This window comes from Mesorhizobium sp. B2-3-13, from assembly GCF_006442195.1.
Classification (GTDB): domain Bacteria; phylum Pseudomonadota; class Alphaproteobacteria; order Rhizobiales; family Rhizobiaceae; genus Mesorhizobium; species Mesorhizobium salmacidum.
On sequence record NZ_VFVQ01000022.1, the window covers coordinates 1 to 99,629 of the forward strand.

General features: G+C 61.3%; 92 protein-coding genes and 3 pseudogenes. 42 read left to right on the forward strand and 53 right to left on the reverse strand.

The annotated features are described in order from the left end of the window. Positions 1-82: 82 nt before the first annotated feature. The 8 genes and pseudogenes from FJ941_RS23255 to FJ941_RS23290 all read right to left on the reverse strand — a co-directional run bounded on the left by FJ941_RS23255 (position 83) and on the right by FJ941_RS23290 (position 8,374). Positions 83-1,069 carry a 5'-nucleotidase gene (locus FJ941_RS23255; protein WP_140509242.1) on the reverse strand — a complete coding sequence of 329 codons (987 nt, stop codon included), beginning with the start codon at positions 1,067-1,069 and terminating at the stop codon, positions 83-85. A gap of 92 nt (positions 1,070-1,161) precedes the next feature. Continuing rightward, positions 1,162-1,854, reverse strand: coding sequence for a hypothetical protein (locus FJ941_RS23260; protein ID WP_246673943.1), 693 nt, complete (start codon positions 1,852-1,854; stop codon positions 1,162-1,164). Positions 1,855-1,900: 46 nt separating this feature from the next. Continuing rightward, positions 1,901-3,535 (reverse strand): RNA-directed DNA polymerase, encoded by a 1,635-nt coding sequence (locus FJ941_RS23265; RefSeq protein ID WP_246673944.1) that lies wholly within the window; start codon positions 3,533-3,535, stop codon positions 1,901-1,903. A gap of 624 nt (positions 3,536-4,159) precedes the next feature. Continuing rightward, positions 4,160-4,379, reverse strand: a pseudogene (locus tag FJ941_RS29525) (glutathione S-transferase family protein); the annotation flags it as partial. Between the two features lie 129 nt (positions 4,380-4,508). Then, positions 4,509-4,754 (reverse strand): MoaD/ThiS family protein, encoded by a 246-nt coding sequence (locus FJ941_RS23275; RefSeq protein WP_140509248.1) that lies wholly within the window; start codon positions 4,752-4,754, stop codon positions 4,509-4,511. Positions 4,755-4,771: 17 nt separating this feature from the next. Beyond that, positions 4,772-7,036 (reverse strand): xanthine dehydrogenase family protein molybdopterin-binding subunit, encoded by a 2,265-nt coding sequence (locus FJ941_RS23280; protein WP_140509249.1) that lies wholly within the window; start codon positions 7,034-7,036, stop codon positions 4,772-4,774. Position 7,037: 1 nt separating this feature from the next. Then, the gene (locus tag FJ941_RS23285) at positions 7,038-7,514 is read right to left on the reverse strand and encodes a (2Fe-2S)-binding protein (protein ID WP_140509251.1); all 477 of its coding nucleotides are present in this window, start codon (positions 7,512-7,514) and stop codon (positions 7,038-7,040) included. Then, positions 7,514-8,374, reverse strand: coding sequence for a xanthine dehydrogenase family protein subunit M (locus tag FJ941_RS23290; RefSeq protein ID WP_140509253.1), 861 nt, complete (start codon positions 8,372-8,374; stop codon positions 7,514-7,516). The genes FJ941_RS23285 and FJ941_RS23290 overlap by 1 nt, the downstream gene beginning before the upstream one ends. Before the next feature lie 213 nt (positions 8,375-8,587). On the opposite strand from FJ941_RS23290, the gene FJ941_RS23295 reads away from it, so the two are divergent. From FJ941_RS23295 to FJ941_RS23305, 3 genes are all read left to right on the forward strand, one after another. Continuing rightward, positions 8,588-9,043 carry a hypothetical protein gene (locus FJ941_RS23295; protein ID WP_140509255.1) on the forward strand — a complete coding sequence of 152 codons (456 nt, stop codon included), beginning with the start codon at positions 8,588-8,590 and terminating at the stop codon, positions 9,041-9,043. A 108-nt stretch (positions 9,044-9,151) separates the two neighbouring features. After that, positions 9,152-10,300: an amidohydrolase gene (locus tag FJ941_RS23300; protein ID WP_140509257.1), complete on the forward strand. Its 1,149-nt coding sequence runs from the start codon at positions 9,152-9,154 to the stop codon at positions 10,298-10,300. A gap of 129 nt (positions 10,301-10,429) precedes the next feature. Then, positions 10,430-11,053: an FMN-binding negative transcriptional regulator gene (locus tag FJ941_RS23305; RefSeq protein ID WP_140509259.1), complete on the forward strand. Its 624-nt coding sequence runs from the start codon at positions 10,430-10,432 to the stop codon at positions 11,051-11,053. Positions 11,054-11,133: 80 nt separating this feature from the next. Here the strand turns inward: FJ941_RS23305 and FJ941_RS23310 are convergent, their stop codons facing one another. Together FJ941_RS23310 and FJ941_RS23315 are read right to left on the reverse strand one after the other, a co-directional pair. Beyond that, positions 11,134-12,060 (reverse strand): sigma-70 family RNA polymerase sigma factor, encoded by a 927-nt coding sequence (locus tag FJ941_RS23310; protein WP_140509260.1) that lies wholly within the window; start codon positions 12,058-12,060, stop codon positions 11,134-11,136. Further along, positions 12,057-12,809, reverse strand: a complete 753-nt coding sequence (locus FJ941_RS23315; protein WP_140509262.1) for an SDR family NAD(P)-dependent oxidoreductase — start codon at positions 12,807-12,809, stop codon at positions 12,057-12,059. The genes FJ941_RS23310 and FJ941_RS23315 overlap by 4 nt, the downstream gene beginning before the upstream one ends. A 305-nt stretch (positions 12,810-13,114) precedes the next feature. Here FJ941_RS23315 and FJ941_RS23320 point away from each other — a divergent pair, with 305 nt between their 5' ends. Then, positions 13,115-14,125, forward strand: a complete 1,011-nt coding sequence (locus FJ941_RS23320; RefSeq protein WP_181169930.1) for an aminopeptidase — start codon at positions 13,115-13,117, stop codon at positions 14,123-14,125. A 63-nt stretch (positions 14,126-14,188) separates the two neighbouring features. Here the strand turns inward: FJ941_RS23320 and FJ941_RS23325 are convergent, their stop codons facing one another. The 6 genes from FJ941_RS23325 to FJ941_RS23350 all read right to left on the reverse strand — a co-directional run bounded on the left by FJ941_RS23325 (position 14,189) and on the right by FJ941_RS23350 (position 21,914). Then, entirely contained in the window at positions 14,189-14,764 is a 576-nt protein-coding gene (locus FJ941_RS23325) for a GNAT family N-acetyltransferase (protein ID WP_246673946.1), read from the reverse strand. A 96-nt stretch (positions 14,765-14,860) separates the two neighbouring features. Next, positions 14,861-15,553 carry a hypothetical protein gene (locus FJ941_RS23330; RefSeq protein WP_140509266.1) on the reverse strand — a complete coding sequence of 231 codons (693 nt, stop codon included), beginning with the start codon at positions 15,551-15,553 and terminating at the stop codon, positions 14,861-14,863. Positions 15,554-15,585: 32 nt separating this feature from the next. Next, on the reverse strand, positions 15,586-16,767 hold the full coding sequence (locus tag FJ941_RS23335; protein ID WP_140509268.1) for a hypothetical protein: 1,182 nt from the start codon (positions 16,765-16,767) through the stop codon (positions 15,586-15,588). 79 nt (positions 16,768-16,846) lie between these two features. Beyond that, entirely contained in the window at positions 16,847-17,569 is a 723-nt protein-coding gene (locus FJ941_RS23340) for a TfuA-like protein (protein ID WP_140509269.1), read from the reverse strand. Between the two features lie 5 nt (positions 17,570-17,574). Then, positions 17,575-18,729 (reverse strand): YcaO-like family protein, encoded by a 1,155-nt coding sequence (locus tag FJ941_RS23345; RefSeq protein ID WP_140509271.1) that lies wholly within the window; start codon positions 18,727-18,729, stop codon positions 17,575-17,577. A 23-nt stretch (positions 18,730-18,752) separates the two neighbouring features. Then, the gene (locus FJ941_RS23350; RefSeq protein WP_140509273.1) at positions 18,753-21,914 is read right to left on the reverse strand and encodes an AAA family ATPase; all 3,162 of its coding nucleotides are present in this window, start codon (positions 21,912-21,914) and stop codon (positions 18,753-18,755) included. A gap of 380 nt (positions 21,915-22,294) precedes the next feature. On the opposite strand from FJ941_RS23350, the gene FJ941_RS23355 reads away from it, so the two are divergent. After that, a complete protein-coding gene (locus FJ941_RS23355) occupies positions 22,295-23,482 on the forward strand; it encodes an alpha-D-ribose 1-methylphosphonate 5-triphosphate diphosphatase (RefSeq protein ID WP_140509378.1) in 1,188 nt (395 codons plus the stop codon). A gap of 83 nt (positions 23,483-23,565) precedes the next feature. Here FJ941_RS23355 and FJ941_RS23360 read toward each other — a convergent pair whose 3' ends face one another. The 5 genes from FJ941_RS23360 to FJ941_RS23380 all read right to left on the reverse strand — a co-directional run bounded on the left by FJ941_RS23360 (position 23,566) and on the right by FJ941_RS23380 (position 27,766). Next, on the reverse strand, positions 23,566-25,269 hold the full coding sequence (locus FJ941_RS23360) for a phospholipase D-like domain-containing protein (RefSeq protein ID WP_140509275.1): 1,704 nt from the start codon (positions 25,267-25,269) through the stop codon (positions 23,566-23,568). A gap of 477 nt (positions 25,270-25,746) precedes the next feature. Then, on the reverse strand, positions 25,747-25,947 hold the full coding sequence (locus FJ941_RS23365; RefSeq protein ID WP_140509276.1) for a hypothetical protein: 201 nt from the start codon (positions 25,945-25,947) through the stop codon (positions 25,747-25,749). 79 nt (positions 25,948-26,026) lie between these two features. After that, on the reverse strand, positions 26,027-26,257 hold the full coding sequence (locus FJ941_RS29240) for a hypothetical protein (protein WP_140509380.1): 231 nt from the start codon (positions 26,255-26,257) through the stop codon (positions 26,027-26,029). Positions 26,258-26,414: 157 nt separating this feature from the next. After that, the gene (locus tag FJ941_RS23375; protein ID WP_140509278.1) at positions 26,415-26,924 is read right to left on the reverse strand and encodes a hypothetical protein; all 510 of its coding nucleotides are present in this window, start codon (positions 26,922-26,924) and stop codon (positions 26,415-26,417) included. A gap of 11 nt (positions 26,925-26,935) precedes the next feature. After that, on the reverse strand, positions 26,936-27,766 hold the full coding sequence (locus FJ941_RS23380) for a class I SAM-dependent methyltransferase (RefSeq protein WP_140509280.1): 831 nt from the start codon (positions 27,764-27,766) through the stop codon (positions 26,936-26,938). A gap of 84 nt (positions 27,767-27,850) precedes the next feature. On the opposite strand from FJ941_RS23380, the gene FJ941_RS23385 reads away from it, so the two are divergent. The 3 genes from FJ941_RS23385 to FJ941_RS23395 all read left to right on the forward strand — a co-directional run bounded on the left by FJ941_RS23385 (position 27,851) and on the right by FJ941_RS23395 (position 31,329). Beyond that, complete coding sequence (locus tag FJ941_RS23385; protein ID WP_140509282.1) at positions 27,851-28,777, forward strand: LysR substrate-binding domain-containing protein; 927 nt, start codon at positions 27,851-27,853, stop codon at positions 28,775-28,777. Between the two features lie 92 nt (positions 28,778-28,869). Next, positions 28,870-30,885 (forward strand): amidase, encoded by a 2,016-nt coding sequence (locus tag FJ941_RS23390; RefSeq protein WP_140509283.1) that lies wholly within the window; start codon positions 28,870-28,872, stop codon positions 30,883-30,885. A gap of 24 nt (positions 30,886-30,909) precedes the next feature. Next, complete coding sequence (locus tag FJ941_RS23395) at positions 30,910-31,329, forward strand: VOC family protein (protein WP_140509382.1); 420 nt, start codon at positions 30,910-30,912, stop codon at positions 31,327-31,329. A gap of 14 nt (positions 31,330-31,343) precedes the next feature. Here FJ941_RS23395 and FJ941_RS23400 read toward each other — a convergent pair whose 3' ends face one another. Genes FJ941_RS23400 through FJ941_RS23410 form a run of 3 tightly spaced genes read right to left on the reverse strand, consistent with a single transcriptional unit; the run spans position 31,344 to position 33,274 of the window. Then, positions 31,344-31,544 carry a hypothetical protein gene (locus FJ941_RS23400; protein WP_140509285.1) on the reverse strand — a complete coding sequence of 67 codons (201 nt, stop codon included), beginning with the start codon at positions 31,542-31,544 and terminating at the stop codon, positions 31,344-31,346. A 13-nt stretch (positions 31,545-31,557) separates the two neighbouring features. Next, positions 31,558-32,202 (reverse strand): ThuA domain-containing protein, encoded by a 645-nt coding sequence (locus tag FJ941_RS23405; protein WP_140509287.1) that lies wholly within the window; start codon positions 32,200-32,202, stop codon positions 31,558-31,560. Between the two features lie 49 nt (positions 32,203-32,251). Then, positions 32,252-33,274, reverse strand: a complete 1,023-nt coding sequence (locus tag FJ941_RS23410) for an LLM class flavin-dependent oxidoreductase (protein ID WP_140509289.1) — start codon at positions 33,272-33,274, stop codon at positions 32,252-32,254. 118 nt (positions 33,275-33,392) lie between these two features. Between FJ941_RS23410 and FJ941_RS23415 the strand changes: the two genes are divergently transcribed. After that, positions 33,393-34,478 (forward strand): CaiB/BaiF CoA-transferase family protein, encoded by a 1,086-nt coding sequence (locus FJ941_RS23415; RefSeq protein WP_140509290.1) that lies wholly within the window; start codon positions 33,393-33,395, stop codon positions 34,476-34,478. A gap of 121 nt (positions 34,479-34,599) precedes the next feature. Here the strand turns inward: FJ941_RS23415 and FJ941_RS23420 are convergent, their stop codons facing one another. Next, positions 34,600-36,096 (reverse strand): aldehyde dehydrogenase family protein, encoded by a 1,497-nt coding sequence (locus FJ941_RS23420; protein WP_140509292.1) that lies wholly within the window; start codon positions 36,094-36,096, stop codon positions 34,600-34,602. Positions 36,097-36,466: 370 nt separating this feature from the next. Between FJ941_RS23420 and FJ941_RS23425 the strand changes: the two genes are divergently transcribed. Both FJ941_RS23425 and galE read left to right on the forward strand, forming a co-directional pair. Next, entirely contained in the window at positions 36,467-37,441 is a 975-nt protein-coding gene (locus tag FJ941_RS23425; RefSeq protein ID WP_140509293.1) for a UDP-glucuronic acid decarboxylase family protein, read from the forward strand. After that, positions 37,438-38,409: a UDP-glucose 4-epimerase GalE gene (gene galE / locus FJ941_RS23430; protein ID WP_140509295.1), complete on the forward strand. Its 972-nt coding sequence runs from the start codon at positions 37,438-37,440 to the stop codon at positions 38,407-38,409. Before FJ941_RS23425 ends, galE begins: the two co-directional genes overlap by 4 nt. A 63-nt stretch (positions 38,410-38,472) precedes the next feature. On the opposite strand, the gene FJ941_RS23435 is transcribed toward galE, so the two are convergent. From FJ941_RS23435 to FJ941_RS23515, 17 genes are all read right to left on the reverse strand, one after another. Beyond that, positions 38,473-40,287: an ABC transporter ATP-binding protein gene (locus FJ941_RS23435; protein WP_140509297.1), complete on the reverse strand. Its 1,815-nt coding sequence runs from the start codon at positions 40,285-40,287 to the stop codon at positions 38,473-38,475. After that, the gene (locus FJ941_RS23440; protein ID WP_140509298.1) at positions 40,284-41,273 is read right to left on the reverse strand and encodes a glycosyltransferase family A protein; all 990 of its coding nucleotides are present in this window, start codon (positions 41,271-41,273) and stop codon (positions 40,284-40,286) included. Before FJ941_RS23440 ends, FJ941_RS23435 begins: the two co-directional genes overlap by 4 nt. After that, a complete protein-coding gene (locus FJ941_RS23445; RefSeq protein WP_246673950.1) occupies positions 41,270-44,272 on the reverse strand; it encodes a trifunctional glycosyltransferase/class I SAM-dependent methyltransferase/polysaccharide deacetylase in 3,003 nt (1,000 codons plus the stop codon). Before FJ941_RS23445 ends, FJ941_RS23440 begins: the two co-directional genes overlap by 4 nt. A gap of 21 nt (positions 44,273-44,293) precedes the next feature. Beyond that, the gene (locus FJ941_RS23450; RefSeq protein WP_246673952.1) at positions 44,294-45,229 is read right to left on the reverse strand and encodes a glycosyltransferase; all 936 of its coding nucleotides are present in this window, start codon (positions 45,227-45,229) and stop codon (positions 44,294-44,296) included. Positions 45,230-45,468: 239 nt separating this feature from the next. Further along, complete coding sequence (locus FJ941_RS23455) at positions 45,469-46,677, reverse strand: glycosyltransferase family A protein (protein ID WP_246673953.1); 1,209 nt, start codon at positions 46,675-46,677, stop codon at positions 45,469-45,471. A 17-nt stretch (positions 46,678-46,694) separates the two neighbouring features. Beyond that, on the reverse strand, positions 46,695-46,949 hold the full coding sequence (locus FJ941_RS23460) for a cytochrome C oxidase subunit IV family protein (protein ID WP_051442783.1): 255 nt from the start codon (positions 46,947-46,949) through the stop codon (positions 46,695-46,697). Further along, positions 46,946-47,584 carry a cytochrome c oxidase subunit 3 gene (locus tag FJ941_RS23465; protein ID WP_140509302.1) on the reverse strand — a complete coding sequence of 213 codons (639 nt, stop codon included), beginning with the start codon at positions 47,582-47,584 and terminating at the stop codon, positions 46,946-46,948. Before FJ941_RS23465 ends, FJ941_RS23460 begins: the two co-directional genes overlap by 4 nt. Continuing rightward, the gene (gene ctaD, locus FJ941_RS23470; RefSeq protein ID WP_140509303.1) at positions 47,584-49,224 is read right to left on the reverse strand and encodes a cytochrome c oxidase subunit I; all 1,641 of its coding nucleotides are present in this window, start codon (positions 49,222-49,224) and stop codon (positions 47,584-47,586) included. Before ctaD ends, FJ941_RS23465 begins: the two co-directional genes overlap by 1 nt. After that, positions 49,221-50,180, reverse strand: a complete 960-nt coding sequence (gene coxB, locus FJ941_RS23475; protein WP_140509305.1) for a cytochrome c oxidase subunit II — start codon at positions 50,178-50,180, stop codon at positions 49,221-49,223. Before coxB ends, ctaD begins: the two co-directional genes overlap by 4 nt. Then, complete coding sequence (locus tag FJ941_RS23480; protein ID WP_140509307.1) at positions 50,177-51,016, reverse strand: SCO family protein; 840 nt, start codon at positions 51,014-51,016, stop codon at positions 50,177-50,179. Before FJ941_RS23480 ends, coxB begins: the two co-directional genes overlap by 4 nt. Continuing rightward, on the reverse strand, positions 50,929-51,426 hold the full coding sequence (locus FJ941_RS23485; protein WP_140509308.1) for a hypothetical protein: 498 nt from the start codon (positions 51,424-51,426) through the stop codon (positions 50,929-50,931). Before FJ941_RS23485 ends, FJ941_RS23480 begins: the two co-directional genes overlap by 88 nt. Then, on the reverse strand, positions 51,419-52,558 hold the full coding sequence (locus tag FJ941_RS23490) for a hypothetical protein (protein WP_140509310.1): 1,140 nt from the start codon (positions 52,556-52,558) through the stop codon (positions 51,419-51,421). The genes FJ941_RS23485 and FJ941_RS23490 overlap by 8 nt, the downstream gene beginning before the upstream one ends. Beyond that, on the reverse strand, positions 52,555-53,094 hold the full coding sequence (locus FJ941_RS23495) for a cytochrome c (protein ID WP_140509312.1): 540 nt from the start codon (positions 53,092-53,094) through the stop codon (positions 52,555-52,557). Before FJ941_RS23495 ends, FJ941_RS23490 begins: the two co-directional genes overlap by 4 nt. Beyond that, positions 53,091-53,618 carry a DUF3341 domain-containing protein gene (locus FJ941_RS23500; protein WP_140509314.1) on the reverse strand — a complete coding sequence of 176 codons (528 nt, stop codon included), beginning with the start codon at positions 53,616-53,618 and terminating at the stop codon, positions 53,091-53,093. Before FJ941_RS23500 ends, FJ941_RS23495 begins: the two co-directional genes overlap by 4 nt. After that, a complete protein-coding gene (nrfD, locus tag FJ941_RS23505) occupies positions 53,615-54,994 on the reverse strand; it encodes an NrfD/PsrC family molybdoenzyme membrane anchor subunit (RefSeq protein WP_140509316.1) in 1,380 nt (459 codons plus the stop codon). The genes FJ941_RS23500 and nrfD overlap by 4 nt, the downstream gene beginning before the upstream one ends. Then, positions 54,987-57,965, reverse strand: coding sequence for a TAT-variant-translocated molybdopterin oxidoreductase (locus FJ941_RS23510; RefSeq protein WP_140509317.1), 2,979 nt, complete (start codon positions 57,963-57,965; stop codon positions 54,987-54,989). Before FJ941_RS23510 ends, nrfD begins: the two co-directional genes overlap by 8 nt. Continuing rightward, the gene (locus FJ941_RS23515) at positions 57,949-58,623 is read right to left on the reverse strand and encodes a cytochrome c3 family protein (RefSeq protein WP_246673955.1); all 675 of its coding nucleotides are present in this window, start codon (positions 58,621-58,623) and stop codon (positions 57,949-57,951) included. Before FJ941_RS23515 ends, FJ941_RS23510 begins: the two co-directional genes overlap by 17 nt. 370 nt (positions 58,624-58,993) lie before the next feature. On the opposite strand from FJ941_RS23515, the gene FJ941_RS23520 reads away from it, so the two are divergent. Continuing rightward, on the forward strand, positions 58,994-60,103 hold the full coding sequence (locus FJ941_RS23520; RefSeq protein WP_140509321.1) for a branched-chain amino acid ABC transporter substrate-binding protein: 1,110 nt from the start codon (positions 58,994-58,996) through the stop codon (positions 60,101-60,103). 42 nt (positions 60,104-60,145) lie between these two features. Here the strand turns inward: FJ941_RS23520 and FJ941_RS23525 are convergent, their stop codons facing one another. Then, positions 60,146-61,075 carry an NADP-dependent oxidoreductase gene (locus FJ941_RS23525; RefSeq protein ID WP_246673956.1) on the reverse strand — a complete coding sequence of 310 codons (930 nt, stop codon included), beginning with the start codon at positions 61,073-61,075 and terminating at the stop codon, positions 60,146-60,148. A gap of 490 nt (positions 61,076-61,565) precedes the next feature. Here FJ941_RS23525 and FJ941_RS23530 point away from each other — a divergent pair, with 490 nt between their 5' ends. After that, complete coding sequence (locus FJ941_RS23530; protein WP_246672940.1) at positions 61,566-62,219, forward strand: hypothetical protein; 654 nt, start codon at positions 61,566-61,568, stop codon at positions 62,217-62,219. 97 nt (positions 62,220-62,316) lie between these two features. Here FJ941_RS23530 and FJ941_RS23535 read toward each other — a convergent pair whose 3' ends face one another. Continuing rightward, on the reverse strand, positions 62,317-63,492 hold the full coding sequence (locus FJ941_RS23535) for an acetate/propionate family kinase (RefSeq protein ID WP_140509323.1): 1,176 nt from the start codon (positions 63,490-63,492) through the stop codon (positions 62,317-62,319). Continuing rightward, the gene (locus FJ941_RS23540) at positions 63,489-65,900 is read right to left on the reverse strand and encodes a phosphoketolase family protein (protein WP_140509324.1); all 2,412 of its coding nucleotides are present in this window, start codon (positions 65,898-65,900) and stop codon (positions 63,489-63,491) included. Before FJ941_RS23540 ends, FJ941_RS23535 begins: the two co-directional genes overlap by 4 nt. A gap of 199 nt (positions 65,901-66,099) precedes the next feature. Between FJ941_RS23540 and FJ941_RS23545 the strand changes: the two genes are divergently transcribed. Both FJ941_RS23545 and FJ941_RS23550 read left to right on the forward strand, forming a co-directional pair. Next, positions 66,100-66,504 carry a hypothetical protein gene (locus tag FJ941_RS23545; protein ID WP_246673957.1) on the forward strand — a complete coding sequence of 135 codons (405 nt, stop codon included), beginning with the start codon at positions 66,100-66,102 and terminating at the stop codon, positions 66,502-66,504. A gap of 65 nt (positions 66,505-66,569) precedes the next feature. Next, positions 66,570-67,760, forward strand: coding sequence for an NADH-quinone oxidoreductase subunit D (locus FJ941_RS23550; RefSeq protein ID WP_140509328.1), 1,191 nt, complete (start codon positions 66,570-66,572; stop codon positions 67,758-67,760). A 160-nt stretch (positions 67,761-67,920) separates the two neighbouring features. Here the strand turns inward: FJ941_RS23550 and FJ941_RS23555 are convergent, their stop codons facing one another. Continuing rightward, entirely contained in the window at positions 67,921-68,142 is a 222-nt protein-coding gene (locus FJ941_RS23555; RefSeq protein WP_027145652.1) for a hypothetical protein, read from the reverse strand. Between the two features lie 200 nt (positions 68,143-68,342). On the opposite strand from FJ941_RS23555, the gene FJ941_RS23560 reads away from it, so the two are divergent. Then, positions 68,343-68,831: an Hsp20 family protein gene (locus tag FJ941_RS23560; RefSeq protein WP_140509329.1), complete on the forward strand. Its 489-nt coding sequence runs from the start codon at positions 68,343-68,345 to the stop codon at positions 68,829-68,831. A 76-nt stretch (positions 68,832-68,907) separates the two neighbouring features. Continuing rightward, positions 68,908-69,414 carry an Hsp20/alpha crystallin family protein gene (locus FJ941_RS23565; RefSeq protein WP_140509331.1) on the forward strand — a complete coding sequence of 169 codons (507 nt, stop codon included), beginning with the start codon at positions 68,908-68,910 and terminating at the stop codon, positions 69,412-69,414. Positions 69,415-69,716: 302 nt separating this feature from the next. On the opposite strand, the gene FJ941_RS23570 is transcribed toward FJ941_RS23565, so the two are convergent. Further along, positions 69,717-71,927, reverse strand: coding sequence for an amylo-alpha-1,6-glucosidase (locus FJ941_RS23570; RefSeq protein ID WP_140509333.1), 2,211 nt, complete (start codon positions 71,925-71,927; stop codon positions 69,717-69,719). Then, positions 71,908-73,023, reverse strand: a complete 1,116-nt coding sequence (locus FJ941_RS23575; protein WP_140509335.1) for a glycosyltransferase family 4 protein — start codon at positions 73,021-73,023, stop codon at positions 71,908-71,910. The genes FJ941_RS23570 and FJ941_RS23575 overlap by 20 nt, the downstream gene beginning before the upstream one ends. Positions 73,024-73,334: 311 nt before the next feature. Here FJ941_RS23575 and FJ941_RS23580 point away from each other — a divergent pair, with 311 nt between their 5' ends. The 4 genes and pseudogenes from FJ941_RS23580 (at position 73,335) to FJ941_RS23595 (ending at position 75,784) form a co-directional block, all read left to right on the forward strand. Beyond that, positions 73,335-74,012: a YbhB/YbcL family Raf kinase inhibitor-like protein gene (locus tag FJ941_RS23580; RefSeq protein WP_348640756.1), complete on the forward strand. Its 678-nt coding sequence runs from the start codon at positions 73,335-73,337 to the stop codon at positions 74,010-74,012. Positions 74,013-74,022: 10 nt separating this feature from the next. Beyond that, a pseudogene (adh, locus tag FJ941_RS23585) lies at positions 74,023-74,976 on the forward strand (aldehyde dehydrogenase); the annotation flags it as partial. Positions 74,977-75,056: 80 nt separating this feature from the next. Continuing rightward, a pseudogene (locus FJ941_RS23590) lies at positions 75,057-75,413 on the forward strand (DUF779 domain-containing protein). 161 nt (positions 75,414-75,574) lie between these two features. Continuing rightward, a complete protein-coding gene (locus tag FJ941_RS23595; RefSeq protein WP_140509336.1) occupies positions 75,575-75,784 on the forward strand; it encodes a DUF1858 domain-containing protein in 210 nt (69 codons plus the stop codon). Positions 75,785-75,786: 2 nt separating this feature from the next. On the opposite strand, the gene FJ941_RS23600 is transcribed toward FJ941_RS23595, so the two are convergent. After that, complete coding sequence (locus tag FJ941_RS23600) at positions 75,787-76,491, reverse strand: Crp/Fnr family transcriptional regulator (RefSeq protein WP_140509338.1); 705 nt, start codon at positions 76,489-76,491, stop codon at positions 75,787-75,789. A gap of 339 nt (positions 76,492-76,830) precedes the next feature. On the opposite strand from FJ941_RS23600, the gene FJ941_RS23605 reads away from it, so the two are divergent. The 4 genes from FJ941_RS23605 (at position 76,831) to FJ941_RS23620 (ending at position 80,043) form a co-directional block, all read left to right on the forward strand. After that, on the forward strand, positions 76,831-77,277 hold the full coding sequence (locus tag FJ941_RS23605; RefSeq protein ID WP_140509394.1) for a pseudoazurin: 447 nt from the start codon (positions 76,831-76,833) through the stop codon (positions 77,275-77,277). 243 nt (positions 77,278-77,520) lie between these two features. Then, positions 77,521-78,624, forward strand: coding sequence for a copper-containing nitrite reductase (gene nirK / locus FJ941_RS23610; RefSeq protein WP_140509340.1), 1,104 nt, complete (start codon positions 77,521-77,523; stop codon positions 78,622-78,624). Positions 78,625-78,822: 198 nt separating this feature from the next. Beyond that, positions 78,823-79,569: an SUMF1/EgtB/PvdO family nonheme iron enzyme gene (locus tag FJ941_RS23615; protein ID WP_246673959.1), complete on the forward strand. Its 747-nt coding sequence runs from the start codon at positions 78,823-78,825 to the stop codon at positions 79,567-79,569. A 30-nt stretch (positions 79,570-79,599) separates the two neighbouring features. Further along, positions 79,600-80,043, forward strand: coding sequence for a group III truncated hemoglobin (locus FJ941_RS23620; RefSeq protein WP_140509344.1), 444 nt, complete (start codon positions 79,600-79,602; stop codon positions 80,041-80,043). A gap of 164 nt (positions 80,044-80,207) precedes the next feature. On the opposite strand, the gene FJ941_RS23625 is transcribed toward FJ941_RS23620, so the two are convergent. Both FJ941_RS23625 and FJ941_RS23630 read right to left on the reverse strand, forming a co-directional pair. Beyond that, the gene (locus FJ941_RS23625; protein WP_140509346.1) at positions 80,208-81,551 is read right to left on the reverse strand and encodes an ATP-binding protein; all 1,344 of its coding nucleotides are present in this window, start codon (positions 81,549-81,551) and stop codon (positions 80,208-80,210) included. After that, entirely contained in the window at positions 81,548-82,207 is a 660-nt protein-coding gene (locus FJ941_RS23630; protein ID WP_140509347.1) for a response regulator transcription factor, read from the reverse strand. Before FJ941_RS23630 ends, FJ941_RS23625 begins: the two co-directional genes overlap by 4 nt. 174 nt (positions 82,208-82,381) lie before the next feature. Here FJ941_RS23630 and FJ941_RS23635 point away from each other — a divergent pair, with 174 nt between their 5' ends. Next, positions 82,382-82,660, forward strand: a complete 279-nt coding sequence (locus tag FJ941_RS23635; RefSeq protein WP_140509349.1) for a PepSY domain-containing protein — start codon at positions 82,382-82,384, stop codon at positions 82,658-82,660. Between the two features lie 5 nt (positions 82,661-82,665). Continuing rightward, positions 82,666-83,226: a cytochrome b/b6 domain-containing protein gene (locus FJ941_RS23640; protein WP_140509350.1), complete on the forward strand. Its 561-nt coding sequence runs from the start codon at positions 82,666-82,668 to the stop codon at positions 83,224-83,226. Between the two features lie 162 nt (positions 83,227-83,388). Here FJ941_RS23640 and hemN read toward each other — a convergent pair whose 3' ends face one another. Beyond that, positions 83,389-84,735 carry an oxygen-independent coproporphyrinogen III oxidase gene (gene hemN / locus FJ941_RS23645; RefSeq protein WP_140509396.1) on the reverse strand — a complete coding sequence of 449 codons (1,347 nt, stop codon included), beginning with the start codon at positions 84,733-84,735 and terminating at the stop codon, positions 83,389-83,391. A 149-nt stretch (positions 84,736-84,884) separates the two neighbouring features. Between hemN and FJ941_RS23650 the strand changes: the two genes are divergently transcribed. Further along, complete coding sequence (locus tag FJ941_RS23650; protein WP_140509398.1) at positions 84,885-85,613, forward strand: Crp/Fnr family transcriptional regulator; 729 nt, start codon at positions 84,885-84,887, stop codon at positions 85,611-85,613. A 96-nt stretch (positions 85,614-85,709) separates the two neighbouring features. Here FJ941_RS23650 and FJ941_RS23655 read toward each other — a convergent pair whose 3' ends face one another. Further along, complete coding sequence (locus tag FJ941_RS23655) at positions 85,710-86,231, reverse strand: hemerythrin domain-containing protein (RefSeq protein WP_140509352.1); 522 nt, start codon at positions 86,229-86,231, stop codon at positions 85,710-85,712. 151 nt (positions 86,232-86,382) lie between these two features. Between FJ941_RS23655 and ccoN the strand changes: the two genes are divergently transcribed. The 14 genes from ccoN to FJ941_RS23730 all read left to right on the forward strand — a co-directional run. Continuing rightward, positions 86,383-87,993: a cytochrome-c oxidase, cbb3-type subunit I gene (gene ccoN / locus FJ941_RS23660; RefSeq protein ID WP_140509354.1), complete on the forward strand. Its 1,611-nt coding sequence runs from the start codon at positions 86,383-86,385 to the stop codon at positions 87,991-87,993. A gap of 12 nt (positions 87,994-88,005) precedes the next feature. Then, on the forward strand, positions 88,006-88,737 hold the full coding sequence (gene ccoO / locus FJ941_RS23665; protein WP_140509356.1) for a cytochrome-c oxidase, cbb3-type subunit II: 732 nt from the start codon (positions 88,006-88,008) through the stop codon (positions 88,735-88,737). 9 nt (positions 88,738-88,746) lie between these two features. Continuing rightward, positions 88,747-88,896 (forward strand): cbb3-type cytochrome c oxidase subunit 3, encoded by a 150-nt coding sequence (locus FJ941_RS23670; protein WP_015316364.1) that lies wholly within the window; start codon positions 88,747-88,749, stop codon positions 88,894-88,896. A gap of 2 nt (positions 88,897-88,898) precedes the next feature. Next, positions 88,899-89,762 (forward strand): cytochrome-c oxidase, cbb3-type subunit III, encoded by an 864-nt coding sequence (gene ccoP / locus FJ941_RS23675; protein ID WP_140509358.1) that lies wholly within the window; start codon positions 88,899-88,901, stop codon positions 89,760-89,762. Between the two features lie 167 nt (positions 89,763-89,929). Next, positions 89,930-91,489: a cytochrome c oxidase accessory protein CcoG gene (ccoG, locus tag FJ941_RS23680; RefSeq protein WP_181169928.1), complete on the forward strand. Its 1,560-nt coding sequence runs from the start codon at positions 89,930-89,932 to the stop codon at positions 91,487-91,489. Next, positions 91,486-91,983 (forward strand): FixH family protein, encoded by a 498-nt coding sequence (locus tag FJ941_RS23685; RefSeq protein ID WP_140509362.1) that lies wholly within the window; start codon positions 91,486-91,488, stop codon positions 91,981-91,983. Before ccoG ends, FJ941_RS23685 begins: the two co-directional genes overlap by 4 nt. Continuing rightward, a complete protein-coding gene (locus FJ941_RS23690) occupies positions 91,980-94,250 on the forward strand; it encodes a cation-translocating P-type ATPase (RefSeq protein WP_140509364.1) in 2,271 nt (756 codons plus the stop codon). Before FJ941_RS23685 ends, FJ941_RS23690 begins: the two co-directional genes overlap by 4 nt. Next, the gene (ccoS, locus tag FJ941_RS23695) at positions 94,247-94,402 is read left to right on the forward strand and encodes a cbb3-type cytochrome oxidase assembly protein CcoS (protein WP_140509366.1); all 156 of its coding nucleotides are present in this window, start codon (positions 94,247-94,249) and stop codon (positions 94,400-94,402) included. The genes FJ941_RS23690 and ccoS overlap by 4 nt, the downstream gene beginning before the upstream one ends. Before the next feature lie 299 nt (positions 94,403-94,701). After that, on the forward strand, positions 94,702-96,216 hold the full coding sequence (locus FJ941_RS23700; RefSeq protein ID WP_246673962.1) for a PAS domain S-box protein: 1,515 nt from the start codon (positions 94,702-94,704) through the stop codon (positions 96,214-96,216). Further along, a complete protein-coding gene (fixJ, locus tag FJ941_RS23705) occupies positions 96,203-96,817 on the forward strand; it encodes a response regulator FixJ (protein WP_140509367.1) in 615 nt (204 codons plus the stop codon). Before FJ941_RS23700 ends, fixJ begins: the two co-directional genes overlap by 14 nt. Before the next feature lie 431 nt (positions 96,818-97,248). Beyond that, on the forward strand, positions 97,249-97,686 hold the full coding sequence (locus tag FJ941_RS23715) for a DUF2267 domain-containing protein (RefSeq protein ID WP_140509369.1): 438 nt from the start codon (positions 97,249-97,251) through the stop codon (positions 97,684-97,686). Positions 97,687-97,895: 209 nt separating this feature from the next. Further along, positions 97,896-98,342 carry a pyridoxamine 5'-phosphate oxidase family protein gene (locus FJ941_RS23720; RefSeq protein WP_140509371.1) on the forward strand — a complete coding sequence of 149 codons (447 nt, stop codon included), beginning with the start codon at positions 97,896-97,898 and terminating at the stop codon, positions 98,340-98,342. A gap of 167 nt (positions 98,343-98,509) precedes the next feature. After that, positions 98,510-99,154: a helix-turn-helix domain-containing protein gene (locus FJ941_RS23725; RefSeq protein WP_140509373.1), complete on the forward strand. Its 645-nt coding sequence runs from the start codon at positions 98,510-98,512 to the stop codon at positions 99,152-99,154. A gap of 143 nt (positions 99,155-99,297) precedes the next feature. Further along, positions 99,298-99,629, forward strand: a 332-nt coding sequence (locus FJ941_RS23730; protein ID WP_140509375.1) for an aminotransferase class I/II-fold pyridoxal phosphate-dependent enzyme, incomplete at its 3' end; no start/stop codon positions are given.

Here is a 99,629-nt window from a genome sequence, read left to right on the forward strand (position 1 = left end):
GTTGGTGTATGGACGGGCAAAGGTGGTGGGGGTGGGGCGTAGGGCAGTCGAGGCAGGGAATTGACTGCCTTACCACGCAAATTTAGCCCGCCGGGATTACCGGGGCCGCTGGGTCGTGCGGGCCTGGAACGTGGCCAGCAGGAACTACAGTAGCTGCTCCGAGGACATGCTTTTCTTGGTCGTCGAAGAAAATGTGAGCGCCTATTGCCTTCAGGATAGGCGCCTTTGCTCGGTTGCCGACAAAGTGTGCCTCATCAGCAGGTGTTCCCCAAGCTCTGAGGGTCCGAATCACCCGCTCGTGCGCAGGCACATTCCTAGCAGTGACAAGGGCAATACGCACTTTGCTGACATTCCCTTCATTGAGAAATATTCTCCGCAGCGCCGAGAGCTTATGAAGAAATTTGCCGAACGGGCCTTGAGTCATCGGATTACTGGCATTCGCGGTTTCATGAGCTAGGAATGCATCCAGTCCCTTTTCCTTGTAGATTTTATCGGACTCAGGGCCAAATACGACCGCATCACCGTCGAAAGCGATCCTGACCTCGTCAGCAGGTGTTTCGTCGCGGTCCTTCGGTGCCACGCCAAGCCTAGCGGCTGCGGCACCACCGATTACAGCTCCTTTGACGTCGGCGTCTGCGTTTGAGAGAAAGAGGTCGATATCCCAGGCTGGCACGAAAGGGGCCAGCAGCCTTCCGCTAGTGAAACTCCCGGTTTTTATAACGAGACCGTGATGGTCGATCGACCTGAATGCACGAAGGGAAAGGTCCGGCGAATTCTGAGATAAAAGGACCACCTCGACGTAGGGAGGCGCATCGAGTTCGTTCAACGCGAGCAGCCGCTCAACAACCTCGAAGCCCGTGCCTTTGCCCAGGATCACATCCTCTCTTTCAAGCTGCAAGGCTGCATATGCTTTGACGCCGCGTTCCTCGAACACGCGATGTTCTTCTTCCAAATCAAAGAGTGCTCGAGTGGAAATTCCTATGCGCAGTGGGCCGGCGCGTAAAGCATCAACAGCACCGCTATTTGCATCGCCTCCTTGGGAGGTGGATAGCGAGTTCTGAAATACCATGCGTTTGCCTTCTCGCCAGGAGAGAATAACATTCGTGACTAGTCACCCGAGCCACCGTCAAGACATCGGGTGCTAAATCGGCAGCCACATCGCTATCGTCCGTCAAATTCCCGTCCTGCAACGGAACGCAGCAACTCATATAGCTCTACACGACTCGCGTTTGCGGACGCCGATTCAGCCAAGTAGTCGAAATTAACAAGCAAAGCACTATTTCGTCTAGGATTCAGCAAAAGACAATCGGACCAAGCATCCCTCTTGTTTTCGATGGATGAAGCATATTTCAGGAGCCAATACATTAGAACTTGCCGAAAATCTCCGGCGACAAAATTTCTGTCAGTATGCTTTACCTCTATAAGAATGCGTCCCAACGAGAAGTCGCCATTTCCCGAAGCAATCCATCCGAATCCCGGTATAAAGGGAGCCTTCTCCAAGCGAGCGTTCGGGTGCTGCGCCTTTACGCTTCTCAGCATCCACGTGAGGTTATGAGCAGCTAGTGAAGCAACATTGATATCACATTGTTCGAGTTTCTCTGGTATCCTCACACCATAGTGCTGGCTTTGGCGTATGGCGGCAACTTTTAGGCAGTCATCCCAACTCGCATCACTTAAACCATCCAAAAAAAACTCGAAACGAACCATCGCCAGTTCAAACAGCATAGCCCTCTGCAAGCGGCTTTGCTCAATTAACTCAATTGGGATAGCGTCCAACTCGGCAAACGAGAACATCGTCCGGTTCAGCGATGTTACTAGCCCTCCGGACAGCCGGGGAAAAAGGACATCCAGCACCCCCGGAATGTCCCGAGCAACAGTCCGTGGATCTCTAAGGGGAAGCCTACTGTGGGCCATTCGCCACCCAGTCTTCATAGCATGAAGCAAAAGTAGGGCCGGTCGTCGGTTCAAAACCAAGGCGCCACTCTTGCGTCAATGTTCTGCGCAATTGACTTCTTGCATGGGCGCCATCATCCCCAAAATTGCCAGCTGAAAGCCAAACCATCCTTTGTTCGTCCGGGCCGAGATTCTGCCATTGGTTTCTGAGGCGCATGAAGCTCGCACGATCGCCCCAATGTCGCCAGCAGTCGACACAAGCGCGCCTGACCGCCTGCGAAGAAGACCCGTCATAGATACGTCGCACAAAGCGACCGCGAACATCCGTTCTCCGAAATCGTATAACTCTCAGGAAGTGGAGAGGATTGGCTTCGGGCATAAGTAAATGTGACGCAAACGTCGGCAATTTGTCCAATAATCCGTCTATCTGATCAAAGACTTGGTCAAACTCTTCGTTCGCTCTGACAGAATAAACACCGCGCATAATTCTTGCCCACGAGGCTCTAAATGAATCTAAATTTCTAACATCGAGTAAAGTCGCGCAAAGTTGAGCAGCCACCGTTGGCTCTTGAAATTTCAAAGCTCTTCCTATTTGAGCCAGAACAAAATTGTCTGGCTGAGATTTTTGCTTCTCGAGATCAAGAAGAAATTGGATGTCAATGTCCTCAAATGATTTTTTTAAATCTTCGTACTCGATCCTTGAGGCATCCGAGTAGGGATCGAAATGGAGGTCCAACTCCCTTAGCGCGGTGGAGGCATCTTCACCGTGTCCGAGTTGTGCAGCTATATAATCCTTATAATGTTTGGCGCTTAGGATTGTTGTCTTCGTCCTATTAAGAGAAAGTCCGTAATCCGCGAGAGAATGAGACAATATAGAAAGTGCGCGATAGCCATCTTGTTGAGAGTCGCAGATCAATGTGAAGTCATCCACATAGCGGTGCCAGGCAATCCCGGCATCAGAGAGTGAGATATCTATCGGGGACATCATGACCTCTGCGAGAACGCGGGCGCATTGTCCTCCCACTGGCAGGCCGAAAGATCGGCCTGACGATAGCTTGCTAAGGATTCGATCGATTTGTACTGCAACCGTCGATCCGGCCGGGCTTAGGTCGTTGAGAAGATTTTCCAGCCTATGATGATAGATGTGTTCATAATAACTCGACACGTCAGTTTGAATAACAACACTATCTTCGTTATCCAATATCTCTTCTTCCAGAGTTAATTCTTTGTAGCTTCTCCATGAGCGGGACCTATCGAAGAATGATGGGAAATCACTGCCAAGTCGATAGGAGTGAACCTGAGCAGCCCGATTTCCTTCGTTCGCCTCGGCGACAGCTAGGCCAAGGCCGTTGAAGTACAGGTTCCAAAACGGATGTATCTTTGTCGTAATACGAAAACCATGAGACCCGGAAGGAGCCAAAAGGCGTTCAGCGCCTACTGTAATTTCGTTCATAAACGCAGCCGCTTGCTTTACAGATTTGGCGTTAATTGTTCGAAATAGTTCGAAACAAATTTGTGAAAGCACTTGTGCCTTGTCGCGAATAAAGCTGGCATCGATGTCATATGGGAGGGTATCGTTTTCGCCGCTCTCCCCGATCTCCAACGCCGCTCTAAGAAAATGGCTCTCTTTAACTTCCAACATTATTTCTTCCATAGCAGTACGAGACCGGAGTCCACGAGATATCCCACAGCCATTGACATGCACGTTTGCAATCTTCGTTGATGAAAGTCTAGCCACCGAAAGCGAGCCGATGTTGTAGTTATGGAACCATCCGAATTCGTTTTCGCCATTCTGAGGATGGCGACGCGAAACCGCTCTCTTTTACCTCGCAACTTGGCGAGCCCCAGCCGTGCGAACATTATTCGCCCGTGCCTTGAGAGGAGGCGGTCAAGCATTGAGGAAAGCCGCTCAACAGTGGGAAGACGACGGTGGGTTGATCTCCTTACGTCGCCGACAAAGAACTGGCGCCAGCTAGGGCTGGCTATGCCGACGAAACACTCCTCGACCGAAACTAGCTGGCACCCGCAATAGAGTGGCCGCGCCTTATGGAGGGCGCAATACGGTTTGCATTGTTGAAAATGAGCGCAGGAGGCGGTGCCTGGATTGGCAGTCGACTGCCCGCGCTGTTCGCAGCGGATCGCCGCAAAAATGTGGAACACGGCGAGTTTGGCATTGGGCGCTCGCGGCAATAGGAACTGCAATCTTTGGTGGAAGCCGGAAACTCTCTGGCACCGCAGATGCAAAGATCAGCCAACTGGCAGCCAAGGCGCGCTTGAAGCTGCGCTTCGCCGCGGGCGACATAGGCGGAGATGGTCGGATATCCGTCCAGAGTGCCCGATCGCCGCAACCGGCGCAGCACCGACATCATCAGGTCGCCGGCGCTGAACACAGCGTCGAGCCAGTCGGCATCGCCAAGGCGGCTGCAAAGGTCGCCCAATCGGTTACGGATGCTTTCTTCGACGAGGGGGCGGCGCTGCTCGTACCAGGCTCGTCGATGCCCCGCTCGGCCGCGCGGCACGGACCCTGTGCTCGGAGGCCCTCGCCATGATCGTCAATTTGATCTCGCGCCACTCAGACGTTCGAGACCATGGCCAAGAAATGGGGGCTTTCCCCCTCACCCCCCAGCCAGCCGCGGCAGCAGAAAAATCTCCGCCCCCGGCGGCAGCTCCTTGCTCCACGTATCCCGATAAATCGTCCCGTCGATCGCCACGGCTATCCCGCGGTCGATCCATGGCTCCAGGCCGGGATACTGTTCAGCCAGTTTCCTGAACAGTTCCCTTATGTCCTTGGCCTCGACCTCGACCTTGCTCTTGCCTCCGGCGGTCGTGGCCAGCGCGCCCCAGAGCGTGACTTCGACCATCAGAACCTCATCTGGCCCTAGCCTTCCCGTTCCGCCTCGATCGCCGCCAGGATGCGGGGCGGCGACATCGGGATGTGGGTCATGCGCACGCCGGCCGCGTTCGACACCGCGTTGGCGATCGCGGCCAGCGGCGGCACGATCGAGGTTTCGCCGACGCCGCGCACGCCATAGGGGTGGTTGGGGTTGGGGATTTCCAGGATCTGCGTGTCGATCATCGGCAGGTCGGAGCACACCGGGATGCGGTAGTCGAGGAAGCCGGCGTTCTGCAGCCGGCCGTCCTTGCCGTAAATATACTCCTCGTTGAGCGCCCAGCCGATGCCTTGCGCCGCGCCGCCCTGGTACTGGCCCTCGACATAGGTCGGGTGCACCGCCTTGCCGGCATCCTGCACCACCGTGTAGCGGATCACCCTGGTCGAACCTGTCTCGGGATCGACCTCGACGTCGCATATATGGGTGGCGAAGGAGACGCCGGCGCCGTCGGCGACGAGCTCGCTGTGGCCGGCGATCGGCCCGCCGGTCTTGCCGGACTGCGCCGCGATCTCCTTCAGCGACAGCTTGCCGAGATTGCCGTGCTTCTCGCCCCTGGCGACCGCGTGGCCCTGTTCCCAGATCACGTCGTCGACCGAGATGTCCCACATCTGCGCGGCGCGCTCGCGCAGGATTTTTATCGCGTTGCGGGCGGCCGAGATGGTCGCCATCGAGGACGAGAAGGTGCCCCGGCTGCCGTCGGTCATGTCGTTGTAGCCGAGGCTCGACGTGTCGGCGACGATGGCCTTGACCTGCTCATAGGCGATGCCGAGCTCCTCCGCCGCCACCAGCGACAGCGAGGCGCGGGACCCACCGACGTCGACCGTGCCGACGGCGAGCGAGACCGAGCCGTCCATGCCGATGTTCAAATCGGTGCAGGTCTGGCCGCCGAAATTGAACCAGAAGCCGCAGGCCATGCCGCGCCCCTGATTTGCTTTAAGCGGCGCCTTCATGTGCGCATGGTTCTTCACCGCTTCCAGCGTCGGGCCGATGCCGATCGGGCCGTAGACCGGGCCGTAGGACGACCGCGTGCCTTCCTGGGCGGCGTTCCTGATGCGGAACTCGACCGGATCCATGCCGAGCTCCTTGGCGAGCTCGTCGACGGTGCTCTCCACCGCGAAGGCCGCCATCGGGGCCGACGGCGCGCGATAGGCGGCGGTCTTCGGCCTGTTGACCAGCACTTCGAGGCCCACGGTCTTGACGTTGTCTAGACGATAGCAGGCGAACGCCGTCATGGCGCCGATCTCGGCCCAAGTGCCGGCATAGGGGCCGCTGGTGTAGCGCAGCGTCGCTTCGGCCGCCGTGATGGTGCCGTCCTTGCGGGCGCCGATCTTGACGTCGATCGAGGTGGCGCTGGTTGGCCCCGAGGCGCGGAACACCTCGTCGCGGGTCATCACCAGCTTCACCGGGCGTCCGGCCTTGCGCGACAGAGCGAGCGCCACCGGCTCGGCCCAGACATGGGTCTTGCCGCCGAAACCGCCGCCGATCTCCGACGAGGTGACGCGCAGCTTCGAGGCTTCCATGCCGAGCAGCTGCGCGCAGTGCTGGCGATAGACGAAATGACCCTGCGTGCAGACCCACAGGTCGGCGGTGCCGTCGGAGCTGACATTGGCCACGCAGGCATGCGGCTCGATATAGCCCTGGTGCGTCTGCTCGGTCTTGAACGAGCGCTCGACGATGAAATCGGCGTGGCCGAAACCCTGATGCACATCGCCATGGCCGAACTGCGAGCGCTTGGTGACGTTGGAGGGCTTGACCGGCTTTTCCTCCAGCCCCTCGGTGAAGACCGTGTCGTTGATCAAAGGCGCGTGGTGCTGCATCGCCTCGTCGACGTCGGTGACGTGCGGCAGCACCTCGTAGTCGACCTCGATCAGCTTCAGCGCTTTCTTCGCCGTATGGGCATCGATCGCGGCGACCGCGGCCACCGCATGGCCGTCATAGAGCGCCTTGGTGCGCGCCATGCAATTGTCGAGGATGTCGTACATGGCGGCATCGCCGTCGGTGAGATCGGGCAGGTCGGCGGCGGTGATCACCGCCTTGACGCCGGCAAGCGCTTCCGCCTTCGAGGTGTCGATCTTCCTGATCTTGGCATGCGCGTGCGGGCTGCGCAGCACGCGGCCGACCAGCTGGCCGGCCATGTTGAAGTCGGCGCCGTAGCGGGCGCGGCCGGTCACCTTGTCGACACCGTCGGGACGGATCGGGCGCGTGCCGACGGACGCGAATTTACGCCCCGAAAAACGCGGATCGAAATTCATCTCAGGCTCCCTTCATAACGATTGCCGCGTCCTGGACGGCGCGCACGATCTTGTCATAGCCGGTGCAGCGGCAGAGATTGCCGGCCAGCCCGAAGCGGATTTCCTCCTCGGTCGGGTCGGGGTTTTTGGCGAGCAGGTCCTTGGCCGCGATCAGGAAACCTGGCGTGCAGATGCCGCATTGCAGGGCGGCGTGCTCCAAAAACTTCTGCTGCAGCGGGTGCAGCGTATCGCCATGCGCCATGCCCTCGACGGTCTCGATGCGGCGGCCTTCCGCTTCCGCGCCGAGCACCAGGCAGGAACACACCAGCCGGTCGTCGACGATGACGCTGCAGGCGCCGCAATCGCCGGTGCCGCAGCCTTCCTTGGCGCCGGTCAACCCGAGCCGGTCGCGCAGCACGTCGAGCAGCGTCTCGTCGGGCTGGCAGAGATATTCGACGCTGTCGCCGTTGATTGTGGTTGAAACAGCTACACCAGCCATCATTTGCCTCCTGCGCGTGCATAGGCGGTCTGTGCGGCTCTCCTCGCCAGCACGCCCGCAACCTTGCGTCTGAATTCGATTGTGCCTCGCTTGTCGTCGATGGGTCGGCAGGCCCCGGCGCAGACCTTGGCCAGCCGCTCCAGCGCTGCCTCGTCGAGCTTGCGGCCGATCAGGGCCTGCGCCCCTTCTTCCACCAAAAGCACGGTCGGCGCGGCGGCGCCGATCGCCACGCGGGCCGCCGTCACGACGCCGGCTGCGTCCACCGTCAGGTTCACGCCGGCGCTGACCACGGCGATGTCCATCTCGGTGCGCGGAATGAACCTGAGATACGCATCGGCCGAGCGCGGCGCGCGCTTGTCGAGCAGGATCGCCTCGATGATCTCACCCTTGGCGAGCGATGTCCGGCCCGGCGCGGTCGGCACGGTCTCCACGGCAATGGTGCGCTTGCCCGACGGGCCGACGACCACGGCCTTGGCGCCAGCCGCCACCAGCGCCGGCACGCTGTCGGCCGCCGGCGAGGCATTGCACAGATTGCCAACAATGGTGCAGCGTCCCTGCACCTGCTTCGAGCCGATCAGCTTGGCCGCCTCGACCACGCCAGGCCAAGCCTTCTTCAGCGCGGCGTTCTCGCCGAGCACGGCGCAGGGCACGGCGGCCCCGATGCTGAAGCCATCGGCGGTTTCTCTGATGTCGCGCAAGCCGGCGATCGACTTGATGTCGATGATCAGTTCGGGTTCGACAAAGCCGCCCTTCATCCTCACCAGCAGGTCACTGCCTCCGGCAAGAATGGCGGCCGGACCGGCCGACCCGGCCAGTTGGCCGACGGCATCTTCGATTGAAAGCGGACGTATGTAGCGCATCGTCTCCCCTTGGTATCGCGATTTCAGCGACCGTTATAAACAATCGTCTCATAATGACCATCCGTTTCCCGGGCCGAGGCGATTGGGCCAGGTGCGGCAAAATGCGGTCCACCTCACCTGAAGCCCGCCCAGGGAAGCGCAGGTGCAGGGCCGCATTAAGGCTTGACCGGATGATGCCGCGCGTCAATCCTCTGTCCCAGGGGAGGAGTTTCCATGCCACGTCTCTTGGCTGCGCTTTGCGCCGTGATTCTGGCCTCGCCGGCGGGCGCCGCGACGCTCTACTACGGCTCACGGGTCGGGATGGAGCTCACCATCGTCAAAAAGTCAGGGATCGGCTCCACGCACGCCGGCATCCTGGCCAGACACGACAGGCGGAAGGCGCGCGTCTACTGCCGTGAATATGGCCACGATTTCACCGAGGAGTGCATCGACGCGGAAATGAAGGCGCCGCTGCACTTCGAAATCACCGCCAACTGCAAGACCGGCGAGTTCACCACCTTCTATGGCGCCAAGATGCTGTTCCAGGGCCGCAACAAGGGCACCGATGTTACGACCGATTACCGGATCACCGCCGTAGACGAGAACGTGGTGCTGGATGGCTCCGGCGCCTCGGGCTACGACTACACACTCGACCAGTTCAAGGCGCTCTGCCCCAACCGCGTGCGGTAGCCGATCCACAAGGGAGTGCCGTGTCTGGCCCGCCGAAGCCTGGGAGTTGGACCGTGGCAGGCACGGCCGTTTATCGCTAGCACAGGACTGCAGTGGAGGCGAAAACCCATGACCCTGACCAATCGCGACATTGTCGAACTGACCGAGTGGCGGCGCAAGCTGCACCGCCAGCCGGAAATCTCGAACGAGGAGGAGAAGACGGCGGACGAGGTCGTCGCCTTTCTCGCCGACACCGGGCCGGACAAGGTGCTGACCGGCCTCGGCGGTCACGGCGTCGCCGCCATCTACGACAGCGGCAAAAACGGACCGACCGTCCTGTTTCGGTCCGAACTCGATGCGCTGCCGATCGAGGAACTGTCCGGCGTGCCGCATTCATCGCAAGTGCCGGGCAAGTCGCATATGTGCGGCCATGACGGACACACCGCGATCCTGGCCTCGCTTGGCCGCCAGTTCGGCCGCGAGCGGCCGGCCAGCGGCCGCGTCGTGCTGATGTTCCAGCCGGCGGAGGAAACCGGCAATGGCGCGGCCGGCGTCGTCGCCGATCCGCGCTTCGGCGAGATCGCGCCCGATTTCGCCTTCTCGCTGCACAATCTGCCCGGCGTGCCGTTCGGCGAGGTCAGGCTCAAGCCCGGCGTGGTCAACTGCGCCTCGCGCGGCATGCGCATCGTGCTGGAGGGCAAGACCGCGCATTCCTCCATGCCCGAGACCGGAACCTCGCCCATGCCGGCGATCTCAGAGCTGATGCCGGCCTTGCCCGCGCTCGGCCGCGCGACCTTCGCCGATGATGATTTCTCCATGATCACCGTCACGCATGCGCGAATGGGCGAGGCGGTGTTCGGCATCGCGCCTGCTTACGCCGAGGTCTGGGCGACGCTGCGCACCCGCCGCGACGAGCGCATGGCGGACCTCTGTGCGGCCACTGAGGCGCTGGTCAAGGAGATCGCCGGCCGGCACGGCCTCTCCGCCAGCTGGGACTATCACGAGATCTTCGTCGCCAGCGTCAACGCACCCGATGCGGTCGAGCATCTGCGGCGCGCCCTCGACGAAGAGAGCGTCGCGCATGGCGAGGAAGCCCTGCCGATGCGCGCCTCGGAGGATTTCGGCCTGTTCGGCCACAGCGCCTCGTCGGCGATGTTCTTCCTCGGTGCCGGCGAACGCCACCCGGCGCTGCACAATCCCGATTACGACTTTCCCGACGACCTGATCCCGATCGGCTCGAGGATCTTCATGCGCACGGCGCGCAACCTGCTCGGCTGATTTCAGCGCAACCCGGCCAGCACCGCGGCTCCGTCCCGGATCAACTGGACATCTGGACTCTTCGAAACTGGGACATTTCCAACGGGCCGAATTGTGTGGCATCTGTCAGGCCAACGCAAGGAGTTCAAAATGTACACGCCGCCCGCCTTCCGCGACGACGACAAGGACAGCCTCATGGCGACGATCCGCGCCGCGCGGCTGGCCAACCTCGTCACCGCCACGGCGGACGGGCCGCTCGCCACTCCCCTGCCCCTCTTTCTCGACGAAACCGAGGGCGAGCATGGCGTCATCCATGGCCATCTGGCCAGGGCCAACCCGCAGTGGCGTATTCCTTCGATCGGCGACGGGCTCGCCATCTTCATGGGGCCGGACGCCTATGTGACGCCGGCCTGGTACGCGACCAAGCAGGAAACCGGCAAGGTCGTGCCGACCTGGAACTACGCCGCCGTCCACGCCTATGGGCCGGTCGAGTTCTTCGACGATGCGGACAGGCTGCTGGAGGTCGTCACCCGGCTGACGAACCTGCATGAAGGGGCGCGCGCCGCGCCCTGGGCGGTGTCGGACGCGCCGCCCGACTTCATCCAGTCGCAGCTTCGCGGCATTGTCGGCCTGCGCATGCCGGTCGTGAGGCTCGAAGGCAAGCGCAAGATGAGCCAGAACCGCAACGCCGCCGACCGCGCCGGCGTGGCCACTGGGCTTGCCGCGAGCGAGCGGCCGTCCGACCGCGAAGTCTCGTCCTTGATCCCGTCGTAAAGCACACGACGCCTCGCCTTTGATTCGGCGGCCCGCGCCCGCCGCCGTCAGGCGTCGATCCGGCCCGCGACCTGCTTCGCCTATCGGCGTCCATTGCCACCAGAGCCGGCTTCCCTCGCCAGCACCAGGTCCGCGTCGTCGAGAATGTAGCGGACATAGCGGTAGTCGCGAATGAAGCTGATCCGGCCTTCGCGCCATTCCAGCCACATGAAATGACTTGGCTTCGGGGCGGCCCGGTCTTCGAACACCGCGATCACTTCGCGGCCCTCGACCCATGCCGGCCTGAGCCACAAGCCGTCGCTCTTGGCGTAGATCGTGAAAAACATGCCGACGTCGGCGGCCCCCGCGCGCGGCTTGTGCATGGATTGATGGAGCCGCACATCATCGGCGAGCAGCGCGCGCAAGCCGTCCCAGTCGCGTTGGTTGAACAGAGTGACGTAGCGCACGGTCGCCGCGGACGCGATGCGCGCATCGGGGAGCGGATTGGCCTCGGCGTTGATCCGCCGAAGCCGGGCGCGTCCGCGCGCCAGATGCGCCTTCACCGCATCGACCGTGATGCCAAGCAAAGCGGAGATGTCGGCCAGCGGCTCGTCGAGCACATCCCTCAGGATAATCACGCTGCGTTGCGGCACCGGAAGCTCCGCGAAGCGCGACACGGCGGTTTGCACGGCTTGCCTGCGCATCAGCATCTCCACCGGGTCGGCCTCGTCGGCAATCTCAAGCGCCGCCTCGATGGGCTCGGCGGCCCGGATCGCGCGGCTGCGCAAAAGGTCCAGCGCGCGGTTGTGGGCGATCCGGAACAGCCAGGGCCTGAGTTGCGGCACCTCGCGCAACTCGTCCAGGGCAATGAAGGCGCGCGCGAACGTATCCTGCACCACATCCTCGCCGTCGATGACCGAGCCCATCAGGCGCGAACAATAGCGGTGCAGCTCCGGCCGCAAGGCGGCGGCAAGGGCAAGCAGCCCCTCCTGCCGGTCGCGCTCCACGGCTGACTTTCCCTCGCTCAAGCGCCCTCCATGATCGTCACGCCCGCGTCGCCGCTGAGGCCGAAGACGACGCCCTCGGCATATTGCGGGTCTTCCAGCACGGAAACCACCCTGTCGCCGAAAGCCCGGGGCGGCATCGGCGCGCCGAAGCGGGTGACGAATTGTTCCGGCGTGATGCCCATCGAGCCGGCATAGGCGCCGGCCGCCGCATCGCCGATCCCGGTGCCGAGGATCATCTGCCGCGGCACGATCGCCTGGAAGCGTATGCCGAGCCCCTTCTCCCGCGCCACGCCATTGGCGTATTTGGCCATGAACCACAGCATCCGTTTGGAGCCGCCATAGCCGCCCGACATCTGCGACCCGGTGACGGCGGCTCCGCTCGACCCGACCAGCACCCGGCTGCCCGGCTTGAGCGGCAGGTTCAGCGCCGCCTGCAGCCAGTAGAGCCCGGCCTTGACGTCGGTTTCCCAGGCGATGGAGAAATCCTCCCACTTCAACTCGTCCAGCCGCCCCATCCGGGGCGTGGCACCGGCGTTCAGCACCACTATGTCTGGGCGGACCTCGCCAAGAATGCGATAGGCCGCGTCCTCGTTCGTGACATCGGCCGCAATGGTGGCGACCCCAAGCCGCGCACCGACCGCTTCCAGCGCCTCGGCGCCACGCGCGACCACGGTCACGCTTGCACCCTGCTCGACCAGCGCTTCGACCAAGCCGAGTCCAAGCCCACGGCTGCCGCCGGTGACCACGATATTCCTGTCCCTGAGGCTCATTGACCCTGCTCCAGTGTTTCACTGTAGCTAAGACGTTTGAGGATCGGGAAAAGAGTCAGCGGTGGGCGAGATTTGGCATCTGCCCCGGCCTGCCGGGATCGTGGTGTGTTGGAGAGGTTCGTGGTGGAGAGGTTCGCGATAGACATGCGCTCGGCCGATATGGAGCCGGCGGCAGGCCGGCAGCTTCGAGGTCATGCCCAGTGGACGGTCCGCCGGACATGTGCTCCATGGGCAGGTGACGAAGCGGTGGGGAAGAAGTGAAGCGCGTTTTTCGATTGTTTGCCGCGGCGATCGTGGCGTCCGCCATGAGCGGTTGCACCAGCATTTCCTACTACGCGCAATCGCTGGAGGGTCATGTCCGGATCATGGCCGCGCGCGAAGACGTCGGAAAACTGATCAAGGCCCCTTCGACGCCTGCGGCATTGCGCACCAAATTGACGTCGGCGAGCGCCATAAGGCGTTTCGCGACAGACGAGCTGGCACTGCCCGAAAACAGCAGCTACCGCAGCTATGTCGACATCCACCGGGATGCAGTGACCTGGGCCGTTTTTGCCGCGCCGCAATTCTCGCTCACGCCAAAAACATGGTGCTTTCCGGTTTTCGGCTGCGTTCCGTACCGGGGTTACTTCGATCGCAAATCCGCAACCGAAAGCGCCATCGCACTTCATGGACAGGGGCTGGACGTCTATGTCACCGCCATCACCGCGTATTCCACGCTGGGCTGGTCCAGTGACCCGCTGCTCAGCACCATGCTGCGTCAGGACGACACCTATCTCGCGAGCCTCATCTTTCATGAACTGGCGCATCAGCGCCTCTATGTGAACGGCGATTCCGCATTCAATGAGGCTTTCGCGGTTTCCGTCGAAACCACCGGCACAAGAAAATGGCTCCGCGCCGCCGGCGATCGCGCCGGATTGCGCCGCTACGAAGCCGACCGCAAACGCAGCGCCGATTTTCTCGGACTGGTGTCGAAAACGCGCGACGAGTTGAGGCAGGTCTATGAAAGCTCCCGCACGCCGGATGAGATGGCGGTGGCCAAGGCAGCCACGCTCGACAGCCTGCGGACACGCTACCGGCAAATGCGCGACAGACGCTGGGCCGGATACCGGGGATACGACGCCTGGTTCAACGCCCCGATCAACAATGCAAAGCTCGCCGCGACTTCTGTCTACGGCGAACAGGTTCCGGCGTTTCTTCGCCTGTTCGACCTGTGCTCCGGCGATTATCCGAGGTTCTACGCTTCCGTTCGAAGGATCGCGAATTTGCCCGAACCTGCCCGTGCCGAAGCGCTTAAGGCTGCGACTTCGTGTGATTGACTTGAACAAGCACGGGGGCTTTTGGCGTGCTCAGATGTCGGCTGGGGCCGCAAGCGGATGGCCCTAAGCCTGGCTCGCCAAGAGTGACGTTCCGTCGTCTGCGTCGAGCGCAAAACGCTCGCAGTGCTCGCCGTCGGACTCATCGACGAAGCTTTCGATATGTTTGAAGCCGAGCTTCGCCAAGATCCGCAGCGACGCGACATTGCGCGCCGCCGCCTCGGCCGTCAGCTGGTCAAGCGCCAGGGTCTCAAAAGCATAGCGAATGACTTCGCGCGCGGCCTCGCTGCCGAGCCCCTGTCCCCAATGGGCGCGCGCCAGCACAAATCCCAATGTGGCTGCCTTGGCGTCGATTGCGAAGGACAGGGTTATCGTCCCGATCGCCTCCGATGCCCGGTCTATGGACCACTGGATCGCCTTGCCATCGGCGAAGCGCTGACGCGAGCGGGCTAACCATCGCTCGCCCGCGCTTACGTCCTCGGGAACGGGATCGCCGGCAAGGGAGGCGGATTCGACATCGGTGGCGCGCGCAAACCATGCCGGGATATCCCGCTCGCCCGGCGCCCGAAGCACGAGCCTTGCCGTGGTGAGCCTGGGAACTGCTTCCATGGAGGGCAATGGACCGCCGTCTCTGAGTTCCATCCCCAGCCCCGTGCAGCTTCAGCCGACCCGACTCATGGCAAACCCGCTAGGCAGGCGAGCCATCTTGCCTTCAACCTTGACGGGGACCATGAGAGACTAGTCGTTCAGCCTTCCGCTGCGGTGGCCCATCGTCATCTTGGAAGCGTACATTGTTGGTGAGCGCTTCCCCGGCATGTTGGCGTCAAGAACGAGCTGTTCGATGAAGCCTTGATTCATCTCCAACTCCACGCATTCGTCGAGCTTATCGACGAGCCAAACCGCGTAGCCTTCAGGTTCCTTGGCGTCAAATTCCGAATCGTCCGCCGGAATCTTGGGCTCCGGAAACGCCGGGATGATCATTATCTTGGGCTTTGGCAAATCGTAAGTATGTCCCTCATAGGCATAACCGACAATTATCCCGCACGATGTTTTCTGCTCTGGAGATGATCCGAACAGGAAGGTACTTCCTGCCGTTGAAATGACTGCAGTGCCAAAATTCTTCAGGTCGATCTTGAAATGATAGGAGACTCTGATTGGTATTGGTGGAAATGGAATATTTCCATTCATTATATCGTGGCGGCCTTTGTTGCTGTTGTATTTTTCCAACACTTCAAGTGCTTTGACATGTTGCTCGTCGGTGATGGGTTCCCCAGGCGCGGTTTCGACATACATGCCGGTGTCCCCAAAGGGTGCTGGCGCACCGGGCATGCTGAGTCCAATTTCCGCCCCCAAGCCATAGAGCCTGACCTGTGTTGCGTTGTAAGCGCCTGAGGGAAACGTCAATGTCGGTCGGTGATAGTCGTCGCTCATTTTCCTCGCTCCTTTTGTTGCAATCGATCAGTTCATAGAATCTCTCGCCATCTGAAGTTTTCTTCAAACTTTTCCGCAAGCGCGGGCGCCAGCCGGTCGCTGACATCGACCAGCGTGGCAGCGGCATTCTCGAAGGTCAGGTCATCCGCATCGAGGCGCGGCCATGCCTGAGCAAGTGTGAGGGCCACTTCGTCCCTAGCTCTGATCAGCATGCTCTTGAACATGAAGGGCCGAGCGCGAAAGGCGCGGGACGTGAAATCCGAGATGCGCTGCATGTCGGACTGGTCGACATCCCTGATATCGATCCCCAGCAGCCGCTCGTCGGCCAACCCCTCGTGCACCAATGCCGCGTGGTAGACGTCGACGATCGTGTCGAACACAGCTCCCGTGAACGGCCGTGACCTGTCATGGATTTCCGCCGTCACCTCCGACATGCGGCGTGCGTTGCTGGCGAGGCGGATCTGCCGATCGCCAGTCAGTTCGGCAATCCGGTTCAATTCATTGAGAACAAGCAGGTTGCCATCGCAGTGCCGCAGCAGCCGGTCCATGCCGCTGTCGAAATTCAGGAAGGACAAGAGCGAGACCAGATCCGAGCTGGCTTCGTGGAACGGCCCGAAATCGCCTTGAGTCAGGCCGCCGGCTGGTGTCCCAAACAGCGAAAACAAGATTGCGTGGCCGACCTCATGTGCGATCACGTCAAAGTTGAGCGCGTAGGGATAGTTGCCTCCGTCGATGCCGCGCTCTCGGCCGAGTTCCAGATAGCCATAACCCGATTGCGCATTCTCCCAGTCAACGAACGGAATGATTTCGAGCCGCTCGTACGTCTCGGCAAAATACCAGACAATCGGTTTGCCGAGGTAGCTTTCCCAGATGTCCAGCACGCGGCTGACCGAGGCGAAAGCGTGCGCGGAAAGGAACTGCCTCGATGTCAGGGAAAGCTGATCGAAATGGCCGTCAAAGCCAGCCTCCGCGGGCGGAAAGATTTCGCCGGCAAAGGGTGGCAGATAAGGGTAGTCGTAAGGCTCCTTGTCAAGGAGCGGATCGCGAACGTAGATGCGGTGATCTTCCGGACCGGGGCGGATCAGATCCGGTGGAGTAGAAATCCATACTGTCTCAGGTGTTCCGTAACCCGAAAGGTGAGGGACCTGCGCGTAGACCAGGAACCGCGTTCCCAACGCGGGATCTTGCGCAACGACACGATCGACCGCGTCCAATTGCTTGGCCCCCTCTGAGCCTATGACCGTATCACGGCGCTTACGTTGCGTAAATCATCGACCGCCAAGAGGCCAGGGCCTATAGCGCCAGCCCCGCATCATCCATATCCTTGGAGAAGGCCGAGGTTAGCTGCAATTCCGGCATGGGGTGTGCTTTTTCAAATGCTTGCTCCCGCAAACGTTCGAGTGCCCGCAGGGCATCTTGCTTTTTTTGCTGGACGAAAGCCGCGCCGAGTTCCCTGCACAAATTCTCGACGCCGTCCTTGCCGTCGTGCGCATCCCGGACCATTCGTGCCAGGGTGCGCTCGCGAAAGTTGACGGCCTGCGCCGCCCCCTCGAGCCTCGCCTGCTGTTCGGGTGAAATCACGCCGCGCCGGCAAGCGGCGCGAACGGTCCGGCGTAGGTCAATCAGCGCATGCGTCAATTGAGCGAAATTCACCTCGGCTGGTCCGTGCAATACCGCTACCGCGTCGTCGGGTGCAAAGGCGAAGCGGCGATACCATCGGTAGATAAGCCCGACGCCTTGCATATGAGGGAACAGCTCGGCTGCTCGAAGGGCACCCATGCTGGCCGCGCCGACGACATGAATGCCGCGGCTGAGGGCCCACAGGATTTCCTTGTGCCGAACCGCCGGCTCGGCCTGAAAACCGCCGTCTATTACAAGGATCGCACTCGGGTCGAAATGCTGCACGGCCGAAACGATCGAGCCTTGCACGGCCGGGGGAAGGCATACCGCATCGACGACCTTCAATGCGTCGGCATGGGACACGGTAGGGCCGGTGAAGACGAGCTTCGGGCGCATGGTCCCTACCCCTGCAAGAGCGGCTGCAAGGCAGGGATGACGATCCTGACAACCGACAGGGTGTCGAGCGGTTTCGTTGGCACCCGGATTAGGTGAACCGCATCGAACCCCCTCTCTTCGAGAATTGCCAAGAGGACCGACAGCCCGTCCGACGCCGTGTTGAATTTGTGCTCGGCGAGCGCGCGGAAGTCCACGCTGCGCGGGCCATCGCGGAGGAGCCGGCGATGCGCCGCGATCATCAGCCGATCGGGGTATTTCGGATAGAACGCGCGCGTCAGGTCATCGCGCGCGCCCGAGATCGCCGCCAGACGGGCCTGGGCCGCTTCGTGGATGGCGTGCGCCGCCGCGCCGGCGGGACTGAAACCGGCGGCCGAACCATCAGCCGGATGATCCAAAAGGACCATTTCCGTCGGTTCGTCTTCCAGCAGATGGCACCACACCACCGATATGCCCAACGGCGACAAAGCTTGCCAAAGGCCGACCAGCACGTTCTTGGCCGCCAAGGTTTCCAGAAGATCGCGGAGCGACGGATCATCGATCGTCTCGGGATCGATGCGGTGACGGTGGAAAAACCCGTGGGTCCGATATGCCCTGGCGATCGCGTCGCGTTCGATGCATTCAAGCATGCCGTGAACGATGGCATCCGGCTCCTCGAAGCCCGCGGCCAAACCGCTCGTCGATGCCGCGAAAATGCCGTCATGGGGCAGTGACGGCAACACATAGGCGGTGTGCACGAGCTCGAAAGGGACTAGGTCGCGGCTGCCGGTAAGAAGATTGTCCGCGGCTACCCACGCCGTCTCCCTGCCGCGCCATCCGGGCGCGGTGCCACCCTGGAGATGCCTTTCGAAACGATCGGGCGGGATGCCCAACAGATCGGCGCGGCCGACGACTGTGTCGAAATTCGCCACCTGCTCCGCAAAGAAGCTCTCGGCCGATTCCAGCATGGCCGATATCGCGGCTTGCGCCAGGGTGGCGCCCTTCCCTTGCGCGACCGCGTTGGAGAGCGAGAAAGGTCTTGTCACTTGCACGACCGGGATGCCGAGTTGGTCGAGCCCGGTAATGTCGGCGATCCGCGTGATGCCCAAGCCTTCGCGCATCTTCATCAGTCTCGCCAGCGCCTCATCGGGCGGCGGACCCAGACGTTCATATCGCTCCAGCATCGCGGATACTCTTGCAGGGCCGGCTAGTGCCGAACGGCCGATTCGGGATTGACGATCAGCGCGGCGTCCGGCTCGAGAGCGGATTTCGCACGTTCGACCCGATCGCGATAGCGCGACGACAGTTCAGGTGACAGGCCTGATGATTGAAGGGTCTCGTATGTACCGACGAGGAAAGGCACAGCGCTTTGCTCCGCGGCTATGGCGATGCTCTTTTCGAGGGCAGCGATTATGTCCGCCTCCGCATCGCCCTGGAGAAGAAGTAGCTCCGCCCTTCGCCGGTAGAGCTCCGCCAGCCAGAAGCGGCTGCCTCCGGCCTCGGCCTGCGCCACGGCCGAGCCCAGCAGCGCGAGCGCCTCATCGACCTCGGCGGTTCGTGTCAAAAGCTCTGCCAGCATGCTGCAATAGACCGGTTCGTCCTCAGGCGTCTGGAACGCGCCATGGAGGCCAAGGCCTTGCCGCATTTTTTCCCTGCCGCTCTCGACCTGGCCGGCGTTGCCGTCGCACCAGCCTTCGAAGATTTGCGCCGCGGCGGCCAGGGCGGGCATATAATGGCGCTCCGTCAAGTGGCGCAAATCCGCTATCACGCTTCGCAGCATCGAAAAATCGCGGCGATAGCAATGCAGCATCGCCTCGTTGAGGTAGGCATGCGCGATGCTGCCGGCATGTCCGGTTAGCTGCGCCCAGTTCCTAGCTTCCGACATCGAATGGATCGCGCTTGCCGGCTTTCCGACGAACCACAGCGACAAGGCGCGGTGGGCGAGCCCGCAGACCCTCGCATCATGCCCGCCGAACAACGCGGCATTGGCTTTGCCCTGGCCGTGCTCATAGAGCGACAGTCCGGCGTCGACGGCCGCGATACAGCGGTCGTGGCGGCCAAGATTGAAGTCGATTGCCCACACGCAATGCCTGGCCTGGAGTTGCACTTCGGCATCCTCGACATCCCTGAGATCCCTGAGCACGACTTCCGCGCGCTCGCCGTCCATGACGGTATCCGTGAACCACCAGCCCCAGTAGATCGGGAACCACTTGGCCCGCTCCGCCACCGGCCGCCGCCGGGCGATCACCACGCCGTTCTCGTACAATTCGCGGGCGGGCGCCGAGTTCGGACCTTCGACAGCGGTCAGGATGGGACCGAGCACGATCATTGCCGATAGCCGCAGCGCGTCTCGCGTGTCGGCTGCCGCAACGCGCTCGCAGAGCGCCAATGCATGCTCGAGTAGCTGCCTCGCTTCCGCCATTGCTGAGCGGGACGAGCTTTCCGTGCCTGCAATCACGAACTGAGCGATCGCGTCCTCCAGAAGGCCTGCGCGCTCGGCGTGCTCGGCGATCTCGGCGGTGCCCAGCCACCCGGCCAGGTTTCGGTTGCGGCTGACCGCGGCAAACAGGCGGCGATGCAAGGCCTGCCGTCTCTTGCGCAGCGTTGCGTTGTAGATCGTCTCCTGAATAAGCGCATGGCGCACGCCATGGACCGGAACGCCGGAAGACCGCACGCGGATCAGGAACCCGGCCTCCATCAGCGAATCCAGCGCGTTTGCGATGATTTCGTCGTCGAGCTCCGGCAACAGCGCGCGCAGCAATTCCTGATTGAAACGATTGCCCACGACGGCGGCGGCGCGCGCGACTTCGCGTGCCGGCCCCAGCGTTTCGAGCCTGGCCTCGATCACGCTTTCGAACACCGAGGCATGACTGCGCGTCGCGGTCCGCGCCAGCCGATCCGTTGCCGAGGCCGCGTTCTCGGTCATCCACTGGCAGATTTCCTCGATGAACAGCGGGATGCCTCCGGTCACGCGTTCCACCACGTCGAGCAATTCCGGGGAAGTTGACGGCTTGCCTTGCGGCCACATGGCCGCGATCGCCAGCCGCGTTTGCTCGCGGTTGAGCGGCTCTAGTGAGATATGCCTTGGATTCGATGCTGCCAGCCAGCTTTCGGATTCAGGGCGCGTCGTCGCGATGACAAGCGCCCGGAAGTGACGGGCCGACCGTGCAAGCTCAGCCAATAATTGTCTCGACGTCAGGTCGATCCAATGTATGTCCTCGACCACCAGGACGATCGGTCCGCTGGCGCACAGGGCTTCGAGCGAGTGGCGAACCGCCCAATTGGCTTTCGCGCGCATCGCCTCGGCGTCGATTTCCTTGAGCATCGGATCGGCTCCCGCGGCGCCGAGCAGGAACGAGAAGATGTCGATGATTTCGGGATCGCGGACGTCATGATCGCGGAATACTTCCGCCACGGCGGCAGCGCTCAGCTGTCCTTCGTTGCCGGCGAGATCGCCGCGTACGTTCTGTAGCAGCGGATGCAGCGCCGAGCGCAAGCCGCCGGGCGTGCACTGGAAGAGCAGCAGTTTCGCGCGCTGGTGACGCGTGCGCCGGCGCACTTCGTGAAGAATGCGCGACTTGCCGATGCCGGCCTCGCCCTCGATCACCACCACGCCGCCGTTTCCCGCGACGGCGCTGTCCCATGCTTCGGCGATCGTGGCGAGCTCGGCCTCGCGATTGACGAGCGGACTGCTCAGCCGCCCGAAGGCGAAGAAGCGGTCGACCTCGCGCTTGTGACTCAGCGCGCGCCAGACCAGCTCCGGCTCGGCAAACCCCTTGATCGCATGGGGGCCCCTGAAGCTGAACACATGCGACCGTCGCGCCAGGTTGCGCGTCGCGTCCGAGACCACCACCGTATCCGGCTGCGCGATGGCCTGGAGCCGCGTGGCCATCGCGAAGGCAGGGCCGGTGACATTGTCACGACCGGTGTCGGCGTCACCCTTGTGGATCAAGGTCATCGATGTCGCGATTCCGACCCGGACATGCAGATCGGCGCGGCCTTGGTCCGAACCGACCCGCCTGCAGGCGTCGATGATTTCGAGCCCGGCCCGGATCGCCAGCGATGCCGCGTCCTTGGCGTCTATTTCGGCGGGAAACAAAGCAACGCCGCCATCGCCGACCTCGACCTGGACGGCACCCGAGCACGACGCGACCGCCTGTCTCGCCGCCCGCTGGAAGGCTGATATCAGTTCCTCGAACTCTTCGATGTCCAGGATGGCAAGAAGGTCGGTCGATCCGACCAGGTCGTAGCAGAGCGCGGTCAGGATCCGGCGCTCATGCCGGGCTTCGGACGCATTTTTGCCGTTGCCGCCCAGAAAACCTGTTGCTACCGACGCCGCCGGCAACGCGACCGGGCTCTTCTCCGACATGCTGCGATTTCCTCGCCGAGCACAGTGACGGCAATATTAGCAAAGTGCGATGCTGTTCACAAAACACTTAATCGGTGGGCGGGGCGGGAAAGCCGATGCCGGGATCATATGGAGAGATATGCTCACGGCGTAAACTCCCCGTGGCGTTGACATTTGCCGCGACCGCTTTTGGTGGGCGGCAGGGATGACTTCGATGACCGAAATAAAGCTGTCACCAACCGAGCTTATCCGATCCTCGGGAATGAACCATCCACGTGACACGCCTTGAGGCAGCCCGGCCGGAGGGCGATCGGAAATGTGGAATGCTGTTTTCGGAGACGACCATGCTTGAACGGACAGACAGGGCCGCGCCCCACCGGGATCACACGAAGAAACAGGACATGTGGCTGAGTGAATTCGAGATTGTCCTGCGCGACCGCGTCATTGCCAATGGCGCTGTCAGGATCGAAGACGGCCGGATCGCCGAGATCCGCGACCAGCCTGTCGAGAACGCCGACCTCATCGGCGGCGGCCGCCTGCTGCTGCCCGGTTTCATCGATATGCATGGCGACATGGTGGAGCGGGAAGTGGAGCCGCGCAGCGGGGTCCACGTGCCGATGGCAATCGGCATCGCCGAACTCGACAAGCGGCTGGCCTCCTGCGGCGTGACCACCGCCTATGCCGCGCTCTCCTTCATCGGCAACAGCGCCACCGCAGCCTTGCTGCGCTCGGAAGAACATACATCTTCGATCATCGAGACCATCACCGGGCTGAAAGACGACCTTCTGGTCGATCACCGCATCCATGCCCGTTTCGAGGTGACGTTCACCGCAGCTGTCGGCGTGCTGGAAAGATTGATGGATGCCGGCAAGCTGCATCTGGTTTCGCTGATGGATCATACGCCCGGACAGGGACAGTACCGCGATGTCGAATTGTATATCGCCCGCATGGCCAAGGAGCGCGGCATGTCGATAGCCGATGTATCCGAGGTCGTCGGCAAGCGCATGGCCGATCGAAACGGGCATGGCGGTGTGCTCGGCACGTTGCAGAGCCTGTCGGCGTTTGCCCGCGCCCGCGGCATCGTGCTCGCCTCGCACGATGACGACACTCTGGAAAAGGTGGAATTTGTCCGCGGCCTGGGAACCGTGCTCAGCGAATTCCCGGTGACCCTGGAGGCTGCGCGGGAAGCCCGCCGGCTGGGCATGTATACGGCCATGGGCGCGCCCAACGCGCTGCGTGGAGAATCCTATTCGGGCAATCTTTCCGCCCGCCAGGCCTATGAGGCCGGGCTGCTCGACATGCTGGCCAGCGACTATCACCCGGCCTCGATCCTGCCGGCCGTGCTCGGCCTGGCGGAGCTGCGCGACGGTGGCCTGGCGAAGGCTGCGGCGCTGACAAGCGCCAATCCGGCCGAGGCACTCGGGCTCACCGATCGCGGCGCCATCGAAGCCGGGCTTCTGGCCGATCTCGTCGTCGCCGACCGCCAGCCGGTGCCACGTGTGCGAGCAACCTTCCGCGCCGGCCGCATGATCTACGGCGACGGCACGCTGAGCCGTTCGCAGCCTCCCGGGAACGGCAAACGGCTCTAACGCTTTGTCCTGACGCAATTCCCGCCGGGAAAGCGCCGCGCGCTTTTCCCGCGAAACCACTTCACGGTTTTCCCGGAATTGCTCTAGGTGCCTGCCATCCAGAACGCCAGCATGCGCTTGGTCTCGCCGGAGGTCCGGCGCTTTTGCCAGTCCGGGTCACGCGACAGATATTGGAAGGGATCCTTCCTCTCCTTGGCCGCCTCCGCGAGATAGGCACGCCAGCGATAGTGGCTGTAGGTCTGCATGGCGTTGATGGCGTAGTGCATGGCGATCTTCTTGTGGCCCCGAATGACGATGAAGTTCTCGTCGTTTACGGCACTCGCCGAGTGCGAAAAATTATGTGAGCCCGTGACGACGATGGGATCGTCGCTGAATGGATCGATCACCAGCACTTTTGAATGCGTGATGGCGTGACCTATGGCCGATTGGAAGTCGGCAGCCGTACCTTCCACGGCCCATTGCCCAACCGGTTTCTCAACCCCGGTGTCCTGCGCCGCATCGAGGAAAAAATCCTCGGGCTTCGCCTTCAGCAGCTTGAACTCCTCGAGACCCTTGCCGGTGAATCGGGTCGCGACGCCGCGCACATAGAGCTTCTTCTCCTTTTGAAGCCTGAGCAATGTTCGCACCGGCTCGTTGCCCGGCTGAAACATCACGAAAAAGACCCCATGCTGCGCACCTTCCACCAGTTTGACGAGTTCCTTGATGTCGATTTCATCGCTCAAGCTCGAGAACCAGCTGTCGATGGCGCCGGCACCGAAAGCGATGCCTTGCTCGGGCGAATTGTTGGATCGCAGCAGGTCGTCGGAAATCGCGCTCTTTGCGTCGACCAACAGGTTGAACTGCGCTTCGTACCGCTCTGCCAGCACCGGATGCTCGAGCATGATGCCATTGTTGAGCTGCGTGCAGAGACCGGTCGGTGTCCAGTTCGTGCTCCCGGTCCACACCTTGGCCGGCTCGAACTTGTCGTTCGCAGGGCGCCCGATGACCAGGAACTTGTTGTGGGCCAGTGCTTTCGGCGCGAGGAAGCGGTCGTGCACGACAACATCCGCGCCGCGCAGACGCGCCCGCGCATCCGCGTTTTCGTCCTCGCCCTCGGCATCGACGCTTCCATTCGCCAGGACGATCTTCGCCCGTTTGCCGATGGCGCTCAGCCCGTCGATGAGTTCCTCGTCGCTGAGCTCATAAAGCGCGGCATGCAGCTCCAGCTCCTCATCGGCCGCGACCTCGGCCATCATCTTCAGCATCGTTTCGCGCAAAGTGCCGCCCAGAAAGGCCCTCGCCTCACGGTCGACATTCTTGCTGACGATGACGGCGGTTTCCTTCAACTCCTTGAGCGTGATCCCCTTGCGCTTCATGTAACGCGCCATGAACTGCGACAGCACGTAACCCCGGTTGAAGTGGACACTCGCACCGTCGCCGCAATCGGCGGAAAGTGTCAGCATTTCGGACCATTCGCTCGCCGGCCCGTCTTCCAGCGCGCCAGAGGCACCCTTGACCCTCGCGACGATACGATAGGCAATGACGTCGCCAAGATCGGCGGCGTGGTCTGTCCAGTCATAGCGTTGGAATGGCCAGATCCGCGAGGAACGCGAGGTGATCCGGTTGCCGTCCTTGTCGACCTCCGTATCGTCTTCGAACCCGACGCGGTTCGACAGATAGTTGGGGGCGGAGGCGCCGCGGCGGCACTGGATGGCAAATCCCAGACATCCCTCAATGTCCTCCTGATGCGACCAGACGAGATGCACATCGTCGGCATTTGCAAACACTTTCAAGATGATATCGGCCACATGAGCCTCCCTCGCCGCTGTCAGGGCTTCTTATCGTCCCTACAACAGTACCAGCACTGGATAAGTCAGTATAGAAAAGCTTTCATCTGAGAGTCCAGCAAACGAAAGAAGGGCGAAAAATGCATCTAAATTGCCGTCTTTTGATAAAATTGGCAACATTCCTCGCCACATAATTCGCCGGCTTATTAAAGCTCAAAACTCAACCTTTGCCTCATCCGAACTCGAAGCTTGTGCCAAGCGTATTGCAGAGGTAAGTTATTGCCTGGACCGCTCGCGCCGGCGTTCCGGGCAAGAAGAGTCCAAATATTGAGCGGATTTATTTCCTATGGCAACATGGACGCGCCGGTCGTTTCCTGCCGCGCCCTCCCGCCCGATCCGAAGCGCGGACGACATTGCGTTTTGAAGGAATCCCTTCGGCCACACGAAACGGCACGCATGCCGGGTCCGAACCGATCAGAATGTCGATTGGGTTCGGAGCTAAAGATCGAGCTCCACCATCATTCCACGCTCCTCTGCCATTTCCAGCAGCAGATCCTGCAGGGTCTCAATGGTCTGGGCCTTGCGGGCTGTCGCCGGCAGTTCCTCGATACTCTCCTTCATCGAAATCACGGCAGACCCGGTTTTCTCCGAGAGCAGCCGTGCGATAGCTGCGCGGATAAGCGCATTCTGATCGGGCATGATCCCCCTTTCATGCTATGACAACGGCGCCATTTTCTTTCATGCTGCATGCCTTGTCGCAACTTATGCGAGCATTCATTCACGCTTGCAAGTTGTCTCGTTGATATTCGTATGATCGACAGCCGCTCAACAGCGAGAGCGACGGCACCCCGCTGTCGTCGGGTTCCATGGCGGCTAGCAGGGCCAGCGGCACTTCGTGCCGACAGAGCCCGATCAAAGCCCTGCCTTCTACCGCAACCGGTAATTCGGTGTATCTGTCGAAAATGGAAAACGTGCCTGTCGGCTCGTACAGGATCTCGAAGCGCTCCAAATCGCAAACCTTACTTCCCCCGGAAGCCATGTAACGCACGCGCCCATCAGAGGTTGCATAAAGAATCGATTTTTCCCGAGGGCCGCCGCTGAGGGCCGAAATTATCGAGAAGATGAAGGAGGCAGGCGGCAACTGAGGCCGATGCCGTCCCTCCTCATCAGGGGTGGGAGCCCTGAACCGCCTCGGGCCGGCGACGCATCAGCAGATAGAACGCGGCGATGTGCGTGATCATCAGAAGCGGCACATAGAGGATCGGGATCGCGTAGGCCGCCCCCAGTTCCCCTGCCAGATCGGGAAGGGCGAGTTGGACCCCTTGATAATAGTCGACGACGATGTCGACGGCCCCCACGAGATTGAAGGCGATGACAAGCGGCCAGAATAGCTGATGTCTGCGTGCCGTGAGAAGCGCCAGCATGGCCAGCAGGCCGGTGGCGAAGTCACCATAGGCCGCGAGGACGGCGAAACCAGCCGGCAGATTGGGCCCGACGACACCTGGAAGCATGAAGACAAGCCCGAAGAAGCGGAAGCTGTGCAGCGTGGCGATGGCGCGTTGCGCCTCGAGGCGGTCCATCGCTTTGAGCCTGGGCCAGGCATAGGCGCCGAAGCACAGCAACCATGGCACGTAGCCCAGAGCGAGATGGATGTCGAAGATCATGGCCGGCGACATTCCTGCCTCCTTCAAGCCTTGCCCGGAATGGCTTCGAAGACGGCGGTCAGAATGCCCAGCCGGTCTTCCCCGAGATTGCGTCCAAGGTTGGCGGCAACTCCCGCGAAGTCCGACCCCATGACGAGGCCGAGATTGAGCAAAGGGGGCGGTCCGGACGCCCGCAATTGCGAAAACCACGCCTTGGCTGCCTCGGTCTCGTCTTGCCATACCAGCGTTTCAAAGCCTGCCTGCTCGATCCGCGCTAGCGTTTCAGCCGCGGTGAGCAAGAAACTCTCCGCCGGGCTTCGTGCCCAGGGAACGGGATAATGCGGATCGCCGCCGTTCAACACGACGTCATAGGTGGCAAACCTGCCGCCCGGCTTAAGCACCCGCCTGATCTCGTCATAGAGCCGTCCGCGCTCGGTGATGTTCATCGCCACGTGTTGCAGCAACACGACATCGAAATGGCTGTCGTCGAAGGGAAGCGCCAGCGCGCTGGCGCCCTCGAACGTTACCTGTTCGCTCAGCCCCATTCGTTCGGTCAGATAGTGCGCTGCCTCGACGAACGGCTCGCTGAGGTCTACGCCCGTCACCCGGCAGCCGCGGGTCGCCGCCAGGAAACGGGCCGGCCCACCGAGCCCCGATCCGACATCGAGGACGATCGTTTCCGGGCCAATTCCGGCCAACCCGGCAAGCTCGGCGGTCGCCGCCAGCCCGCGGGTGTGGAATTGGTCGAGCCCCGCCAACTGCTCCGGCATGAGCCGTTGGCCCTCTGGTCCCAAAGCGGCCAGCGCCGTCTTGAGACGATCGGTCAGGCCGCTCGCGCGGTAGTGAGCGCGCACTGCGTCGAGATTATCCGTCATTGCGGTTTCCTCTGGATTTCCGTCGTTGCCGCAGAGATAGAGGCGCTTTCTAACCGCGACTATCCGCGATAATGTCGATGCGCCATGAAGCAGAACTTCACAGTCAGGCAGGGAGCGCTCGACGGCGTCGAGGCCTTCCTGAGCGTCGCCCGGCATCGTAATTTCCGCAAGGCGGCGACCGAGCTCAAGGTAACGCCGTCGGCGATGAGCCAGGCGATCCGCACGCTCGAGGCGCGCATCGGCGCCGCGCTCTTCACCCGCACGACGCGCAGCGTCGGCCTGACCGAAGCCGGGGAGCGCTTTCTGTCACGTGCCGGACCTGCATTCGAGGAACTGGTTGCCGCGAGCGAGGTGGCGCGCGACCTCGGCCAGCGGCCGACCGGACTGCTGCGCCTCTCGGTACCGCCGTCGGTGGTGCCGATCCTGCTGGAGCCGCTCATCGCATCCTTCTGCCAGGCCTATCCGGAAATCGAGCTGGAGATCGTCGCCAGTGGAGAACTCGTCGATCTTGCCGCCGAGGGCTTCGACGCCGGCATCCGGCCCGGCGAATTTGTCGCCGCCGACATGATCGCGGTGCGCTTGACGCCGCCGCTGCCATTCGTGGTCGTCGGTAGCCCTGATTATCTGCGCCAGCGGAACGTGCCGCAACGCATCGAGGATCTGCGCAGCCATGCCTGCCTGCGCATGCGCCGGTCAAACGGATCGATCGCGCCCTGGCCCTTTGTCGACGGCAACAAGTCGGTCGAGGCCATCGTCTCCGGGCCGCTGATCGCGCATGATTATCCGACGCTTCTGGGCGCGGCGATGCAAGGGGCCGGCCTTGCCCAGGTGCCCCAGCCGCTCGCCAGCGTGCCGGTCGCTGACGGCCGGTTGCAGGAGGCGCTGAGGTCCTTTGCCGTGACCTTGCCTGGGCTTTTCCTGTACTACCCGGGGAAGCGCCAGGTCTTGCCCAAGCTGCGCGCGTTCATCGACCATGTCAGGCACCGAGGCGACGCCGAGGCACGCGCCTGAGCTACCTGGCCCGCAACGAATTGCGATTGGCGCTTGCCGAAGCCGGCGGCCTTGCTCATCCATGGCGAACAAACAACAGCCTGGGAACAATGATGACCGACGCCAGCTTTCACCTCGTCGAAGCGACCATCGACCAACTGCGCCGCGCGCTGGATGACGGCCTCGTCACCAGCATCGAGCTGGTCGCGGCCTATCTCAGGCGCATCGCGCATTTCGACCGGCACGGCATCGCGCTGAACGCCGTGCCCGTGCTCAACCCTGATATGTTCGAGGATGCCGCCGCTTCCGACGAGCGGCGCCGGCAAGGAAAGACACTCGGGCCGCTCGACGGCATCCCCTACACCGCCAAGGACAGCTACAAGGTCAAGGGCCTGACGGTGGCGGCCGGCTCGCCGGCCTTCGAGCATCTCGTCGCCAACGAGGATGCCTTCACCATCGCCAGGCTGCGTGCCGGCGGTGCGGTGCTGATCGGCCTCACCAACATGCCGCCGATGGCCAATGGCGGCATGCAGCGCGGCGTCTATGGCCGCGCCGAAAGCCCCTACAATGCCGATTACCTAACCGCCGCCTTCGCGTCGGGTTCGTCCAACGGGTCCGGCACGGCAACGGCGGCCAGCTTCTGCGCCTTCGGGCTCGGCGAGGAAACCTGGTCGTCCGGCCGCGCTCCCGCCACCAACAATGCGCTCGTCGCCTACACGCCCTCGCGTGGCGTGATCTCGGTGCGCGGCAACTGGCCCTTGGTGCCGACCATGGACGTGGTGGTGCCGCACACGCGCAGCGTCCCCGACATGCTGGAACTGCTCGATGTCATCGTCGCCGACGATCCGGAAACGCGAGGCGATTTCTGGCGCGCGCAGCCTTGGGTCGCTTTGCCTGGAAGTTCCGAGCTACGCCCGCCGCGCTACACGGACATGACGTTGGAAGGGTCGCTCCGGGGCAAGCGGCTCGGCGTACCCAGAATGTATATCGGCCGCGACAGCGAGGCCGACCGGCCGATCGCAACCCGCGCCTCGGTGCTGGCGCTGTGGGAACAGGCGGGTGCGGATTTGCAACGGCTGGGCGCCGAGGTGGTCGAGGTCGATTTTCCCGTCGTCTCCAACTACGAGCGTGACCGTCCCGGCGCGCGAACCATGGTCGAGCGCGGACTGGTGCCGCGGGATTTCGCCGAGCGCGAACTCTGGGACCTCAGCATCTGGGGCTGGGACGATTTCCTGCGCGCCAATGCCGACCCCGCTTTACCCGATCTCGCCGCGGTCGACGGCCCCAGGATTTTCCCGCAGCCGCCCGGCACGCTGCCAGACCGTTATGAGGGCGGCTTCGACTTGGCGCAGTATGTCGAGCGCGCGAAATCGGGCGTCACGCCGTTGGCCGACATTCCCGCGCTGGAGGACGGCATCAAGGGACTGGAGACGACAAGGCGCATCGATTTCGAGGACTGGCTACACGACAACCGCCTCGACGCCGTGATCCTGCCGGCCGCCGCCGATGTCGGACCGGCGGACGCCGACGTCAACGAGGCGTCCGCCGATCTTGCCTGGCGCAACGGCACCTGGGTCGCCAATGGCAATCTGGTCTGGCGCCATTTCGGCATCCCGACCGTCACCGTGCCGATGGGCACCATGGCCGACATCGGCATGCCGGTCGGCCTGACCTTCGCCGGCAAGGCCTATGACGACGAAAAGTTGCTGCGCATGGCCGGCGATTTCGAGCGCGCCACGCAGCGCCGCACCCGCCCGCCGCGCACGCCCGAGCTGGCCGGCGATGTGTTTTCAGGCCAACCCAGCCGAGCCGGCAATGGCAAGGCGCCCGCGCTCAAGCTTATGGCCGTGACACGGGCTTCGGGTGATCTGGACGAGATCGCCATCACACTCGAAATGGTTGGCGAGGTTGCCGAAACGGCCAGCGTCAAGGTACATCTCAACGGAGAAGCCGTGGAGATGCAGCGAAGCGGTGCGTGTTTCACCGGGCGGGCGCTTGTCCCTGCCGCCGAGCATCGTCGGTCCCACAGTGTCTGGCGCGGCTCGTACGGCTCCATTGTCACGGCGGAGCTGCGACTGCATGATGGGCGCACCGCCGGCGCCTATGCGGTTACCGGCGGGATTGGGTGAGGAGCAGCCAGGATGGGCTCAGCCATGATCAAGGTCAAGCAACTCGCCCATGTCTGCATCTTCGCCGATGACCTCGAAGAGACGCGGCGCTTCTACAGTGATGTCCTTGGCATGGACGTCCAGTTCAACTTCCTGCGCGACGGCGCGGTTTTCGGCTTCTACCTCAATTGCGGCGGCCGCAGCCATGTCGAGGTTTTCCAGAAGGACGGAGCACGGTTCAGCGAGACGGACCAGATCAACCATTTCTGCCTGGAGGTCGAGAACATCGACGCCGCGATCGCCCACATCACGTCCATGGACGTCGACGTCACCGCCAAGAAACTCGCCTGCGACGACACCTACCAGGCCTGGCTGCGCGACCCTAACGGCGTGAAGATCGAACTGTTCGAATACACCGGCAAAAGCGCGCAATTTACCGGCGGCGATCGGGTCGCCGACTGGTAGAGCCTGATCAAGATTTAACGCTTTGCGGCATGGGCAAGGTATGAGCGGATCGTTTCCAGCTTGTCTCGCGACAAGCCGTAGATGAGAGCTTCGCCCATATGCCCTGCGAGAATGAGACGGGTAAACACGTCCAGAAGCTGGGAGTAACGGTAGTCGAACATCCCGTCGATCTCCCGTCGCTGTTCCCGCAAAGACCAGCTATCCCGGGTGTCCATCACCGTCTCCGCGCTAGCGCGCGGCCCACAGCAAACCGCGCTCGGCAATCAGCGCCATTTCCGGCACCGCGAACTCGTCCGCCGTGTGGCCAAGCGAACTGTAAAAGACCTTGCCGGCGCCATAACGCCGCTTCCAGACGACCGGCATGACGACGCCGCCAATCCCGGGGAAATGCGCGTCGGTGAAGGTGGTTGTCGCCAGCACCTCGTTGCCCGGGTCGACATGCATGTAATATTGCTCCGACCGGTAGGCGAACCCACTGACGCCGCTGGTGATCGGGTCGTCCGGCCGGGCGATGACGACACGATAGTCGATGATGTCGCCGGGATGCGCGACCCATTGGCCGCCAGTCATGAACTGGTAGTCCGGCTCATTGCGAAAACTGTCGCCCATCGTGCCGTGAAAACCGCCGAGCCCGCTCCCTTGGCGAACCGCCTGCGTCAGGTTCTTCAGTTCCGCTTTTTCGATCGTCGACATGGTGATGACAGGCACGATGAGATCGAATGAAGCGAGGTCCGGATCGGCGAACATCGCCGTGCCGTGGCCGAGCGTGACCGCGAACCCGTTACGCTCGAGCATATCGCGCACGACGTTGGCGCTGCGCTCCGGTGTGTGGCCTTCCCAGCCGCCCCAGGCAATCAGGGCTTTCTTCGACATGCGGCAACCTCCCTCGATCTATTAGACCGACGATCGCTCGCCGCATGGGTCAGCGCCAGCCGAGCGCCGGCGCGACATGGGTGAGGATCGCCTCGATGACATGGGCGTTGTAGTCGACGCCGAGCTGGTTGGGAACCGTGAGCAGAAGAGTGTCGGCCTCGGCAATCGCCTCGTCCTGCGCAAGCTCCTTGATCAGCACGTCCGGCTCGGCGGCGTAGCTGCGGCCGAAGATTGCCCGCGTATTCTCCTCGATGAAGCCGATCTGGTCGCGGCTCTCATTGCCGCGGCCGAAATAGGCGCGGTCGCGATCGTCGACCAGCGCGAAGATGCTGCGGCTGACCGAAACGCGCGGTTCGCGTTCATGTCCGGCTGCCTCCCACGCCTCGCGATAGATGCGGATCTGCTCGGCCTGCTGGACATGGAACGGCTTGCCGCTCTCGTCGAATTTCAGCGTCGAGCTCTGCAAATTCATGCCGAGCTTCGCCGCCCATTGCGAGGTGGCGTTGGTGGCCGCGCCCCACCAGATGCGCTCGCGCAAGCCCTCCGAATGCGGCTCGAGCCTGAGCAGGCCGGGCGGATTGGGAAACATCGGCCTTGGGTTAGGCTGGGCGAAGCCTTCGCCGCGCAGCGTGTCGAGGAAGACCTCGGCGTGATGGCGGGCCATGTCGGCGTCGCTTTTGCCTTCCTGCGGCACGTAGCCGAAGTAACGCCAGCCATCGATCACCTGCTCCGGCGAGCCGCGGCTGATGCCGAGCTGCAGGCGTCCGCCGGCGATGATGTCGGCGGCACCCGCATCCTCGGCCATGTAGAGCGGATTTTCGTAGCGCATATCGATGACCGCCGTACCGATCTCGATGCGGCTGGTCTTGGCGCCGACGGCCGCCAGCAGCGGGAATGGCGATGCGAGCTGGCGGGCGAAGTGATGCACGCGGAAATAGGCGCCGTCCGCGCCGAGCTGCTCGGCCGCGACCGCGAGATCGATGGATTGCAGCAGCGCGTCCGAAGCTGAACGCACCTGCGATTGCGACGAGGGCGTCCAGTGCCCGAATGACAGGAAACCGATTTTCTTCATCGCCGTGAAGTATATGCGAGCGGCACGTGCTTCAATGGCAAAAGAGCGGGGTTACACACCGTCGCCCTCTCGGTGCCAAAAGTTCGCAATACAAAGCACCAACGCTGTGGAGGATGGGATGCTCAGGGGAATCCGCATCGTCGAGATCGAGGCGCTGGGGCCGGCGCCCTTCGCCGGCATGTTGCTCGCCGATCACGGCGCCGATGTCATTGTCGTTCATCGCAAGCTAGCGTCCATGCAGGGCGCGCCTGAGCGCTCGCTGCTCGATCGCGGCAAGCGCTCCATCGCGCTCGACCTGAAGAATGACGACGACGTGACCGTGCTGATGCGCCTCATCGCCACCGCCGACGGGCTGATCGAGGGATTCCGGCCCGGCGTGCTGGAACGTCTCGGGCTCGGCCCGGAGGCCTGCTTCGCCGTCAACCCGCGCCTAGTCTACGGCCGCATGACCGGCTGGGGCCAGGACGGACCGCTGGCTTCCACCGCAGGACATGACATGAACTATATCGGCCTGTCGGGAGCGCTCTGGTACGCCTCCTTGCCGGGAGAACCGCCCATGGCGCCGCCGACGCTGGTCGGCGACATAGGTGGCGGCGCGCTCTATCTGGTGATCGGCATGCTGGCCGGCATCATGAACGTCCGCGCCGGCGGCAAAGGCACCATCGTCGATGCCGCGATCGTCGACGGCTCGGCCCACATGATGAACCTGCTGATGTCGCTCGGCCAGTCTGGCGCGCTCGCAGCCGAGCGCGGTCAAAGCCTGCTCGACGGACCGCATTGGTGCCGCGTCTACCGGACATCGGATGGCGGCTTCATCAGCGTCCAGTGCATCGAGCCGAAATTCTACGCGCTTTTCCTCGACAGGCTTGGCCTCGCCGCCGATCCGCAATTCGCCAACCAGTTCGATCGCGATCTCTGGCCGGCGCTCGGCCACCGGCTTGCAGCGATCTTTGCCACGAGACCTCGCGACGAATGGGTCAAACTGTTCGAAGGGTCCGATGCCTGCGTCGGACCTGTGCTTGGCCCCCATGAAGCCGCCCGGCATCCGCACATGACCGCGCGTGGCACATGGCAGACGGTGGACGGCGCGCTTCAGGCGGCTGCTGCGCCGCGCTTTTCCGGAGGGGAACAAAAGACATCGGCCAAGAGCCCGGCGCGCGGCGAGCACGATGCCGAAATCCGTGCGGGCCTGGCGGAACCGTGATGGCGCCGTGTTAGGCTATACCAGCTTGGCCGGTAGTCTACGGCCTCACCCGGCGAAGTGACTGGCAGATAGGACGAGGTCAGTGGCGGTTCGACCGATCATAAAGTTCCCCAATCCCCACCTAGTCGGTCTGGATCCAGACCGACTTCGTCTCCAGATACTCGTGCAGGTGCTCGATGCCGCCTTCGCGACCATGGCCGGACATCTTCATGCCACCGAACGGCACCGCCGGGTCGATGGCATGGTACATGTTGACCCAGACCGAGCCGGCCTTGATGCGGCGCGCCAGCTTGTGCGCGGTGCCGAGATGGCTGGTGAAGATGCCGGCGGCCAGACCGTAGGGCGTTGCGTTGGCGCGGGTGACGGCCTCGTCGAGCGTATCGAACGGCATCGCCGAAATGACCGGCCCAAAAATCTCTTCGCGCGCGATGGTCATGGTGTCCGACACCGCGCCGAACACGGTCGGCGCGATGAAGTTGCCGCCATCATAGAGTTCGCCTGTCAGCCGCGCGCCGCCGGCGACCAGTTCGGCGCCTTCGTCGCTGCCGGCCTTGATGTAGCCTTCCACCTTGCCGGCTTGCCTGGCATTGATGAGCGGCCCGATTTCGGTTTCCGCCTGGATGCCGTGGCCGACGCGCAGCCTGCCGGCGAACTCGGCCAGCCGGCGCACGAATTCGTCATGGATTTCGCGCGCCACGAACAGGCGCGAGCCGGCAATGCAGATCTGGCCCGAATGCACGAACACCGCCATCGCCGCGATCGGAACCGCCTTGTCGATATCGGCGTCGCGGCAGACGATGATCGGTGACTTGCCGCCCAGCTCCAGCGAAACGCGCTTGAGATTGGTCACCCCAGCCCGCGCGATCGCTTGGCCTGTCAGCGTCGAGCCGGTGAAGACGATCTTGTTGACGTCGGGGTGTTCGGCGAGCCGCGCACCCGCTTCGGCGCCGGTTCCGGTGACGATGTTGACGACGCCGTCGGGTACGCCCGCTTCCTGAATCAGCCGGGCGATCAGCAGCGGCGTCAGCGATGCATCCTCCGAAGGTTTCAGCACGACAGTGCAGCCCGTGGCGAGCGCCGGCGCGATCTTCCAGATCGAGGCGGCGGTCGGCGCATTCCAAGGAATGATCGCGCCGACGACGCCGACCGGCTCGCGCCTTGTGAAGGTGACGATCTCGCCGGGAATGGAATTGTCGATCGCCTCGCCATGCAGCGCGGTCGCCATGCCGCCATAGAAGCGCAGCATGCCGATGACGCGGCGCCGGTTGGCAAGCGTGCGCGTGATCGGCAGCCCCATGTCGAGCGTGTCGGAGACGCTGAGTTCTTCCCAATGTGTCTCGAACAGGTCGGCGATCCTGAGCAGCACGCATTGCCGCTCGTAGGGCGAGAACTTGGACCAGGGACCTTCGAACGCCGCGCGCGCCACCGCCACCGCCGCGTCGACATCGGCAGCTCCGCCACGCGGCACCGTCGCCAGCACTTCGCCGGTCGCCGGGTTCAGCGCCTGCATCTCCTCGCCGGACTGCGCCGCGACCCACATGCCGCCGATGAACATCGGCCTGAATTCGCCATGATAGAGCGCCGTGGCCTTCGTCCTCGGGTCGAAATTCAGCGTCATCTCTTCCTCCTCCCGAATTCCGTGGCGACTAATACTCCCGGCGCGGGCGACCTCAAACAGGAAAGCTGAAAAGGCGTTTTGGCGGCCACGACCGGGGGCACGCAGCGCATACGCATCGGCCCGCGCGGGCGTCTTAAGTCAAGGCTGATAGTGGACCCGCAGGGCGAGAAGCCGTCGGAAAATCAACTGATTAGCAGGCGTCTGGCCAACCCATACCCTTCATGTGATCCAAACAATGCCGAGACACCGCTGGGCGCGCACTTAGGCATCATGTCTTGTCGGTAATGTAAATTGAAAGCGGTAGGCTGGAAAGTCGCCCAACTGTCAGGCTAGTTCCTGAATTATCCTAAATCGGCCTGGAGATCCCAAAATGCAGGTGGCAAAACGAATCCTGGTAACCGGAGGCGCGGGTTTCCTGGGATCGTTCTTGTGCGAGCGACTGCTTGGCGAAGGTCACGAGGTTATATGTGTCGACAATTTCTTCACCGGAAGCCGAAGAAACGTCTCGCATTTGCTCGACAACAGGTCCTTCGAGATCATCCGCCACGATGTCACCTTTCCACTCTACGTAGAAGTTGACGAGATATACAACCTCGCCTGCCCTGCGAGCCCGGTTCACTACCAGTTCGATCCGGTCCAGACGACCAAGACCAGCGTCCACGGGGCGATCAACATGCTGGGCCTGGCCAAGCGCGTTCGCGCAAAAATTCTTCAGGCGTCCACGTCCGAAGTTTACGGCGACCCCGAAATTCATCCGCAGACCGAGGACTATTGGGGCCGGGTAAACCCGATAGGACCTCGTTCCTGTTACGACGAAGGCAAAAGATGTGCCGAAACTCTGTTTTTCGACTATTGGCGACAGCATAGGCTGCGGATCAAAGTCGCGCGCATCTTCAACACGTACGGCCCGAGGATGCGTCCGGACGACGGCCGCGTCATTTCCAACTTCATCGTGCAAGCACTGCAGAACGAGCCGATAACAGTGTACGGCACGGGCCAGCAGACACGTTCATTTTGTTATGTCGACGATCTCATCGCAGGTCTGGTTCGCATGATGCAGACAGCTGACGATGTTACCGGTCCGATCAACCTTGGCAATCCGGTCGAATTTACGATGCTCGAACTCGCCAATCTTGTGATCGAGCTCACTGGAAGCCGGTCGACTGTCGAATTTATGCCGCTGCCGATCGACGATCCAAAACAGCGACAACCCGATATCGGGACAGCCTTGCACGAGTTGAATTGGAGGCCGGAAACCGCATTGCGAGATGGTCTTGCCAAGACCATCGCCTATTTCGAAGGCTTGGCTTCGTCTGGGCATTTGCGGCCCGCGGCCGCCGAATGAAGACAGTCCTGGTCACCGGCGGGGCCGGCTATATCGGATCACATTGTTGCAAGGCTTTCGCCGAAGCCGGTTGGTCCGTCATTGCATATGACAATCTCTCGCGCGGTTGGCGCGACGCGGTCAAATGGGGGCCGCTCGTCGAGGGCGATATTTGCGACGCCGCGGCCGTGTCGGCGGCGCTGCGACAATACAAGCCTGATGTGGTGGCGCATTTCGCCGCCTACGCCTATGTGGGCGAGTCCGTCGAGCGCCCGGAACTCTATTATCGAAACAACAGTTTCGGCTCGCTGGTTTTATTCGAGGAAATGCTGAAGGCCGGCGCCGACAAGCTGATCTTTTCCAGCACCTGCGCGTCCTATGGCGTACCGGTTCGCTCGCCGATTGACGAAATGCATCCGCAGTCGCCCATCAATCCCTATGGATGGTCGAAATTCATCATAGAACGGATGGTGGACAGCCTGTCGTTCGCTCATGGTCTGAACGCGGTCATGCTCCGGTATTTCAACGCGGCCGGATGCGATCCCGACGGCGAGATCGGTGAACGGCATGAACCGGAAACTCACGTCATACCGCTCGCTATCGAGGCGGCGGTCAGGCCGGGCCGGATCTTTACCGTCAACGGCACCGACTTCGATACCCGCGATGGAACCGCGGTGCGGGACTATGTCCATGTCACCGATCTCGCGCGTGCCCACGTCCTGGCAGGGGAGAAGCTTCTCCGCGACAAAGGTGTCGACGTCTACAATCTCGGAACCGGAACCGGAACGACGGTGAAGGAATTGGTCGATGCGGTGAACCGGGCTTCGCGATCGCGCGTTCCGGTGATCTACGGTCCGCGCAGGGCTGGTGACCCGCCAGCGCTCGTGGCCGCGGCCGGCAAGGCGCACCGGGAACTCGGCTGGGTGCCCGAGCAATCTGGAATCGACAGGATCGTCGAGACGGCATTGGCTTGGTATCGCAGCCGATAGCTACGCCAGACGGCCGGGTGGCCCTACGCCACCATCCAGAAAAGCGGCGTCCTCAAGTAGGGATCACTTACCCTCGGCCTCGGAGGCACATACGATTTCGTGCTGGCGACGTTGATATTGAGGAACGACGAGAGAAGCGGGCCCTTGGCTGTTCACTCTGCCGTCCTCTATCCAAATGACGTTTGCGGCGTCACGCGCCGTTTCGATGCGGTGCGTGATCAGCAAAATGGTCCTGTTGCCAAGCTTTCTATCAATCGCACGCCGAACCTGGTCCTCGAGCGCGGTATCGAGTGCGTTCATAGCCTCGTCCAGGATCAGGAAGTCCGGATCGCGCAATACGGCTCGCGCGAGGCCGATGCGCTGTCGCTGGCCACCGGAAAATCGCAGTCCTTCCTGTCCGATCCAGGTGTCGTAACCGTCGGGAAGGTCCTCGACGAATGCCGCGACCCCCGCACTGCGGGCGGCGGCAAGGATCTCTTCTTCGGTCGCATCGGCTTTGGCCATTCGGATGTTCTCCGTCACCGTGCCCTCGACCAGGTCGACGTCCTGCCCGGTCACCGCGATCTTGGAAAGCCAATCGTCCCGCCTGATATCCTGGAGCCGGGTACCGTCGATCTTGATCTCTCCGGAGGTCGGTTCGTATAGCCGCAGGAGGAGATTGACGATCGTGGTCTTGCCGGCGCCACTTGCGCCGATCAGGGCCGTGGTTACTCCGGCTGGAATCTCGAGCGACAGGTCCGTGAGCACCGGCGCGTTTGGATCATATCCGAAGGTGACGCGCTCGAAGACGATACTCGCGTCCAAATTCCTGATCGCGATTGTTCCCTGCGATGGATATTCCTTGTCTTCGGACTGGATCATCTCCAGGACCGAGCGCAGTTGCGGCTGTATCTGCGCCAGAAACAGCAGGTTGCTTTCGAACTCCTGGGTATGCGGTTGCAATCGATACAGCAGCGCGACCGCGGCCAGCGTCACCTCGAAGCTGATGTGCCACCACCCCGAGACCAGAACGATGGAGCCCAACATTCCGAGGTAGCCGATCTCGGTGGTTGGCCCGATCCATGACGACAGGCGGATCATGGACAACGAAGCGTTGCGCGCGGCCGCCGATGATTGCACGAAGCGGCGCTGATGAAGCGCCTCCTGTCCGTAGGCGCGGATGGTGCGCAACGCCTGGAGCGTCATGAGCATGTGCTCGCCGAGCAATTGGTGGATCTTCTTCACCTGATGGCCCAGGTCACGCGCGGGCCGCGAAAAGATGCGCAAGATTGCGGAGATCGCGATTGAGCCGAGGGCTGCGATCAGCAGGATCTTCCAGGAGATAGTGAGCAGGAAGACGGCGAACACGACGATCGAGCAGCTATTTATGATGAGCCGGGTGACCGCGCCATAAGCCTGCGCGACCAACCACGATTCCGTCCCGAGCACCTCCATGAGTTGCGATTGCTCGTGCTGCTGGATGGTTCCGAAAGCGACACTGAGATATTGTTGGTGGACGAGGTTTCGCGACCGTTCGCTGATCCGTTCGCCAATGCTGGAGCTGATCAACGAATATACCAGCGCCAGCGCACCACGCGCGAGGATGAGCAGCAGGATCGCCAAGGCGAGCCGGGTAGGACTACCGAACCAGGCGACTGCCAGGCCCAGCGCTCGACCTTGAAGGCCACCTCCTGCCTCCGTGATCCGGTTGGACACCAGATAGAGGAACAGCAGGATCAGGGTGATGCCGAGCGTCTCGGCCAAGGACGACAGAAAACCAAGCGCGAGCAGCACGGGGGTCGCCCAGCGCGGCTTTCCAACGATGCGAAGCAGGTGTGAAAGATCGCGCAACGAAGCACGGACCGCACCGCGGCGTATGGCATCCTTGGCGTCGCTCATTTCAGGTCCCCGATCGGGAAGCGCGTGGTCACCCGCGGGCGGATCGGCCCCCGACCGCGCGCCAGCCTCGTCGCGACACGCTTGGCCAGATGCGTACCGATCCACGGCAAATCGAAGGCGATTATCCGCATGGCGATCACCGGATGGTGGCGCAGCAACAGTGACAGGATCGGGAGCACATAGCGCGGTTGCCTCTGGCGCAACGTTCGCTCCAGGAGCCAGGCCGAATAGAAATGCAGGCCCTCACGCAGCGTCGGTGCCGCATCCGGGTGGCGGCCGAGCATCTCGTCCACCACGAGCATCCAGGATCGCAGCATGCGGGTCATGTCGCTCGACATATTTCCCGGCAAATAGCGATACCCGACCAGCGGCTCTTCGACGACTTCGAAGTGGTACCCTTCGGCGACGCGACAATAGAAGAGGATATCTTCACAACCCTGCGCACCGGCCTCTCGCAGTCCGCTCTCGAAACCGCCGGCGTCTATCAGTGCCTGTCGGCGTACCAGGGCGGCGCTGCCGTTACCAACGAAATTGCCGTGGAAGAGGCGTTCAAGCACATCGCCCCGCCAGTTTGGCCGATGCCGGTCATCGGTTACCGCACCCTGGGCATCGACCACCAAATACCAGCAGTAGACGAGCCCTACTTTCTCGTCTGTCCGATCGAGCACAGCCATCTGCCGCTCGATCTTAGTCGGCGCCCAGAGATCGTCGGCATCGACAAATGCGATCATATCAGATCGCGCCGCTTGCCATCCCCTGTTGCGGGCAGCGGCTACCCCGGCGTTTGCCTGCTCGATCAGCCGCACGCGCGGGTCGAGCTCCATGTGACGCCGAGCGATGGCGACAGTCTGGTCGCGCGACCCATCGTCGACGACAATAATCTCAAGCGCCTTGTAGGACTGCGAGCGAACGCTGCGGAGCGTCTCGTCGATCGTATCTTGCGCGTTATACGCGGGGATGATGACGCTGACCGGTTCGCCGTTCATTCAAGGACGGCCTCTAAAATGGCAACAAAGTCATCGAGCGAACGATCGCCGCGAATCTCGATGCGGGGAAGGTCGATGGGATCGCTATTAAGGTCCGCCGGCCCATGTCCGCCGCCAAAGCCGATCCGATAGCCGCACTCCTTGGCCAGGCGGCCAAGCCGTCGGTCGGTGACCGAGAAAGGTGCCGCGAACGCCATCGTGGGCCGGCCGGTCCACCGTTCGATGAACATCCGTGAGCGTAACAGCTCACCGGCCAGGTCGGAGCTCGAAAGACCATCGATCGCGCGGTGCGTCGCCAGATGGCTTCCGAAGAATACACCTTCGGTGGCGAGGCGACGCACCGTCCCGGCGTCCATGAGCGGCGCCGGTGGACCAAAGTCGGCATCCCACCGCGCGCTTTCCCCCACAAGGTCCGTCACCAGGAAGACCTCCGCGGTCAAGTCGTTCGCTCGCAAGATCGGCCAGGTTTGGTCGGCAAAGTTCTGGAAACCATCATCGAAGGTGATGAGCACCGGGCGGCCAACGAACGGATGGCGGTTGGCGACGAACCATTCCAGCTGATCGGAAATGATCGTGTGAAAGCCATTGGCGCGCAGCCATGCCATCTGGTCGGCGAACGCGGCGGGGGTCAACCGATAACGGGCGAGCGCGGCCGGACCTTCATCGCAGATGCTGTGATACATGAGAACAGGGACGCGTTGCCGCCGCTCGCTGCGCGCGACCTCGCGGCGCAGCGCCCGCGCCCCGCCCCAGACGATATTTCGCGCGACCTCTATTTCGATCGGCGCGCGGATTGGGACATGGTCGATCGTCGGTTCCGTTGCCACATCCTCAGGTAACACGCGGCGGAAGCGGTCGATGCGGTAGAGATCGGTCTGGATCGATCGCTCGAGGACGAGGCCTTCCGTCGCTGCCAACGTCTGCGAGATCACCTGAGCGCCGAATTTGTTATCCCAATCGAAGCCCGTCCGTTCCAAATTGTCCCGAAGCACGAATGCGTTTGCGCTGACAAGACTGCCGCCAGGCGCCAACGCCGCGACGAGTTTTGAGGCGAGTTGCCGCAATTCGGCGGGATCGTCCAGGAAATAAAGCACCTCCGAGCAAATGATCAGGTCCATCCCACCCGGCAGGACAGCCGCGGCGAAATCCAGCACGGCGAACTCGACATTCAGTTGATCCGAGCAGCGCGCGCGCGCGCGTTCGACGGCTACGGCGGAAATATCGGTTGCGGTCAAATGGCCCACCAGCGGCGCCAGTTGCCGCGTGAAGTGGCCCTCCGCGCAGGCCAGTTCAAGCGCCCGCTCTATGGGACCGGCCGGCAGAATTTCGAGTTGCCGCTCGTATTTTTCCTGCTCATAGGCCGAACCGTAGTTCCAGGGATCCTCAGTCGCGAAATGGCGATCCCAGAACGACGCGCGATCATTGTCGCGCCCACCCTCGGCCCGGACACGGCGCGGCGGCGCAAGAGGTTCTACCGCCTCGGCACTCGAACGCACCAGCCCTTCGGCTTCCGCTGCCAACCGCGCCAGTCTGTCGTAGTGGCTGCCCGGATCAGACCGGCGTCCCGCCGCCGACAGCAATGCGTCTGCTGCAAACTTATCCTGCTTGTCGGCTCCGGCGTTCTGTCGCGGATCTGGAAGGGGCGATCGGCCCGTCAGCCGCGCGGCTCCCTTCCGGAAGCGAAACGCCATGCGCTGGTAGCCGGACAGGCCGCGTATGACCTCCTGAGGAGTCACGAAATCGAGAATCAGTTCAATCCAATGACGCCTTGTCACTCTGCCGAGCGCACCGAACTGCACCAGAGCCTCGATCTTGCCGTCGATCATCAGGTAGGCGTAGATTTGATCGATCCCTTCCGGCAATTCGGTCGAGGTCGGATTTCGAGCATCGACGCGAATGCCGAGCGTTAGCGCCAGCGGGCGCGGCGCGGCAAGATCGTCGAAGTCGAGAAGCATTTGCTCAAGATGATATTGTACGCGGCGACCCGCCACGGGATCGCCCCAGACTTGGCCGAGGTCGATGATCAGACCGCTCAAGGGGCCGCCGAACCTGTCCCACCTGGAAGCCAATTGCTCCGGCACCGACAGGCTTCCCACCATCAGGCCGTCGAAAACGACCTTGGCGATCTCACGCACCCATTCATATCTGGCCGGGAGCGCACGCAGGATCTGCCGGTCGATCGAGCCGCCGCCGCCGCCGCAATCAGCTGCCGCGATCCACAGCGCGAACCACGCCAGTGCTTGGGAAGCGGTGCGGCCGTCCGCCGAGATCGCCCCATTGGCATGCGCCGACGCTGGATGCTTGACCCTGGAGTCGGCGGAAAAGCCGCGGGCGATAACGATTTCCGCGTCTGCCAGCATCTGCCTCGAATTGCGGGTGAGCGAGTTGGGGCTTGCCCGATAAAAAGCGAGCGGCTCGTCGACCATCACCCAAGGTTTGCCTTGACGTGCGACGCGCTGCCACAAATCCCAGTCCTCGCAGGTGTGCAGCGACACATCGAAGCCGCCCAACTCGACGATTGTTTCCCGGTCGATCAGCAGCGCGTGCGTGCGGATGGCACATCGGCGCGCGAAGGCCTCGAAGGGTTCAATCGCAACCTCGGTCGCGATGCTCGACGGGGTCAGTGCGCCATCGGGCATCACGCGCCGGGAACCGCAATAGCAAGCCACGGCATCCGGCGCGGCCTCCAGTGCGGCGAGCATCTTTGCGAGGAAGCCGGCATCCACCCAATCGTCCGCATCCAGGAACATCAGCCAGCGGCCACGCGCCATCGAAATCCCTTCATTGCGCGCCCCCGCGGCGCTATGGGCGCAAGAGTTCGCTGTCCGAAACCGGGCATCACGCTCAACATAACCGGCGATGATTTGTGCGGTATTATCCGTCGAGCCATCATCGACGATGATCGCCTCCCAATCAGCGATGCCCTGAGCGAGGAGGCAATCGAGCGCCTGTGTCAGCGTGACCTCGGCGTTCCGGGCAGGCACCACGACTGAAACCAAGGGATTATGCGCCACGCCGTCTTACCCGCGCCTGGTTCGGAGGTAGAACAGGATTCCCGAAGCATAGCCGGCGATTTCCTGCCAAAGGAAATGGTCCTCAGGGACACTGCGTCCAAGCAGCCTCCTGCGAACCCTGCCAAGGTACCAAAGTGGCTTCCATTTGAGAACCTGCGTCAAATTCGCCTTGACGCCGGTCCGTTCGTGCTGGACGAGCAACGCCGCTGAGTGACCGCGCATGTAGGAGTAGATTTGCTTGGCCAAGCCTTCCATGGTCCGCCTGTGGAAATGGAACGCGACGGAGGTGGGCTGGTAACGGCAGTCATATCCATTGGCGAGCAGCCGGTACCAATATTCGGAATCGCCCGAACATCCGGCCTGACCGACGTCGAGGCGCTCGTCGAACAACCCGGCATGGTCGAACACGTCGCGCCGGAACGCCATGCTGGCGCCGGCCCCGATTTTCCAGGCTGGGAACACCTCGTGCCTGCTGGCGGCAAAATCGGCCGCGCGGAAAATTCGGGGTGTATAGCCCTGCCCGAAACTCCAGAATGTCTCGAAATAGCACTGCGCTTCGGTGGCAAGCTCGGCGGGCAATACGAGACCCGTCACCGCGCCGATCGAGGGACCATCGAATGCCGTGACCAGCCGCTCAAGCCATTGCGGATGAAGCAGAACGTCATCATCGGTGTATGCAACGATCTCCGAGGATGCACGCAAGGCTCCCCGATTGCGGGCTATATCCAGGCCAGGTCGATCCTCGCGCACATAGATCGCGCCGGCAGCGAGCGCTACCTCGCGCGTTTCGCTGCCTCTCGATGCGTTGTCGACCACAATGATCTCTTCAGGCGGGAAGGTTTGCCGAGGAAGCGAGGCGAGGCAGCGCCGCAATTCGTTCGGCCTGTCGCGCGTGCAGATGACCACGCTGGCGCTCGGCAGGTCCAGAACCGGTGCAATCATGCTTGAGTCTCGAGCGGTCGCTATCGGGGCAATGCGGCACTCTCCGTCGCTCGCCCTGAGCAAATGCCCGACCGGCAGTCCGCCGCGCCACAAGACGATCATGCCGGCATCGCAGCCTTCGGGAGCATCTTGGATGTCCAAATCCACATGGCGGACACCCGCGCAGCCTTCCACGCCAAACATCTCGCGCAGTTCCGCTTTCAGTATATTCGCGTGCCCGTCTGGGGTGGATGACATCTTCACCAGCTAATTTCGCCGTAAACAGGCCGAAACTCGGCGTCTGTGCGTAACATCCGTTTCATGCCAACCTTGATCCAGCGAGGAACCAGCCTGGCCCGGCAATATGAGTTTACCATGTCGGGCAAACGCGAAATCGTCGTGCGCGGGTCCAGGGTGACTGACGTCTTCAACAGGCTGCCGGCCGCGCGAAACCGCCCCTCAATCAAAGCTCTTGTGGCAAGCCACTGGATCATGTCGACCAGATGGGCATCGAGATCGCTTTCGAATTGCGGATATTTTCGACGAAACTCGGCAAGGACAATTTCACAGGAACGAAGCATCTGCATGACATCGCTCGACATGTTGAAATTCGTCATCCGGTAACCCACGAGGTACTGGGGCACGACGCGGAACTCGTAACTTTCCGCTATTCTCAGACACATCAGAAGGTCCTCGCAGCCTTGTGCGCTCCTGGCTCGCAGCGACGGATCGAATTGTCCGGCTCGCTCGAATGCGGAGCGGCGGACAAGCATCGAACTTCCGTTACCGACAAAATTTTGTCTGCACATGCGCTGGAGAACGTGACCTTGGGCATCGGGCTGATTGTGCAGCGAGAAGACCCGATCGTCCTCGTCGATATGCGCAAACCAACAATAGGCCAGGCCTGCTGACGAGCCCCCGTCCCTCAGGGCGCCCAACTGAAGTGCGATTTTGGATGGAGCCCAAAGATCATCCGCGTCGACAAACGCCAGAAACTCTGCGTCAGTAGAAGCGGCACCGCTGTTGCGAGCGTGCGCGACACCGCCATTTGACTGCCCTATGAGGCGTATGCGCCGATCCTTCTCGGCGCAGGAGGCCACGATCGATGCGGACCCGTCAGTCGATCCATCGTCGACCACGACGATGTCCAATGTCCGGTAGCTCTGCCGGCAGATGCTGGTCAGGGTAGAGCGAATGGTTCGCTCGGCATTGAACATCGGCACCACGACACCAACTGTGGCTTTGTCCGAGATCATCGGGACTTCGTTTTCTCCGCAAGGGTTGATAAAAATTATGCGGGCATGGTCGTCGGTACCGCTCTCGTCAAAGATCGGGGCGAATTCGCGGCAAAACCGCCGATCCATTAGCTTTTCCTTAATAAACCAGTCAACCAGCAGTCTCCGGTCGCCGAATCCTGACCGGTAGCGAATATCCTGGTCGCGCTGTGATTGCGGCGTCGCTGAATCCAAATTTAGTAGGCTCGGCCCTACTGTCCGATCAACGTCAAGCCAAACAGAACGGCTAGCCACAGGCCTGTCGCCGCCACCGCCAGCCGGGGCAAGATGCCCTCGCTGGTCAGGTGCATGAACAGAGTGGCGATGATCGCGGCCTTGGCCGCGGCGATCGCCAGGTTGAGCGCGGAGTTCAATCCGCCGAGGTCGAGGAACGACGAGCCCACCGTCAAAGCCAGCAAGGCCAGCAGCCCGAGGTAAGCGACTATAAGTTTGCGGATGTGGCTCATCGGTTGATCAGATAGAGAACGGGAAACAGGAAGACCCAGACGATATCGACGAAATGCCAGTAAAGCCCGATTGCCTGGACACGATGGATGCGGCTGGCCTCCGTGGTTCCTGGCCAAAGCAGCAGCATACCGGCGATCACGGCGATGCCACATATCAGGTGCAGCGCATGCAGCGATGTCATGGCGAAATAAAGCGCGAAGAAGAACTCGGCGTGGGTCGGATCGGGGCCTGTGAAACTGAACGGCGCGCCAAGAACCGGCGCCAGGCCCTCGTTGAATTCCCTGCCGTACTCGACGGCCTTGACGAGTAGAAAAACAACTCCAAGCAGGCTCGTGCAGATCAAAGCCCAGACAGCCGGGCGCCAACGCCGGCTGGCCGCGAACATGTGAGCAAGCACCATTGCAAAGCTGCTGGTCAAAAGAACGGCCGTGTTCAGCGTGCCGAGCGGCAGCGACAGGCGTTGTGAAGCAGCGGCAAAAGCCGTGCCGTAGCTGATCCTTGCGATCAGGAACACCAGCAGGATCGCGCCGAACAGCATCGCCTCGGACCCGATGAACACCCACATGCCGAACGTGTCGGCGGCCTTCTCGCGGGCCTTTGTATCGAAGGCGACACTTTCGGTGGATGAACGCATCAGGCTTCGTCCTTGTGCGGACTGAACGTCTCGTGCTGCAACCCCTTCATCGCATAGTCATAAGCGGGCCGGCTGACGCTCGGCATGGTGTCGAAATTATGCGGTGGCGGTGGTGAAGCCGTCTGCCATTCGAGCCCGGTCGCGCGCCACGGATTGGCGGGCGCTCGCGCACCTCGAAACATCGACCAGCCGAGATAGAACAACGGCATCAGGTAGCCAAATGCCAGCACCACCGCGCCGGCCGACGACAGGACATGCCAGAATTGAAATTCGGGCGGATAGGTATGATACCGCCGCGGCATGCCGATAAAACCGAGCACGAATTGCGGGAAGAAGGTCAGGTTGAAGCCGAGGAAGGTGACGGTCGCCGCGATCCGCCCCCACGTCTCGGAATACATGCGGCCGGTCAGTTTCGGCCACCAGAAATGCAGCCCCGCCATGTAGGCCGTCACCATGCCGCCAACCATGATGTAGTGGAAATGCGCCACGACGAAGTAGGTGTCGTGGACGTGGACATCGATGGCGAGCGCGGCGAGAAACAAACCCGCCAGCCCGCCGAAGGTGAACAGCGCCAGGAAGAACAGCGCGTAAAGCATCGGCGTCTCGAAGGTGATCTCGCCCTTGCGCAGCGTTAGGCTCCAGTTGAACACTTTTATAGCTGAGGGGATGGCGACGCAGAACGACAGGAAAGAGAACAGCACCCCGGCATAGGCCGATTGGCCGGAGACGAACATGTGGTGGCCCCAGACGAGGAAGCCGAACACCGCGATTGCCATTGAGGACAGGGCAACGGCCTTGTAGCCGAACAGCGGCCGGCGGCTGAAGCAGGGCAGCACCTCCGAGACCACGCCCATGCCTGGCAAAATCATGATGTAGACGGCCGGGTGCGAATAGAACCAGAACAGATGCTGGAACAGCAGCGGGTCGCCGCCGAGCGCCGGGTTGAAGATGCCGATGCCGAACACCCGTTCAAGCACGATCAGGATCAGCGAGGCGGCCAGCACGGGCGTTGCCAGCACCATCACCAGCGCGGTGGCGTACATCGTCCAGACGAAGATCGGCAGCCGGAACCAGGTCAGTCCCGGCGCGCGCAACGTGTGGATGGTGACGATGAAATTGATGCCGGTCATGATCGTCGAGAAACCGACGATAAAGACGCCAAGGGCCGCCATGGAGACGAAGCCGTTGGCGTAGAGTGTCGAGAGCGGCGTGTAGAACGTCCAGCCCGTGTCGACGCCGCCGGCGAGCACCGAGGCCAGGGCAAAGGCACTGCCGAGGATGAACACATACCAGCTGGCGAGGTTGAGGCGCGGGAAGGCGAGATCGCGCGCGCCGATCATCAGTGGCAAAAGGAAATTGCCTAATGTCGCCGGAATCGACGGCACCAGGAAAAACCACACCATGATGATGCCGTGCAGGGAGAACAATCGGTTGTAGGTATCGTCGGAAACGAGGTCGCCGGCAGGCGTGGCAAGTTCCACGCGCATCAGCACGGCAAAGGCGCCGCCGAGGAAGAAGAAAGCCGTAAGCGACATCAAATAGAGCCAGGCGACGCGCTTGTGGTCGGTGGTGAACAGCCATGCGGCGGGACCGGCGCCCTCGCCAAGATAGCTCGAAGGCCTCAGCGCTTCGGTGCTCATTGGGTCGCCTCGTTCCTGGTTGCCGCCCGCGGTGAAAGCGATTTGAGATAGGCGAGCAGCATCTGCATCTCGCCCTCGTCGACAATTCCATCGAAGCTCGGCATCACCGGATCGTAACCGGCGGCGATTTCCTTCTTCGGCTCTATGATGGAATCGCGCAGATAGCGTTCGTCGGCGACGACTGTCTGCTGGTTGTCCAACGCCACCGGCCGTCCGAAGATGCCGGCAAGATCCGGAGCCCTCACCTTGCTGGACTTTTCATGGCAGCCGGAACAGCCGAGCGCCCGAAACAGTTTTTCACCATCGGCCGCGAGCGTGTCGCCCTTGCCCTGGTTTCCCAGCCACGCCGCATAATCTTCCGGCGGCATCGCCGTTACCCAGCCACCCATTTCCGAATGCTGCGTGCCGCAATATTGCGCGCAGAACAGATGATAGCGCCCCGGCTCGTCAGCTATGAACCAGACATGGGTGGTGCGCCCCGGCACGGCGTCCTGCTTGACCCGGAAGGCCGGCACGAAGAACGAGTGGATGACATCCTGCGATGCCAGCGAGACGATCACCGTCTTTCCGACCGGCACATGCAGTTCGTTGATCTCGCGCTGGCCGCCGGGATGGCGGAACTCCCACATCCATTGCTTGCCGAGGCCGGCGATTTCGAGCGCGTCGAGCGGCGGATGTTCGCGGCGCAGGAACAGCACGGCGCCCCACCCGAAGATGGCGAAAGCGATCAGCAGGCTCGCTACTGTCCAGGCCACTTCCAGGGGCAGGCTGCGCGCGCGCTCGCCGGTTCGTTCCGCCTTGGAGCCGGCGCGATATTTGATGGCATAGAAGACGACGAGGCTCGCCAGGAAGATCCCCAAGGCCGCGGTGAATGCCAGCAAGGTGTAAAACAACATGTCGATGCTGCCGGCGATCGACGAGGCCTCGGGTGGCGTGAAGGGGATGCCGAAGCTCAAACCCGCCTCCCCCGCGTCAGCATGAAAAGGCTCGCACAGAGCCCCAGCAGCGTTGCCAGTCCCGCTATCTTTAGAGCCGCCTGTATCGTCGAGGTGTACTGCCCTTTGGAGCTATCGAAGCCGGCGCAGAGCAGGAAGACATGGTCGGCGATCGATCCCAGCCGCCCCGCCGACGCCTCGACCAGAGCAAGCCTCAAATCGCGCGGCTCGAAAGTCAGCGCCGGCAGCACCTGTGCGATCCGCCCTTGCGGCGTCAGCGCGATGACGGCGATCGGATGGACGTATTGGGCGATGCGGTCACGTCGGTCGAAGGTGATGCCGGCCTCCGATGCAAGGTCGGCACCCGCGCCATCGGCGCTGGTCAGAAAACGCCAGGCCGACAGGCCGGCCTCACCGGCGGACCGCGCGACCTCGCTCCGGACGGAGGCCGCGTCTGCAACCGCCTCGGAAGGATCTATCGAGACGAAAAGCGCGTGATAGGTGGAAGGATCCAGGCCGGTCTTGTTCAGATCCGAGGCCACCGCCTGCTGGGTGACACCGCACAGGTTGGGACACTTGTCATAGCCGAAGATGACGAGCGCCGGCCGACCGTCGAGGATGGCAGACAACGGCGCCTGCTTGCCGGAGCTGTCTTGAAAAACCCGATCGAGATCGAGCTGGGCGCCGATTTTCGGTTCGAAAGACGGCCGCGCCGAAGCGCTGGCGGCAGCTGAAAGAAGCAACAAAAATACCAGCAGCCCCAAACGCGTCATGGGCTCGCCCCCGGGGCCGGTGCGGCTTGGCTCGGCTGGGGCGCCTTGTCGTTTGGCTGCGCGGTGAATGATCCGGCGTGGCAATCGCTGGCCTGTGGCGCGCGTGGGACCTGGCCTTCGAGCAAGCCGCAATCCTGACCTGGCGAAGCGGCCGCGCCTGCCCAGTCCGGCAGACCTTGCGCAGCAACCAGCTTCATTGCGTCTTCGATTGGAATGCGCGCTATGCCGGCACCGCGATCAACCCAGGCAAGCCTGCCGAGTTCCTCATCTTCCCGCTTGCGGAACGCCGCGAGATCGGCTCCCGGCAAGCGCTGTAATGCGGGACCTGCTTGGCTGGTCTTCTCGGCATTCACCAAGGGCCAGTATGGAGCCGTGTCGAAAATCAGCTTCAGCGCCAGCGCCGCAAGCGCCAGGAAGACCACCAGCGCGACCCCGAAGAGCAGCAGGGCGCGTGGCCAGACATCACGCGTTTCAGGATGCGAGGCCTTAGCCACGGACCAGCCTCCTGCGCCACACAGCAATGCGGTCTGGCCTCTCCCCGAGGTAGAGGAAACACGCGCACCACGCGCCACCCGCCCCTGCAAACGCCGCCAGGTCCGGCCAGGACACCTGCGCGCCGGCTGCCGACAGCGACGGGCGAACGCGCCAGACGACGTCAAGAAAATGTCCGGCAAGAACGACCGCGCCAAGCCCCAGCAGGCCGCGATGGCTGCGTTTGACCGAGCGTATGAGGAAGGCGAAGAAGGGCACCACGAACTGCAGCGCGATCAGCAGCCAGAGCAGATATTGCCAGCCGTTCCGGCCACGAAGGACGTACCAATGGATTTCTTCCGGCAGGTCGCCGGCCCAGACGATCAGCCACTGCATGAAGGACAGGTACGTCCACATCAGCATGAAGCCGAACAGCATGTTGGCGACGTCTTCGCCAAGCGCCACGTCCTCCTCGCCACCGGGCATCGTCTCGATCGCGCGGCTGGCTGCCAACACCACCAGAGCTAATGCACACGCGCCGACGACTTCGGCAGCGGCTTCGAGCAGCGCGTAGATGGTCGACGTGAACTCCGGCTCGATTGACAGCATCCAGTCGATGGCAAGCACCGTTGCTGCCAGGCCGTGGACAATGAGCCCGATCGCATAGCCGGTGGTGTTCCCCTGTCTCGATCTGTCGCCATCAGGCGCTGTCCAGCCGATGACGAGCCAAGCGAGCACCAGCCACGCCAGTGCACACGCCAGGAAACGACCGATGAAGAATGGCACGTTGAGATAGGCAAGCTTTTGTCGCACCGCTTCCGGCAGCATCGCAGGGTCCGCTCCCACCCAGGGAAAGACCAGATCGAGCCGGGTGAGGACAGGTAGAAACAACAACAGCGCCAGCGGCAGCGTCGCGACAATGGCGCGCAGGGGCGGACGCAGCGCGTCGCCCCAACGGCCGCCGGTCAGGCCATGAACCATCAGGACAGTCATCGCGCCAAGCGGCAGTCCGAGCAGGAACAGCGCTGCAGTCAGCCAGCCGGCAAGCGCTGTCTGCGGATTGAGAAAAAGCCCGATGCCGCAAAGCAGAAGTCCCGCGGCGGCCGCAACAACCATCGGAGCAAAAACACCATCGGGCCATGCGAAATGCCTCATCGTGCGGCCTCCGCATCGAGTTTCGCGCGAAGCGTATCCGGCAGCGCCTTGCCAGGTGCGTAGCGTGAATATTGCAAGGCCCTGATATAGGCGACGATCGCCCATCGATCCGTCGATGGCACCCGCGCGGCATAGGAATACATCGCGCCATAGCCGTTGGTGATCACGTCGTAGAAATGGCGGTCGGATGCCTTGCGCAGCGCGTCCTGATGATAGCTCGGCGGCGCCGGGAAACCGCGTTGGACCACCATCCCATGGCCGTCGCCGGTGCGGCCATGGCAGGGCGAGCAGAAGATGTCGAAGCGTTGCTGCCCGCGCTGGAGAAGCGCTGTGGTGACCGGGTACGGAAATCTGTCCGGCGTTGCCGCGAGGTCGGTGTCGCGCGCCACGCTGCCATCGACCGGCGTCCGGGCCGACATGCCGTCGGCGAATTGCTTGCTGGCCTCAAGCGGGTTGTAACGCGGCTGGTCGGCCATGTCCTGTTTGCAGCCGGCGAGCAGCAGGATGAATAGCAAGAGCGGCGTCCGCCACCTCATGCCTCCACATCCTCGACTGTCTCCGCGCCAAGCCGGGTCAGCTGCCGCCTGGTGATGCCCTTGCGGTATTTCGGATCGGCGGCTTCGACGAGAAGGTAGAACTTGCCGCCCTGCGCGTAGGTGAAAGTTTTGGCGTTGAACACCGGATGGTAATATTGCGGCAAACTGTTCGCGCGGAGCATGCCGACGAAGCCGGCCAGAGCCGCGCCCAGTATGGCTGCCTCGAAGGCGATCACCATGAAAGGCGGCCAGGAATGCAGCGGCCGGCCGCCGACATTGACGGGATAGTCGATCTCGACCGAATAGAGGATCAGTGCATAAACCAGCAGCCCGCCGGCAATGCCGCCCGCCAGCACCGCCCATGGCAGCCGCGTCCTTGGCATGCCCAAAATTTCGGCAAGGCCGCGCACCTCGAAGGGCGAGAACGCATCCATGCGCCGGTAACCCTTCTCGCGCATCGTGCGCGCCGCCTGCGTCAGCGCATCGGGATCGGCGAAAGCCGCGATGACCCCATGGAGGCTCATGCGGCCCCGCTTTTCTCTTCGACCAATTCCTCGACCTCGAAGATGGTGATCGCCGGCAGGATGCGGATGAACAGGAAGACCAGCGCGAAAAAGGTACCGACCGAACCGAACAGGATGCCGAAATCGAGCCAGGTCAGAGACTGCTCGCCCCAGGACGACGGCAGGTAGTCACGGCTCGGACCTGTTACCACGATGACATAGCGCTCCAGCCACATGCCGATGTTGATGACCAGCGCGATCGAAAACAAAACCGGCATGTTGAGCCGCACGCGGCGCAGCCAGAGCAGCTGCAGCACGATGCAATTGCAAAACAGCATGATCCAGAACAATGGCGCGTAAGGACCGACTGCGCGCTGGGCCATCATCGCGCGCTCATAGGGCTGCCCGGAATACCAGGCGAAGAATGCTTCCGACGCATAGCCGTAGATGACGATCATGCCGGCCGCGATCATCAGCTTGGCGGCGTTCTCCATGTGGCGCAACGTGATCAGGTCTTCGACCGCGAAGGCCCAGCGCAAGGGAATGGCGATGGTCAGCACCATGGCAAAGCCGGAGAGCAGCGCGCCGGCGACGAAGTAAGGCGGGAAGATCGTCGAGTGATAGCCCGGCGTGATGGCATAGGTGAAATCGAGCGCGACGATCGAATGCACCGACACGACGAGCGGTGTGGCAAGGGCCGCCATCAGGAAATAGACGGTCCGATAGCGCGCCCAATGGTAGGCCGAGCCGCGCCAGCCAAGCGCCAGGATGCCGTAGAAGAGTTGGCCGGCGCGCGATCTGGCGCAGTCGCGCAGCACGCCGAGATCCGGCAGCAGTCCCATGTACCAGAACAGCAGCGACACGCTGGCGTAGGTGGAAATCGCGGCAAAATCCCAGACCAGCGGGCTGCGCCATTGTGGCCAATGCATATGGGTGTTGGGCAGGGGCAGCAGCCAGTAGAAGAACCATGGCCGGCCGAGATGCAGGATCGGGTAGAGCCCGGCCATCGCCACGGCAAACAGCGTCATCGCTTCGGCGAAGCGGTTGATCGAGGCACGCCAGGGCTGGCGCAGCAAAAGCAGCACCGCCGAGATCAGCGTGCCGGCATGGCCGATGCCGATCCACCAGACGAAGCTGGAAATCATCGTGCCCCAGACGACAGGAATGTTGACGCCGTAAGCGCCCACGCCGACCGAGATCAGGTAGGTGATGGAATAGAGGAACAGCAGCACGAAGGCGAAGCAGACGAAGAACGCCGCCCAGAAGAAGCGCGGCAGCTTGCCTTGCAGGACGATCGCGCTGATACGGCCGCTGATCTCGGGAAAATCATGGCGCCCCCGCAGCACCGGCGCTTGCGGCTGGGCTTTTCCGGCTCTGAGGGCGACCGCTTCAGCCATCGCCGGTCTCTGTGCCTGGCTTGCCGCCGATCCCGGCGTTTGGATTGGTGATCTTGCCGAGATAGGTGGTGCGCGGCCTCGTGTTCAGCTCTTCGAGCAGGGCATAGTTATGCGGCGCGGCTTTCTCGCGCGATACCTGAGAACCCTTCCTGTTGAGGTCCCCAAAGATGATGGTCTGTGTCGGGCATGCCTGCTGGCAAGCGGTGACGACTTCGCCATCGGCGATTTCGCGGTTCTCGATCTGCGCGCGGATGCGCTTTTCGGCGACGCGCTGGACGCAATAAGTGCATTTTTCCATGACGCCGCGCGAGCGCACGGTGACGTCAGGATTATGCACGGCCTGCCGTGGCCCGGCGCTGTCCTTGTCGAACTCCTGGTACTCGAGGAAATTGAAGCGGCGCACCTTGTAGGGGCAGTTCTGCGAACAGTAACGCGTGCCGATGCAGCGGTTGTAGACCTGCGCGTTCAGGCCGTCATGGGTGTGGATCGTCGCGTTGACCGGACAGACCGCCTCGCAGGGCGCCTTCTCGCAATGCATGCAAGGCACGGGTTGGAAGAAGGTGTCGGGGTCGTCGACCGCGCCGGCGTAGTAACGGTCGATGCGCAGCCAATGCATTTCGTGACCGCGGGCGGCTTCATCCGGTCCGACGGTCGCGATGTTGTTCTCGGCCTGGCAGGCCGATACGCAAGCCATGCAGCCGATGCAGGCCGAGAGGTCGATCGACATGCCCCAGGCTTCCTGGTCGTAGGTCCAGTCGCGGTACAGCGATTCCGTCGGCGCCGGCGGCACGCCGTCACGAACGAAATGCGGATCTTGCCTGAAGGCGTCGAGCGTCGCGTGCCGCACGATCGCCCTGCCCTCCATCGCCTGATGGTGCTGGGTCGTCACCACCCGCGCCGACCCGTCGCGCGCGGTCAACACGAGGCCATCGGCAAACCACGGAGCCTCTGTGGTACGCAGAATGAAGGCATCGTAGCCACCGGACAACGCGGCGACCGAACCGATCTTGCGCCTGAACCCGAGCGACAGCGTCACCGTGTCGTCAGGCTGTCCGGGCATGATCCAGGCCGGCGCGTCGAGATCCTTGCCGCCTCGTGCCAGATTGATCACCTGCCCATTTTCGAGCCCCAGGCGCTGTGCGGTCGCCGGCGAGATCAGCGCCGCATTGCCCCAGACGAGCTTGCTCAGCGGGCGGGGCAACTCTTGCAGCCACGGCGAATTGGCGTTGCGGCCGTCGCGAAGCCAGGGATCGGCCTCGAAGCGGACCTCCAGCCGATTGGCAACAGGAGCATGCGGCGCGGGATCGCCGATATCCGCCGGCATCGAGACGACGACAGGAGCAATGACGCTGTTCGGTATGACGCCATCGCGCAATGCCTTTCGCCAGCCTGCCTCGTCCATGTCAGCCCATGTCTGGCGCACCAGGGCTTGCATATCGGCATCGAACTCACCGCCGAGCGCCGCCAGCAGTTGATGCAGGCTCTTGCCTCCGAACAGAGGCTGGATCAGCGGCTGCACGATCGAGGCCGTGCCGTCATAGGCACGGATGTCGCTCCAGCTCTCCAACTCGTGCGCGGCGGGAATGTGCCACTGCGCCAGAAATGCGGTCTCGTCGCGATAGAGTCCCCAGTGGACGAGAAGCTTCAGCTTCAAAAAGGCCTTGCGCACATCGACGTCCGACGGCGCCGTGTGCAAGGGATTGGAGCCGAGCACGATGGCGGTGTCGACCGATCCGCTCGTGACGGCCTGGCAAAGCGCGGCAAGATCGCCGTCGATCGGCATGGCGTGCGGCGGCTCGATGAAATCCAGCGTGTTGCCGACGGCTCCGAGCCTGACATTTGTGGCAAAGGCCACCGCATGCACGAACGGCGTCTGGTGCGCGCCAGGCACCACCAGGGCGTTGCGGCCGGCCTCGCGGAGATCGTCGACAAGCGCGTATTCCATGCCGAGCGACGGCAAACTCGCCGCATCGTGCCCGCTTTCGAGAGCTGCCTTGATCGACGCCGCAATGCCTTCCACCAGACTCGGTCTGACGGCACGGCGATGATCCGCCGCCGCACCCGTGATTGTGGGCGTCGACTCGACGACGTAGAGACGGTTCATCATGTCCGTCGGCTTGCGCACGCGCCGCCGCTGCGCGAAATCGCGGGCATAGGCCAGACGTCCCGGCCCTTCGCCGAGGAAATCGGCATCAAGGCTGACGATCACATCGGCGCGGTCGACATGGTAGATCGGTGTCAGCGGCCTGCCGAACAGTTTGGCCGTTGCCTGCTCGTTCGCGCTGGCCGCAAGCGGATCGTGCCTGAAGACGCGAAGTTTGGGGTAGCGCTGCTTGAGCGATCCGATCTGCGCCTTGGTCGTCGGCGATGTTGTCGCCTCGATCAGCAGTGCCAAACCTTGCCCGCCCGAAGCGGCCAATCCGCCGGCAAGCTTCGCCATGTCTTTGAGAAAGTCGCCGTAACTCGCAGGCTCGCCTTGCCTGAGCGGGGTGCGAGACCGTTCGGGATCGAACAGCGACAGCACCGCCGCCTGCATGATGGCGTCGGTAGCGCCGCGCGAGGCCGGATGATCCGGATTGCCCTCGACCTTGGTCGGCCGCCCTTCATGGCTCTCGACAAGCGCGCCGATGCCGTGGCCATCGTTGGAAAGGGCCGTCGCATAATAGAGCGGCTTTCCGGGAATAATGTCTTCCGGCTGGCGCACGTAAGGCACGATGCGTTCGGCCTCGCTGCAGGCGGTCAGACCGGCCAGCGAGAGTGACGCGCCCATCAGCTTCAATAAGGTGCGTCGGTCGAGGCCGAACGGCAGGCGTTCGGCGATGGCCGGAAATTCCGCCTCGACGAAGCGCCGGAACTCGGCCGTATCGGCCAGTTCATCCAGGCTCCGCCACGGCTCGCGTCCCGTCGCAGCTCGCCGCAATGCCGCTAGATCGGAGACCGAGACTGGCTTGATGTCAGCGATGGCAGACATAGCAATCCGTCATCGTCTCGGGGTGGATATCAAGGATGCTGATCAGGGAACGCCTGACCTGTTCGATGTCCTGCGGCGGATTCCAGTGCAGCAGGAAAACGTCCTGCGGCGGACGGAGATTGGGACCGGGATCGCGATGACAGCCCAGGCACCATTCCATCGACAAAGAATGCGCGCGCTGCATCAGCGGCATGTCGTCGACATCGCCGTGGCAGGTCTCGCAGGCGACGCCCTTGGCGACGTGGATGGAGTGGTTGAAGTAGACGAAGTCCGGCACCGAATTGACGCGCTGCCATTGCAGCGGCTGTCCTGAGGCAAGGCTTGCGCGCACCGGCGCCAGCATGTCGGCATTGGTGAATATCTGCGAGTGGCAGGTCATGCACACCTCGGTCGCGGGCAATCCCGCGGACGCCGATGTCTCGACGCCATTGTGGCAATAGCGGCAGTCCAGCCCGATATCGCCGACGTGGTGCTTGTGACTGAACGGGACTGCCTGTGCCACGGGACGGCCAACACCGGTGATGAACCCCGAACGCAAAAGTGCCGTGCCGCCGATGGCCGCGAAAATCGCGAAGAAACAAAGTCCCCACAGTATGAAGCGGGCAATCCCGTTGGCATTGCTGGAAAAGACCTGCGGCATCCCCTCGCCGGTTTTCATTCATTTTTGGATCGAGCGCCTAACGGCTGCGACGTGACAAAGGTTCCGCAGGCGCGGACTGCTCACAAAATGGTGACCCTCGAGCACGCAGCCGAAAACCGCCGGGAATCGCAACCCTGCGCAATCCCCGGCGTTCGAAATCATCACGATCGATGCGGCAATGTTGCCATGAAGTCGGATGGGAACATAAACGCCGTACTTCGGTTAGACCGACAAACGCGCCACCACAGAGGCGACAGCCCATGAGACAGGACATAGTGCCAGGAGAGGCATTGCCTGACCATATTCTTGCCGACCATACAAAGGCGCCTCGTCGCCTGGCCGGGGCGGTCGCTCGGCACGCAGGCCGGGCCGACGAGAGTTGACCGCTTTGACCGACACACCACTGAAGATTGGCGTCGGCGTGCCGCTCGGCGGGATGGGCGAGACGCTCGGTCGCGAAATGGCCAACGCCATCCAGCTCGCTGTCGATGGCGCGAACGAGGCCGGTGGCATCAACGGCCACCGGATCGAAGCGGTCGTCCTCGACGACAAAGGTCGCGAGGAAGACGGCGAGCGGGTCGTGAAGGAATTCGTTCGCAATGCCGCTGCCGTCGCGGCGATCGGCCATTACAACAGCAATGTTACCTTGCACGTCGCGCCTCTCTATGCCGCGGCCGGTCTGCCGTTGATCGGTCCGATCGTCTCCAACCCGGCACTAACGCACTCCGGATGGAGCAACGTTTACCGTTTCACCAACAGTGACGATGCGACAGGGCTCGCCATCGCCCAATACATGGTCCGCCAGTTGGGCAAGAAAACTGTTGTCGTCATCCAGACCGACACCGTCTATGGAAGGAGCATGAGCAAGGAGTTTGCCGCCGCATTTGAAGCTGCCGGCGGCTCTGTTCTGCGGCGGCACACAGTTCAGGAAGGCGAAAGAAATTTCGCGGACCTCGTGGCCTCCTTGCCTCGGGAAGCGAGCGCCATCTTCTATGGCGGGACCTTCGAGGGTGCCCCTCTGGTGAAGGAAATGCGGACCCGGCAGGATGATCGCCTGTTCGCCACCGGCGATGGTTGCTGGGACGTCGGAAATTTTCTTGAGCCAACCGGAGCCGCCGCCGAGCAGGGTGAAGGCGTCCTCGTTCTTTCAGCATGTCCGCAACTGGGTGAAATTGCCGGATCGCTGGAAATGGCCGATCGATACGAGCGGCGTTTCGGACGGATCAGGAATTATGCCGTTAATGCCTTTGACGCCGCGGCGACGTTGATCGATGCCATCCGGGTCGCCTCCAACAACGGCGACCCGACCCGGGATCGCGTCGCGGACGCGCTGCGTGGGATACATCGCCAGGGGATTGCGTACGAACAAAAGATTTCCTGGGATGCCAACGGCGATAATCGCGCCGCGGTTACGGCCTTGCACAGGATCGAGAGCGGTCGATTCCGGCAGGTAGCCGTTGTGAAAAAGGAGGGCAGCCAGGACAGCCCAGTAGGCTGAGGCGCTTGTGAAGGACAGCCCAGGCTACATCTGGCCTCGAAATCAAGGCGCAACTTCGAGCACGATCTTTCCGCGCACATGCTTGTTTTCCAGCCAGGCTTCGGCGGCAGCGGCGTCCTGCAGCGGAAAGGTCGCGTCGACGTGCGGCCGCACTTTGCCTTCGTCAATCAGGCGACCGATTTCGCCAAGCTGGGCTGCATTCGGCTTCGCCATGTAATGAATGCCGCGGGCGCCGGCTTTGCGTGCGCTCTCAATAGAAGGTTCCGCCAGCGTCGACACGATTATCCCGCCAGGTTTGACGACGGCCCAGGAGCGATCCTGCGTCTCGCCAGCGACCAGATCGAAGACGAGATCAACCTTGCCGACAATATCCTCGAACCGCTCGTTTTTGTAATCGATGGCCTGATCGGCGCCCAGCGAGCGCGCGAATTCGAGATCCTCGCCGGAAACGGTGGTCGCAACGAACGCGCCCTTTGCCTTTGCCAGCTGGACAGCAAAATGGCCGACCCCGCCAGCCCCGCCATGGATCAGGACGCGCTGCCCGGCCGTCAGTGCACCATGGTCGAAAAGCCCCTGCCAGGCGGTGAGCGCTGCAAGCGGCACCGCCGCCGCATGCAGGTGGTCCACGGACTGTGGCTTGGCGGCCATTTCGATTGCCTTCACCACAACATATTCAGCTTGGCCACCGCGATCCGGTCCCAGCATCGCATAGAACGGATCGCCTTTTTTGAGCGTGTGCGCCCTCGTGCCGCAGAGTTCGACGGTGCCGGAAACGTCACGGCCAAGCGTCATCGGCAGTTGGTCCTTCTTTCCGCCTCCGGATCTGATTTTGTAATCAACCGGATTGACGCTGCTGGCATGGACCTTCAGCAAGACCTCATCATCGTGCGGCTGCGGAAACGGAGCGTCCTCGAGTGAGAGAACGTCCGGTCCGCCAAATTCGTGGATGCGAACGGCTTTCATGGTCGCCATCATCGTACTCCCGTGTCAGCTTTTTCTCCCCCTCACCGCGAGCTATGGGCATGCGGAGAGCCGGGGCATGTGACCAAACAGCTGAGATGGCGGAAGGTTCAACTCGATCGCTGTTTTTGGAAGCCAGGCAAGGTCCTCGAAGCCGCCTGGAGGAGCGACCACCCGTCATTGCCAAGGGCTCCGCTTCCAGGCCGAACTCCTGACAGCAAGCCGGAGTCCCCTCTCCGCCTGCCATATGCGCGGCAGGTCAATCTTGGATTTGGAACCGATCCAAACGGCGCGACGTTGGGTCAAATCATGATTGGCAAGATCGGAACCCGAGATCTCCACGTCACCCATGAAGAGATCGGCCCCGCGGCTGGGCGGCCGATCGTCTTGGTGCATGGCCGGCCGACAACATGCGCTGCTGGGTCGGCGTCACTTCTTCTGATCGGAGCGATAGGGACCTCCTTCTGAAGGGACGTCGCCGCGCGGCATCCAGGAGGCTACGGTGGCGAAGGTGGATGAAAGCGATCCCCAAATCCTGCAGATCATGACCACAGAGCATTTTGTTCTGCAGACCGCACGGGCGGCCACGATCCAGGAAGCGAGCCAGCGTGCGAACCTGTTCCTGACCACCGTTTCGAGCGCCGCGATCGCCCTCGGCTTCGTCGCCCAGGTCACCCGCATGGGAGGGCCGTTCGTGCTGTTCAGCCTGATTTTGCTCCCTTGCCTTTATTTCCTGGGTTTGGTCACTTTCGTGCGTGCGGTGCAAGTCGCCATCGAGGATATGGTGCATGCGCGCGGGATGGCCCGGATAAGGCATTATTACGTCGAGCATGCGCCCGTCATGGAGTACTATCTGATCCATTCCACCCATGACGATCAGTCGGCCGTGCGCGTCGACAAGGGTCTTAGATCTTCGCCATGGCAGTTCTTCGTGACTGCCGCAGGAATGGTGAGCGTGATCAGCAGTGCCATCGCCGGGGTTTTTTCCAGCGTGGTCGTGACATCGGTGATCGGCCCGGCGATCCCGCTCAGCGTGATCGTGGGTCTGTTGATATTCGGCGCGAGCATCCTCTTGCTGCGGCGATACCATCTACATTCCTGGGCGGCGGCGGAGCAAAAATTGGTGGTGCGCTTTCCCGACGCTTCAAAAGAATGACTTCTTGCCTGACCTTTCGGGTGGATCGGCCGGACGTTCGCTCGAGCGCAACCAAGGTTGAACAGGACTCCAGCTCGCGCAACTGACTCGCGGGTCCTTAGACCTGCATCACCGCGCGGCTGTGGCGCGCGATGACGTTCTCCTCGTCGGTTGCAACCACGCGCACTTCCACCTTGCTGTCGGGACGGCTTATGATCTCTGCATGGATGTCATTGGCCGCCTCGTCGAGCGCCATGCCGAGCCAAGTCAATTTATCGCAGATCGTCTTGCGGATGGACGATGAGCGTTCGCCGATGCCGGCGGTGAATACGAGACATTCGAGACCACCCATGGTGTTTGCGAGCGCGGCTGCTTCCCTCGCGGCACGGAAGGCGAAAAGCTCAATCGCCTCGTGGGCGCGAGGATAACTGCTTGCCTCCAGCGTGCGCATGTCGCCCGAAATGCCGGATACACCGAGCAGTCCGGATTTCTCATAGAGCATTGTCTGCAACTCGTCCGCTGCCATGCCTCTCTCCAGCAGGAGGTACAACAGCACGCCGGGGTCGATGGCGCCGCACCGAGTGCCCATGACAAGACCGTCCAGTGCCGAAAAGCCCATGGTGGTATCGACGCTTTTGCCCTCGCGCAGAGCGCAGAGGCTTGCCCCGTTTCCGAGATGAGCGACGATTGTCCGCTTCGCCGCGAGCGCGGGCGATATCTCGCTCAGCCGCCTGGCGATATATTCGTAGGAGAGGCCATGAAATCCGTAGCGCCGCAGTCCCTCCCGTTCATATTCTTGCGGAATGGCAAAGCGCCGCACCAGCGGATCGATCGTCTGGTGAAACGCGGTGTCGAAACATCCGACCTGTGGCAGATCCGGCTGCAATGCAGCTATCGCGCGAACCGGCGCGATACTGCGAGGCTGGTGCAAAGGCGCGAGTGCGGTCAGCCTGTCCAATGCCTCGATGGTGGCGGGCGTCAGACGGACAGGTTTGCTGAACTCCTTTCCGCCATGCACGATACGGTGGCCGGCGCAGATCAGCTTTCTTCCACCAAGTTCCCCCTGCACCAAACTCAGTATTTCGCCTATGCCCGCCTCGTGCGGATCGTCCGCGGTGAACTGCCTGTCGCACTGCACTGTTCCATCGGCCGCCTTTGCGGTGAGTCTGGGCGCGTCGCCCAAATCCAGAGTGCCGCGCGAAACGAGCTGCTGGCCGTCTGGCGAGGCAAGATCGTATAAGGCGAACTTGACACTGGACGAGCCGGCATTCAGTGCCAGGATCGATTGGCTCATCGACCAGCCTTTCCCCCGCTTGCAGCCGGCCAACTCCATTTCTGGATCTCGGGCATGTCTTCGCCGTACTCGCGGACATAGGCCTTGTGCCTTGCCAGCCTGCCGTCAAGGTCCGCGGCGAGGCTTTCCGCCCGTTCGGCCAAGCCCGGCACGCGTGCGATCGCGGCAAGTGCGAGGTGGTAGCGATCGAGTTCGTTGAGCACCACCATGTCGAACGGCGTCGTCGTGGTGCCCTCCTCGCGAAAGCCGTGCACATGCATGTTGTCATGGTTGGCACGACGGTAGGTCAGGCGATGGATGAGATAGGGATAGCCATGATAGGCGAAGATGACCGGCCTTGTCTTCGTGAACAGCGCATCGAAAGCCTGGTCGGTGAGGCCGTGAGGATGTTCGGTGTTCGACTGCAACGTCATCAGGTCGACGACATTGACGACGCGGATTTTCAGATCGGGAATTGCGGAGCGAAGAAGGTCCGTCGCAGCCAGCGTTTCCAGCGTCGGAACATCGCCGGCACAGGCCAGCACCACATCCGGCTCCTCGCCTTTCGAAACAGTGCCGGCCCATTCCCAGATGCCTGCGCCGGCCTTGCAGTGCGCTTCAGCGTCTTCGATGGACAGCCATTGCGGCGCCCGCTGCTTGCCGGCGGTGATGACATTGATGCGGTTGTAGGTTCTCAGGCAATGGTCGGTAATCCACAGCAGCGTGTTGGCATCCGGCGGGAAATAGAGCCTGACCGTGTCAGCCTTCTTGTTGGCGACAAAGTCGGCAAAGCCCGGGTCCTGATGGCTGAAGCCATTGTGATCCTGCCGCCATACATGAGAGGTAAGCAGGTAATTGAGCGAGGCGATCGGCTTGCGCCAGGCAAGCTCGCCAGAAGTTTTCAACCATTTGGCATGCTGGTTGACCATGGAATCGACGATGTGAATGAACGCCTCATAGCATGAGAACAGACCGTGTCGGCCGGTGAGCAGATAACCTTCCAGCCATCCCTGGCAGAGATGCTCGCTCAGCACTTCCATGACGCGGCCGTCGCGGGAAAGATGGACGTCGTAAGGTTCGATGCGCTCCATCCATATCCGATCCGTGGCCTCGAACACTGCGTCAAGGCGATTGGAAGACGTCTCGTCCGGTCCTACCAGCCGGAAATTCCGTGCTTTGGCGTTAAGTCGAAAGACCTCGCGAAGATAGCCACCGCAAGTCCGTGTCGCTTCGGCAACGACGCCGCCGGGCCGAGGCACTTCGAGTCCCAGGCTTTTCCAGTCCGGTAGCACAAGGTCGCGCTTCAACAGCCCGCCATTGGCATGTGGAGTTGCGCCCATGCGCCTTGTTCCAGCTGGGGCAAGGGCCGCGAGTTCCGGCAGCAGATGTCCATCCTTATCGAACAGTTGTTCCGGTTCGTAGCTTCGCATCCAGGTTTCGAGGATCTTGCGGTGCTCGTCATTGCCGCGGGCGTTCGATACCGGCACTTGGTGCGAGCGCCAGAAACCCTCGACTTTTTCGCCATCGACCTCTTTCGGCCCAGTCCAGCCCTTGGGGCTGCGCAGGACGATCATCGGCCATCGTGGGCGTTCACCATGCCATCCTGAACGTCGGGCTTGCCCTTGAATGGAATGGATCCGATCGAGCACCGTGTCGAGCGTCCCGGCCATCGCCTGATGCATGGCAACCGGCTCATGGCCTCCGACAAAGAACGGTTCGTAGCCGTAGCCGGTGAAGAGGTCGCGCAGCTCCTCGTCGTCCATGCGGCCGAGGATCGTCGGGTTGGCGATCTTGTAGCCGTTGAGGTGCAGGATCGGCAGGACGGCGCCGTCCGACGCCGGGTTCAGGAACTTGTTTGAATGCCACGCCGCGGCGAGTGGACCGGTCTCGGCTTCGCCATCGCCGACGATGCAGGCGACTGTCAGATCCGGATTGTCGAATGCGGCGCCGAAAGCATGGACCAGCGCATATCCGAGCTCTCCACCCTCATGAATGGAGCCGGGTGTTTCTGGCGCCACGTGACTTGGCACTCCACCTGGAAAGGAAAACTGCCGGAACAGTTTTCTCAGGCCGTCTTCGCCTTGACCAATATCGGGGTAGATCTCGCTATAGGTGCCCTCGAGCCAGGTGTTGGCGACCATTGCCGGACCGCCATGTCCTGGGCCGCAGATAAACAGCACATCGAGATCACGCTCGCGGATAATCCGGTTGAGATGCAGATAGACGAAATTGAGCCCCGGCGTCGTGCCCCAATGGCCAAGCAGCCGCGGCTTCACATGCTCGGCCTTCAAGGGTTGGCGCAGCAGCGGATTGTCGAGCAGATAGATCTGGCCAACCGAGATGTAATTCGCGGCGCGCCAGTAGCGGTTCATGAGGTCGATCCGTTCGAGGCTGATCACCTGCGTCGTCGCGGCGGTCTTGTTGTCCATCACCCAGTCTCCAGCTCGGTTCGCTGGATTTAACTGGAGCGGCTTGGCGCCCGAGCAAGGCCAAATTGGCAGCAAGCAGAAACGATTGAACAATTGGAAACGACTGAAATTGCCCAGCGGCCGTCGTGCGTACGGAACCATCGCCCGGCACACGGGTTGTCTTTGACGTTTCGAACTAATCCAGGGAACGACTATGCGAATGTTGATGATAGTTGCCGCGCTTTCCGGAGCGGCCGTCACGCAGTCCCTCTACGGGCAAGCCATCAACCCGCAGGTTCCCCGGATAACGCCTGTTCCTCAGATGACACCCTTGGAGCCCCAGCCGGACCAGATACCGCAGCCCGGGCAAGGGGCTGCTGACCAGAATTTCACTAATATTGCCGTTGTCGCCGTCGAGGATCTGCCTGCGGAAATCAAAGCGCAGGCGGAAGCAGTGATCACACAGACCAGTGCGGGAGATCTGCTGCGGCTGCAGAACTCCATCGATGCATCGCCCCAGGCAACAACGGCGCTGAGGGCGAACGGGCTCAACTCTTCACAGGTCGTGGCCGCCAACATCGATGGCGATGGCACGCTGACCCTGATCATCCAGACCACAACTTGATCGGCACCCGGAACGATGCGGTCGCGCCGTGAAGCAATGAAACGCAGATATCGCCGAGAGCCGCCATGGCCGAAGCCGCTGTTCGCAACTTCACCATCAATTTCGGACCGCAGCATCCGTCGGCCCACGGGGTTCTGCGGTTGGTGCTGGAACTGGATGGCGAGATCGTCGACCGTGCCGATCCACATATCGGCCTGCTCCATCGCGGCACTGAAAAGCTCATAGAGTACAAGAACTATCTGCAGGCCCTGCCTTATTTCGACCGGTTGGATTACGTCGCGCCGATGAATCAGGAGCATGCCTTCTGCCTCGCCGCCGAGAAATTGCTCCAAATATCGGTGCCAAGGCGTGGCCAACTTATCCGCGTTCTGTTTTGCGAAATCGGCCGGCTTCTGTCGCATCTCCTCAACGTCACGACCCAGGCCATGGACATAGGCGCCCTGACGCCGCCGCTCTGGGGTTTCGCGGAGCGTGAGAAGTTGATGGTCTTCTACGAGCGCGCCTCCGGCGCTCGTATGCATGCGAATTATTTCAGGATTGGAGGCGTGCACCAGGACCTGCCTGCCGCGCTTCTTGACGACATCCGGGATTTTTGCGACCCGTTCCTCAAGGTCTGCGACAATCTTGACGGCCTGCTCACCAACAGTCGTATTTTCAAGCAACGCAATGTCGATGTTGGCGCGATTGGCCTCGATGACGCCTGGGCCTGGGGCTTCTCCGGCGTAATGGTACGCGGATCCGGGGCGCCATGGGACCTGCGCAAGGCACAGCCATACGAATGCTATCCCGAGATGGATTTCGATATTCCCGTCGGCAAGAACGGAGACTGTTACGATCGTTACCTGGTTCGCATGGAGGAAATGCGCCAGTCTGTCCGGATCATGAAGCAATGCCTGGAAAAGCTGCGCGCACCTGAAGGCCAAGGGCCTGTGGCGATTCCGAACCAGAAGATCACACCGCCACCGCGCGCCAAGATGAAACGATCGATGGAAGCGACCATCCACCATTTCAAACTTTATACCGAAGGCCATCGCGTGCCGGCCGGAGAAGTCTACGCCGCCGTCGAAGCGCCGAAAGGGGAATTTGGCGTCTATCTGGTTTCGAACGGAAGCAATGTTCCCTACCGATGCAAGATACGTGCGCCGTCCTTTGCCCACCTGCAGGCGATGGATTTCCTATCCAGGGGTCACATGATCGCCGATGTCGCCGCAATCATCGGATCCCTTGACATCGTCTTCGGCGAAATTGATCGCTGACCAATGCGCGGATCCGATCGATTGCCAATCTCCGATTTCGGCCGGCGGAATTTTTTCGTAGGCCGAAAACGTGAATGCTCCCGCATTTCCTCCCGCTACAACTTTGTACCGGGCGCTCCCGACCCTACCATCGATGGCTTCATCGCACGCTTCGGATCCCTTATTCCTCGTCATCCGGCTCCAGCAGGCCGATCAAGGCGGCCACGCGGGTCCCGGGCAGCGGCCGTCCTTCGCTCATCAACGCCTCGTCTTCATTGAGCCACGCCCAGGCTTCGCGAAGCTCCTCGGCGGAGGCGCCGGTTGCAATGATTTCCGCGACGGTAGCCTCCTCGATTGGTCCGAGCACTGAAGTCACGTCGTCCTTTGTCAAAGCCGTGCGCATGTATGATTCCCTCCGGGGTGATCCAGGGATCAACGCCCGCGAACCATCTGCCGTTCCGAGGGAACAAATTTTAACGAACAGCTCTTGACGGAAAAAAGGCGAATTACCAAATCGATTTCGCCGACGCCCAACGGGTCGGCAAGTCAAGGGGCGCCGCTTCCTTGGCGCTCCTCCTATGTTGCTCAATGGAGGATATAGCTATGAGAACCGCTTTCGACTTTTCTCCCCTGTTCCGATCGAGCATCGGCTTCGACCGGATGTTGAACGCTCTGGATGCCGCCAGCCGCATCGAAACGATCGACAACTGGCCTCCCTATGACATCGCCAAGAACGGCGAGGACGACTACCGCATTACGATGGCGGTGGCTGGCTTCTCGCAGGAAGAACTGACCCTCACCCAGGAGCAGAACATGCTCGTGGTGTCTGGTCAGAAGACTGGCGACGATAAAGGCGACGACAACAGCCAGTACCTGCATCGCGGCATCGCCGGGCGTGCGTTCCAGCGTCGCTTCGAACTGGCCGACCACGTCAAGGTCGTCGGCGCTGCCCTGGTCAATGGTCTGCTGACGATCGATCTCAAGCGCGAGATTCCTGAAGAGATGAAGCCGCGCAGAATCGAGATCGCAGCCGACACGACGCTGCCCAAGGGCGCGACGAAGCAGATCGAGGCCGAGAAGAAGGCCGCCTGAGATCTCCGCACGGTGCCGGGCATCGCCCGGCACCGCCGAGATGATTTTGTCACCGAACGACCGAAAGGAGAAAATCATGAGTGTCCGTGATCTGATTCCTTGGGGCCGCGGCAATGGCGACCAGGCCCCCAGCCTTTTGCGCGACGGTGAGCGCGATCCGTTCCTGTCGCTGCATCGGGAAGTGAACAGGCTGTTCGACGATGTTTTCCGCGGCTTCGGCACAGGCCTGCCGTCTGTTGGCAGGACCGTGTTTGGCCGAAATTGGCCGAGCGTCGAGATCTCCGACAGTGAGAAACAGATAAAGGTCACCGCCGAGGTGCCCGGGCTGGAGGAGAAGGATATCGAGGTACTGCTCGAAGATGGTGTGCTGACGCTCAAGGGCGAGAAGCAATCCGAAACCGAGGACAAGGACAGGCAGTTCTCGGAACGCTACTACGGCCGCTTCGAGCGCCGCATCCCGCTCGGCTATGAAATCCGCGGAGACCAGGTCGAAGCCCGTTTCAAGAACGGCGTGCTGACCGTGGCCTTGCCCAAGACGGAGAAGGCGCAATCGCAGGTCAAGCGCATCGAAATCAAGAGCTGATTGGACAAAGGAGCTGACAAGCTGGTTCAGGTCGAACTCGAATGGCGCGCTGGTTGAACTCGCCGGGCCGGACCGCCGGCCATCCTTACGATCGCCGGCAGCATCTTTTGCGGCGAGGAGCTTCAGCGGCGCGCCGCCTCCCCCGTAGTAGCGCTTCTGGCCGCTGCAAGTCTCTGGTTCGCCAGTAATCATCCACTGTCGACCGCCTGAGGTGGCGAGGGTCCGGGATTCTTGCCGGGCCCGCCGCTTGTGAAGTGAACAAGACCGCTGAGGGGGTTAGGGGCCTGATGAGACGCCGTTGATCAGCTCTTCGCCACCACCCTGATTGATCCAGTGCGGCCAAGAACGTCAACGACCACCTGAGAGCCGGTACGACGGAGCGCCACGTCCACCGATCCGGCACCCAGCGAAAGCCGCCTCAGGACGATTTGATCCAGGAATCTCGGCAAGACAGGAGCGTCAAAAACGACAAACTGCGATTTCGGATCGAATTCGAGGCCGAGGCAAGCTTGCACGAAAAGCAAGGGCGCAGCGGCCGCCCATGCCTGGGGATTGCAAGCGACCGGATAGAAGGTCGGTGCTTGGGCACTTTGGCGAGGGAAGCCGCAGAATAGTTCTGGCAAGCGGCGCAGATCGAGATATGTCGAGGCGGCGAACAGACCTTCGAATATCTTTGCAGCTTCATGTCGGAAGCCATAGCGAGCGAAGCCGGCGGCGATCAGCGCGTTGTCATGCGGCCAGACAGAGCCATTATGATAGCTCATTGGATTGTAGCGGGCCTCTGTCGCAGCGATGGTTCTGATACCCCAGCCTGTAAAAAAGGCGCGCTCCGTGAGACTCTGCACCACAGACTTTGCTCGCTCGGCACGTGCGAGACCGGTGAAAAGTGTATGGCCGGCATTTGACGAACGCACCCTGCAGGGGCGCTTGTCCCCGTCGAGCGCAAGCACATATGTGCCGAGTTGCTCGTCGAAAAAGCAGACGTCGAAGCGATCGCGCAGGTCCGATGCCTTGGCTTCGAGCTTGTTGGCTCGCGCCGAATTGCCGAGCCGACGAGAGATCGCGGCCGCCGCGCACCATGCTCCGTAGACGTATGCCTGCACCTCGGCGAGTGCGATCGATCCCTTCGCAAGTGTTCCGTCCGCGTGAAAAACAGAATCGCTGCTGTCCTTCCAACCCTGGTTTGCCAAACCATCAGGCGTCAACCGCTGGTACTCAACGAAGCCGTCTTTGTCGCGGTCACCGTAATCGTCGATCCAAGCGAGAGCAGCTTCGATATTGGGCATCAGACGCTGCAATGTGTCGAGATCGCTTGTCCTCTCCAAATAGGCACCTGCCAACATGATGAAGAGGGGCGTCGAGTCGACGCTGCCATAGTATCGACGGAACGGCACCTCCCGAAGCACCGCCATTTCGCCATGCCGCAACTCGTGAAGGATTTTGCCAGGTTCCGCATCCGACACATGATCTAGCTCGGTTGCCTGATTGGCTGCGAGATAGAGGAGCACGCCGCGTGCTATCGAGGGGTCCAGCCAAAGCATCTCCATGGCAGTGATGAGAGCGTCACGCCCGAACACGGTGCTGAACCATGGAATGCCAGCATAGGGATAGGGTCCCTCAGGTGTTTGTGTGATCAGCATGTAGAGGTCCGACACACTTCGGTGCACCGCCTCATCAAAGATTTCGTTGGAGGTCGTTATGACGGCGGCCTTCGATGTGGAATGACGCAGTGCCCGCCGCGCATCGCGAAGCGCAATAAAAAAGGTGCGGCGAGGCGACTCGTCGCCAATTTCCTTCTTGTCACAGCCGACATCCAGGAAAAGCGAATGTGTCTCGTGAGGTGCGAGTTCTATCACAAACGTGGCCTGTTCACCGGTGAGCGTCGCCGGCACGGGATCGAAGGACAAAATGGTAGCGCGCCGCACGCCATCCAAGCCCACGTAAGCAAGCGCGACCCGGTTACCGGCCACGTCCGGTTGACAATCCTCTCCGCGCTGGGGCCGCGGCGTGCCCCGGACTTCGAACAGGTCCGCGAAATCGGATGCGAAAACCAGCTCAAGCTGGAGACGATGCCGAACTTCATCGAAATTGCGCACAGCCAGCCGCTCGAAGCATCGGGCGCCCCACAATAATCGTGACCGGCGGAGATGAATTAAGTCGTGCTTCAGCACGCGAACGCCTTCAGCATCGAAAATGTCTGGATTGGTTAGATCGCAAGTCAAGGTCGCATTGTCGTCGCGCAATGTCGAACTGAGCAGCATAGGCCTGGCGCCATTGATTGTCAGACCAAGATGCGAGAGATAGCGTGTGTCGCGATAATAAATCCCATCCGGGCTACCAGGTCCCGAGAGGACGTCGCCGTTACGGTCGAAGACGCCGAAAATGTCGTCATGCTTGAGTGTTCGGGGCCGGCGCTCCTGCAGTGAGGGGACGAAAAGCTGGGCAAGATGCGTAACGCCAGATCCCCCGGGAAAAGGTGCATGGGAGATCGCTTCAGCACTCACGGATTGCATCGCTGAGACCTCTAACTTCAGCTGACACTTGAGCGCCCCTGGCGCGAGCCATCGCAGCGCCTGATGATAGCGCGACAAGGCGATCATAAATCGACACGTAGTCGAATGCCATACGCTCGGCCGAGAACCGTTCTTCGAAAACAGCCCGGATCCGTCGCCGATCCAAATTGCCGGCCGATCTTATCGCCTCAATTCCCTCGTCGACAGTTCTTACGACAAACCCCGACACCCCATGGTCAATCACCTCGGATACCGCGCCTCGATCGAACGCGATTACGGGGGTTCCGCACGCCATGGCTTCGATCATCACCAACCCAAAGGGCTCGGGCCAGTTTATAGGAAAAAGCAGTGCCCGGGCGTTGCCAAGGAAATCAGCCTTGTGGTGTTCATCTATTTCGCCGAGGAATTCCACATTGGGATGTGTGGCGATCATGGGCGAGATTACGTTCTCCCAAAATAACCTGTCCTGCTTGTCGATTTTGGCCGCGATCTTCAATGTCATGCCAGCACGCCTGGCGATCTCGATCGCTGTCTCTGGACCTTTTTCCGGAGAAATACGGCCGAGAAACGCCAAATAATCGCCCGATGGATGCATCGTCATCGGCAGTAGATCGCGCGGTATTCCATTATAGACTGTTCCGGCCCAGTTGACGGGCGGCATCGGGCGACGTTGTTCTTGCGATATCGATACCAGCGGCACGTCGGGAAAGCTTTGATAGAACGGATACAGGTCAGGAAGATCAAGACGTCCATGCAGGGTCGTGAGCGCAGGAGTTTGGAGGGTATTGAGCAGAGGGAACTGCAACAGATCAGTGTGAAAATGAATAACATCAAACTCGTCGGCAACCCGCCGAACGCGATCGAGCATTACAATGTGATGAGGAATGGGATCCAGAACGGTCGGATCAAGCCTCAAGGCCCGGTCGCAGCATTTTACCAGCCGCGCCGAGGTGTGCGAATCCCCACTTGCGAAAAGCGTGACCTCATGACCGCGACGGACAAGCTCCTCGGCAAGATACGACACGATCCGCTCGGTACCACCATAGAGTTTTGGGGGAACACTTTCTGTTAAGGGTGCGACTTGGGCAACCCTCATCGGTCCAGTCCATTTGTATCGTTCACCCAATTCGGTGCACCCACTTCCGGCTTTTCCGAACCGAACACCGCAGAATCCAGATTGTTCCGGCGCTGAGCGCGCCTGCCTTGCCGGCGGCCAGATGCTCGCGGATCGGCAGAAGCGGTTATGCGGAACGTCAAAACCTCGTCTCCAGGCGCGCTATTTTCTGGAGCAATGAAACAATTGACCTGAGCCGTAGTTCTTATGTCCAGCAATGACGATGGGTCGGCAGCGGGAGCACTGGCGGAGCTTCCCACGCGGATGTGCGGTTCTGACCAGGAGGATCAATCATGTTCGTGAATTCGACGAACGGTCATGAGCTTCAGTCCAAAATGCGCGGTTTCCGCCTCGACCGATTTCGAGGCAATCCCAAGCTGGCCGCGAGAGGCCCGCCTGGAGCTTTTGTCGATCCTACTGGAACTCGCTCCAGGCCCATACGTTCCGAGTCGATCCAAGGACGACGCGAACGCTCAAAAATCACCACGACTGAGGTGAACGTCATGGCATTTTCGATTGAAAGTCCGGCCTTCCGGGACGGCGACAGGATTCCGGATGAATATGTGCGTGACGGGGAGAACCTGTCGCCCCCGCTGACCTGGAAGGAAGCGCCTCAGGGCACTCGAAGCTTCGTCTTGATCGTGGAGGACCCCGACGCTCCCTCCGGGATCTTCCGCCATTGGGGCATCTACGACATCCCTGCGGAACGCGACCGCTTGCCGGAGGGTACGACGGCCGGCGCCAAGACTGAAAGCCTTGGCTATGGCGTCAATGATTTTGGCAACCCGCGCTACGATGGACCGCAGCCACCCAAGGGCCACGGTGTCCATCACTATCATTTTCGCCTCGCGGCCCTCGATGTCGAAACGCTGCATTGTGGCGAGAAAGCCAAGGTCGCCGACATATTGGATCGGGCAAAGCCACATGTGATCGCACAGGCCGAACTTGTCGGCACCTACGAGAGGGCGTGATGCATCGCGTTCCGAGCAGACGCCTGCCACCATCATGCTGTGGGCGGACCTGATCGGTGACCTTCTGCCGGACGGCGTGCTCAACATCGTCAACGGCTTCGGCCTGGAGGCCGGCAAGCCACTCGCTTCGTCGAACCGCATCGCCAAGATCGCCTTCACCGGCGAAACCACGACCGGCCGGCTGATCTCGCAATATGCCAGCCAGAACCTCATCCCGGTGACGCTGGAACTCGGCGGCAAGTCGCCCAACATCTTCTTCCAGGATGTCACCGCTGAAGACGACGACTTCTTCGACAAGGCTATCGAGGGCTTTGTTATGTTCGCACTCAACCAGGGCGAGGTCTGCACCTGCCCCAGCCGAGCCCTGGTGCATGAGAAGATCTACGACAAGTTCATGGAAAAGGCGCTGAAGCGCGTCGAGGCGATCGTCCAGGGCGATCCGCTCGACCCGGTCACTATGATCGGCGCGCAGGCGTCGAGCGAGCAACTGGAGAAGATCCTGTCCTACTTCGACATCGGCAAGAAGGAGGGCGCCGAACTGCTGATCGGCGGCGAGCAGAACCATCTGCCGGGCGATCTTGCTGGCGGCTATTACGTCAAGCCCACGGTGTTCAAAGGCCACAACAAGATGCGCGTCTTCCAGGAGGAGATTTTTGGGCCAGTGGTGTCGGTCACCACCTTCAAGGACGACGACGAGGCCTTGGCGATTGCCAACGACACACTCTACGGCCTAGGCGCTGGTATCTGGAGCCGTGATGCGAACCGCTGCTACCGGTTCGGCCGCGCCATACGCGCCGGTCGCGTATGGACCAACTGCTACCATGCCTATCCGGCACATGCGGCGTTCGGCGGCTACAAGCAATCGGGCATCGGCCGCGAGAACCACAAGATGATGCTCGACCATTACCAGCAGACCAAGAACATGCTGGTCAGCTATAGCCCGAAGAAGCTCGGTTTCTTTTGAGCGTCGTCGGATAGAAAGCCAAGGGTGCAGCCGTTATGGCCGCGCCCTTATCGGCTCGGGAACTCTGGAGGGAAAGCAGGATGCTTGAAAAGATCTCGCTCGGGAAAGTCTCGGCCACACCTGGAGCCGAACCTTCCTGGCGGAAATCATCGCCGACCACGGCCCGGTGCTGTTCCATCAGTCGGGCGGGTGCTGCGATGGATCATCGCCGATGTGTTACTCGCAAGGCGATTTCATCGTCGGCGACCATGACGTGATGCTGGGGTAGATCGGCGACACCCCGGTCTATATCAGCGTCTCGCAATGAAGTGTGGAAGCACACCGATCTCATCATCGACGTGGTACCTGGTCGCGGCGGAATGTTCTCGCTCGACAACGGAAGAGAGAGGCGGTTCCTAACGCGGTCGACAATCTGCGCGGCTCAGGCGAGGGCTTAATGAACTGCCGTGGCGTTGCGCGCCGGGAAATGCCTGCGGCGACGGCGGACGCATGTCGCTCGACGGGCGGGCAAGGCTCATAAGGTTCCTCTTTGTCTCAGCGCAACGAGCATCGATGAAACAAGGCGCAAGATGTCCGCTTCCAAATGCGGACAAGCGGCATGAAACCCACATTCAGCGACGATGCGACGATGGACAGACTCATGCACGGCTCGCCAGCAGCTATTCGCGTCGTTCTTCAGCATGGCATGCTTTGCGTAGGCTGCCCTATCGCGCCGTTCCACACCATTTCAGACGCGGCACGGGAGCACAATCTGGACGAGGAACTGCTCAGTCGCGATCTGCGGACCGCAATCGAAAGTAGCGACTGACGTTAGCTCTTCTGTTCGCGGCCTTCCGCGATCAGAAGCAACCGGTGAGGCTCGACTACAGTCACCTTCTGCCGCTCGCTTTTGACCAATCCCTGGTCTTCCCAGGCCGAGAGCAAGCGGCTCACCGTGTGAAGCGTCGTCCCCGTCATTTCGGCGATGTCCTGACGCGAGATCGGGAAGTCGATCACGATGCCTTCCTCCGTCTTTTTGCCGGTCTGCTTGACCAGCTTAAGCAGTGCATGGGCAACGCGCTGGTCCACTTGTTCGGTGGACATCTCGATGACGCGCGTGTGGGCGTCCTGCAGCCTGCTGCCCACGGCCTTGTAGGTGTTGGCACTGAAACTGGGAAAGTCGGCAGCGAATGTCGGCCACAGCTGGCTTGGCCAGGCAAGAGCGACGCAATCGGCGGCGGCGATCGCATTTGCCGGATAGGTGGTGCGGCCCAGTGCGTGGGCAATGCCCATCAACTCGCCTGGACTTATGTATCGCACGGTTACCTCATGGCCGTCCGGTGTCGATTTCACCACGCGCACATGCCCGTCGAGCAGCAGGAAAAACGAATGGGCTTCCTGCTCCTGTTCGAAAACCGACTGGTCCCTGGCAATCCTCAACGACGTGGCCTGGCCGACGATGCGGTCGAGCTCGGCAGCCGATAGCCCCTCAAAGACAGACAACCCGGCGATCAGTGTGCGATCAAGGCTACCCAACGATGCCCCCCAATTTGACCATGACCACAAAGCGTCCACGCCAGCCTGACCGGAGAGTGTCACGGACAACTGATGGGCGGCAAGGGGGCGATGCTGCTCGACGTCTGGGCGACGCTGTGGTCGCCACCTTCTTCGACTATGTGACTTGTTCGGCGGAATGTCTTTCAGCCGCTTGAAGAGCAGAGACGGCAGCAATCAACTCTGACGGAAACGGCTCCAGTTGCTCCTCCATGCACATTTCACCCAGAAATTTGCGCCAACGCAAATCGCCAGATTGTCCAGTGACGTAGAACAGGCGCGACGGTTGATGCCGTGATGAACCCAAGAAAGGACTTCCCAATGAAATTGCCTCTTGTTGCCGCTGCCGTCGCTCTTCTCGCCCTCGCCGGCGCCGCAAGCGCCGAGGAGCATGTGGTGCAAATGCTCAACAAAGGTGAGAAAGGTGCGATGGTGTTCCAGCCGGCCTTTGTGCGTGCAGTACCGGGGGACACGGTCAAGTTCGTGCCGACCGACAAAACCCACAACGCTGAAATCATCAAAGGCATGCTGCCGGAAGGCGCTGACGCCTTCAAGGGGAAGCCGAGTGAGGAAATCACCGTGACCCTCACCAAGGAGGGTGTCTACGGCGTGAGATGCGCGCCGCACTATGGCATGGGCATGGTGGCGCTCATCGCCGTAGGCAAGCCCGTCAATCTGGAAGCCGCGGAAGCCGTCAAGCAGGCCGGCAAAGCCAAGACAGTGTTCGCGGATCTGTTCGCGGAAGCGGCAAAGGCCGCCTCCAACTGACCTGCTCTCGTCCAAAAGACACCCTCCGGTTCACGATCTCCGGAGGGAACGGCCGAACGGACCAGCGGAGGGGTCCAGTTCGGCCGATTTCGTTTTGGCGAAGACTTCGCCTCGGTTTTATGACAACTACCTCCTGTTTCCTCCACCAGGTAGATGAATCGAACTGGATTTGCGCTAGCGCAAAGACGTTCGCGGCGGGAAGCCTAATATCTGGCTAAATTGGCGCAGGCAAAGGAGATGGATATGCTTACGAGACGTGAAGCACTGCTGGGTTCGGTTTTTACCGCCGCCGCCGTCGCAACGATTACAGCCATGCCCGCTACGGCAAGCGCAAAGGAAGTGGCCGGATTGCCGCGTGAAAAGGTTGCATTGGTCGCGCCTCCTTTCGTTCACGCTCACGATCAGGTCGCGAAAGTCGGTCCGAAAATCGTCGAATTCACCATGACTATCGAAGAGAAGCCGATCGTCATCGACGCGGACGGCACGCAACTCAATGCGATGACCTACAATGGCTCCATTCCCGGCCCGCTGATGGTCGTGCATCAAGGCGACTATCTCGAACTCACACTCATAAATCCCGACACCAACACACTCGCCCACAACATCGACTTCCACGCGGCCACCGGCGCACTTGGCGGCGGCGGCCTGACACTGATCAATCCGGGTGAGCAGGTCACACTGCGCTTCAAGGCAACCCGCGCCGGAACGTTCGTCTACCACTGCGCCCCCGGCGGCGCGATGATCCCATGGCACGTCGTGTCGGGCATGAGCGGTGCGGTAATGGTGCTGCCGCGCGACGGCCTCAGGGACGACAAAGGCAAGCCCGTCCGCTACGATCACATCTACTATATCGGCGAGAACGACTTCTACATTCCTCGCGACGAGCAGGGAAAGTTCAAGAAGTTTGAAACCGCCGGCGACAACTACGACGACACCGTCAAGGTCATGCGCGGCCTGATCCCGACACATGTCGTCTTCAACGGCAGGCGGGGATCGCTGACGGGCGAGCATGCCATGAAGGCCAAGGTTGGCGAGACCGTCCTGATCGTCCATTCCCAGGCGAACCGCGACACCCGCCCCCACCTGATCGGCGGCCATGGCGACCTTGTCTGGGAGCAGGGCAAATTCGACAATCCGCCAGCCAAGGATCTTGAAACCTGGTTTATTCGCGGTGGCTCGGCGGGTTCGTCGCTGTACACCTTCCGGCAGCCCGGCATCTACGCCTATGTGAACCACAATCTAATCGAGGCCGTGGAACTGGGAGCGACCGCGCACTTCACGGTCGACGGACATTGGGACGACGACCTGATGACGCAGATCGAGGCACCACGCTCCATCGCGTCGTAGCGAGGATCTGATCCTGAAGCCAAGGCGGCCTTGCGGCAATTCCGCAAGACCGCCCATGTCGGGCGAAAGCCGATGCCAATCAACCCAATCATAGCCCTCGCAGCGTTCGCTTCTGCCGCGCTGGTTGCCATAGGAGCGACCACGGCGGCTGATTGGCTTTCGCCGCCTGGCGGCCGACTTGTCGCGAGCCCGGAACTGGTGCGCCTTGCCCCGGCGTCGTTCAGTCATCCCCAACCAGGTGAATTCCTGCAGGACGGACGTCCGGTGGCGGCGCCTGTCATGTTGGTCAGGTTGGGGGAACCGCTGGAAATCATGAAATATCAAGTGAGTGCATCGGAATACGGTCGCTGCGTGGCGGCCGATGTCTGCCAGCCCGCTGAAACCCTTGGCGGCGGCAACTTTCCCGTGACCGGCGTGAGCCACATGGACGCGCAAGCCTATGCGAACTGGCTATCAACCCAGAGGGGCGAAGCGTGGCGGCTACCGACCGATGCGGAGTGGGCCTTTGCCGCCGGCGAAAAATTCCGGAGCGACGTAGAGGCCGGCATCAGCGACCCCGCCAACCCGGCTCTGCGGTGGCTCGCCCAATATCGCAACGAGGCTTCGCTCGAGCGCAAATCCGATCCTGCCCCGAGATTTCAGGGGGCCTTCGGTGTGAACGCAAAAGGGGTGGCTGACGTCGCCGGCAATGTCTGGGAATGGACATCGACCTGCTATGTCCACGCGTCGGTGACCAGCGACGGCACAAGGACTGCAGGTTCGGTGGAAAATTGCGGGGTGCATGTCGTTGAAGGATTCCACCGCACCTATATGTCGAACTTCATCCGGGACGGGAAGAGCGGCGGCTGCGCCGTCGGAACGCCGCCCGACAATCTGGGTTTCCGGCTTGTCCGCGAACGGCTCACCCTTGTCCAGGCAGGCCTTCGGCGTCTCGGGCTTTCCTGATTTTGGCGAAGACAACAAAGTATTTGTGGAATGACAATGAAATCAGCCTTGACCGTGCGTCCGCTTGCAGAGCAGCCTCTGAACGATCCTGACGTCAATCGGGCGTTGATCGGGAGACTCGTTCGCGAATTCTATGCCAGGCTCCGGAAGAACGAGCGCCTTGGACCGATCTTCGCGCGCGCGATCACCGGCGACTGGGAGCCGCATCTCGAGAAAATGACCGACTTCTGGTGTTCCGTCATTCTCAAGACCGGCGACTATCACGGACGGCCGGTGCCCGCTCATGTGAAACTCAAGGATGTCACCGAAGCGGATTTCGATATCTGGCTGGACATGTTTGGCAAAACCGCCGCCGAGCTCTTTGCGCCGGAAACAGCAGCGGTGTTTATCGATCGAGCCGAACGGATAGCGACAAGCCTCAAGCTGGCGATGTTCTTTCGCATCGATCCGCCACGACAGACTGCTGCGGGTTGAGGGCCACTTTCTCTGCCGGATGCATCATCACGTCCACCAAGGCTGCAACTGCCGTTTGGTCAATGCGCCTACGGCAATTCAAGTCGCAGCGGTTTTCCGTCTGGAATGGCGTATAAACAAAGACTTAGAGCAGGTTGGCCATTGTGCGAGACTATGAACCGCCCCTAACCGGATTTGACCAGTTGAATCGAAGCCTCAAATCCATCCTTCATGCCTGAGGCCGGCGACCTCAAGATCAGTGTTCCGCCGACCTGCTGGACGATGTTGCTGACGATGGCGAGACCCAGGCCCGATCCGTCTGCCGGAGAAGCACGTCGCGCGAAACGCTGCGTCAAGCCGCCGAGTTCCGCCGCCGGAATTACCGGGCATTCATTGATGACGCGCAAGCTGGCATCCTTGCCGATGGAGATCTTTACCGGCTTGCCCGATGCGCCATGTCGTACCGCGTTTTCGACCAGATTGCGGATGACGATCGCGAGCGCATCCTGGTCGATTTCGACCATTGGTGCATCCTCGCTGGGTCTAACAAGGTCGATCTCGCCCTGACCCCCAGCGCTCCGACCGAACTCTTCGACGACAAGGGCAGCGACCGAGCCAAGGTCGACCGGCTGTGATGCCGCCGCAACGCCGGCATCTGCCCTTGCCAGTTGCATCAGCTTTTCCGAAAGCCGGGCAAGATTGGCGAGTGACGCCCTGATCTGACGGGCGCGGTTGCCGACGTTGAGGTCAGGTGCTTCGGCGAGCAGGCGCTCTGCTTGCGCCAGGGCACCGGCTATAGGTGTGCGTAATTCGTGCGCCGCATTGGCTGTGAATTCCCTTTCTGCCGACAGAGCCATTCCAAGCCGCCGCATCAGGCTGTTCACGGACTTGGCGATGGCGGCCAGTTCCAGTGGAAGGTCTTCGGTGCGGATCGATGCCAGATTGTCGCCGTGGCGGTTAGCGATCTCGCTGCGCAACGTCAGAACGGGACGCAGGGAACGCTCCAGGATCAGCCAACAGACGATCGCCGCCAGTGGCGTGAGCAGGACCAGGGGCAGCAGGAAGCCGAATGCGGCTTCCAGTGTCTCCTCGTCTCGACGGCTTTCAAGCTCGGCAATCTGGATGAAAATCGTCCCGCTCACCGCCGCTTCGGTATAGATACGCCATCCCTTGTTCTCGGTGAAACCGGGAACTGGGATCAGCGAAAGCGGCGATGATGGCGCGTGATTTGAATGCAGCAGCACCAAGCCCTGCTTGTCGCGAACCTGGACGACCAGCCGGTCGCCGTCCTCGTCATTGTCGGCTTCCGCAAAAACCCGCGGCGCAGCCTGGGCATCCTTCCCGATGAGATCGTCTACCACTACCGGCAGCAGTCTTCTGGCTGCCTCTCTCATGGCGACGTCCATGGCTTCGTTGATTTCGCGATGCAGGGTGATGCCGCCGGCGATGGCCGCCACAAGGCCGTAAACCACCATCACCGCGCTGATAGCGACGACCAGCCGGCGCACCAGACTTGTACGACCGTTCATTGGGCCATCCCACGGTAGCCGACGCCGCGCACGGTGCGGATGGTGTCGCTGCCAATCTTGCGGCGCAAACGACTTATGTACACCTCCACCGCATTGCTTTCGATCTCCGCGCCGAACGCATAGAGCGCGTCTTCGATCTGAGCCTTGCTCACAATGGCGCCCGGTCGCTGCAGAAACTGTTCCAGCACCGCCCACTCGCGGCCGGTAAGCGAGGTGGAGTTGCCGTCGACGGTGATGTCGCGTCGTGCCAAGTCGATCTCGACCTTGCCAAAGCGGACAATTGGATTGGGTTTGCCGGTATAACGGCGAGCCACCGCTTGCAGCCGTGCCGACAGCTCTTCGAGATCGAATGGCTTGACGAGGTAATCGTCGGCGCCGCTGTTCAGACCCTCGATGCGATCCGAGAGTTGGTCCCGCGCCGTGAGGATGATCACCGGCGTATCGGTTCCATCGCGTCGCAGGGCCTTCAAGAAATCCTGCCCCCTCCCATCAGGGAGTTGGAGATCGAGCAGAATGAGCTGATATGAAATGACAGCCAGGCAGGTGCGGGCCTCGTCAAGCGTCTTCGACCAATCGACCGCATGGCTGGCGGCGGCGACGTGGTCGCGAACCGCTTCGCCAAGAATCCGATCGTCTTCGATTAAAAGAACCCGCACCTCTTCTCCATCCCTGTCCTGTCCGTATCGGACGCGGTGCTCGTTGCACCGAAAACCTTACACCAACCTGAACGCCCCCGAGGCCCGGATCTCGAATTGCGCTTCGCATTCAGGTTGCTGTCAGCTTGCACCGTGATGTTGGCCGCATCGGAATTGGCCGATGGAGACTTGAAGATGAAGACGATGATTTTCGCCACCCTGCTGCTCAGCGCAGCCGGAACCGCAACCGCCTTTGCCGGCAACAAGTGCGATGTACCTGCCGACCAGTGGCAGTCGGCAGAGGCGCTGCAGAGCAAACTCGAGGCCCAGGGCTGGACGGTGCGCAACATCAAGTCGGAAAGCGGCTGTTACGAAGCCTATGCGGTCGACGGCAAAGGCAAGCGGGTCGAGACCATGTTCGATCCCAAGACGTTGGCTCCGGTCGGCAGCGACGCCGACGGCGACGAAGGCTGATCGACATGAACGCCACCGTTTCCTCCCGCCGGAACATGGTCAAGGTCTGGAGTCCTTATGTTCGCCTGTTTCACTGGGCGCTGGTGTTGAGCGTGACGGTGGCGTGGCTGTCGTCGGGGCTGATCGTGAAGGTTCATGAACTCGCCGGCTACAGTGCGATCGCGCTGGTCGCCTCGCGGCTTCTGGCCGGCATCGTCGGCTCCAGGTACACCCGATTTGCCCAATTCGTGCGTAGCCCAAGCGCCGTGACGTCCTATCTCTGCGACATCGCGGCGCATCGCGAAAAACGATATCTCGGACATAACCCGGCGGGCGCCGCCATGGTGCTGGCGCTGCTTGTCACGATCTGCGGCATAGCCCTGACCGGCTGGCTGCAGACCACTGACGCTTTTTGGGGCGTCGGCTGGTTGCAGACACTCCATCAGTTGCTTGGCAACACGGTCCTCCTTATGGTTGGACTGCACCTTGCCGGGGTGCTTCTTGCCAGCCTGCGTCATCACGAGAACCTCGTTCGCTCGATGGTTACGGGTAAGAAGCGGGCGCCCGAACCAGGCGACGCGACTTGAACAAACCGGCGGATCGCGTCGCCCTAACAGCGTCATGGCGTGAGCCTCCTGAATTCAGGAGCCCGCCGATCTTCCATCCGATGGATCCCGTCGAAATAATCCGTGAAAAGCCGAGCGAGTTGCCCGAATTCGATCTTCGGAATGGGTGGGCACGCCGAACGCTCAGACCGCGACGGAGTGCCTGGCCGTTCCGGCTTGGAGATACTTGTCAAATTTGGCCGCAATTGTCCTGACGAGAGGACGGCACTCTATCGGCACGACAAAATGATCGCCCTTGAGTTCAAGCAGCCTCGAGCCGGCATTGCCAAGCCGACTGGCCTGAAGAAGCAATCCCTGCCCAACATCGCCGAAGCACTCGACAAGTTCGATAGCCGGGAAGGAAAAATCGCACATCAGTCGCTCGATTATCCAGGCCCTCGCCTGGTCATCGAGGCTGAGTCGCACGCCGTGTGCCGTCGCCAATCGCCGGCCATCGACTACCTTCTCATATTCGCCAGTGGCCACGATGTTCTGTGCGTAACCCTGCTTGTATCGGCTGATCGAGGAAGGTCCGAACCCGATCAAGGTTTCACATTGATCCTCGGTATAGCCTTGGAAATTGCGGCGCAATTTGCCCGTCGCTGCCGCTATTGCCAGCGAATCGCCGGGCTTGGCGAAATGATCGAGCCCGACGGCTTGGTAGCCGGCCGTTTCAATCATCTCCGCGGCAAGTTGTGATTGTCCGAGGCGTTGGGCCGGATCCGGCAACCAGACCTCATCGATCATCGTCTGATGCTTTTTGAACCACGGCACATGCGCGTAGCCGAAAAGCGCCACTCTGTCGGGCGCCAGTGTCAACGCCTGTTCAACTGTCGTGGCGATGCTTTGCAGCGTCTGATGTGGCAGACCATAGAGCAGATCGAGGTTGACGGATTTCGTGCCGCGCGAGCGCACGCCGTCCACCACCTGCTTGGTCTGTAGAAAACTCTGCTCGCGATTGATCGCCTTCTGCACCCTGGGATCGAAATCCTGCACACCGAGGCTCGCCCTCGTCATGCCAATTTGCGCCAGCGCATCCAGGCGTGCCTCGTCCATGTCATTGGGCTCTATCTCGACACTGACGGTCGCATCGGCAAGAAACTCGAACTCGGCTCGCAGGCGTCTTCCAAGAGCCACAAGGTCATCGGGTGTCAGCATGGTCGGTGAGCCGCCGCCGAAATGGACCGCGCGCACCCTGCCTTTGCCGCTGAGGAGCTCCGCGACCGTCTCGATTTCGCTGTGCAGGGAGCGAAGGAAACTCGCCACAGGCGCGTAGTGGCGCGTCTGCTTGGTATGGCAGGCACAGAACCAGCATAGCTTGTCGCAATAAGGGATGTGCAAATAGAGCGATATTTCGTCGCCGGCGCCGATTGTCTGCAGCCAGCCGCGAACGACCATGTCGTCGATCCCCGCATGGAAATGCGGCGCGGTCGGGTAGCTGGTGTAACGCGGCACGTTCTCGCCCAAACTGGCGGTCAGGTCCGGTCTCAACTCGCAGGTCTCTGGCTTTTGCATGGCCTCCAATTAGGTCTCATCTGGCTGCCGGAGCTTTGATTTTGATCAAGGTGCCGGGAAAAAACTGACGCAACCATGGTCGAAAAAGCGATGCTGTCTGGCGGCATCCGATGACAGGTGATGCGATGGCCGTGCGACGTGACGTTCACAACTCCGACATTCCGGTGCTCTGCCAATCTTGCGAAGCACGGCATCGCGGCGTCTGTGGTGCGCTCGATCCGGATCAGTTGGTCGACCTGGCGAGAAACTCTTCCAAGCACAGCGTTCAGCCCGGAACCGAACTGGTTGGCGACGCCGAGGCGATCGACAGCTTTTCGAACGTGCTTTCGGGCGTGGTGAAGCTGACCAAGACTCTTTCGGACGGGCGCCAGCAGATCGTCGGCCTTCAGTTCGCGCCCGATTTTCTGGGGCGTCCATTCAAGCTCGAAAGTTCGATCAACGCCGAGGCCGCGACGGATGTTTCCCTGTGTTCTTTTCCAAAGACGGCAATCGAGCGAATGATGAAAGTGTCGCCTGAGCTGGAACACCGCCTGCTCAAACAGACACTCAAGGAACTCGACCAGGCCCGTGACTGGATGGTGACGCTCGGGCGCAAGACGGCTTCGGAAAAAGTGGCAAGCTTCCTGCTCATGATTGCAACGAACATTGATCCGACCAATGCCCAAGACACCGGATCGGCGACATTCGACCTACCGTTGACGCGGTCCGATATCGCCGACTTTCTCGGCCTGACAATAGAGACGGTCAGCCGTCAGCTGACCAGGCTGCGCGCTGACGAAGTGATCCGTATCGAGAACAACCGTCACGTTTTCGTGGAGAACATGAACCGCCTGGAACAACGTTCCGGCGCCTGATGCAAGTCGCTCAAAAGTGGCCCGGTTCTGAGACAACGACATGCATAGAAACAGAGAAAAAGCGCGTCGCATGAATCCGTTTCGACGCGACGCGCTTTAGCCGACCTCGCTTGCGGGAATCAGCGGAAGCACATGCTCCCTTTCAAAGGCCACGTGCCGGCGCATGCTGTCAAAGAAGCCGCGCAGCATGAAGCCGAGCGCTTCGGGGTTGGCGATGACGGCTCCATGCCCGATCTCAAGCAGAGTGTCCGTCAGATCCTGGGCCGAACACTCGTCCTCGACATGCTCGGCTTTGAGGCGGCGTATGGAGGCACCTCGAGCGCCTTCATTGATGCTGTCATGCGCAAACGCCGGGAAGATATGTTCTTCCTCATAAGCGTGGCTTCTACGCAGCAAAGGCACGAGCTCATTTGCGACCAGAAGGCATTTCAGCCGATCCACCCGGGAAGGCAATCCGTCGGCAATAGCCTCCAGCTCGTCGCATAGGCGCATTTTTTGATCATGCCAGCGAGGAACGTCCAGACACGGTACGCGCCCACCTTGAACGCATGCTTCAACGACCGGACAGGCTTCCGGTTTGTCGCACCTGACGACAACTGACGATTTGCCACGGGCCATCGGAACCTCCGCGCATGAAACCAATGCGCAAGATTGTCCGACTGGCGAAGTGTGGACTTTGACATGGATCAAGGCGCCGGGCGGCCAGTCGCGGAATTGATGCGGCAGAGGGTTCACATCCGCACATCAGATCCGCGCTCGGGGACACGTCATGAAATTCGGCAGAGAAATCTTCGTCTTGGGCTTGTTCGCATTCGCCGCTCTGGCGGCGGCAGGCTTCGGCACGGACGAGCCCTTCCGGCAACATATGTGGGTGCTGTTTTTCGTACTACTCGGCTTCACCGCCATTTTGCTCCGCAACTCGAACTTCGCACCCGTTACCCCGATCGATCCATCGGCCTATTTGGACGGGCCCATCCGCTATGGCGCCATCGCCACCGTGTTCTGGGGTGTCGTCGGCATGCTTGTCGGCGTGATCATTGCGCTACAACTGGCCTATCCGCAGCTCAACATCCAGCCATGGTTCAACTTCGGCCGCCTGCGCCCGGTGCACACGTCGGGCGTCGTCTTCGCCTTTGGCGGCAACGCGCTTCTGTGCACATCATTATATGTCGTCCAACGCACCTGCCGCGCGCGGCTGTTCGGCGGCAATCTGGCCTGGTTTGTGTTCTGGGGCTATCAGCTCTTCATCGTCATGGCCGCTACCGGCTACCTGCTCGGCATCACCGAATCCCGGGAATATGCCGAACCCGAATGGTACGTCGACATCTGGCTGACCATAGTCTGGGTCGCCTATCTCATCCTGTTCCTCGGCACCATCCTGAAGCGCAAGGAACCGCATATCTACGTCGCCAACTGGTTCTACCTGTCCTTCATCGTGACCATCGCGATGCTGCATGTCGTCAACAACCTGTCGATGCCCGCCTCGTTCCTGGGTTCAAAAAGCTACTCGGCATTCTCAGGCGTCCAGGATGCCCTGACGCAATGGTGGTACGGCCACAACGCGGTCGGGTTCTTCCTGACGGCCGGCTTTCTGGGCATGATGTATTACTTCGTGCCCAAGCAGGCTAACAGGCCGGTCTACTCCTACCGGCTGTCGATCATCCACTTCTGGGCGCTGATCTTCCTCTACATCTGGGCTGGTCCGCATCACCTGCATTACACTGCCCTGCCCGACTGGGCGCAGACCCTCGGCATGGTGTTCTCGATCATGCTCTGGATGCCGTCCTGGGGAGGCATGATCAACGGCCTGATGACGCTGTCGGGCGCCTGGGACAAGATCCGCACGGATCCCATCATCCGCATGATGGTCGCGGCGATCGCATTCTACGGCATGTCGACCTTCGAAGGCCCGATGATGTCCATCAAGTCGGTGAATTCACTGTCCCACTACACCGACTGGACGATCGGTCATGTTCACTCGGGTGCGCTTGGCTGGGTCGGCCTGATCTCGTTCGGCGCACTCTACTACATGGTTCCGAAGCTGTGGAACCGCGAACGTCTCTATTCGCTGCGCCTCGTCACCTGGCATTTCTGGCTGGCGACACTTGGCATCGTGGTCTACGCGGCCGTGATGTGGGTCTCCGGCATCATGCAGGGCCTGATGTGGCGCGAATACGACGAGCAGGGCTTCCTGGTCTATTCCTTCGCCGAATCCGTGGCCGCCATGCATCCCTACTACGTGATGCGTGCCATCGGCGGAGCGATGTATCTCTCAGGCACGCTGATCATGGCCTGGAACATCACCATGACGATCCTCGGTCACCAACGCCAGGAGGCTCCCATGCCGGGCTCAATCCCGACCCTTCAGCCCGCGCAGTAAGGAGCCATTCCCATGAGCTTGATGGACAAACACTCGGTCATCGAGAAGAACGCGACACTTCTTCTGGTCGGCTCGCTGCTGGTCGTCACAATAGGCGGCATCGTCGAGATCGCACCGCTTTTCTATCTCGACAACACGATAGAGAAGGTCGAAGGCATGCGGCCCTACTCGCCGCTGGAGCTGGTCGGCCGCAACATCTACGTGCGCGAAGGCTGTTACCTCTGCCACAGCCAGATGATCAGGCCGTTCCGCGACGAGGTCGAGCGGTATGGGCACTATAGCCTGGCGGCGGAGTCGATGTACGACCATCCCTTTCAGTGGGGTTCAAAACGTACCGGTCCGGATCTGGCGCGTGTTGGCGATCGATATTCCAACGAGTGGCACACACAGCACCTGACAAACCCGCAGTCGGTCGTGCCTGAATCGATCATGCCGAGCTATGGGTTCCTGAAGGATACACCGCTCGACGTCAAAGACTTTTCAACACATCTCGTCGCGAACGCTGATGTCGGCGTTCCCTACACGGCCGAGATGATAGCGAACGCTAATGCCGATCTGAAGGCCCAGGCTGATCCTGCCGCCGACACGACGGCGCTCGAGAAGCGCTATCCCAAAGCCAAGGTCGGCGATTTCGACGGCAACCCAGCCCAGGTCACCGAGATGGACGCGCTGGTCGCTTACCTGCAGATGCTCGGCACGTTGGTCGATTTCAAGAACTACGACGAATCCGCAGGATACCGTTAGGAAAAAGCAATGGATTACAACGCGATGCGGCAATTCGCCGACAGTTGGGTTCTCCTTTTCATGGCCCTGTTCTTTGTCGGGGCGATCGTCTTCGCGCTGCGGCCAGGTGGCAAGAGTCAGGCAGACGAAGCAGCCCGAATCCCCCTGAAGGACGACTGACCATGAGTGATGAACATATCGACGATGTGTCGGGCGTCTCCACGACTGGCCATGAATGGGACGGGATCAGGGAGCTCAACAATCCCCTCCCGCGATGGTGGGTCATTACCTTCTACATCACCATCGTCTGGGCCATCGGCTATACGATCGCCTATCCGGCGTGGCCGATGCTGAGCTCTGCCACGAAGGGCGTGCTTGGCTATTCCAGCCGAAATGAGGTCAAGAACGAGCTTGCCGCCGCCGACGCTGCCAAAGACAAATATGTGGCGGCAGTGCAATCGAAATCCGTATCTGAAATTCTGGCGAATGACACTTTGCGCGAGTTTGCGGTCGCAGCCGGCGGAGCCGCATTCAAGGTCAATTGCACCCAATGCCACGGGTCCGGCGCCGCGGGATCGAAGGGCTTTCCCAACCTCAATGACGACGATTGGCTTTGGGGCGGCAAACCGGACCAGATCCAGCAGACCATCACACACGGCATCCGCTTTGTCCCGGACGCCGACACGAGGGTTTCGGAGATGCCGGCCTTCGCCGAAGTCCTTACAGCGGAACAGATCGCGCAGGTCAGCACTTTCGTCGCCAGCTTGTCCGGCAGCGTCGAAAACTCCGCCTTGATCGCTCCGGGCGCCAAGGTGTTCGCGGAGAGCTGTGCCGCATGCCACGGTGACAATGCCAAAGGTAACCGCGAAGTGGGTGCGCCTGACCTGACAGACGCGATCTGGCTCTATGGCTCCGGCGAGAGCGCGATCGCGGCACAGGTCCGCGCGCCCAGGCAGGGTGTGATGCCTGCCTGGGGAGCGCGCCTGGGTGAAACCAAGGTCAAGGAACTCGCCGTTTACATCCATTCGCTTGGCGGTGGGGAATAGGAAACGGGGGGTCTATTCCCTGCCCTTCGCCGCCAAAGCGACGAGGCCCGGCCGTGCCGGGCCTCGACTGTTTTGTTGACCGCTGGCGGATTGACTTGCGTCAACGAAGTCCGGGCCACCATGCGTCAAACCTATCCAGATCATAAGCTACGCGTCTGGAGATACCGGTGCTGGACCAAACACAGATAGAACGGCTTGAGGCAGAGCCGGTCAATTCCGCCAAGACACGGCAGCCGCTTTACGCCGCACGCAAGAAGATCTTTCCCAAGCGCGCTGCTGGTCGCTTTCGCCAGTTCAAATGGCTGGTGATGGCCGTTACCCTCGGCATCTATTACCTGACACCATGGCTGCGGTGGGATCGCGGCGCTTACGCGCCAGACCAGGCGGTTCTGGTGGACCTCGCGAACCGCCGCTTCTACTTCTTCTTCATCGAGATCTGGCCGCAGGAATTCTACTACGTCGCCGGGCTGCTCGTGATGGCCGGGGTCGGCCTCTTCCTGCTCACGTCAACAGTCGGCCGCGCCTGGTGCGGCTACGCTTGCCCGCAGACGGTATGGGTCGATCTGTTTCTTGTCGTAGAACGCGCGATCGAGGGAGATCGCAATGCGCGCATGAAACTTGACGCTGGCTCGTGGACAGCTCGCAAACTCGCACTTCGTACGGCCAAACACCTAATCTGGCTGGTCATAGCGGTGGCGACAGGTGGAGCATGGATATTCTACTTCGCCGATGCCCCAACACTCCTGCGGGAGGTCTTCACCGGGACCGCGGCAGCCGTCGCCTATGGCACGATCGGCATCCTGACAGCGACTACCTACACTTTCGGCGGGCTGATGCGCGAACAGGTGTGCACGTACATGTGCCCTTGGCCGCGGATCCAGGCAGCCATGCTCGACGAGAGTTCGCTGACGGTCACCTACAATGACTGGCGGGGCGAGCCGCGTTCGCGGCATGCCAAAAAAGCCCAGGCAGCCGGCCTTCCAACCGGGGACTGTGTCGATTGCAACGCCTGCGTCGCCGTCTGCCCGATGGGCATCGATATCCGCGACGGTCAGCAACTCGAATGCATTACCTGCGCGCTGTGCATCGACGCGTGCGACGGCGTCATGGATAAGCTCGGCAGGGAGCGCGGGCTGATCTCCTACGCCACCCTTACGGACTACAACGCCAACATGGCTCTGGCCACGGCTCAGGGAGCGTCGCCCATCACACCTTCGCTGATCAGGGCCGGTGACGGGCGGTTCTCCGAAAAGGTTGTGCATTTCCATCTGAGGAAAATCTTTCGGCCACGCACCTTCGCCTATATGGGCCTGTGGTCGATGCTTGGAGTTGGATTGGTCTACTCGCTGCTGACGCGGGACCGGCTCGAAGTGAATGTCCTTCATGACCGCAATCCGCAATTCGTCACGTTGTCCGATGGCGCCATCCGCAATGGCTACACGGTCAAACTGCTCAACATGATTCCAGAGCCGCGGACAATCGTCGTCACGCTACACGGGCTCGACGGCGCCGAAATGAGCCTGGTCGGCAGCGACCTTCCGCCGGGGCGCACCTTTGCGATTCCTGTCGAACCCGACCGACTGAAAATGCTGAAGATTTTTGTGCGCATGCCAGCTGCTCGGATTCAGGGGGAAACGCAGAGCTTCAAGTTCGTCGCCGAGGACAAAGCGTCATTCGAGTCTAACCAGTACGTCGCCACCTTCAACGCGCCGGAGATCAGCAAATGAGCACCGCGACACAACGGCCCCGCGAATTCACCGGCAGGCATATGCTTGCCGTCATCCTGGCTTTCTTCGGTGTCGTCATCGGGGTCAACGTCTTGATGGCCACACTGGCAAACACAAGCTGGACAGGCCTCGTCGTCGAGAACACCTATGTCGCCAGTCAGGAATTCAACAAGAAAGCCGAGCAAGGCCGCGCCCAGGCGGCACTCGGTTGGAAAAGCCTGTTTGTCATCTCGGACGGAGACGTCCGTTACAGCTTGGCTGATGCCGCCGGCAAACCGATTGCGTTGCACAGTGTCAAGGTGATGTTTCGCCATCCTGCCTATGAGAAGGAAGACGAATTAGTCATTCTGACTTCCGGGAACGCACAGGAATTCGGGGCGCGCCATCAGCCAAAAGACGGGGTCTGGATTGTGGAGGTGGACGCCGACGCAGGGCTCTCCGAGCCGTATCGCGAGGTTCGACGGCTGATCATCGCTCACGGTGAAATCCAATGAGCTGCTGCGCACCCGGAGCTGAATCCGTACTGGATCTCGGTGGTCCGACGGCGAATTTGCCGTCAAGCCAGGAGATCCGCCTGGCAAGCCGGGCGCTTGGCGACGGAATCAATCAAACCGATCTGTCGGTGCCAACGGTCCACTGCGGTGCCTGCATCCAAACCATCGAGTCTGCGCTCGGCACACTCGATCGGGTCGAAAGCGCGCGCGTGAACCTTTCCACAAAAAGGGTCTCCGTCCGCTGGCGTGACGGTGCGGTGCCACCACTGGCAAGCGTCCTCGCCGACCTGGGCTATCAGGCCCACCTCTTCGATCCTCAGGCCGAAGCACGAGACGAAACGCTGTCTGAATTGATCCGCGCCGTTGCTGTTTCCGGCTTTGCCGCCGGCAACATCATGCTCCTCTCCGTCTCGGTTTGGTCCGGGGCGCAAGGTGCAACGCGTGACTTGTTCCATTGGGTATCGGCGCTGATCGCCATCCCGGCGCTGGCGTTCGCCGGCGGCATATTCTTCCGCTCGGCATTGAATGCATTGCGCCATGGTCGCATGAACATGGACGTGCCGATTGCCGCAGGCGTCTCGCTCGCTTACTCAATGAGCCTCTACGAAACAATCAACCATGGCGTTCACGCCTATTTTGACGCTTCGGTGTCGTTGCTGTTCTTCCTGTTGATCGGCAGAACGCTCGACCATGTCATGCGCGAACGCGCGCGAACCGCTGTGAACGGGCTGTCGCGGCTTGCCGCGCGTGGCGCAATGGTCGTACGCGCCGATCGCTCTCGCCATTACCTGCCCGTTGAGGAAATTGAGCCCGGAATGCAGATCCTTGTGCCTGCGGGCGACAGGATTCCGGTTGACGGCAAGATCCTCAAAGGAGCATCGGATCTCGATTGCTCCCTGGTCTCCGGCGAGAGCAAGCCGCGACAGGCATCGCCCGGAGAAATCGTCCAGGCCGGCATACTCAATCTCACTGGCCCGCTGACGATCGAGGCCATGGCCGCCGCGAAAGACTCCTTCCTGGCGGAAATGGTTCGGCTGATGGAGGCCGCCGAAGGCGGGCGGGCGAGGTATCGCCGGATCGCCGATCGCGTCTCGGCACTCTATGCCCCGGTTGTCCACCTCACCGCCTTTGCGACATTCCTCGGATGGATGGCCGCCACAGGCGACTGGCACAGGGCGATGACCATCGCGATCGCGGTCCTGATCATCACTTGTCCCTGTGCGCTTGGCCTTGCGGTGCCAATTGTGCAGGTGGTGGCTGCTCGACGCCTGTTCGAGAGCGGCATCATGGTCAAGGATGGCTCGGCAATGGAGCGTCTGGCAACGATTGACACAGCGGCGTTCGATAAGACCGGAACGCTCACGCAGGGACAGCCCCGGCTAGTCAACGCGCCCTCAATCGATCCCCACATGTTGGCTATTGCCGCCAACATCGCCTCAAACTCTCGCCATCCTTACTCAAAGGCCATCGAGGGCTCTGCCATTCTCGGCAGGCAGTCGAAATTCGATGCCATGACCGAGCATCCGGGATTCGGAATCGAAGCCATCTCCGAAGGAAGCACTTGGCGGTTGGGTCGGCGCGGATGGGCCGGATGGAAAACCAGAACCGGAGGTGAAGGCAAGCATGGCTATGGTGGAACGGTTCTGACGAAGGACGGAACCATTGTCGCTACCTTCGAATTCGAGGATGCGCTACGCGCCGACGCCAAGGCTGCCGTGGCGCAATTGAAAGGCGCTGGCGTGTCGGTCGAAATGCTGTCGGGCGATACCGCGGGAACCTGTGCTGAAGTCGCTCGGACACTCGATATCGACGACTTCGTTTCGTGCCTCCTGCCGTCCGGCAAGGTCGAACACATCGAAACCCTCGCCAAGTCAGGGCACAAGGTTCTGATGGTTGGCGATGGGTTGAACGATACGCCCGCATTGAGTGCGGCGCATGTCTCGATCGCGCCAGCCACGGCGGCCGACATCGGCCGCAACGCCGCGGACTTTGTGTTCCTGCGCGACAGCCTCCTGGCGGTTCCGCTCGCGCTGGAGGTGTCCAGAAAAGCCGGACGGCTCATCAGGCAGAATCTCGCTTTGGCAATCGTCTACAATGCGGTTGCGGTGCCTGTCGCAATCCTCGGTCACGTCACGCCGCTGATCGCGGCGGCGGCGATGTCGATTTCTTCACTGCTTGTCATTGCAAATGCGCTACGCCTGCATGGCTTCGCACTGGGCCAACAAGCCCCGATTTCGGGTCTTCAAGCATCGGCACGAATGCCATGACGACACTCGTCTATCTTATACCAGTTGCACTGTTTCTCGGCACGTTGGGCCTGCTGGCCTTCCTGTGGGCGCTGAGGAGTGGTCAGTATGACGATCTTGATGGCGCGCCCGAGCGTATTCTGACTGATCAGGAGGACGCTCCGAACCCGTGAATGGCTGGAAGCAAGCTGGTGACCAGGCCAGGCATCGCTGCCGAAGCCAGCCGATGCATGACATCAGGTCAGGCGCCTTTCGCGGAGCGGTCGATCGTCGTGATGAATTGCGCCCGCTCGGCGCCGCCCGTCTTGATGCTAATCGAAGAGCAATTTTCAAATCCTCAGCGGTCACACCAAACACCCTGGCTCGATTGGTTTTGCTTGCACGGCAAGGGATGTTAATTAGGCTTTGCCGCGGGGCACCAATCCAGGGATTTCATGTGAGCGAAGCGCGCGATTTGTCGACAGGTGGGGCGATGCTGAAATCGGCGTTGTCGCAGATGTTCGACCAAGCTCCAGGATTCATGACCTTGTTGCGCGAGCCAGGTCACGTTTTCGAATTGACCAACGGTGCCTATCAACGGCTGATCGGTAACAGGCAGGTCATTGGAAAATCGGTGCGCGAGGCCCTGCCCGAGCTTGCAGGCCAAGGCTTGTATGAAATGTTGGACCAGGTCTACGAAACCGGTGAGCCCTACAGGGGCCGAGGGGTCAAGGTCACTCTGCGCAACAGGGACGACGAACAGGTCGAAGAGCGCATCCTGGATTTCGTCTACCAGCCTATCAGAGCCGAGGATGGCCACATCACCGCCATTTTCATCGAGGGCACCGATGTCAGCGAACTTTCTTTTGCAAACGCGGCTCTTCAGCTGCGCGAAGATCACTTGCGGTCGATCCTGGCAACGGTGCCGGATGCGATGGTCGTTATCGACGAGCAGGCGTATATCCAGTCCTTCAGCACCGCTGCCGAAACGCTCTTCGGCTATCGGGCAAACGAAGTCATCGGTCAGAATGTCAATCTTCTCATGCCGTCCCCCTACCGCGAGGAGCACGACGCCTACTTGCAACGCTATCTCACGACCGGTGAACGCCGCATCATTGGGCTCGGCCGCACCGTTACCGGAATGCGCAAGGACGGCTCGACTTTTCCGATGGAACTTTCCGTTGGCGAGATGCATCCCGGAACTGGACGATTCTTTACCGGCTTCTGCCGCGACCTGACCGAGCGCCACAGGGCAGAGGCGAGAATTCAGGAGCAGCAGGTGGAACTGCTTCACATGGCCCGGTTTACCGCGCTTGGCGAAATGGCATCGACGCTGGCGCACGAGATCAACCAGCCGCTGACCGCGATCACGAACTATCTAAAGGGCAGTCGCAGGCTTCTCGAAGGCAGCACCGAAGCGAGTGCACCGATGCTGCGGGAGGCTGTCGAGAAGGCGGCGGAACAGGCGCTGAGAGCAGGAGAAGTCATTCGTCACCTTCGGGATTTCGTCGCCAGGGGCGAAAGCGAACGCCAGGTCCAGCGCCTGCCGGCTCTGATCGAGGAGGCCTCATCCCTAGCGTTGGTCGGCGCAAGGGAAATAGATTTGCTCGTCAGCTACAAGCTGGATCTTGCCGCCGAACTTGTCCTGGTCGATCGTATCCAGATCCAGCAAGTTCTGCTCAACTTGATGCGCAATGCGGTGGAAGCCATGCAAGGCGCGCTGCGCCGTGAATTACAGGTCACGACCGTTGCCCGCGAAGATGGCATGGCCGAGGTGAGCGTCATTGATACAGGCCCTGGCCTCGCGCCGGAGGTGTCGGCCCAGCTTTTCCAGCCCTTCGTCACCACCAAGAAACATGGCATGGGTGTCGGGCTTTCCATTTGCCGTACGATAGTCGAATCGCACGGCGGCCATATATGGGCTGAGGCGGTTCCGACGGAGGGCACCGCTTTCCGGTTCACCTTGCGCATCCTTGAAAGGGAAGAGGTCGCCGATGGCCGGGAATGATCTTGTGCACGTGGTCGATGACGACGTGGACGTTCGAAAATCGCTTGGTTTCCTTCTTGGCACGGCGAATTTCGCCGTACGGCTGCACGATTCGGCAACGGCCTTTCTCGACATGATGACCGGCAAGATCGAAGGATGCATCGTCACTGATGTGCGCATGCCTGGTATAGACGGCATCGAGTTCCTGCGACAGCTCAGGGCCCGGGGCCATACGGTTCCGACAATCGTCATGACAGGTCACGCCGATGTTGCCCTCGCCGTCCAGGCAATGAAGGAAGGAGCCGCCGACTTCATCGAAAAGCCATTCGACGACCAAATCCTGATCGACGCGATCCGCTCGGCACTCGATGGGGGCAAGCAGGTGGGCGCCACGCACCCTCAATCCGCTGAGATCGGCAGTCGCCTGTCGACTTTGTCGGAGCGCGAGCGGCAGGTCCTCAACGGGCTCGTGTCAGGGCTGCCGAACAAGACGATAGCCTACGACCTGGGCATCAGTCCGCGCACGGTCGAGATCCATCGTGCCAACGTGATGAGCAAAATGGCGGCCGGCAGCCTTTCACATCTCGTGCGCATGGCGTTGATCATGGAATCCAAAAGCTAAGCTGGACCTCCGACAGATTTGTCATGGCTGGCTGGGGTTCTTTCCGCCTGCCAATCGCGCCAATGAGTTGGCCGAATGTCGACAAGCGCGCCGGTCGCCGCATTCTGCCAGCCTTTGTCTGCCTTCCGGCAGGGAAACACAAGCGAGTGCCCGCCCTCCTCATCAAAGACGGCCAGTTCGAGGTCGCAGCCAGACGGCGCGCTTAGGATTTGCTTCCACATCGCAGCACGATCTTCACAAACGGCGAGCCGCGCATTGATTTGCATCATTTTTCGAGAATTCCGGGCTGCCATCCGCAGCTGCGTGGACGCCGGAAAAGGTGATGTGTGATCATTTGGCAAGCAGCCGACTTCTCCTACAGATTGATCCAACTCAATGCGCAAACCTCGTCGAGGCGCGAAAACTGGCGGAGGCTTCCAAGGAACAATCGTATGAACCACATCGTATCCCATACCTCGTTTGCTACCTTCAACCACGCGGCCCAGCAGGCGCAGCAATGGGTCAACGAACTGGCCAAGGATCTCGGCTGGAGCGAGCCAAGCGCCTATCGGCTGATGAGATCCGTTCTGCGTACACTGCGCGACTGGCTGTCGCCTGCAGAAATGGCCGATCTATCGGCGCAGTTGCCAGTCCTGGTCCGTGGCGTTTACTTCGATGGCTGGAAACCATCGCCGCCGGCGTTCGAGAGAACGAAGCGTTATTTTATCACGAGCGTCAGAGCCAGTTTCGGCCATGACGACGAGATCGATTTCGACGTCGCTATCAACGCCGTGTTCACGCTTCTCGACCGCCATATATCGCATGGCGAGATCGTGCAGGTCCGAAGCTCGATGAAGAAGTCGCTTCGTGAACTGTGGCCAGCGGACTGACCGATGCTCCGCGACAGACAGGATGCCGGAAGCTGGGCGCCTAACGGGAGAAGCTTTGGCTGCGAATCAATAGCGCAGTCTCGCTGGGCCACGCTCCTGGCGCGGGTGGAGCCCGAAGCCTCAATGCCGGTCTCGCCCTCCTGACCGTTTGCAAGACGGGCGCCAGAGACCGTCCCAGAGACCATGACGACAGATTGGAGATTGCACCGATGCTGATCCGGATCCTTTCCGTACTGGAATGCACGAAGTTCTTGACCGCCAATCGCGTTGGCCACTTGGCTTGCGCCAAGGACGGGCAACCCTATCTCGTGCCGATCTACTACGCCCACGCCGACAATCATCTCTATGCGTTTTCCATGCCGGGCAAGAAGATCGAATGGATGCGAGCCAATCCGCTGGTGTCCGTTCAGGTTGGTGAACAGGGTGAAGGACGCAGATGGAAAAGCGTGGTCGTCGAGGGCCGTTTTGAAGAGCTGCCGGATCGGATTGGCCACAAGCTCGAACGGGACCATGCCTGGGCGATGTTGAGCAAGCACTCCAACTGGTGGGAGCCCGGCGCGCTCAAGCCAGTCATGCCTCTTGTCTCAGACAGCGCACCGCATGTGTTCTTCCGGCTCCTTGTGCAGCAGGTGTCGGGTCGGGAAGCCGTGGAATAGCTGGCGCTTGGCCGGCTTGGTACGGCTGCTTTCTCGATCCGGGCAATTTGGCTGAAAGCTGCCCGCTGATTGGGGGATAGGTAGTTCTCCATAGGGACATAACCGAATTCCGCAACACATGAATTGGCGCGATTGCTGTGTCACGGACAAAACCGGGGAAAACAGCCATGCACGCCTACACCGCCTCCAGAGTATTGCCTTCGCAATCCGATCAAATGAGCTTTCCCGCGGCATTCGATGGCACACAGCCGCAACCGGTCAGCTTCTATCCCGCAGGCTCGGAAATCTATGCCCAGGGCGAAAAGGCCGGAGCCCTCTATCAGGTCGAGTTCGGGGCCGTCCGTCTCTACCGCCTCCTCGCCGACGGTCGCAGGCAGATCAGCGCCTTTCACCTTGCAGGCGAGACTTTTGGCTTTGAAGCAGACGCCACGCATCACTTCTTTGCCGAAGCGATCAACATGACTGGTCTCCGTGCTGTCCGGCTCGCGGCCGGCGCGGATGTCTCGCGTAAACTGCTGCCGCTTGCCCTCAAGGGCCTGATACGGGCGCAGGAGCATCTCCTGGTCCTCGGGCGTCAGAGCTCCATCGAACGTGTCGCGGCCTTCCTCCTCGATATGGCGGAGCGCCAAGGTGGATTGCAGCCTGTCGAACTGCCGATGTCGAGGATGGACATCGGCGACTATCTGGGCCTCACGATCGAGACTGTGTCGCGCGTGTTCACCAAGCTGAAGGACAAGGGCACGATACGTCTTCTCGGTCTGCGCAACGTCGAGATCGTCAGATACGATACCTTGCGCAATATCAGCGAATGAGCCGATTGGCTCGGATCACCGGCATGCCGATTCGGCCGAGCGTGGAGTGCCCTGCCCTTGACGGAAATCAAAACGGCGCGAGCATTAGCATTTCACATGGCGTCGACCAGCAGAGGTGTTTCGCGGTCGGAGGGAACGAACCCATGAATTACCAGCGTTTCTTCGAGGAGGCGATCGACCAGCTCCATGCCGAGCGTCGCTACCGCGTCTTCGCCGACCTCGAGCGCATCGCGGGCAAGTTCCCGCGCGCCATCTGGCGTGCCAACGGCCGCGCCGAGGAAATCACCGTCTGGTGCTCCAACGACTATCTCGGCATGGGCCAACACGCGGACGTGATCGCAGCGTTCCAGAACGCGGCGGGCCGGATGGGTTCGGGCGCCGGCGGCACCCGAAACATTTCCGGCACGTCCAACCCGCTGGTCGAACTCGAGCATGAGCTTGCCGACCTGCACGGCAAGGAAGCGGCTCTCGTCTT

What these genes read in the sequence shown, in the direction of transcription:
- FJ941_RS23275 (WP_140509248.1), bottom strand. Translation starts at nt 4,754, where the DNA reads ATGGTCGAAGTCACGCTCTGGGGCGCGCTGGCCACGACCGCCGGAGGC.
- ccoP (WP_140509358.1), top strand. Translation starts at nt 88,899, where the DNA reads ATGAGTGATGAACATATCGACGATGTGTCGGGCGTCTCCACGACTGGC.
- FJ941_RS23375 (WP_140509278.1), bottom strand. Translation starts at nt 26,924, where the DNA reads ATGTCGCCGGCCATGATCTTCGACATCCATCTCGCTCTGGGCTACGTG.
- FJ941_RS23450 (WP_246673952.1), bottom strand. Translation starts at nt 45,229, where the DNA reads ATGATTGCACCGGTTCTGGACCTGCCGAGCGCCAGCGTGGTCATCTGC.
- FJ941_RS23550 (WP_140509328.1), top strand. Translation starts at nt 66,570, where the DNA reads ATGGCCGAAGCCGCTGTTCGCAACTTCACCATCAATTTCGGACCGCAG.
- FJ941_RS23620 (WP_140509344.1), top strand. Translation starts at nt 79,600, where the DNA reads ATGACAATGAAATCAGCCTTGACCGTGCGTCCGCTTGCAGAGCAGCCT.
- FJ941_RS23345 (WP_140509271.1), bottom strand. Translation starts at nt 18,729, where the DNA reads ATGCTGGAGCGATATGAACGTCTGGGTCCGCCGCCCGATGAGGCGCTG.
- FJ941_RS23255 (WP_140509242.1), bottom strand. Translation starts at nt 1,069, where the DNA reads ATGGTATTTCAGAACTCGCTATCCACCTCCCAAGGAGGCGATGCAAAT.
- FJ941_RS23425 (WP_140509293.1), top strand. Translation starts at nt 36,467, where the DNA reads ATGCAGGTGGCAAAACGAATCCTGGTAACCGGAGGCGCGGGTTTCCTG.
- FJ941_RS23460 (WP_051442783.1), bottom strand. Translation starts at nt 46,949, where the DNA reads ATGAGCCACATCCGCAAACTTATAGTCGCTTACCTCGGGCTGCTGGCC.
- FJ941_RS23580 (WP_348640756.1), top strand. Translation starts at nt 73,335, where the DNA reads ATGTTCGTGAATTCGACGAACGGTCATGAGCTTCAGTCCAAAATGCGC.
- FJ941_RS23635 (WP_140509349.1), top strand. Translation starts at nt 82,382, where the DNA reads ATGAAGACGATGATTTTCGCCACCCTGCTGCTCAGCGCAGCCGGAACC.
- ccoO (WP_140509356.1), top strand. Translation starts at nt 88,006, where the DNA reads ATGAGCTTGATGGACAAACACTCGGTCATCGAGAAGAACGCGACACTT.
- FJ941_RS23435 (WP_140509297.1), bottom strand. Translation starts at nt 40,287, where the DNA reads ATGAGCGACGCCAAGGATGCCATACGCCGCGGTGCGGTCCGTGCTTCG.
- FJ941_RS23655 (WP_140509352.1), bottom strand. Translation starts at nt 86,231, where the DNA reads ATGGCCCGTGGCAAATCGTCAGTTGTCGTCAGGTGCGACAAACCGGAA.
- FJ941_RS23330 (WP_140509266.1), bottom strand. Translation starts at nt 15,553, where the DNA reads ATGAGCGACGACTATCACCGACCGACATTGACGTTTCCCTCAGGCGCT.
- ctaD (WP_140509303.1), bottom strand. Translation starts at nt 49,224, where the DNA reads ATGAGCACCGAAGCGCTGAGGCCTTCGAGCTATCTTGGCGAGGGCGCC.
- FJ941_RS23285 (WP_140509251.1), bottom strand. Translation starts at nt 7,514, where the DNA reads ATGGCTGGTGTAGCTGTTTCAACCACAATCAACGGCGACAGCGTCGAA.
- ccoS (WP_140509366.1), top strand. Translation starts at nt 94,247, where the DNA reads ATGACGACACTCGTCTATCTTATACCAGTTGCACTGTTTCTCGGCACG.
- FJ941_RS23495 (WP_140509312.1), bottom strand. Translation starts at nt 53,094, where the DNA reads ATGAGGTGGCGGACGCCGCTCTTGCTATTCATCCTGCTGCTCGCCGGC.
- FJ941_RS23670 (WP_015316364.1), top strand. Translation starts at nt 88,747, where the DNA reads ATGGATTACAACGCGATGCGGCAATTCGCCGACAGTTGGGTTCTCCTT.
- FJ941_RS23350 (WP_140509273.1), bottom strand. Translation starts at nt 21,914, where the DNA reads ATGTCGGAGAAGAGCCCGGTCGCGTTGCCGGCGGCGTCGGTAGCAACA.
- FJ941_RS23640 (WP_140509350.1), top strand. Translation starts at nt 82,666, where the DNA reads ATGAACGCCACCGTTTCCTCCCGCCGGAACATGGTCAAGGTCTGGAGT.
- FJ941_RS23315 (WP_140509262.1), bottom strand. Translation starts at nt 12,809, where the DNA reads ATGAGCCTCAGGGACAGGAATATCGTGGTCACCGGCGGCAGCCGTGGG.
- FJ941_RS23440 (WP_140509298.1), bottom strand. Translation starts at nt 41,273, where the DNA reads ATGAACGGCGAACCGGTCAGCGTCATCATCCCCGCGTATAACGCGCAA.
- FJ941_RS23420 (WP_140509292.1), bottom strand. Translation starts at nt 36,096, where the DNA reads ATGACGCTGAATTTCGACCCGAGGACGAAGGCCACGGCGCTCTATCAT.
- FJ941_RS23510 (WP_140509317.1), bottom strand. Translation starts at nt 57,965, where the DNA reads ATGTCTGCCATCGCTGACATCAAGCCAGTCTCGGTCTCCGATCTAGCG.
- ccoN (WP_140509354.1), top strand. Translation starts at nt 86,383, where the DNA reads ATGAAATTCGGCAGAGAAATCTTCGTCTTGGGCTTGTTCGCATTCGCC.
- FJ941_RS23525 (WP_246673956.1), bottom strand. Translation starts at nt 61,075, where the DNA reads ATGGCGACCATGAAAGCCGTTCGCATCCACGAATTTGGCGGACCGGAC.
- FJ941_RS23305 (WP_140509259.1), top strand. Translation starts at nt 10,430, where the DNA reads ATGTACACGCCGCCCGCCTTCCGCGACGACGACAAGGACAGCCTCATG.
- FJ941_RS23725 (WP_140509373.1), top strand. Translation starts at nt 98,510, where the DNA reads ATGCACGCCTACACCGCCTCCAGAGTATTGCCTTCGCAATCCGATCAA.
- FJ941_RS23320 (WP_181169930.1), top strand. Translation starts at nt 13,115, where the DNA reads ATGAGCGGTTGCACCAGCATTTCCTACTACGCGCAATCGCTGGAGGGT.
- FJ941_RS23340 (WP_140509269.1), bottom strand. Translation starts at nt 17,569, where the DNA reads ATGCGCCCGAAGCTCGTCTTCACCGGCCCTACCGTGTCCCATGCCGAC.
- galE (WP_140509295.1), top strand. Translation starts at nt 37,438, where the DNA reads ATGAAGACAGTCCTGGTCACCGGCGGGGCCGGCTATATCGGATCACAT.
- FJ941_RS23570 (WP_140509333.1), bottom strand. Translation starts at nt 71,927, where the DNA reads ATGCAATCCGTGAGTGCTGAAGCGATCTCCCATGCACCTTTTCCCGGG.
- FJ941_RS23650 (WP_140509398.1), top strand. Translation starts at nt 84,885, where the DNA reads ATGGCCGTGCGACGTGACGTTCACAACTCCGACATTCCGGTGCTCTGC.
- FJ941_RS23720 (WP_140509371.1), top strand. Translation starts at nt 97,896, where the DNA reads ATGCTGATCCGGATCCTTTCCGTACTGGAATGCACGAAGTTCTTGACC.
- fixJ (WP_140509367.1), top strand. Translation starts at nt 96,203, where the DNA reads ATGGCCGGGAATGATCTTGTGCACGTGGTCGATGACGACGTGGACGTT.
- FJ941_RS23410 (WP_140509289.1), bottom strand. Translation starts at nt 33,274, where the DNA reads ATGAAGAAAATCGGTTTCCTGTCATTCGGGCACTGGACGCCCTCGTCG.
- FJ941_RS23595 (WP_140509336.1), top strand. Translation starts at nt 75,575, where the DNA reads ATGAAACCCACATTCAGCGACGATGCGACGATGGACAGACTCATGCAC.
- FJ941_RS23555 (WP_027145652.1), bottom strand. Translation starts at nt 68,142, where the DNA reads ATGCGCACGGCTTTGACAAAGGACGACGTGACTTCAGTGCTCGGACCA.
- FJ941_RS23535 (WP_140509323.1), bottom strand. Translation starts at nt 63,492, where the DNA reads ATGAGCCAATCGATCCTGGCACTGAATGCCGGCTCGTCCAGTGTCAAG.
- FJ941_RS23700 (WP_246673962.1), top strand. Translation starts at nt 94,702, where the DNA reads ATGCTGAAATCGGCGTTGTCGCAGATGTTCGACCAAGCTCCAGGATTC.
- FJ941_RS23560 (WP_140509329.1), top strand. Translation starts at nt 68,343, where the DNA reads ATGAGAACCGCTTTCGACTTTTCTCCCCTGTTCCGATCGAGCATCGGC.
- FJ941_RS23685 (WP_140509362.1), top strand. Translation starts at nt 91,486, where the DNA reads ATGAGCACCGCGACACAACGGCCCCGCGAATTCACCGGCAGGCATATG.
- FJ941_RS23625 (WP_140509346.1), bottom strand. Translation starts at nt 81,551, where the DNA reads ATGAACGGTCGTACAAGTCTGGTGCGCCGGCTGGTCGTCGCTATCAGC.
- FJ941_RS23355 (WP_140509378.1), top strand. Translation starts at nt 22,295, where the DNA reads ATGTGGCTGAGTGAATTCGAGATTGTCCTGCGCGACCGCGTCATTGCC.
- FJ941_RS23365 (WP_140509276.1), bottom strand. Translation starts at nt 25,947, where the DNA reads ATGCCCGATCAGAATGCGCTTATCCGCGCAGCTATCGCACGGCTGCTC.
- FJ941_RS23690 (WP_140509364.1), top strand. Translation starts at nt 91,980, where the DNA reads ATGAGCTGCTGCGCACCCGGAGCTGAATCCGTACTGGATCTCGGTGGT.
- FJ941_RS23490 (WP_140509310.1), bottom strand. Translation starts at nt 52,558, where the DNA reads ATGAGGCATTTCGCATGGCCCGATGGTGTTTTTGCTCCGATGGTTGTT.
- FJ941_RS23380 (WP_140509280.1), bottom strand. Translation starts at nt 27,766, where the DNA reads ATGACGGATAATCTCGACGCAGTGCGCGCTCACTACCGCGCGAGCGGC.
- FJ941_RS23540 (WP_140509324.1), bottom strand. Translation starts at nt 65,900, where the DNA reads ATGGACAACAAGACCGCCGCGACGACGCAGGTGATCAGCCTCGAACGG.
- FJ941_RS23405 (WP_140509287.1), bottom strand. Translation starts at nt 32,202, where the DNA reads ATGTCGAAGAAAGCCCTGATTGCCTGGGGCGGCTGGGAAGGCCACACA.
- FJ941_RS23400 (WP_140509285.1), bottom strand. Translation starts at nt 31,544, where the DNA reads ATGGACACCCGGGATAGCTGGTCTTTGCGGGAACAGCGACGGGAGATC.
- FJ941_RS23395 (WP_140509382.1), top strand. Translation starts at nt 30,910, where the DNA reads ATGATCAAGGTCAAGCAACTCGCCCATGTCTGCATCTTCGCCGATGAC.
- FJ941_RS23265 (WP_246673944.1), bottom strand. Translation starts at nt 3,535, where the DNA reads ATGTTGGAAGTTAAAGAGAGCCATTTTCTTAGAGCGGCGTTGGAGATC.
- nirK (WP_140509340.1), top strand. Translation starts at nt 77,521, where the DNA reads ATGCTTACGAGACGTGAAGCACTGCTGGGTTCGGTTTTTACCGCCGCC.
- FJ941_RS23325 (WP_246673946.1), bottom strand. Translation starts at nt 14,764, where the DNA reads ATGGAACTCAGAGACGGCGGTCCATTGCCCTCCATGGAAGCAGTTCCC.
- nrfD (WP_140509316.1), bottom strand. Translation starts at nt 54,994, where the DNA reads ATGGCTGAAGCGGTCGCCCTCAGAGCCGGAAAAGCCCAGCCGCAAGCG.
- FJ941_RS23575 (WP_140509335.1), bottom strand. Translation starts at nt 73,023, where the DNA reads ATGAGGGTTGCCCAAGTCGCACCCTTAACAGAAAGTGTTCCCCCAAAA.
- FJ941_RS23465 (WP_140509302.1), bottom strand. Translation starts at nt 47,584, where the DNA reads ATGCGTTCATCCACCGAAAGTGTCGCCTTCGATACAAAGGCCCGCGAG.
- FJ941_RS23300 (WP_140509257.1), top strand. Translation starts at nt 9,152, where the DNA reads ATGACCCTGACCAATCGCGACATTGTCGAACTGACCGAGTGGCGGCGC.
- FJ941_RS23295 (WP_140509255.1), top strand. Translation starts at nt 8,588, where the DNA reads ATGCCACGTCTCTTGGCTGCGCTTTGCGCCGTGATTCTGGCCTCGCCG.
- FJ941_RS23390 (WP_140509283.1), top strand. Translation starts at nt 28,870, where the DNA reads ATGACCGACGCCAGCTTTCACCTCGTCGAAGCGACCATCGACCAACTG.
- FJ941_RS23715 (WP_140509369.1), top strand. Translation starts at nt 97,249, where the DNA reads ATGAACCACATCGTATCCCATACCTCGTTTGCTACCTTCAACCACGCG.
- FJ941_RS23385 (WP_140509282.1), top strand. Translation starts at nt 27,851, where the DNA reads ATGAAGCAGAACTTCACAGTCAGGCAGGGAGCGCTCGACGGCGTCGAG.
- FJ941_RS23500 (WP_140509314.1), bottom strand. Translation starts at nt 53,618, where the DNA reads ATGAGCCTCCATGGGGTCATCGCGGCTTTCGCCGATCCCGATGCGCTG.
- FJ941_RS23565 (WP_140509331.1), top strand. Translation starts at nt 68,908, where the DNA reads ATGAGTGTCCGTGATCTGATTCCTTGGGGCCGCGGCAATGGCGACCAG.
- FJ941_RS23415 (WP_140509290.1), top strand. Translation starts at nt 33,393, where the DNA reads ATGCTCAGGGGAATCCGCATCGTCGAGATCGAGGCGCTGGGGCCGGCG.
- FJ941_RS23545 (WP_246673957.1), top strand. Translation starts at nt 66,100, where the DNA reads ATGTTGATGATAGTTGCCGCGCTTTCCGGAGCGGCCGTCACGCAGTCC.
- FJ941_RS23280 (WP_140509249.1), bottom strand. Translation starts at nt 7,036, where the DNA reads ATGAATTTCGATCCGCGTTTTTCGGGGCGTAAATTCGCGTCCGTCGGC.
- FJ941_RS23290 (WP_140509253.1), bottom strand. Translation starts at nt 8,374, where the DNA reads ATGCGCTACATACGTCCGCTTTCAATCGAAGATGCCGTCGGCCAACTG.
- FJ941_RS23605 (WP_140509394.1), top strand. Translation starts at nt 76,831, where the DNA reads ATGAAATTGCCTCTTGTTGCCGCTGCCGTCGCTCTTCTCGCCCTCGCC.
- FJ941_RS23515 (WP_246673955.1), bottom strand. Translation starts at nt 58,623, where the DNA reads ATGAAAACCGGCGAGGGGATGCCGCAGGTCTTTTCCAGCAATGCCAAC.